103 protein-coding genes (2 of these 103 only partly in view) are annotated in these 115,343 nt (G+C 40.3%); 51 read left to right on the forward strand and 52 right to left on the reverse strand.

From position 1 onward, the window contains the following. The 7 genes from NMS_RS04110 to NMS_RS04140 all read left to right on the forward strand — a co-directional run. Positions 1 to 388, forward strand: partial view of a GH3 auxin-responsive promoter family protein gene (locus tag NMS_RS04110; protein WP_041495553.1) — the end only. The gene continues 1,109 nt to the left of window position 1, outside the view; the window shows 388 of its 1,497 coding nt (coding positions 1,110-1,497); the start codon falls outside the window, past its left edge; the stop codon is at positions 386 to 388. A gap of 2 nt (positions 389 to 390) precedes the next feature. Continuing rightward, positions 391 to 597: a hypothetical protein gene (locus tag NMS_RS04115; RefSeq protein WP_041495554.1), complete on the forward strand. Its 207-nt coding sequence runs from the start codon at positions 391 to 393 to the stop codon at positions 595 to 597. A gap of 91 nt (positions 598 to 688) precedes the next feature. Continuing rightward, positions 689 to 2,416 (forward strand): DUF6909 family protein, encoded by a 1,728-nt coding sequence (locus tag NMS_RS04120; protein WP_041495555.1) that lies wholly within the window; start codon positions 689 to 691, stop codon positions 2,414 to 2,416. A gap of 50 nt (positions 2,417 to 2,466) precedes the next feature. Then, positions 2,467 to 3,507, forward strand: a complete 1,041-nt coding sequence (locus tag NMS_RS04125) for a hypothetical protein (RefSeq protein WP_041495556.1) — start codon at positions 2,467 to 2,469, stop codon at positions 3,505 to 3,507. A gap of 6 nt (positions 3,508 to 3,513) precedes the next feature. After that, a complete protein-coding gene (gene rfbD / locus NMS_RS04130) occupies positions 3,514 to 4,356 on the forward strand; it encodes a dTDP-4-dehydrorhamnose reductase (RefSeq protein ID WP_041495557.1) in 843 nt (280 codons plus the stop codon). A gap of 135 nt (positions 4,357 to 4,491) precedes the next feature. Further along, positions 4,492 to 5,379 carry an FkbM family methyltransferase gene (locus NMS_RS04135; protein WP_041495558.1) on the forward strand — a complete coding sequence of 296 codons (888 nt, stop codon included), beginning with the start codon at positions 4,492 to 4,494 and terminating at the stop codon, positions 5,377 to 5,379. 39 nt (positions 5,380 to 5,418) lie between these two features. Beyond that, positions 5,419 to 6,732, forward strand: a complete 1,314-nt coding sequence (locus NMS_RS04140) for an MATE family efflux transporter (RefSeq protein WP_084217603.1) — start codon at positions 5,419 to 5,421, stop codon at positions 6,730 to 6,732. A gap of 30 nt (positions 6,733 to 6,762) precedes the next feature. On the opposite strand, the gene NMS_RS13395 is transcribed toward NMS_RS04140, so the two are convergent. Continuing rightward, positions 6,763 to 7,878, reverse strand: coding sequence for a glycosyltransferase (locus NMS_RS13395; RefSeq protein WP_052476693.1), 1,116 nt, complete (start codon positions 7,876 to 7,878; stop codon positions 6,763 to 6,765). A gap of 96 nt (positions 7,879 to 7,974) precedes the next feature. Here NMS_RS13395 and NMS_RS04150 point away from each other — a divergent pair, with 96 nt between their 5' ends. The 3 genes from NMS_RS04150 to NMS_RS04160 are packed head-to-tail and all read left to right on the forward strand — an operon-like array spanning position 7,975 to position 11,150. Then, positions 7,975 to 8,706 carry a class I SAM-dependent methyltransferase gene (locus NMS_RS04150; protein ID WP_052476695.1) on the forward strand — a complete coding sequence of 244 codons (732 nt, stop codon included), beginning with the start codon at positions 7,975 to 7,977 and terminating at the stop codon, positions 8,704 to 8,706. Positions 8,707 to 8,755: 49 nt separating this feature from the next. Continuing rightward, entirely contained in the window at positions 8,756 to 9,856 is a 1,101-nt protein-coding gene (locus NMS_RS04155) for a hypothetical protein (RefSeq protein WP_052476697.1), read from the forward strand. A gap of 1 nt (position 9,857) precedes the next feature. Continuing rightward, positions 9,858 to 11,150, forward strand: coding sequence for an O-antigen ligase family protein (locus tag NMS_RS04160; RefSeq protein ID WP_052476698.1), 1,293 nt, complete (start codon positions 9,858 to 9,860; stop codon positions 11,148 to 11,150). On the opposite strand, the gene NMS_RS04165 is transcribed toward NMS_RS04160, so the two are convergent. Next, positions 11,089 to 12,207, reverse strand: a complete 1,119-nt coding sequence (locus NMS_RS04165; protein ID WP_041495560.1) for a glycosyltransferase — start codon at positions 12,205 to 12,207, stop codon at positions 11,089 to 11,091. The two genes, NMS_RS04160 and NMS_RS04165, sit on opposite strands and share 62 nt — an antisense overlap. 92 nt (positions 12,208 to 12,299) lie before the next feature. On the opposite strand from NMS_RS04165, the gene NMS_RS04170 reads away from it, so the two are divergent. The 4 genes from NMS_RS04170 to NMS_RS04185 all read left to right on the forward strand — a co-directional run bounded on the left by NMS_RS04170 (position 12,300) and on the right by NMS_RS04185 (position 16,726). Continuing rightward, positions 12,300 to 13,547, forward strand: coding sequence for an O-antigen ligase family protein (locus NMS_RS04170; protein ID WP_158448956.1), 1,248 nt, complete (start codon positions 12,300 to 12,302; stop codon positions 13,545 to 13,547). 61 nt (positions 13,548 to 13,608) lie between these two features. Then, positions 13,609 to 14,598 (forward strand): UDP-glucuronic acid decarboxylase family protein, encoded by a 990-nt coding sequence (locus NMS_RS04175; RefSeq protein WP_041495562.1) that lies wholly within the window; start codon positions 13,609 to 13,611, stop codon positions 14,596 to 14,598. After that, on the forward strand, positions 14,561 to 15,952 hold the full coding sequence (locus NMS_RS04180) for an undecaprenyl-phosphate glucose phosphotransferase (protein WP_231862358.1): 1,392 nt from the start codon (positions 14,561 to 14,563) through the stop codon (positions 15,950 to 15,952). Before NMS_RS04175 ends, NMS_RS04180 begins: the two co-directional genes overlap by 38 nt. Then, on the forward strand, positions 15,953 to 16,726 hold the full coding sequence (locus tag NMS_RS04185) for a glycosyltransferase family 2 protein (protein WP_041495563.1): 774 nt from the start codon (positions 15,953 to 15,955) through the stop codon (positions 16,724 to 16,726). On the opposite strand, the gene NMS_RS04190 is transcribed toward NMS_RS04185, so the two are convergent. Next, a complete protein-coding gene (locus NMS_RS04190) occupies positions 16,723 to 18,024 on the reverse strand; it encodes a phenylacetate--CoA ligase family protein (RefSeq protein WP_041495564.1) in 1,302 nt (433 codons plus the stop codon). The two genes, NMS_RS04185 and NMS_RS04190, sit on opposite strands and share 4 nt — an antisense overlap. Before the next feature lie 66 nt (positions 18,025 to 18,090). Here NMS_RS04190 and purD point away from each other — a divergent pair, with 66 nt between their 5' ends. Next, positions 18,091 to 19,362: a phosphoribosylamine--glycine ligase gene (gene purD, locus NMS_RS04195; RefSeq protein WP_041495565.1), complete on the forward strand. Its 1,272-nt coding sequence runs from the start codon at positions 18,091 to 18,093 to the stop codon at positions 19,360 to 19,362. Positions 19,363 to 19,364: 2 nt separating this feature from the next. Here the strand turns inward: purD and NMS_RS04200 are convergent, their stop codons facing one another. Then, positions 19,365 to 19,595: a DUF6341 family protein gene (locus tag NMS_RS04200; protein WP_041495566.1), complete on the reverse strand. Its 231-nt coding sequence runs from the start codon at positions 19,593 to 19,595 to the stop codon at positions 19,365 to 19,367. Positions 19,596 to 19,639: 44 nt separating this feature from the next. On the opposite strand from NMS_RS04200, the gene NMS_RS04205 reads away from it, so the two are divergent. Genes NMS_RS04205 through NMS_RS04215 form a run of 3 tightly spaced genes read left to right on the forward strand, consistent with a single transcriptional unit; the run spans position 19,640 to position 22,225 of the window. Next, positions 19,640 to 20,545 (forward strand): hypothetical protein, encoded by a 906-nt coding sequence (locus tag NMS_RS04205; RefSeq protein ID WP_041495568.1) that lies wholly within the window; start codon positions 19,640 to 19,642, stop codon positions 20,543 to 20,545. Between the two features lie 41 nt (positions 20,546 to 20,586). Further along, the gene (locus tag NMS_RS04210; RefSeq protein WP_041495569.1) at positions 20,587 to 21,195 is read left to right on the forward strand and encodes a DUF4254 domain-containing protein; all 609 of its coding nucleotides are present in this window, start codon (positions 20,587 to 20,589) and stop codon (positions 21,193 to 21,195) included. Position 21,196: 1 nt separating this feature from the next. Further along, a complete protein-coding gene (locus NMS_RS04215) occupies positions 21,197 to 22,225 on the forward strand; it encodes a glycosyltransferase family 9 protein (protein ID WP_041495571.1) in 1,029 nt (342 codons plus the stop codon). A 230-nt stretch (positions 22,226 to 22,455) separates the two neighbouring features. Here NMS_RS04215 and NMS_RS04220 read toward each other — a convergent pair whose 3' ends face one another. Further along, entirely contained in the window at positions 22,456 to 22,905 is a 450-nt protein-coding gene (locus NMS_RS04220) for a hypothetical protein (RefSeq protein ID WP_041495572.1), read from the reverse strand. Between the two features lie 148 nt (positions 22,906 to 23,053). On the opposite strand from NMS_RS04220, the gene NMS_RS04225 reads away from it, so the two are divergent. Both NMS_RS04225 and NMS_RS04230 read left to right on the forward strand, forming a co-directional pair. Next, positions 23,054 to 26,434, forward strand: coding sequence for a hypothetical protein (locus tag NMS_RS04225; RefSeq protein ID WP_231862359.1), 3,381 nt, complete (start codon positions 23,054 to 23,056; stop codon positions 26,432 to 26,434). A 12-nt stretch (positions 26,435 to 26,446) separates the two neighbouring features. Next, a complete protein-coding gene (locus NMS_RS04230; protein WP_041495574.1) occupies positions 26,447 to 27,724 on the forward strand; it encodes a M20 metallopeptidase family protein in 1,278 nt (425 codons plus the stop codon). A 613-nt stretch (positions 27,725 to 28,337) separates the two neighbouring features. On the opposite strand, the gene NMS_RS04240 is transcribed toward NMS_RS04230, so the two are convergent. Both NMS_RS04240 and NMS_RS04245 read right to left on the reverse strand, forming a co-directional pair. Then, positions 28,338 to 29,882: a glycine--tRNA ligase gene (locus tag NMS_RS04240; RefSeq protein ID WP_041495576.1), complete on the reverse strand. Its 1,545-nt coding sequence runs from the start codon at positions 29,880 to 29,882 to the stop codon at positions 28,338 to 28,340. 129 nt (positions 29,883 to 30,011) lie between these two features. Further along, on the reverse strand, positions 30,012 to 30,893 hold the full coding sequence (locus tag NMS_RS04245) for a hypothetical protein (protein WP_041495577.1): 882 nt from the start codon (positions 30,891 to 30,893) through the stop codon (positions 30,012 to 30,014). Between the two features lie 39 nt (positions 30,894 to 30,932). Between NMS_RS04245 and NMS_RS04250 the strand changes: the two genes are divergently transcribed. Further along, on the forward strand, positions 30,933 to 31,619 hold the full coding sequence (locus NMS_RS04250; RefSeq protein ID WP_041495578.1) for a ComF family protein: 687 nt from the start codon (positions 30,933 to 30,935) through the stop codon (positions 31,617 to 31,619). Positions 31,620 to 31,652: 33 nt separating this feature from the next. Beyond that, on the forward strand, positions 31,653 to 33,251 hold the full coding sequence (locus NMS_RS04255) for an Ig-like domain-containing protein (RefSeq protein WP_052476700.1): 1,599 nt from the start codon (positions 31,653 to 31,655) through the stop codon (positions 33,249 to 33,251). Here NMS_RS04255 and NMS_RS04260 read toward each other — a convergent pair. From NMS_RS04260 to NMS_RS13405, 5 genes are all read right to left on the reverse strand, one after another. After that, positions 33,238 to 34,017, reverse strand: coding sequence for a nitrilase family protein (locus NMS_RS04260; RefSeq protein ID WP_041495581.1), 780 nt, complete (start codon positions 34,015 to 34,017; stop codon positions 33,238 to 33,240). The two genes, NMS_RS04255 and NMS_RS04260, sit on opposite strands and share 14 nt — an antisense overlap. 6 nt (positions 34,018 to 34,023) lie before the next feature. Then, positions 34,024 to 35,175 carry a methionine aminotransferase gene (locus NMS_RS04265; RefSeq protein ID WP_041495582.1) on the reverse strand — a complete coding sequence of 384 codons (1,152 nt, stop codon included), beginning with the start codon at positions 35,173 to 35,175 and terminating at the stop codon, positions 34,024 to 34,026. Beyond that, on the reverse strand, positions 35,172 to 35,969 hold the full coding sequence (locus NMS_RS13400) for a TlpA family protein disulfide reductase (RefSeq protein WP_052476701.1): 798 nt from the start codon (positions 35,967 to 35,969) through the stop codon (positions 35,172 to 35,174). The genes NMS_RS04265 and NMS_RS13400 overlap by 4 nt, the downstream gene beginning before the upstream one ends. A gap of 140 nt (positions 35,970 to 36,109) precedes the next feature. Continuing rightward, positions 36,110 to 36,802, reverse strand: a complete 693-nt coding sequence (locus NMS_RS04275; protein WP_041495583.1) for a LytR/AlgR family response regulator transcription factor — start codon at positions 36,800 to 36,802, stop codon at positions 36,110 to 36,112. Beyond that, on the reverse strand, positions 36,799 to 37,833 hold the full coding sequence (locus tag NMS_RS13405) for a sensor histidine kinase (protein WP_084217605.1): 1,035 nt from the start codon (positions 37,831 to 37,833) through the stop codon (positions 36,799 to 36,801). The genes NMS_RS04275 and NMS_RS13405 overlap by 4 nt, the downstream gene beginning before the upstream one ends. Before the next feature lie 191 nt (positions 37,834 to 38,024). On the opposite strand from NMS_RS13405, the gene NMS_RS04285 reads away from it, so the two are divergent. After that, positions 38,025 to 38,876: a DUF5694 domain-containing protein gene (locus NMS_RS04285; RefSeq protein ID WP_052476705.1), complete on the forward strand. Its 852-nt coding sequence runs from the start codon at positions 38,025 to 38,027 to the stop codon at positions 38,874 to 38,876. Positions 38,877 to 38,948: 72 nt separating this feature from the next. On the opposite strand, the gene NMS_RS04290 is transcribed toward NMS_RS04285, so the two are convergent. The 7 genes from NMS_RS04290 to NMS_RS04320 form a co-directional block, all read right to left on the reverse strand. Then, a complete protein-coding gene (locus NMS_RS04290) occupies positions 38,949 to 39,695 on the reverse strand; it encodes a succinate dehydrogenase/fumarate reductase iron-sulfur subunit (protein ID WP_041495585.1) in 747 nt (248 codons plus the stop codon). 95 nt (positions 39,696 to 39,790) lie between these two features. Next, complete coding sequence (locus tag NMS_RS04295; RefSeq protein WP_041495586.1) at positions 39,791 to 41,794, reverse strand: fumarate reductase/succinate dehydrogenase flavoprotein subunit; 2,004 nt, start codon at positions 41,792 to 41,794, stop codon at positions 39,791 to 39,793. Positions 41,795 to 41,796: 2 nt separating this feature from the next. Then, positions 41,797 to 42,468, reverse strand: coding sequence for a succinate dehydrogenase cytochrome b subunit (locus NMS_RS04300; RefSeq protein WP_041495588.1), 672 nt, complete (start codon positions 42,466 to 42,468; stop codon positions 41,797 to 41,799). Between the two features lie 265 nt (positions 42,469 to 42,733). Next, on the reverse strand, positions 42,734 to 43,717 hold the full coding sequence (locus tag NMS_RS04305) for a PKD domain-containing protein (RefSeq protein WP_052476707.1): 984 nt from the start codon (positions 43,715 to 43,717) through the stop codon (positions 42,734 to 42,736). A gap of 10 nt (positions 43,718 to 43,727) precedes the next feature. Further along, positions 43,728 to 45,284: a hypothetical protein gene (locus NMS_RS04310; protein ID WP_041495589.1), complete on the reverse strand. Its 1,557-nt coding sequence runs from the start codon at positions 45,282 to 45,284 to the stop codon at positions 43,728 to 43,730. A 12-nt stretch (positions 45,285 to 45,296) separates the two neighbouring features. Continuing rightward, positions 45,297 to 46,754 (reverse strand): RagB/SusD family nutrient uptake outer membrane protein, encoded by a 1,458-nt coding sequence (locus NMS_RS04315; RefSeq protein WP_041497462.1) that lies wholly within the window; start codon positions 46,752 to 46,754, stop codon positions 45,297 to 45,299. A 10-nt stretch (positions 46,755 to 46,764) separates the two neighbouring features. Further along, positions 46,765 to 49,791 carry a SusC/RagA family TonB-linked outer membrane protein gene (locus NMS_RS04320; RefSeq protein WP_041495591.1) on the reverse strand — a complete coding sequence of 1,009 codons (3,027 nt, stop codon included), beginning with the start codon at positions 49,789 to 49,791 and terminating at the stop codon, positions 46,765 to 46,767. A 567-nt stretch (positions 49,792 to 50,358) separates the two neighbouring features. On the opposite strand from NMS_RS04320, the gene NMS_RS04325 reads away from it, so the two are divergent. The 3 genes from NMS_RS04325 to NMS_RS04335 all read left to right on the forward strand — a co-directional run bounded on the left by NMS_RS04325 (position 50,359) and on the right by NMS_RS04335 (position 54,238). Then, the gene (locus NMS_RS04325; protein WP_041495592.1) at positions 50,359 to 52,200 is read left to right on the forward strand and encodes a flavohemoglobin expression-modulating QEGLA motif protein; all 1,842 of its coding nucleotides are present in this window, start codon (positions 50,359 to 50,361) and stop codon (positions 52,198 to 52,200) included. Then, positions 52,197 to 53,240, forward strand: a complete 1,044-nt coding sequence (locus NMS_RS04330; protein ID WP_041495593.1) for an ATP-grasp domain-containing protein — start codon at positions 52,197 to 52,199, stop codon at positions 53,238 to 53,240. Before NMS_RS04325 ends, NMS_RS04330 begins: the two co-directional genes overlap by 4 nt. 110 nt (positions 53,241 to 53,350) lie before the next feature. Continuing rightward, the gene (locus NMS_RS04335) at positions 53,351 to 54,238 is read left to right on the forward strand and encodes a M14 family metallopeptidase (protein WP_041497463.1); all 888 of its coding nucleotides are present in this window, start codon (positions 53,351 to 53,353) and stop codon (positions 54,236 to 54,238) included. A 164-nt stretch (positions 54,239 to 54,402) separates the two neighbouring features. Here the strand turns inward: NMS_RS04335 and NMS_RS04340 are convergent, their stop codons facing one another. After that, positions 54,403 to 57,273: a VPS10 domain-containing protein gene (locus NMS_RS04340; protein ID WP_041497465.1), complete on the reverse strand. Its 2,871-nt coding sequence runs from the start codon at positions 57,271 to 57,273 to the stop codon at positions 54,403 to 54,405. Between the two features lie 216 nt (positions 57,274 to 57,489). Here NMS_RS04340 and NMS_RS04345 point away from each other — a divergent pair, with 216 nt between their 5' ends. Further along, a complete protein-coding gene (locus tag NMS_RS04345) occupies positions 57,490 to 58,782 on the forward strand; it encodes an aminopeptidase P family protein (protein WP_041495594.1) in 1,293 nt (430 codons plus the stop codon). A gap of 76 nt (positions 58,783 to 58,858) precedes the next feature. On the opposite strand, the gene NMS_RS04350 is transcribed toward NMS_RS04345, so the two are convergent. Next, the gene (locus tag NMS_RS04350; RefSeq protein ID WP_041495596.1) at positions 58,859 to 59,605 is read right to left on the reverse strand and encodes a hypothetical protein; all 747 of its coding nucleotides are present in this window, start codon (positions 59,603 to 59,605) and stop codon (positions 58,859 to 58,861) included. 116 nt (positions 59,606 to 59,721) lie between these two features. Between NMS_RS04350 and NMS_RS04355 the strand changes: the two genes are divergently transcribed. Continuing rightward, positions 59,722 to 60,078, forward strand: coding sequence for a hypothetical protein (locus NMS_RS04355; protein ID WP_041495597.1), 357 nt, complete (start codon positions 59,722 to 59,724; stop codon positions 60,076 to 60,078). Positions 60,079 to 60,146: 68 nt separating this feature from the next. Here the strand turns inward: NMS_RS04355 and NMS_RS04360 are convergent, their stop codons facing one another. The 3 genes from NMS_RS04360 to NMS_RS04365 all read right to left on the reverse strand — a co-directional run bounded on the left by NMS_RS04360 (position 60,147) and on the right by NMS_RS04365 (position 62,805). Then, entirely contained in the window at positions 60,147 to 61,244 is a 1,098-nt protein-coding gene (locus tag NMS_RS04360; RefSeq protein WP_041495599.1) for a CNNM domain-containing protein, read from the reverse strand. A 116-nt stretch (positions 61,245 to 61,360) separates the two neighbouring features. Continuing rightward, on the reverse strand, positions 61,361 to 61,522 hold the full coding sequence (locus NMS_RS13875) for a hypothetical protein (RefSeq protein ID WP_158448959.1): 162 nt from the start codon (positions 61,520 to 61,522) through the stop codon (positions 61,361 to 61,363). 5 nt (positions 61,523 to 61,527) lie between these two features. After that, positions 61,528 to 62,805 (reverse strand): hypothetical protein, encoded by a 1,278-nt coding sequence (locus tag NMS_RS04365; RefSeq protein WP_041495600.1) that lies wholly within the window; start codon positions 62,803 to 62,805, stop codon positions 61,528 to 61,530. 478 nt (positions 62,806 to 63,283) lie between these two features. On the opposite strand from NMS_RS04365, the gene NMS_RS04370 reads away from it, so the two are divergent. From NMS_RS04370 to NMS_RS04385, 4 genes are all read left to right on the forward strand, one after another. After that, positions 63,284 to 64,387 (forward strand): AI-2E family transporter, encoded by a 1,104-nt coding sequence (locus tag NMS_RS04370; RefSeq protein WP_052476708.1) that lies wholly within the window; start codon positions 63,284 to 63,286, stop codon positions 64,385 to 64,387. Between the two features lie 584 nt (positions 64,388 to 64,971). Beyond that, complete coding sequence (locus tag NMS_RS04375) at positions 64,972 to 65,601, forward strand: protein-L-isoaspartate(D-aspartate) O-methyltransferase (protein ID WP_041495601.1); 630 nt, start codon at positions 64,972 to 64,974, stop codon at positions 65,599 to 65,601. A gap of 2 nt (positions 65,602 to 65,603) precedes the next feature. After that, complete coding sequence (locus tag NMS_RS04380) at positions 65,604 to 66,749, forward strand: hypothetical protein (protein WP_052476710.1); 1,146 nt, start codon at positions 65,604 to 65,606, stop codon at positions 66,747 to 66,749. 23 nt (positions 66,750 to 66,772) lie between these two features. After that, complete coding sequence (locus NMS_RS04385) at positions 66,773 to 68,071, forward strand: erythromycin esterase family protein (RefSeq protein WP_052476712.1); 1,299 nt, start codon at positions 66,773 to 66,775, stop codon at positions 68,069 to 68,071. A 278-nt stretch (positions 68,072 to 68,349) separates the two neighbouring features. On the opposite strand, the gene hemB is transcribed toward NMS_RS04385, so the two are convergent. The 3 genes from hemB to NMS_RS04400 form a co-directional block, all read right to left on the reverse strand. Next, positions 68,350 to 69,324, reverse strand: coding sequence for a porphobilinogen synthase (gene hemB, locus NMS_RS04390; RefSeq protein ID WP_041495602.1), 975 nt, complete (start codon positions 69,322 to 69,324; stop codon positions 68,350 to 68,352). Next, on the reverse strand, positions 69,302 to 69,760 hold the full coding sequence (locus NMS_RS04395) for a hypothetical protein (protein ID WP_041495603.1): 459 nt from the start codon (positions 69,758 to 69,760) through the stop codon (positions 69,302 to 69,304). The genes hemB and NMS_RS04395 overlap by 23 nt, the downstream gene beginning before the upstream one ends. Positions 69,761 to 69,879: 119 nt before the next feature. Then, positions 69,880 to 70,629 (reverse strand): SDR family NAD(P)-dependent oxidoreductase, encoded by a 750-nt coding sequence (locus NMS_RS04400; RefSeq protein ID WP_041497469.1) that lies wholly within the window; start codon positions 70,627 to 70,629, stop codon positions 69,880 to 69,882. 297 nt (positions 70,630 to 70,926) lie between these two features. On the opposite strand from NMS_RS04400, the gene NMS_RS04405 reads away from it, so the two are divergent. The 11 genes from NMS_RS04405 (at position 70,927) to NMS_RS04455 (ending at position 84,876) form a co-directional block, all read left to right on the forward strand. Continuing rightward, on the forward strand, positions 70,927 to 71,931 hold the full coding sequence (locus NMS_RS04405) for an AAA family ATPase (RefSeq protein ID WP_041495604.1): 1,005 nt from the start codon (positions 70,927 to 70,929) through the stop codon (positions 71,929 to 71,931). A 430-nt stretch (positions 71,932 to 72,361) separates the two neighbouring features. After that, positions 72,362 to 73,225, forward strand: a complete 864-nt coding sequence (locus tag NMS_RS04410; protein WP_041495606.1) for a DUF58 domain-containing protein — start codon at positions 72,362 to 72,364, stop codon at positions 73,223 to 73,225. After that, positions 73,222 to 74,862 (forward strand): hypothetical protein, encoded by a 1,641-nt coding sequence (locus tag NMS_RS04415; RefSeq protein ID WP_041495607.1) that lies wholly within the window; start codon positions 73,222 to 73,224, stop codon positions 74,860 to 74,862. Before NMS_RS04410 ends, NMS_RS04415 begins: the two co-directional genes overlap by 4 nt. Further along, on the forward strand, positions 74,859 to 75,872 hold the full coding sequence (locus NMS_RS04420; protein WP_041495608.1) for a VWA domain-containing protein: 1,014 nt from the start codon (positions 74,859 to 74,861) through the stop codon (positions 75,870 to 75,872). The genes NMS_RS04415 and NMS_RS04420 overlap by 4 nt, the downstream gene beginning before the upstream one ends. Before the next feature lie 147 nt (positions 75,873 to 76,019). Further along, a complete protein-coding gene (locus NMS_RS13410) occupies positions 76,020 to 76,913 on the forward strand; it encodes a TIR domain-containing protein (protein ID WP_148311330.1) in 894 nt (297 codons plus the stop codon). A 4-nt stretch (positions 76,914 to 76,917) separates the two neighbouring features. Then, a complete protein-coding gene (locus NMS_RS04430; protein WP_041495610.1) occupies positions 76,918 to 77,946 on the forward strand; it encodes a vWA domain-containing protein in 1,029 nt (342 codons plus the stop codon). After that, positions 77,939 to 78,775 (forward strand): tetratricopeptide repeat protein, encoded by an 837-nt coding sequence (locus tag NMS_RS04435; protein WP_041495611.1) that lies wholly within the window; start codon positions 77,939 to 77,941, stop codon positions 78,773 to 78,775. The genes NMS_RS04430 and NMS_RS04435 overlap by 8 nt, the downstream gene beginning before the upstream one ends. A 1-nt stretch (position 78,776) precedes the next feature. Then, positions 78,777 to 80,522, forward strand: coding sequence for a BatD family protein (locus NMS_RS04440; RefSeq protein ID WP_041495612.1), 1,746 nt, complete (start codon positions 78,777 to 78,779; stop codon positions 80,520 to 80,522). 5 nt (positions 80,523 to 80,527) lie between these two features. Then, complete coding sequence (locus NMS_RS04445; RefSeq protein WP_070097866.1) at positions 80,528 to 81,286, forward strand: tetratricopeptide repeat protein; 759 nt, start codon at positions 80,528 to 80,530, stop codon at positions 81,284 to 81,286. Between the two features lie 85 nt (positions 81,287 to 81,371). Then, positions 81,372 to 82,964 (forward strand): SulP family inorganic anion transporter, encoded by a 1,593-nt coding sequence (locus NMS_RS04450; protein WP_041495615.1) that lies wholly within the window; start codon positions 81,372 to 81,374, stop codon positions 82,962 to 82,964. A 49-nt stretch (positions 82,965 to 83,013) separates the two neighbouring features. After that, positions 83,014 to 84,876, forward strand: coding sequence for a SulP family inorganic anion transporter (locus tag NMS_RS04455; protein WP_041495616.1), 1,863 nt, complete (start codon positions 83,014 to 83,016; stop codon positions 84,874 to 84,876). Between the two features lie 4 nt (positions 84,877 to 84,880). On the opposite strand, the gene NMS_RS04460 is transcribed toward NMS_RS04455, so the two are convergent. From NMS_RS04460 to hemA, 3 genes are all read right to left on the reverse strand, one after another. Further along, on the reverse strand, positions 84,881 to 85,441 hold the full coding sequence (locus tag NMS_RS04460; RefSeq protein ID WP_041495617.1) for a CvpA family protein: 561 nt from the start codon (positions 85,439 to 85,441) through the stop codon (positions 84,881 to 84,883). Between the two features lie 127 nt (positions 85,442 to 85,568). Further along, the gene (hemC, locus tag NMS_RS04465) at positions 85,569 to 86,513 is read right to left on the reverse strand and encodes a hydroxymethylbilane synthase (RefSeq protein ID WP_041495618.1); all 945 of its coding nucleotides are present in this window, start codon (positions 86,511 to 86,513) and stop codon (positions 85,569 to 85,571) included. Then, on the reverse strand, positions 86,506 to 87,771 hold the full coding sequence (hemA, locus tag NMS_RS04470; protein ID WP_041495619.1) for a glutamyl-tRNA reductase: 1,266 nt from the start codon (positions 87,769 to 87,771) through the stop codon (positions 86,506 to 86,508). Before hemA ends, hemC begins: the two co-directional genes overlap by 8 nt. 190 nt (positions 87,772 to 87,961) lie before the next feature. Here hemA and NMS_RS04475 point away from each other — a divergent pair, with 190 nt between their 5' ends. Beyond that, on the forward strand, positions 87,962 to 88,837 hold the full coding sequence (locus NMS_RS04475) for a helix-turn-helix domain-containing protein (RefSeq protein WP_041495620.1): 876 nt from the start codon (positions 87,962 to 87,964) through the stop codon (positions 88,835 to 88,837). Here NMS_RS04475 and NMS_RS04480 read toward each other — a convergent pair whose 3' ends face one another. From NMS_RS04480 to NMS_RS04490, 3 genes are read right to left on the reverse strand one after another with little or no spacing between them, the layout of a single operon-like run. Continuing rightward, positions 88,838 to 89,497, reverse strand: a complete 660-nt coding sequence (locus NMS_RS04480; RefSeq protein WP_052476717.1) for an ATP-binding cassette domain-containing protein — start codon at positions 89,495 to 89,497, stop codon at positions 88,838 to 88,840. It abuts the gene before it with no gap. Continuing rightward, positions 89,490 to 89,777 (reverse strand): hypothetical protein, encoded by a 288-nt coding sequence (locus NMS_RS04485; protein WP_148311331.1) that lies wholly within the window; start codon positions 89,775 to 89,777, stop codon positions 89,490 to 89,492. Before NMS_RS04485 ends, NMS_RS04480 begins: the two co-directional genes overlap by 8 nt. A 19-nt stretch (positions 89,778 to 89,796) precedes the next feature. Beyond that, the gene (locus NMS_RS04490) at positions 89,797 to 90,345 is read right to left on the reverse strand and encodes a hypothetical protein (RefSeq protein ID WP_041495622.1); all 549 of its coding nucleotides are present in this window, start codon (positions 90,343 to 90,345) and stop codon (positions 89,797 to 89,799) included. Positions 90,346 to 90,471: 126 nt separating this feature from the next. Here NMS_RS04490 and NMS_RS04495 point away from each other — a divergent pair, with 126 nt between their 5' ends. Beyond that, positions 90,472 to 90,903 (forward strand): hypothetical protein, encoded by a 432-nt coding sequence (locus NMS_RS04495; protein WP_041495623.1) that lies wholly within the window; start codon positions 90,472 to 90,474, stop codon positions 90,901 to 90,903. Here NMS_RS04495 and NMS_RS04500 read toward each other — a convergent pair. After that, positions 90,896 to 91,819, reverse strand: a complete 924-nt coding sequence (locus tag NMS_RS04500) for a histone deacetylase family protein (protein ID WP_041495624.1) — start codon at positions 91,817 to 91,819, stop codon at positions 90,896 to 90,898. The two genes, NMS_RS04495 and NMS_RS04500, sit on opposite strands and share 8 nt — an antisense overlap. 229 nt (positions 91,820 to 92,048) lie before the next feature. On the opposite strand from NMS_RS04500, the gene NMS_RS04505 reads away from it, so the two are divergent. From NMS_RS04505 to NMS_RS04515, 3 genes are all read left to right on the forward strand, one after another. Further along, the gene (locus NMS_RS04505; RefSeq protein WP_041495625.1) at positions 92,049 to 92,504 is read left to right on the forward strand and encodes a hypothetical protein; all 456 of its coding nucleotides are present in this window, start codon (positions 92,049 to 92,051) and stop codon (positions 92,502 to 92,504) included. Between the two features lie 86 nt (positions 92,505 to 92,590). After that, on the forward strand, positions 92,591 to 93,805 hold the full coding sequence (gene hflX, locus NMS_RS04510; protein ID WP_041495627.1) for a GTPase HflX: 1,215 nt from the start codon (positions 92,591 to 92,593) through the stop codon (positions 93,803 to 93,805). Between the two features lie 42 nt (positions 93,806 to 93,847). Further along, on the forward strand, positions 93,848 to 95,392 hold the full coding sequence (locus NMS_RS04515; RefSeq protein ID WP_041495628.1) for a hypothetical protein: 1,545 nt from the start codon (positions 93,848 to 93,850) through the stop codon (positions 95,390 to 95,392). Between the two features lie 52 nt (positions 95,393 to 95,444). Here NMS_RS04515 and NMS_RS04520 read toward each other — a convergent pair whose 3' ends face one another. From NMS_RS04520 to NMS_RS04580, 13 genes are all read right to left on the reverse strand, one after another. Next, on the reverse strand, positions 95,445 to 96,347 hold the full coding sequence (locus NMS_RS04520; protein WP_041495629.1) for a DUF3078 domain-containing protein: 903 nt from the start codon (positions 96,345 to 96,347) through the stop codon (positions 95,445 to 95,447). Between the two features lie 135 nt (positions 96,348 to 96,482). Then, entirely contained in the window at positions 96,483 to 97,382 is a 900-nt protein-coding gene (locus NMS_RS04525; protein WP_041495630.1) for a DUF3078 domain-containing protein, read from the reverse strand. Positions 97,383 to 97,473: 91 nt separating this feature from the next. Continuing rightward, on the reverse strand, positions 97,474 to 97,989 hold the full coding sequence (locus NMS_RS04530) for a DUF2480 family protein (RefSeq protein ID WP_041495631.1): 516 nt from the start codon (positions 97,987 to 97,989) through the stop codon (positions 97,474 to 97,476). A 13-nt stretch (positions 97,990 to 98,002) separates the two neighbouring features. Further along, a complete protein-coding gene (locus NMS_RS04535) occupies positions 98,003 to 98,323 on the reverse strand; it encodes an SUF system Fe-S cluster assembly protein (RefSeq protein WP_041495632.1) in 321 nt (106 codons plus the stop codon). A gap of 3 nt (positions 98,324 to 98,326) precedes the next feature. After that, positions 98,327 to 98,752: a SufE family protein gene (locus NMS_RS04540; protein WP_041495633.1), complete on the reverse strand. Its 426-nt coding sequence runs from the start codon at positions 98,750 to 98,752 to the stop codon at positions 98,327 to 98,329. Then, positions 98,745 to 99,149 (reverse strand): META domain-containing protein, encoded by a 405-nt coding sequence (locus NMS_RS04545; RefSeq protein ID WP_041495634.1) that lies wholly within the window; start codon positions 99,147 to 99,149, stop codon positions 98,745 to 98,747. Before NMS_RS04545 ends, NMS_RS04540 begins: the two co-directional genes overlap by 8 nt. Before the next feature lie 30 nt (positions 99,150 to 99,179). Continuing rightward, positions 99,180 to 100,394 carry an aminotransferase class V-fold PLP-dependent enzyme gene (locus NMS_RS04550; protein WP_041495635.1) on the reverse strand — a complete coding sequence of 405 codons (1,215 nt, stop codon included), beginning with the start codon at positions 100,392 to 100,394 and terminating at the stop codon, positions 99,180 to 99,182. A gap of 90 nt (positions 100,395 to 100,484) precedes the next feature. Beyond that, on the reverse strand, positions 100,485 to 101,798 hold the full coding sequence (sufD, locus tag NMS_RS04555) for a Fe-S cluster assembly protein SufD (RefSeq protein ID WP_041495636.1): 1,314 nt from the start codon (positions 101,796 to 101,798) through the stop codon (positions 100,485 to 100,487). A 116-nt stretch (positions 101,799 to 101,914) separates the two neighbouring features. Next, positions 101,915 to 102,667 (reverse strand): Fe-S cluster assembly ATPase SufC, encoded by a 753-nt coding sequence (gene sufC, locus NMS_RS04560; protein ID WP_041495637.1) that lies wholly within the window; start codon positions 102,665 to 102,667, stop codon positions 101,915 to 101,917. A 5-nt stretch (positions 102,668 to 102,672) separates the two neighbouring features. Beyond that, the gene (locus tag NMS_RS04565; protein ID WP_041495638.1) at positions 102,673 to 103,080 is read right to left on the reverse strand and encodes a hypothetical protein; all 408 of its coding nucleotides are present in this window, start codon (positions 103,078 to 103,080) and stop codon (positions 102,673 to 102,675) included. Continuing rightward, entirely contained in the window at positions 103,080 to 103,976 is an 897-nt protein-coding gene (locus NMS_RS04570; RefSeq protein WP_041495639.1) for an N-acyl homoserine lactonase family protein, read from the reverse strand. The genes NMS_RS04565 and NMS_RS04570 overlap by 1 nt, the downstream gene beginning before the upstream one ends. A 30-nt stretch (positions 103,977 to 104,006) precedes the next feature. Beyond that, entirely contained in the window at positions 104,007 to 105,455 is a 1,449-nt protein-coding gene (sufB, locus tag NMS_RS04575; RefSeq protein ID WP_041495640.1) for a Fe-S cluster assembly protein SufB, read from the reverse strand. A 121-nt stretch (positions 105,456 to 105,576) separates the two neighbouring features. Then, a complete protein-coding gene (locus tag NMS_RS04580) occupies positions 105,577 to 105,906 on the reverse strand; it encodes a HesB/IscA family protein (protein WP_041495641.1) in 330 nt (109 codons plus the stop codon). Between the two features lie 163 nt (positions 105,907 to 106,069). Here NMS_RS04580 and thiL point away from each other — a divergent pair, with 163 nt between their 5' ends. Further along, on the forward strand, positions 106,070 to 107,113 hold the full coding sequence (gene thiL, locus NMS_RS04585) for a thiamine-phosphate kinase (protein WP_041495642.1): 1,044 nt from the start codon (positions 106,070 to 106,072) through the stop codon (positions 107,111 to 107,113). Here thiL and NMS_RS04590 read toward each other — a convergent pair. Beyond that, complete coding sequence (locus tag NMS_RS04590; RefSeq protein WP_041495643.1) at positions 107,110 to 107,358, reverse strand: hypothetical protein; 249 nt, start codon at positions 107,356 to 107,358, stop codon at positions 107,110 to 107,112. The two genes, thiL and NMS_RS04590, sit on opposite strands and share 4 nt — an antisense overlap. 74 nt (positions 107,359 to 107,432) lie before the next feature. After that, complete coding sequence (locus NMS_RS04595) at positions 107,433 to 108,185, reverse strand: alpha/beta fold hydrolase (RefSeq protein WP_148311332.1); 753 nt, start codon at positions 108,183 to 108,185, stop codon at positions 107,433 to 107,435. 184 nt (positions 108,186 to 108,369) lie between these two features. Between NMS_RS04595 and NMS_RS04600 the strand changes: the two genes are divergently transcribed. Next, the gene (locus tag NMS_RS04600; protein WP_041495645.1) at positions 108,370 to 109,353 is read left to right on the forward strand and encodes an endonuclease/exonuclease/phosphatase family protein; all 984 of its coding nucleotides are present in this window, start codon (positions 108,370 to 108,372) and stop codon (positions 109,351 to 109,353) included. Between the two features lie 79 nt (positions 109,354 to 109,432). On the opposite strand, the gene NMS_RS04605 is transcribed toward NMS_RS04600, so the two are convergent. Next, positions 109,433 to 110,839, reverse strand: a complete 1,407-nt coding sequence (locus NMS_RS04605) for a DUF5689 domain-containing protein (RefSeq protein WP_041497472.1) — start codon at positions 110,837 to 110,839, stop codon at positions 109,433 to 109,435. Between the two features lie 33 nt (positions 110,840 to 110,872). After that, positions 110,873 to 113,716, reverse strand: a complete 2,844-nt coding sequence (locus NMS_RS04610) for a carboxypeptidase regulatory-like domain-containing protein (protein ID WP_041495646.1) — start codon at positions 113,714 to 113,716, stop codon at positions 110,873 to 110,875. Positions 113,717 to 113,844: 128 nt separating this feature from the next. On the opposite strand from NMS_RS04610, the gene NMS_RS04615 reads away from it, so the two are divergent. Then, positions 113,845 to 114,975: an endonuclease/exonuclease/phosphatase family protein gene (locus NMS_RS04615; RefSeq protein ID WP_197539476.1), complete on the forward strand. Its 1,131-nt coding sequence runs from the start codon at positions 113,845 to 113,847 to the stop codon at positions 114,973 to 114,975. Between the two features lie 56 nt (positions 114,976 to 115,031). Here NMS_RS04615 and NMS_RS04620 read toward each other — a convergent pair whose 3' ends face one another. Next, positions 115,032 to 115,343: the 3' portion of a YraN family protein gene (locus NMS_RS04620; protein WP_041495647.1), read on the reverse strand. The gene runs 51 nt beyond the window's last position; the window shows 312 of its 363 coding nt (coding positions 52-363); its start codon lies beyond the right edge, outside the window; the stop codon is at positions 115,032 to 115,034.

The raw sequence follows: 115,343 nt of genomic DNA on the forward strand, positions 1-115,343 counted from the left end.
GCACGTGATAGGTAAGGAAGTAGAAGAGGCTATGAGAGTTACTGTAGAAAAACATGGATTTATCATCAATGAATTTACAGTGGCGCCGCAATTGGAAACTCCAGCAGGAGAGTTGCCTTATCACGAATGGTTCATTGAAATGGATCAACGGCCAGATGAGCAAAAAATAAAGGAATTCACTGCTGCACTAGATCAAGAAATGCGCCAGCAGAATAGCTATTACGACGACCTGATCAAGGGGAAGGTCTTGCAGCCTTTAAAATTGAGAGTTCTAGAAACTGGTGCGTTTCAACAGTACATGAAAAGTATTGGTAAGCTGGGCGGACAAAACAAATTGCCTAGACTTTCTAACGATCGAAAGATTGCTGGGTTTTTTGAAAATATTTAAAAATGCTTAGAGACGTTGCCTTTGCACTATGTGTATGGGTGGCTATCGCCTCGCTGATTTTTTTGTTGATTTATTATGTAGTTGTTTCTATTGCAAAAGACTTTTTCCAAAAAGACTTAAACAGAAGCCCGTTGCTAGAAATAGTACACATTTTATTACAAGTAGGAATTGCCATAGGCGTCAGTTACTATTTTTTGATGATGGCATAGAACGCCTCAAAGCATGGGTTGCTATTAGACCATCAGTACATTTCCATAACTGACAGTAGAGTATCCTATCTTTGTACAGAAATTACTATTTATGCCCATTATCAACGTAGAGCCTAGAACAAGAGCTCAAGAAAGCACGAACGCCATTGAACGCATGTACATCACCATGCGACATTTGTTCAACCGTGGATTTTACAAGCCTATGGGGGTTAGTGGTGAATCCTTACGAGAGTCTTTACTTACCATTCGTCCAGAAATATATGGTTCTATTGCTGAGGATAAAATAGAATTGAACGGTTTACTTTACGTGATGGACCGCTTGCCTATGGGAATCGAGGAGTGTACCTACATCAATCTTACAAGCGATGAAGGCTATGGCCGGTCCCATTTTAAAGCCATTGTCCCTAAAAAACGCCGCCGCAATTGCTATCGCATCGATCAGCAACAGATGAATATTGAGATCACCCGTGGGAGGTCTGAGATTTATGACATCCTTACCCACCTTACCTTTTTGATGGTGGAATCTCACAAGATCATGAAACGTGTGATTATAGGGGAAAATGGGAACGTCACTAGAGACTGGAAATGTTTAGAAGACGCTATAGAAAAAGAGGAATTGACACAGGAAGAAAAAGAGGTAACGGTCATTCACGTTGCTAATATCCTAGGACGCACTTTTGATGAGGTGATGCAGGTGTATGATGACTTTGCAACACCTAGCAACCCGCATCAGTTTTTGAGTACCATTTACTACTTAGGATTACTGGGGAAACGCGAGATTATGGACGAGCAAAAACGTGTCGTCACTTTTTCTCCGGTGCTTAGAGAACGATTGGGTCATCACATACATGGTGATCGATGGGCACTGCGCATTAAAAAACATTTGATTGAGCACAACTTGTTCGACAGGCCGTTGCACATAATTAGCGCCAACTTACATTCCGTTATGAACTCCATTTACGGGCCTAAGGTATTAGCAACTCAGGTAGCTAAAAATGGCCGTATGGAGACTTTTGCTTCCTTGAGCCATGCCCAAGGCAAGAAAAATAGAGATGCTGTCAAGAAATACGCGTTGCAAAATGGTATGGCAGAACTTCCAGATGCCAGTGGGACTAATATTGATGTGCAGATTTTTGATACGTCTAAAGCTGCATTTGAAAAGATAGATTTTTGTGAAGATCGCTTTCGCGAAAGCGATACAGACCAAAAACCAGTACTCATTGTGATGGATTACGCCTTTGGAGAGCAAGCATATGAAACGCTAGACGAACTGCTGAAGCCTTATAACGATGGTAAAGAAATGCATTTGATGAATATCAAATCCATCAGCATCATGGGAAAAGCCGGTATTCTTGAGGGAGATAAAGGCGACATCATGGTGCCAGACGCTCACGTTTTTGAAGGAACTGCAGATAACTATCCGTTTAAAAACAGGCTTTCCAAAAAAGACTTAGCCACAGAAGGGCTAAGCGTGGTTTCAGGTTCTATGGTAACAGTTTTAGGAACCTCGCTTCAAAATAGAGATGTATTAGAATATTTCTATAATTCCAGTTGGAGAGTCATAGGTCTTGAAATGGAAGGAGCTCATTATCAAAAAGCCATCCAGGCAGCTTCTAAGGTACGCCGCAGCATCAGTAAAAAGGTCAAAGTACGTTATGCCTACTATGCAAGCGATAACCCTCTCAAAACAGGCCATACACTAGCTAGCGGTGGCTTAGGATTGACTGGAGTGAAGCCAGTGTATGTGATTACAGAGAAAATACTGGAGCAAATCCTACATGATAGCGTGGCTAAGACAAAACAAGAAGTACCAGAGTAATCTTGTTTTGCCTATTGCGTTATATTTGAATCGTATACAAAAGGGAATTTATGAATCAACAGCAGGACAACAGTAATCGCGAGGAACAAGAAGTAGATTTAGTTCCTGTTTTTGTATGGATAGGCAACGGCATCAAGAATTTCTTCAATGCTATAGGGGCGTTCTTTAAAGCAATAGGCCACGCGCTGATTCTATTTTTTGTTTTCTTGCAGCGTAATATTCTCTTGATTGGTGCATTTATTGTTGCCGGTCTAGCCCTAGGCTTTTATTTAGATTCCAATACAAAATCCAATTATAGTGCGCAATTGCGAGTGGAGCCCAATTTTAATAGCAGCTCTCAGCTTATATCTAATATCAATTACTACGATGCACTTACTAGCGAGGGAGATTATACCCGTCTAGCAAAAGAGTTGGGCCTTACAGTGGACGAGGCACAGCAAATAAACGGTTTCAGCATAGAGGAAAGTTATAACGATACAGAATTGCTAGAGGAATATGACCGACTAGCGCGCGATGCAGATACTATGGCGTTAGATAATTTCACTTTTGAAGGATTCAAAGAAGCTAAAAGAGAGATGGATTATCAATTCTATGAAATCATAGCTAAAGCAAATAGCAGGGATGTATTAGAAAAGGCAATTCCAAAAATTATCGAGGTAAAAGAGAACTCAGGAATAAAAGCGGCAAGATTATCTTATCTAGAAAATACAGAGTTCAATATCAGCTCTAAGCAATATCAACTGACTGAGATAGATTCCCTGCTGGCCGCTTACCAAAAAATGATAGCCACAAACCAGTCCTCCAGCGGTAACACCAATTTGTTCGTAGGAGACCAGAGATCTTCCGATAATTTGGCAACTCTATTTTTTCAAAAGCAAGAATTATTAGAGGATCTACAAGATTTGAGAGAAGACAAATACGGTTCAGAAAACACGGTAAACATAGTTTCAGAATATGTGGTAAGAGGTAGTGTCAAAGAAGAGCACACAAAGCTCAAATTAGTCATTTTATTCTTTGTTTTAGGAATTTTAGTTGCTGCTATTCCCGCCGTTTGGAGATTTCTCAAGAGTTACCCGAACACTTCAAAATAGTCATCATTGAAAAAGATACTGATTGTTGGAGCTGGTGGTATGCTGGGAACCAGTATAGCCACTGCTTTTCAAGATAGTAATACAATCTGCCTTGACAGGAACGATCTAGATATTACCTGCTATTCTAAAGTCAGACATCAACTTTACAAACATAGACCAGAGTACGTCATCAATTGTGCTGCCTATACCGCAGTAGATCAAGCGGAATCCGAGCCACTAGAAGCATTTAAGATCAATGCCAGTGCTGTGGGAATGCTAGCAGCTCTCGTAAAGCAGGTAGGAGCCACGCTCATACACTTTTCCACAGACTATGTTTTTGATGGCACCGCAGTAAGCCCCTATAAACCTACAGATCTAACAAACCCTCTCAACACCTATGGCAGCAGTAAGCTGCAGGGAGAACAAGCGATACAGCGAACAGGTGTGAAGCATTACATATTTCGAATATCATGGTTGTATGCGCCGCATGGCAAGAATTTCTTCCGCTGGGTGATGGAGAATGACTTGGAAGAAATGAAAGTGGTAGACAATCAGACGGGTTGCCCCACTAGCGCAGTAGACCTTGCAGACTTTATTACTCACGTGGTGTATAAGGACCCAGAGCACTATGGAATCTATCATTTTTGCAACAAGGGTAGTATGACATGGTTCGCTTTCGCGAAAGCGATATTAGCACATGCAGGATTGCAAAGAAAGATTACTCCAGTAAGTGAATTTCCAACGGTGGCTAAACGGCCTGAATATAGTGTTTTGGATAGCTCTATGACGGAAGTACAATTCGGTTATGAAATTACTAGAGTATCAGAGGCGATTGAAAAAACATTTACCGCCTACACAGAACAATTATAGACTCGCGAATTTAATTCAACCGATTCTAATTTTAAATTTGATTTCTCGAATTGTTTGATCCTAAGTATACCTAAGATACATCTATCATAGCGTTCAAATTAAACGTATTTTCATCTCCTGAAAAGAACTTTATCTATGAGTCAGAAGTTGACTAAAGCTATTTATAACGCGATCCCATTTAAAAGACCCGTATTTGAAGTTATCAAGCGAAATTTCGATTTACCTAGAAGCATTTATCATTATTTGAGATTTGTTGGGGAGTTTGAGGTCCAGGTGGAAAAAGGACGCTCCTTTACCATTATGAATCATGCCATGCAATTGGAAAATGATGTGTACTGGAAAGGAATCGAGGGCGGATGGGAGCACACATCTATGTCTATATGGAAAGCTCTAAGTGAGGATGCACAAATAATCATGGACGTGGGTGCAAATACAGGAATCTATAGTTTAGTTTCTAAAACCATGAACCCAACGGCCCAAGTTCATGCGTTTGAGCCTGTGGATCGCGTTTTTGAAAAGCTAATTCTCAATCAAGATTTAAATAACTTTGACACCTTTTGTAATAAGGAGGCGCTTTCAAATTATGATGGTGAAGCAGTGATCTATGATAAAAATACGGATCATGTATACTCTGTTACTGTTAATGAGGATAGAAGCGATAATCCCAATAGCTCTATCCCCACGACCATTACTACCAAGAGACTGGACACTTACATTCTAGAGCAAAATATAGATCAAATCGACCTCATGAAAATTGACGTAGAAGCTCATGAGCCTGAGGTTCTACAAGGCATGGGCAAATATTTGAAGGAATTTATGCCTACAATGCTTATAGAGATTTTAGAAGATCACATAGGTGCACAAGTGGAAGATGCTATTAGGGAAGCCCCCTATTTGTTTTTTCAGATTGACGAAAAAACTGGGATGAAGAGGGCGAAGTCCTTGAAAAAAGCTGATTCTTGGAATTACCTATTGTGTAGTGAAGAGACTGCTCTGAAACTAGCATCTTTTATCGTAGATTAAACCGGGTGTCAAACCTCAAGAACAAATTCCATCTAAGCGATGAGCAAGTATGACCGCGCCTATAATTCTATTGTCCCTATAGTACAAGGTTTGTTTAATAGAGAATCTAAGATCTGGCTATTATTCTGGCGAACTGCCGGCGCTGCCATGTTTTTCATACTCACAATTATAATGACAAACAGCTTAAGTAAAGAGGTTTTTGGAGCTTTTGAGTATGGTCGATCTAGTCTTATGCTTCTGGGGTCTATTATCCTATTCGGTACAGATCGTTCTATTTTACAATTTTTTGGACGATTGGAAAGTCAAAAATCAGGAGGAGATATTTTTCTGGTATATCGAAAAATGGTACTGATGGTGTTTAGCTTTTGTACTGTATTGCTGGTTATTTACTTCATTGTCCCTGAGTCTATTTGGATAAAGGCTTTTGCAGATTACGAAGGCTATTTAATCATTTTAAAGGTTGTTCTCTTTGTGTTCTTTTATTCGATTACCGTTTTAAATACAGAATATTTTAGAGTACTCAATAAGATGGTTCTTTCAGAGCTTTTTAGAGGAGTTTTTAAGTACTCGCCACTAGCCGTCATTGTTCTTTATATAATGATTACTCAGAATTATCAGTACCTGTTTGAATTATACCTCTTAGGCTTTGTAGTGCTTTCCGTAATAACTACAGCACTGGTGTTATGGTTGAAGCACCCACTTTCTAGAAAAGCTAAAATCAGCACTAATGAAATATTGAAAAAGTCATATCCTATGGCTATTTCTGGTCTTGGTTTTATGCTGCTTACCACCATTGACATCTATTTTTTAAAGCAATACACGGGTCTCGAACAAATTGCGATATATGCTGTTCCAGTAAAGATTACTATGTTGCTGGCGATGGTTATTACGACCTTTCAAGCTGCTGTCTCTACAGAAATATCCACCCTTTTTTACAAAAAAGAAATGGACGTGTTGCAAATGAGATTGAGACGCATAACAAACATCATTTTTCTCATAACGCTGCCACTGCTGATCGGGACTTATCTATTCGGCGATATTCTCTTGGGTTTTTTTGGGAGCTCTTTTACGGAAGGGAAAACAGCACTTGATATTCTGCTTATTGGTTTTCTTTTCAGCACCTTCAGTTCATTAAGTCCTTCATATCTTAACATGACAGGTAGAGAGAAGGTTTTACAAGTAATAATTTTAATTACTGTGCTTATCAATTTGATTCTCAATCTAATATTGATACCTTCTTATGGTATTGTTGGTGCCGCGGCGGCATCTTCGCTAAGCATGGCGTTCTGGACGGTAGTATCCTTGATATATTCTTATAAGAAAGATAGAATTAAGCTGTTTGTACACTTTTAGAAACAATTTTCACCTCTTAAAATTAGGTGTCTACCTTACAGACTCTAGCAATCTGACATATATTTCACCAATTTTTTTTATAGAGAAATCCTTGGCTCTATTGATGATTTCTTCCCTAGAATAATTCTCTGGATGATGCAATACCTTTAAAATTGCAGCGGATAACGCTTCAGGATTTTGCATTTCACAAAGCTCTCCGATAGTAGGTTTATTGATAATAAAATTAGGTCCCCCAGGACAGTCAGTACTTACTACTGGAATTCCGTAGGACATAGCTTCAACGATTACGTTTCCAAACCCTTCAAAGTCTGAGCTCAATATAAACGCTTCTGCATTGCTATAATATCTAGATGTGTCCTCAACAAATCCCATAAAAATTACTCTATCAGTCAACCCTAAGGACTTTGTTCGTCGCTCAAGAGCTCCGCGTAAAGTTCCCTCTCCCAAAATGATGAGCTTAATGGTCTTATTTGTTAAGCAAACTTTGTAAAACGCATCAATCATTAATGATTGATTCTTTTGACTTTCTAATCTCCCTACTGTTAGAAGGTATGGAAAATCAAAATCTAGAGGTTTAATGTTTGTGTTTTCTTGAAAAGTGGGGTTTCCAATTATATGTACAGGCAGACTGTCATTCCCTACAAATCTTTTGTATGAAGCAGCGGTGTCTGGAGAGTTTGCAATTAAGTTTTGCGCATTTTTAAAAGCTGTTTTAAGCACAGGTCGCAGAAAAAACGGTAAGGTCGATTTACGATATATGTTTGCCATACTCAAAATGAGCTTAGTGCGATGAGCTACCTTTTTGTGAGCAAAATAAGCGATCATGTTTGACTCATGGACGGTGGCTAGAAGATAATCAGGCTGTTCTTTTTTGAGTAACTTGCATAAGGCAACGTAAGATTTCAAAATCCTTATCACCCTATTTATTGTTCTTATACTGGAATATTTAGTCCCAGCAACGGGTTTATTGATGACTCTTTTATCTAAAAGATTAAGGAATGAATCGCCGTAGGCATAAAATAATACTACATCAAAACCATTACTTACAAAGTAGTTAGAGAGATTCACAAAAACCATTTCTGCTCCTCCACCTCCTAGTAATGGAACAAATAATACTATCTTTCTTTTGTTGCTCTCCGTGGCCATGAATTGTTACCTTGATTTTGATTTGAAATTTAGTTAGAATCTTAATCATTAAGTTTGCGAGGATACAATCAATTGTACTTATACGTATACTGTTGCATGAGATATTTTCTAACAAAAACGATAAGGCGGGAAACTTTCAACCCAGGATTTTTGGGGTTTTTCATAAACCCTTACTTTTTTATTAGAAGAGGTTTATATAAAGGAATAGAAAAAAATGCAAATGCTTTATCAGGAACACTTTTAGATTTTGGTTGTGGGAGCAAGCCATATAGAAAGCTCTTTAATGTCAATGAGTATGTAGGGCTCGATATTAAAGAAAGCGGTAATCACAAAACCAATAAAGAAGTAGATGTTTATTACGACGGTATAACGATACCTTTTGATTCCCATGTTTTTGACAGTATTTTCTCAAGCGAAGTCTTTGAACACGTGTTCAATCTAGATGAGGTAATGAAAGAAATCAACCGAGTTTGCAAAATGGAAGGAAAGTTATTAATAACGGTTCCTTTTGTCTGGGATGAGCATGAGATACCGTATGACTTTGGCCGATATACTTCTTATGGAATCAAACATGTTTTAGAAAAAAATGGTTTTGAGGTTTTGAATCTTGAAAAGTCGACAACATTTGTTCAAACGATTTTTCAACTGTGGAATTCCTATCTATTCCAAAACGTTCTCAGCAATAAAATCTTAAAAGCCATTTTCACACCTATTTTATTGCCGCCGTTTACATTATTAGGGATTATTTTAAACGTGATCCTTCCTAAAAACAAAGACTTATACCACAATAATATTGTACTTGCCCAGAAGGTAAATGACATTTCTTAATTGACTCGCACTTATAGAAGTTTTAAAATTCTATTCTATAGAAAAGCAAATGATAACCAGTTTTTACAATAAAAATACACTACTATTTATTTCAATTGGGGTAGCGGTAACCCTAATAGGAATGCTGAGTTCCTTCTATCTGCCAGCACGGTTCCTTGCAGATGCTGGAACCATTGTATCTGATCAATACAACGAGATAGGATGGCTGGGATCCTATCCTTTCTCTATAGGATTCTATCAAAAAACGGGTTTGAGTGATCTGGACTATAGTCTCGTGGGGCTAATTCAGGTTCCCATCCTTTTCTATATCATTGGTAAGCTAGGGATTCCTGATGTGTTTGCAAGGTTCACCCTTAGAAATGGAATCGTGTGGATTAATTTATTGCTTATCGCATTTTTCGTATCCTATCCATCAAAAGAGTTTATCAATATTCTTTACCTAGGCATTATAGCACTGGTATTGATATCCCCTATGAGTCTTAGAAAAAAGATACTTATTTCCACACTGCTATTTGCTTTTTTTAGTTGGTTTTTCAGACCGTATTATATTTTAGTTCCCATCATCGCTGGTTGTATTTATGTTGTGAATATTGTGTCTATTAGAAATAAGGCTATCTCAAATATTGTCATAGGACTTCTATTCACCGCTTTTATTTCCTTTTCTTATGGAGCCGTTAAAGGCGAGTTCATGACGGAAAGTTCTCGAGAAAACCTCAACGAAATGAGGCTTGAAAAAGGGGATCAGGATGCTGATACCATGATTGTATCTCCAGTTCCAGCAGATACCGTTTATGGAGAATCCATATCTATTTTATACGGTTTTTTCACAGTGAACATTCCTTTGAACGGCTTGCGATTTTGGTATAAACCACAGGTAATAGCCTTTCTCTTATTACAACTGATCACGTTCTACGTGCTTTTTGTTTACTATGGCCGGGTATTAAAAAACAGGAAGTTTTCCCATGAGCAGTGGGTGTTGAACCTGCTTTTCGCTTATTTCATATTACAAGGTGTTTTTGAGCCAGACCTAGGTAGTGCCATACGTCACAAGATTGGAGTAATCCCGTTATTATGGCTAGCGATGTATTATGATCAAAACCTAATCAAGCGACCTAAGCTCACGAGAAAATATATATTTAAACGTAGTTGATATGAAAGACAGCGTTAAGACTAGAGGTTACTATGAGATACTAATTGCTGTTCTAGCGAGCATACTTGTTTTTCCTAAACCAGCGACAATTGCCATTCTGATATTCGTTGTGGTCAGCTTGTTTTATTATCACAATATAAAGTGGACTCGAGTAGCGATATGGTCCATTGTCATAATCGCTTTGCCTTTTGTGCTGGATTTAATATTCCTTTGGAATAATGATGTATTGGGTGAGGGCTTAAAGCACATGGAGAAACGTTTATCCATGGCTGTATTCCCTATACTGATTTTATCCCAAAGGCAAGATTTCAACCTGTTGCGTATCTTAAAGATTTACTCTACGATTTTCACCATACTTCTAACCGTGCTGTTTGCGAGGTATGCTATAGTTGAGTCAGCCTTATTTTACAAATACCTTAATGGTATTCATTTATGGGAAATGGGCTATGCATTTGCTAACAGTATGGGATTGCATGCTCCAGCGGTAAATATGCATGTAGCATTTTTGGTACTGGTGCATACCTACTTAATTGCTTGTTGTTGGAAAAGGATGACTTTGCGTCTGCGTATTCTCAGGATCATTCTATGGTGTATATCCGTATTTATGTTGCTCTATCTCAATACAAGAATTGCAGTAGGTATTGCCTTAGTGGGCATTCTGGTCATAATTTTTCTGGAATTATCCCGCCAGGTAAACATCCGCTCATTAATTATTTCTACAAGTATTGCTGCTTTGTTATTGATTTTTATTGTTTTCGCTTTCGCGAAAGCGAACCCATACATGCTAGAGAAATACACAACGAAAACGTTTAAAAACATTGATATGGTGGGGAGGCTGGATGAATTTGACGATCCAGAAGGAGAGGTGTTTACCAGTTTTGTTACCCGATTAAGCATTTGGAAAACAGCATGGGATAGAGCTCAAGACAATTTGTGGATAGGCGTGGGTGCCGCTGATGGGAAAAAAGAGTTGAGTCAGGCATATGTTGACACAAATCAGGCTTTTCTTGCCAAATACAAGTTTCCAACACACAATCAATATTTGGACTTTTTACTAAAGTTTGGAATACTAGGGCTCTTTGCAGTGGTTATTTATATGTTTCACATACTGTGGCTCGCATTGAAACTTAAGAACAGCTTGGTTTTTATGTTTTTTATCTTATTTCTCGTCTCAAATCTCACGGATGATTTCTTGATTCGCTTTGATGGTATTGCTTTTAGCGCATTGTGGATCAGTATTTTTGCTTCTCAATACTGGAAAGATCGTGCAGATACAAATCTACTAACTGCTTGAAATTCTTATTACAGTCGTAAAGCTCTAAAACACGCTTTCTCCCTGCGGCACCCATCGTTTTTCGCGTCTGTAAATCTCTAAGCATTGAGATGAACTTAACATAGTCGTAGTTCTGATCAACTAAGAAACCTGTCTTTCCATGCTCTACAAGGTCCTTATTTCCTATAATATTTGATGCAATTACTGGAAGACCCATCGCCATGGCCTCAATAACAGCTATGGGCAGACCTTCCCATAAAGAGGTCTGGATGTAAACGTCTAATTGCTTAAGTAAGGGAATTGCCTCGTTTTTATCTACAAACCAGCCGGTGACTTCAATATTAGGCGCAGTAATTTTATGTTTTAGGTTTCCAGATCCTATCCATAAAAAGGATTCTTGACGGGACTGCAGTGCAATTTCATTGAATGTAGTGGGATCCTTTTGAAAGCTGATTCTTCCTAATGTTCCTAATTTCAAAGAATTATTATTTGAATGTTGTTTCGAGCTATCAAACTGGTCCATACGTATACCATTCCTTATCAATTGTGCGGAAGCATTCATTTTTACTGCAAGCCCCCATTCTGTATCACCACATGCGATAGTCTTGGTTCTAGAAAACCTAGCAAACAAAAATTCAATATTTTTATAAAAACGCCTTTTCAAAGTTGAGATGTCCTGACGTAAGAAGGAATAGCCATGTGGCGTATAATAAGTGGGCTTTTTGAATTTGCAAACCATAATAGCAATCTTTCCCAGGATTCCTGCCTTGCTGCTGTGCAGGTGGATCACATCTGGGTTCACTTGACTGATCAGCTTACTTATTTGTTTCACTCCATTGAAATCTGACCTTAAAGAAATTTCTTTTTTAAGATCTAATAAGACTAACTCGACGTTTGCATGGAAGTCTTGTGCGACTTTTTCAGGATCAATTTCATCTCTCTTGTTGCTATAAGCAATCACTAATTTAATTCTTGAATCCTGACCTAATACATGCGATAAATCTGTAAAATAGCTGTAAACACCACCGCCTAATGCCTCGACCACATGTAAAACGACGGTTTTATTTTTTGAAATCATAGATGATGTAAAGGTATAACTACCGTTTGTTTACCGTACTCAATTTCTCCATCTTCGCATTGATAATTATGGAAGCGGGAAAAATAATTAGATTGTCTTATGTAGATAAATCGCCCATGTACGGGTTGTTTCTATTATTTGCAATGCCCGTGATCCCGCATTTTGTTTCCAGCGTCTTAATTTTTTTGTTTTTAGCAAGCAGCTTCGTCTCTTATGTGAAAAGGAAAAATAAAACTTTCTTGACCAGTTTTTATTTTTTGAGTACGACTTTGTTTTTTGTTTACCTGCTAAGTCTAACCTATTCGGAAAATCTCGAGTATGCGATTAAAAAAATAAGCACTGCATTACCATTAATTGCAATACCGCTCGCATTTTCCTTCTTCTCTACTGAACAATTAAATTTTTGTAGAACCCATTTAAAGGATTATTTAAAAACCTACATAGCTGCAGTAGGCTTGTTGATTGGGATTTCTACGGTTCAACTCTTAGCAGATCACACTCTGGTAGAATTATTCAATGCACCAAGAGGATTTTATCACTCCTTAAAACTCTTGTATGGCATGGATAGTTTGTATTTAAGCTATCATCTCTCCATTGCAGTTTTGTTTGCCACCTACCTTTTTTATATTTCAAAAAAGTTTTGGAAAGCTATAGTGGCTTTTATCATTTTAGCATCTCTATTTATAATCTTACTTTATTTAGGGTTTAAGGCAGGTCTCATAGCTAGTATCTTGAGCTTTGGAATAATATCCATTCTGACTAACAAATGGAAGTTATGGATTTTATTCGCCTCAATGTTGACCCTATTGATTGCTACAATAATATTCTCACCTAAAATTGCAGACCGCTTTTCAGAGTTACTGATTGTCAAAAATGAAGCCTCAATACGTAACACTAGTACTGTTAGGTCTGACGTAAATCAATGCACATTTCTATTGCTTCCGGAAGCTGGTTTTATAGGATATGGAATAGGTGACGGAAAGGCAGAGCTTCAGGAATGCTTATCCACAGTCAATAAAGATTTGGCAAACCGATCTTACAATACACATAATCAATATTTTAGTATCATAGTAAATGTAGGATTTATTGGCTTGACTTTGTTTCTAGGCTCCCTATTCATTTTGTCCATTATTTCATTAAATGTCAAGAATCATTTAGCAATTACCCTTGCAATTCTATTTGCGGTCTGGATGCTTGCAGAAAATATTTTGGAACGGCAAGGTGGGATTATGTACTTTTCATTATTCACAAGCTTTTTGTTTGTAATTAACTTTAAAACCACACGTAAATTACCGCTTTTATTATCTCATGAAAAAATAATGGAAGCCATCAATAAATAAGTTGAAAGCTTGGTTTTTCTTTCAACGTATCTTTGCAAAAGGCGCTTAATACAGTACCAAAATGAAAAAAAGAGTACTTATCACTGGAGCAGCGGGCTTCTTAGGATCTCACCTATGTGATCGATTCATTAAAGAAGGATACCATGTCATAGGAATGGACAATCTGATTACTGGTGATCTAAAAAACATTGAGCATTTATTCCCTCATGAAGGCTTTGAATTTCATCATCATGATGTTTCAAAATATGTGCATGTTTCTGGGGGGTTGGATTACATCTTGCATTTCGCTTCACCTGCTAGTCCTATTGACTATTTGAAAATCCCTATACAGACGCTCAAGGTAGGTTCTCTAGGAACTCATAATTTATTAGGTCTAGCAATGGCTAAAAAAGCCAGGTTGCTCATTGCATCTACTTCAGAAGTCTATGGAGACCCTTTAGTTCACCCGCAAACGGAAGAATATTATGGAAACGTCAATACCATAGGCCCACGAGGTGTATATGACGAGGCTAAACGATTCCAGGAATCGATGACGATGGCCTACCACAGGTACCATGGGCTTGAAACTAGGATAGTTCGTATCTTTAATACATACGGTCCACGTATGCGTTTAAACGATGGTCGGGTCATTCCCGCATTTATGGGGCAAGCCTTGAGAGGTGAGGATATAACGATATTTGGTGATGGTTCTCAAACTAGATCCTTCTGCTATGTGGACGATCAGGTAGAAGGAATATATAGATTGCTATTAAGTGATTATTCAGATCCAGTGAATATTGGGAACCCACATGAGATTTCTATCAAAGACTTTGCTCAAGAAATCATAGATTTGACAGGAACCGACCAAAAGGTAGTATATCAATCACTACCACAGGACGACCCCATGCAACGCCAACCAGATATTTCTAGAGCTAGAGAAGTTCTAGGGTGGGAGCCTAAAGTTGGGCGTAAAGAAGGCATGAAGTTAACCTATGACTACTTTAAACAGCTGTCTCCAGAAGAACTGAAAAAAAGTGAGCACAAAGACTTTAGCGAACACAGCAGAAGATAGCATCAGCTATCGCGATGGAAGGTATTCCAGTCTTATCAGACCCATTTCTTATGTGTTTGATCTGGCGATTATTATCTATAGTACCGCTTTTTTCTTTAAGCAAACTTTTGACACACTTTCCTTTTCCATTTTTATAGGAATTTGCTGGATCGTAGTGTCTATGCAATTAGGTTTTTATCAAATTCATAGAAACACAAAGCTTTCCACACTCATAAGCAAGTTGTTCAAGCAATTAGTGTTTTTCATACTAGTTGTTTTTGCGTTTTTCGGGTACTATTATCAGATTGATAGCACAAGTGGCTATGTTTTCAAATACATAGGTGTGGTGTTTACCACCATTGCCCTAGTTAAAATCACGGTGTACTACATCTTCAAAAATTACCGCAGCTATCTAGGCGGTAACTTCCGCAATATTGTTTTGATAGGAGAAAACAAGGAAACCATGGAACTCAAAAGTTTTTTTGAGACGCATCCAGACTATGGTTATCGCTTGCAAAATATTTTTGACGTCAAATCACCTAATTACAGTCTAGATCAGATCAAACAGTTCATTGTAGAAAACAATATAGATGAGATTTTCTGCTCAGTTAAGGAACTGGACAACGATGCCTTATTAGAACTGACAGACTATGCAGACAATAACCTGCGCACTTTAAAATTTTTACCCAACCCAGACACCATTCTTTCTAAACACCTCAAGTACGATTATTACGGGAAGACCCCAATCTTGTCTTTGCGGGAGATTCCACTAGACGATCCAGTGAATCAGCTGGCTAAACGTTCCTTTGATATCGCATTTTCATTATTGGTTATCGTTGGATTGCTTTCCTGGCTCACACCCATCCTAGCCTTGTTGATCAAATTAGAAACTAAGGGTCCCGTATTCTTCAAACAAGAACGCAATGGACTGGATTATAAAGAATTCGAGTGTTATAAGTTTCGCTCCATGGTCATTAATAAAACAGCTCACTTGCATCAGGTGTCCAGGAACGATTTAAGGATTACCAATGTTGGTAAATTTTTACGCAAGACCAGCCTTGATGAGCTACCGCAATTTTACAATGTGCTCAAGGGCGACATGAGCGTGGTAGGACCGCGCCCTCATATGGTAAGCCACACGCACATGTATGCTGAGCGCATCGATAAATTTATGGTGCGACACTTTGTAAAACCAGGTATTACAGGATTGGCCCAGGTAAGTGGTTATCGTGGTGAGGTGGAGACTGAAGAGGATATCGTGGGCCGCGTGCGCAACGATATTTATTACATAGAGAATTGGAGTACATTGATGGATCTGCGCATTATCTTTAAAACCGCTCTCAACGTATTCACCGGTGAGGAAAAAGCGTACTAGATGGATCTCGTTTCTGTCATAGCTCCAGTTTACAACAACCACAGGACACTTAAGGAAACGCTGGACAGCATCGTGCAACAAGACTATCGGCCTCTAGAAATCGTCATCGTGGACGATGCGAGTGATGATGAGAGTTTCGCTTTCGCGAAAGCGTATTCCCTACAATACCAACAACACGACACCAAATTCATCCTTCACCAAAACTTGAAGAACAGCGGCGCCGGCGTCACCCGAAATAAAGCATTAGGGCTTGCCACAGGCCGTTACATGGCTTTTCTAGATGCTGACGACATATGGAAGCCAGAAAAGTTAACTAAGCAAATAAACGCTTTAAAACTTAGTGGCAAATCAGTTTGTTACTCGGCTTACGAGATATTTGAAGAAGACTATTTAAAACCTATAGCTATTCATAATGTTTTTCCAGAATTAACTTTTGAAAAACTCCACAAAACCAATTACCTAGGGAATCTCACGGGAATCTACGACGCGTCTTTAATAGGAAAAGTGAAGATCAGTTCCATTCGTAAACGACAAGATTGGGCAATGTGGCTAGACGTGCTCAAAATAGCGGGACCAGCAGTTGGGATTCAAGAACCACTAGCAAGTTACCGACTGGGAGCAGGATTATCTGCCTCAAAGCTGGATTTGATTAAATATAATTACTCCGTGTATCGCACGCACTTAGGCTACAGCATCTTCAAAAGCTGCTGGTATATGACTCTTTTTTTCTATGAGCAGTTTTTTATTAAGAATGCCATGAGGAAAACTATTTAAACCTCATCTACCTCAGTCACAAACTGCTTCAATTTGCCACGTTTGCTGCGATCCAGTTGATCTAGCTTTTCAAATGCTACCACAATTGATGCATCCGCATAATCTGCCATGGCGTTTTGAATCTGTCGCTGTTCTTTTTGTGTGAGCTCAGCTTTAGCAACATATTGTATTTGAAATAGCAACGGCTCTTTTTGAACAATCACAAATTCAGTGACTGTACTTTGATCATTGATTACGCTTTTTGTTACATAATAAAATGTCAATCCGGGAATCACTTTTCCATTGGGAAGCCGAGCGATGTCGCTGGTTCTGCCTTGTAGTTGCTGGAGGACTTGCTTACCGTTTTCAACGCTAATACTTCCCAGATCACCTATTTCATAGCGTATAAATGGATGCGCTTTGTTAAACAAATCGGTGATTAAAATTCTGCCGATGCTTCCATTTTCTAAGGGTTGATTAGCGTCATTCACTACTTCAACAAACAATGTTGAAGTGTTTACAACGAATTGTCCTTCCTGATTTTGTAAAGCAATCAGTCCAGTCTCGCTGCTGCCGTATTCATTGATCACGTTAACGCCCACCACTTTTTCCAGCAAATTGCGGTCGTCATCAAATAGCATTTCGCTGGTAACGATACAGGCTTTAAGCGTGGGACAAACTTCTTTCAGAATTATATTATGGGCTTGACAGTATTTGGCAAACAATACTATACTGCTGGTATACCCATTGATGTAATCGTATTTATTCTTGCGAAAATTTTCGAGGTAACCTTCCAAAACAACATTACTCATATCAAAAATGGGAAACCTGTGCCGATTGCCCACAAAATCTTTGAATTGCTCTTTCACCCTGCCTAAACCTTTTGAGGGAATTCCGTAAAATCGAGCTTCTAGGGAATGATCTAGGTCAATAGATTGTTGTTGGTACGCTTGATCAAAAGTCGCCCAAGTCATGGCGTGGCAAAATTTATCCTTAGCATAAGAAAAAGGATGCCCGCTGGAACCGCTGGTTTTGCCTTTATGAACATTTCTAACGGTATACCCTTTACTCAATCGCTGGTGCAGTGGTTGTTGCAAATCAGATTTAGTGAGAATGGGCAAATCGTTCCAGCCAATTGTTTTGTCAGGGACATGAGTATTGTAGAAAGCGTTGAATTTGAAATGGTGCTCTAGAATCTCCTGGCGTTGCTGTAATAAGCGTTCAACACTCCAGCGGGAAACATCATCAAGCAGCTGTGTGGCCTTCTTTAAATCATAGCCTTGCCATTGCAGGGATTTTCTAAAATAGGGTAGTGGCATTTAAACTGAGATTGAGCGTCCATAGCAAAGTAAAACTTTTATTTTTGCTTTCTCAATAACCATCCTATGAACGTATTGATTTTAGGTAGCGGCGGCCGCGAGCATGCTTTTGCCAGATCCATTGCTAGCAGTCCATTACTTAACGACTTGTATGTTGCCCCTGGTAATGCAGGCACAGCAACTATAGCAACTAATCTACCAGTTGGAGTTACTGACTTCCAGGAAATTAAACGGACGGTAATAGAAAAGGAAATCACAATGCTTGTCGTGGGGCCAGAAGCGCCATTAGTAGAAGGGATCTATGATTTTTTCCAAGAAGATGGGGAACTCAGCCATGTGAACGTGATTGGGCCGTCAAAAGAAGGCGCCGTACTAGAAGGATCAAAAGAATTCGCTAAAGAGTTCATGATGCGCAACAAGGTTCCTACGGCGGCCTTTGAGAGTTTCACAAAAGAAACTCTCAAAAAAGGAATGCAATTCATCGATACACTTCAAGCACCCTACGTGTTGAAAGCGGATGGGCTTGCAGGTGGGAAAGGAGTGTTGATCATCGCAGATGCTGATGAGGCCAAGGAATCTCTCGAGCAAATGCTCGTAGGCGGGAAATTTGGTGCTGCCTCAAATAAGGTGGTTATTGAAGAGTTTCTAGACGGCATTGAGATGAGCGTCTTTGTCATGACAGACGGTAACAGCTATAAGGTGTTACCTACTGCCAAGGATTACAAGCGGATTGGAGAAGGAGATACTGGACTCAACACTGGCGGTATGGGCGCTATTTCTCCAGTTCCTTTTGCAGATGAGGTGTTGATGCAAAAGATAGAAGAACGTATCATTAAACCAACGGTGGATGGTTTAAAGAAAGAAAATATCACTTATAAAGGCTTTATTTTCATTGGTTTGATGATCGTTGACGGCGAGCCTTTGGTCATAGAATACAACGTGAGGATGGGAGATCCAGAAACTGAGGTAGTTCTGCCTCGAGTGACGAGCGACTTGCTTTCTCATTTCCACGCTTTCGCGAAAGCGGAACTCCACCTAGAAACAGTAACCATAGACCACCGCAGTGCTGCCACAGTCATGCTCGTCGCAGGTGGCTATCCAGAGGTTTATGAAAAAGGCATGGAAATCACAGGCTTAGAAAAGGTACAAGAAAGTATCGTTTTTCACGCTGGCACCACATCGAAAGATGATACGGTAATCACTGCTGGAGGTCGTGTGATGGCAGTAACTAGCTTTGGGGATACGTTCCAAGAAGCCGTAAAAAAATCCTATGAAAATGCAGAAAAACTACATTTTGATAGGATGTATTATAGAAGAGATATAGGGTTTGACCTATAAACCTATTTCAAGAAAGAGTGGGCCGTTTGAGAACGGTCCTCCTCGTCGTTTTGGTCAAAAATGCGCAATTGCTTCATCCAGTACCATACAGCTACAACTAAAACGATAATAGCAACCCAAGTAAAAGCGTTAGCTAACCACCAGTTTTCTAATTCCAACTCCCTCAACATATTGAATGGAACCATTAGGATTTCTTCGAATAAGTAGGCAATCGCCTCAAATAAATCTTTCATTGCTTTAACTTGCTTTAAGACTGCAAAAATAGTGAAAAATTAATATGCTCTCCAGATTTTTTAGCTCTTCCCAACCCTTTCACTACTTAGTAGGCATCTTGTTATTAGGTCCTACAAGTATTTTATTATTGTGGCTGCTTAACGGCGACTGGCAATGGAGTTATGCGATCATAGGTTTGATATTGCCATTTGCCTTGCTTTTAGTTCAATTCATTATCCTGAAAAATGAACTTACTGGGCAGAATTCCTATGGTCTTTTTGCCTACACTATGCTGACTTTGAGTGTGATTGTAGGGATTGTTGAATGGAAGCTTGCGGTATGCTTGCTCCTTTTTTTACTTGCTTTACGCCGTTTGATGAGTCTTAAGACAGGAACGAGTACCATACGCAAGATATTTGATGGGACTTTCTGGATCAGCATTGCGACACTTCTTGAGCCATATATGGCCATCTATTTTCTTGCGGTCTTTACAGCTATATTTTTGTTTGACCGGACTAAATGGCGCCACTGGGCTATTCCCATCATCGCTGTGGTTTGCGTGATTGTCATCAGTTTTACCTTAGAGATATTTTTAGAACAACCTATCCTCACCCGGATTTTTTACCGTTCAGAATATGGTTTTAATGGACTACTCAAAGAGTGGAACCCCTCGGATCTGTTAGCTTGGTTCTTATGTGCTACGGCTGTTATTGGGTTTGTGATTTATATTATAAAACTGGTTGACATCCAGCAGCGAGTACGACCTCGATTTTCCGTTTTGGTGATTGCCGGCGTTTGTTCTTTAATCTTGGCGCTGGTTGGTGATGCTCATTTTGTTTTACTGCTCATTCCAGTCATTTCGATTTTTCAAGTACGAGCGTTAGAGCACATTTACCATAGAGGATTTAGAGAGTTTATTTTTTTGTTGCCTGCATTGTTGATTGTGCTGGCGCTATTGACTCAGGGATAACTCCCACGAGAAACTTTATATTTGCACTTTAAATTTTACCTATGTTTTCTAAAGAGGCGAACACCATTTTTCAAAAAGCTATTAAAGATTATCACGTTATAAATACCGTTGATCAAGCATTTGAAAATCCATACGATCGCACCACACACTTGATAGAACACCTGTTGTATCGCAAGTGCTGGATTGATACCGTACAATGGCATTATGAAGACATCATTCGAGACCCTAATATTGATCCTGTTGCTGCACTTACTTTAAAGCGTAAAATTGATGCCAGTAATCAAGACCGTACGGATATGGTGGAGTACATCGATAGCTACTTCCTAGAGAAATATAATGACGTTGCTGTAAAGGACAACGCGACCATCAACACAGAGAGTCCGGCATGGGCGGTAGATCGTCTTTCGATTCTAGCGCTTAAAGTATTCCATATGGAAGAAGAAGCAAACCGCACAGATGCTAGTGAGGCGCATAAGGCCGCTTGTCAGTCAAAATTAGACATCTTATTAGAACAACGCATCGATCTTTCCACAGCTCTTGACCAGCTGTTAGAAGACATCTCTAATGGCAAAAAATACATGAAAGTGTACAAGCAAATGAAGATGTATAACGACGATGAGCTGAATCCCGTATTGCGTTCTAGAAAATAAGATGCAAAAGCCACAACGAATAGTAGTCCTGCGCCTTAGCGCAATGGGAGATGTGGCGATGACCGTACCGGTTTTACTAGCCATGCGCCGGTTGTATCCTGAGGTTGAACTAATTTCGCTTTCGCGAAAGCGGTTCTTTCCCATCTTACAGCACATACCGGGAATTACCTTGATAGAGGCCGCAGTTAATGAGCAACACAAAAGTATTTTAGGATTAAGGCGACTCGCCAAAGAAATTAATGAATACCAACCCGACGCCATTGCCGATTTACACAATGTACTGCGCACAAAAATCTTGCGACTTTTTTTAGGAGGACTTTCAAAAGCAGTTATTGATAAAGGCCGTAAAGAGAAAAAACGACTGGTGAATGACCCCCATTTTTTTCAGCCATTGCCCACTACTTTTGAGCGGTATCAACGTGTTTTTGAAGATTTAGGCTTGCCAGTACATGTTGCAATGTCTGATGTGTTGTCTAGACAAGCCATACCGCAAAAAGCTCATAGCCTGATTGGAGATCACGAATGCCGCTGGATAGGCTTGGCACCATTTGCGGCTCATGATGCCAAGGCATTATCGCTCCAAAAAGCAAAGGAATTAGTTGCGGCGATTATGAATATAGATAACGTGAAAGTATTGCTATTCGGTGGTGGAGCAGCAGAAGCTAAGGAGCTAGAGCTTGTTGCAGGGACTATGTCCAACGTTTTCAATATGGCAGGGCGCATGAGTTTTAAGGAAGAGTTACAATTGCTTTCTAATCTAGACGCCATGGTTTCCATGGATAGTGGCAACGGACATCTTGCAGCCATGTATGGAATACCCGTGATAACCATTTGGGGTAATACGCATCCCCACGCTGGCTTCGCGCCTTTTCTACAACCAGAAGAAAACCAAATCACACCAAACCTCGAGCAATTCCCATTAATTCCTACTTCCATTTACGGCAACAAAGTGCCTAAAGGTTATGAGAAGGTAATGGATACGGTAGATTGTGATCGAGTGGTTGAGCGGCTTAAGGAACTTTTATTCTAATTGTTTAACACTTAAAGAGTTTATCATTTGCTCACGATGATTAACTAGGAGCTGAAAAGTTTTCACACCTGCAGTTACTTCTAGCTTATCCTTGACTAAACCAAAAAGTCAATCAATACACATAAGGTTTTTTCGGATTGAAGACTAGCGATTGAACTATGCTGGAGATTATTCCAAGAGGGACTCCAAAAATCAGCGCAATAACCTGCAAACTATTTACGCTTAATTTATTAGTTACAAGGTTCTGCGGACCATTCTTGTCCGCCGTGACCATCTTGACACAGATACGACTCTTTTAATTCAATTATCTCAATATTTCCATTGATTGAAGTATCGTATTCCATCCAGATGGTGATTCCTTTATAGGATTCGTCTTTCAAATTCTCTCGCTTATAAAAAAGAATATTATTCCCGAATTTACTTTTATACAATTGTGTGATAGTCATTGTTTCCGGGCTAGATTCTAAAACTTCATGGGGATACATCTTTAAAATATCCATTGGATCATTAATACCACTGCTTGCATCAATGGTTTTTTGAAGTTGTTCGAAATCAATATTGCGGAATTGTGACAATTCCATATCACCTAAAAATATTGATTTGATTTGTTCTGACTTATTACAAGAATTCAAAGAAAATAGTAGTAAAAGTGTGGCTAGAATATGTGATGCTTTGATCATAGAATGGCCTAAAATAATGTCATAGTCGAATTTACTGAACTTATATAGGTATTACAAAGCCATACCCACCATAAACCCAAACATTTAAAATATTTTTGAGTTTGGACTGTTGTATCAATAGATGAGGTGGAAGCTACTTATAGTTTTAATGTGTTGTAGCTGGATTGCGAGCGCCCAAGAATATTCTGGTACCGTCAAGAAACGCCTTGCAGTAAAGGACACCATTAGCTTTCACAACTTAAGCGTTAACCCCAGCTTTTTTAAAATTCAGGACAAGAAAGGTGTCCCCATTGACACCTCTCTATATCGCGTGGATTATGCTAAGGCTTTTCTAATTATAAAAGAACAACGATTCATCACTACAGACAGCATCGATGTTCAATACCTACCGCTAGCCGATTTCCTCACCAAATCCTATCAGCTCTACGATCCATCTATCATTCTAGGAGAAAATAGCCAGCAAGAACAATTGGTTGAGCTGCGCAAAACCACTAATAAAAATAATTTTGTGCCCTTTGATGGGCTCCAAGTGAGCGGTAGCATAACCCGTGGGATACGAGTGGGTAACAACCAAAACAGCGTGGTAGATTCAGAGCTGGACTTGCGCATTGTTGGGAAGTTATCTGATAAAGTATCGCTGCGAGCCTCGATTCAAGATGCTAATGTTCCACAGACCCAAAACGGATATTCCCAGCGGCTGGATGAATTTGATCAGATATTTATTGAGCTGTTCAGTGATGATTGGAATATAAGAGCAGGTGATGTAGACTTGATGCAATCTGGATATCAATTCAATAATTTTACCAAAAGAGTGCAAGGAATCGCTGGCGCTATAAAGTTCAACGGCGAGGAATCTACCGGTTATGCGGGCGCAGCAGGAGCATTAGTTCGAGGAACCTTTAATACGAGCCGGTTTACAGGCCAAGAAGGGAATCAAGGACCTTATAAACTGGTAGGCCAGCAAGGCGAATTGTTTATTTTGGTGATATCAGGTAGTGAACGGGTTTATGTTAACGGTGTATTGCTTACCCGTGGTGAAAATGCCGATTATATAGTCGACTACAATGCGGGCGAAGTGCGCTTCAACCCGACTTTTCCTATCACCAGCGAGATGCGTATTTCTATCGAATACCAATACAGCGATCGAAATTTTACCCGTTTTATAGGTTATGTTAATGGCGGGTTCAAGAATGAAAAACTTCAAATTGACTCATACGTTTACACAGAAAGTGATGCAAAAAATCAACCCCTGCAACAAAACCTAAGCGAAGAGCAAATTGCCATACTTGTTGATGCTGGTGACGATCCAGAGCAGTCCATTGCACCTAGCGCTGTGCCAGCAGATTTTTCTGAGAATCGGATACAGTATGTGCGCCGGGTGGTGAATGGTGTTCCTCGATTTATTTTCTCACAAGATCCCCAAGAGGAGCTTTTTAATGTTCGATTTAGTTTTGTAGGAGCTAATCAGGGCAATTATGTATTGATCAACAATCAGGCGATTTCTAATATCTATGAATACCGTGCACCCATCAATGGTGTGCCTCAAGGAGATTATGAGCCTGTTGTTCAATTATTTGCTCCTGAAATTCTGACGATTGCAGGTGTCAAGGCCAATTATGAGCCTACAAATACCACCACTGTATTTACAGAGCTGGCGGCCAGTAACAACGACCTCAACCGATTCTCTCCTCTTGACGATGATAACAACACTGGAGTAGCAGCAAAAATAGGAGTGGAGCAGCAATTGTTTAAAAAAGATAGTTTACAAGCGCTTAAAGTAAGTCTGAATACCGATTACATACGGTCTGATTTCCGGAACGTAGAGCGCGTTTATAATATTGAATTCAATCGGGATTGGAACCTAGACAGTACCATAGGTGACCAGTTGTTTACAACCGGCGCTTTGGAATACAATAGAGATACTACCATAGCCGCAAGCTATTCATTTCAGCATTTAGAATTTGCAGACCGGTACAATGGGAATCGGCATAATATAGCTGGAAAGGTGCATAGGGATGGATGGTTGTCACGCTTTCGCGGAAGCGTACTTACCACAAACTCCTCTACACAACAGTCCACTTTTAACAGGGCAGCGGCATCAGTTATCAAGCGATTTAATAAGAATTGGGCAGGAGCACGATTGAATCTGGAGGATAATGAACAAGAAAATAAAGCGACGGGAATACTCACGCCCCTATCCCAAAGATTTACGGAATATGAAGTGTTTGCGGGTCGTGGAGATTCCACGGTGACATTTGTTGAGGTGGGTTATCGTTACCGGGTAAACGATAGTTTGAGAGCAAATAATTTGCAACGGGTCAATACGTCAAACACTTATTACGTAAAATCACAACCTATTAAAGATGAGGTGCAAAGTCTGCAGGTTTTTGCAAACTACCGTGTGCTTTCCAGTGAGGACAACGATGTGGAAAACGAAGTATCTCTCAACAGTCGTGTGATTTATGGGCGGCGATTTTATGGGAGTAAAGTCTTATGGAATACTACCTATGAAACCAATAGCGGGACTATCCCTAGACAAGATTTTACGTATTTGGAAGTGAATCCAGGGCAGGGAACTTTTACCTGGATCGACTATAATGGAGATGGCATTCAAGATTTAAATGAGTTTGAGGTGGCGCAATTTCAGGATCAAGCGCGCTACGTGAGAATCTTACTGCCTAACCAGGTGTTCATACCCATTCATCAAAATAAATTCAGCCAGACCATCACTTTGAACCCTATTTCTTGGTCCAGCGAGGAAGGCTATAAGAAAGTACTCTCTCAATTTTACAACCAGACCAGTTATTTGATCGATCGCAAAGTAGTGCGACGTGGGGAGAAATTTGATTTGAACCCGTTTGATGATAGCGGTGATCAATTGGGATTGAATTTGAGTTTTAGAAACAGCTTGTTTTTCAATCGCGGCAAACAGCGCTATACGACTAACTATACTTATTTAAGTACGACAACTGAAAACCTGCAAAGCATAGGCAGTATTGAGTCAGAGCTCGAAAGCCATCAGATCAATTTTCTCCACAAAATAGCCGAAAGTTGGCTGTTTACCTTCAACGGACAAACTGGTTTTAACGCTAGCAGCAGTGAGAATTTTGCAAATAGAAACTTCAAAATCGACGAGGATTTATTGAAGCCTCAAGTGTCTTACTTATTCGGTGAGAGCAATCGGGTGGATCTTTTTTACGAATACCAGCGTAAGGATAATCAAATCAACGATTCCGCCACGCTGGATCAGCAAAATTTAGGACTGGGCTGGAGCTTCAACAACGGGCAGAAATATGCAATTAATGGTGAGTTGCGTTATGTCAATAATGATTTTGAAGGTCAGGCTTTCTCACCGGTAGGTTTTCAAATGCTGGAAGGTTTGCAACCGGGTAAGAATTTGACCTGGAATCTATTATTGCAGAAAAAAGTCACCAATTTTATAGACCTGAACTTAAGCTACAGCGGCCGGAACTCAGAAACCGCAAGCACCGTGCATACGGGAAGCGTGCAGCTGAAGGCTTATTTTTAAGAACAACCAATTATGAAAGGAACAGTTTTATTTTTATGCGTAATTCTTGCGGCGGCTACCTCTTGTAAAACGAACAAAGAATTCAACCATTTGAAAATGGCGCAGATGTCAGACGATCTTTTCCCTGAATTGGTTGAAATACGCCGAGGCCTGCATCAGCATCCTGAATTATCAGGTCAAGAAGTTCGCACTTCTCAAATTGTCGCAACCTATTTGCGGGAATTGGGAATGGAAGTCCATACAAATAAAGGAGGGCATGGTGTAGTAGGGATTTTGAATACCGGTAAACCGGGCAAAAAGATCGCCTGGCGGGCAGACATGGATGCGATCAAATCTGAAGATGCTGAAGACCATTCCTTTCAATCTCTAAACCCAGGTGTTTCTCATAACTGTGGACACGATGTTCATACTACTATAGGACTAGGAATTGCCAATGTAATGTCACAGATGAAAGAACAAATTGACGGCCAAGTTTATTTTATTTTTCAGCCGTCAGAGGAGGCTTTTACAGGAGCACAAGCCATGATGCAGGACGGGCTTTTAGATGTGATTCAGCCTGATGAGATCTACGCCTTGCATGTATTCCCTTCACAGGTGGGAACTGTGCAAACCAAATCTAACGAGCTTTTTGCTTACCAACAAACCATCGTACTGAACTTCAAATCCAGTACAAACGATAGTGTGGAAACCTATATAAATTCTGTTTTAGAATCACTAAATAGACAATTCAATAGCGGTACGCCCAGCTCTTTAAATGAATTAACCGATGAAAAATTAGGTCTCGTTAATCAAGAAACGATTTACCGAGATTATTTCTTTTCCACGCCCGTAAACCAAATTGCTTCATCAGATGCTGAAATGTCTTTTCAGTTTACCATTTATGAAACGGACCAACAAAAGATGGGTGCGGCGGTATTAAACCTAGAGAAAGAGATAGGAAGTTCTAAATATTCAAACGATTTAATCGGCGTGGTATCGCTGTCAAAAAACCCAACGGTTCAAAATGATCCTAGTTTAACAGGGGAATCGTTGGACATGTTGACTAATACCTATGGAAACGATAGAATCCAACGCATGTATGGTCAGATCCCTTATTTTAATGAAGACTTCACCTATTTCCAAGACCATATTTCGGGAGTGCTTTTCTTGTTAGGCGCTTCAAATGATGAAAAAGGCATCCTGGCCATGCCTCATTCTCCAGAATTTAAGGTGGACGAAAAAGCCATTAACTATGGAGTTCAGTATTTTTCTTCATTGATGGTGAAACGAATTAACGGTGAAGGCATGTAATGATTTTTATAAGGGTATGGTCATTATTATTTTGAACTATAAGCTACAGCGGCAGGAACTCAGAAACCGCAAGCACGGTGCATACGGGAAGCGTGCAGCTGAAGGCTTATTTTTAAAGGATTATATATGGGTAAATTGAAAGTCACCGACATTCTAAAAGTCACGAACAAAACTGACTTCAATAGCTATTCGGATTATCAAACCTATCCGACTTCAGATATAAGCTGTACTGAATGTGATACTATAACTTCTATAAGTTTGGCTCATTTGAAAAAACATCAATCATCTGAATCTTCTAATTTAAGTAAGAAAGACAGAGTCGCATTTGACCAGTTTATCAATATGAGAGTAGAAGAACACGATAACTCTTTTCTAGATTATTACTGTTCACACTGTTCTACACCAATCAGAATACTTTTTAAAAGTGGAGCTGGTGGCCGACACGGTGAATTTGGCTTTAAACTGCAGTATTTAATATCAGAATCAAAATAAGCAAATCAGAATTTACTGATATACGAGATTGCACTCGACTAGGCTCGAGCAAACATTCAAACGAAAAACAAAAAAAGAGTAAACTTTTAAGTTCACCCTTTTTCAAGAACTCAATGAGTCTCTATATCTTCCTCAACCACTCACTCATCGCCACGCGCTTTTCTAGATAAACTTTCAAATCCTTTATAGCAATGCGTTCCTGAGTCATGGTGTCGCGATCTCTTACCGTAACAGCCTTGTCTTCCTTAGTATCGTGGTCAATCGTAACACAGAAAGGTGTTCCGGCAGCATCCTGACGTCTGTAACGGCGTCCTATGGCGTCTTTTTCATCGTATTGTACCTTCATCGACCATTTTAATTCGTCAATGATCTCGTGTGCGATTTCTGGCAAGCCGTCTTTTTTAAGCAATGGTAAAATCGCTGCTTTTACAGGTGCGAGTACAGCAGGTATTTTAAGCACCGTACGTTCAGATCCATCTTCTAGTGTTTCATCCATTAAAGCTGAAGAGAAGATGGCAAGGAACATTCTATCTAAACCTATGGAAGTTTCAATCACATAAGGAACATAGTTTTTATTTTCCTCGTGATCAAAGAACTGCAGTTTTTTACCGCTGTGCTCTTCGTGGGCTTTTAAGTCAAAATCGGTTCTGGAGTGAATTCCTTCTAGTTCCTTAAACCCAAATGGAAAATTGAATTCAATATCAGTTGCGGCATTTGCATAGTGCGCTAGCTTCTCATGATCGTGGAAACGATAGTTATCTGCATCCAGTCCTAAAGAGTTATGCCATGCCATGCGCTTCTCTTTCCATACTTCAAACCATTGCAATTCAGTTCCTGGTTTTACAAAGTATTGCATTTCCATTTGCTCAAATTCCCGCTGACGGAAGATGAATTGGCGCGCTACAATCTCATTTCTAAAGGCTTTTCCTGTCTGAGCAATTCCAAAGGGAATCTTCATACGTCCGGATTTCTGAACGTTAGAGAAATTCACAAATATTCCCTGTGCTGTTTCTGGACGCAAGTATAAATCGGTCGCAGTATCTGCACTGGCACCTATTTTAGTACCGAACATTAAGTTGAATTGGCGCACATCAGTCCAATTTTTTGAACCTGTATCTGGATCTGCAATGTCAAGCTCTTCGATTAGGGCTTTCACACCGGCAAGATCTTCGGCCTCCAGTAATTTTGCCAGTCGCTCCACAGGTTCTTTGGACTGTTTCAAATAGCCCATCACTCGCGGATTGGTCTCCCGATACATATTTGCATCAAAATCCTCACCGAATCTTTTAGCAGCTTTCTCGACCTCTTTGTTAGCCTTTTGAAGGTATTTCTCGCAGTAATCTTCTACCAGCACATCAGCACGGTAGCGTTTTTTAGAATCTTTATTGTCGATCAATGGGTCGTTGAATGCATCCACATGACCAGATGCTTTCCATGTGGTGGGGTGCATGAAAATGGCGGCATCAATCCCAACAATGTCTTGGTTGAGCTGCGTCATGGCTTGCCACCAGTACTCGCGTATGTTTTTCTTTAATTCTGCACCGTTTTGACCATAGTCGTAAACAGCCTGCAATCCGTCATAAATCTCACTGGATTGAAATACATAACCGTACTCTTTTGCATGAGAGAGTACCTTTTTGAACTGATCTTGATCGTTGTTTGCCATAGCTGCCAAAGTTAAAAAAAGACAGCTATTGTGCAGTGGCTTTGTGGGGAATTCATTGTGTTTTGTTTCCGCTTTCGCGAAAGCGAAATAATAAATGAAATAAGACCACAAGGAATAGTTTTTGGAATACTACTTAAATACCAAATCGTTACTACCCACACGTACAGGGCCATTAAAGAGATTGACGCGGTAGGTACCTTTGACGATCTTTTCCACATCAGCATCCAGCATCTCGCAGATGCTGAGTTCTTTACCTTGATAATTAAAGTCTACTTTCTTAGAATAGGTAAGGGTCTTTTCATCAAAAGATACCGTTTTTGCAACGCCCATAACGTTATTTTCTGGATTGATAACTTGTAGGTAAAAGGAGCTAATGCCTCTTTCTGCCAATGCATTTTCAGGCAGGGTAAAACATACCTTAAGGTCATCCACGCGGCTGGCGCGATCGTTAATGATTTGTTTGCCAGAATTGCGCACGATCACTCCATCCATCTTAAAATTAGTAGGGATCAATGTCGCGGCTTGCTTTACATTTTCAGTGAGTTTAGCAACGGTTTCTTCTTTCAATTCGCTTTTGATCATCTCTTCATTAAGCGCAGCTAGCGTGCTGTCATTAATGCGCACGAGGTATTTGTTGCTGGCTTCTAGTTTTGAAATTTTGGCGGTGAGCTCTAAACGCTCGTCTTTTATTTTGGAGAGCTCTTTGCGCAATCGGGACATGACTGCCACACTTCCTTCCAGATTGATGACACTATCGCGCAAGCGAGTGATGCGCTCTCTAGCTGCAATCAAATCATTGCTTAACATATTGCCTTTTTCTATCTCGCTCGTGTACTCAATTGAAATATTTTTGAGTTCTTCCTCAATGCGTTCTTTCTCTGTCGTTAAACTTGATTTGATGTTTTCGTTTTCCTGATAGGTGGTGTAGGACCAGTAGGCGAGAAGGATAAATAGCAGGATAACGACTCCAACTATAATCTTGAGAAAACGATTGTCTTGACGCGTTGTCATAAGCTTGCTTATATTTAAGATACTAATCTAAAGATTTTTATGCAGTCTTTAATCCACGACTTCATTAATTTATTTTATCCGGAAACCTGCATGGGCTGTGAGCAAGTCTTGCATCCAGGCGAGGAGATTCTCTGTGTTCCCTGCCGTGCACAGCTGCCAGTAGCGTACCATGATGTGACGGACAATGATAAAATAGCAGAGTTATTTTATGCTCGAGTTCCCCTGGAGCATGTGACCAGTTTGCTGTATTATGAAAAGATAGGCACCGTTCAACACATCATCCATGCCCTTAAATATAAAAAACAGGAGCGCATCGGCGGGTTTTTAGGACTATGGTTGGGGAGCTTGATGGCTTCTGACGATAGGTTTAAAAATGTGGATCTTGTTATTCCAGTTCCAGTTCACCCTAAACGTTTGAAAGAACGTGGCTACAATCAGGTTACCAAATTTGGCCAATGCATTGCAGATGAATTGGGAGTTCGCTTTCGCGAAAGCGTGCTCGTTAAAAATCGCAATACCATCAAGCAAGCCCAGCTGGATCAACGACACCGCAGCGATGAATCTCAATCACCTTATCAGGTTCAAGAAGAGTTAAGTGAAGGTTTGCATATACTGCTGGTAGACGACATTATCACCACAGGAACCACCTTGACCTTGTGCGCCAGAGAGTTGCTAAAAATTCCAGGCACTCGCATTTCCATTGCGACAATGGGCCTATCGGTTTAAAATATCTAGTAACTTGCGAGCGTTTTGAAAACTGTGAAAAAGACGTACTTCCTGACATTGTTTGCACTGGCTATTGCACTGGTATTGACGCAGTGTGCGAAACGTGGTTCTCCCACTGGCGGGCCTGTGGATGAAGAACCACCAGCCATATTAAGAGCCTTTCCTGATAATTACAGTGTCAATTTTAAAAACCAAAAGATTGAAGTGTTTTTTGATGAGTATATCAAATTGAAAGATTTACAAAAGCAACTGGTCATCTCTCCACCACTCAAGTACCGCCCTAATATAAAACCACAAGGCGGGACTTCAAAAAAGCTGACCATAGAGATTTTAGACACCTTGCAAGATAACACGACTTATGTTTTGAATTTTGGACAAAGTATCGTTGACAATACGGAAGGCAATGCTTACCCATTTTTCAAATACATCTTTAGTACAGGTTCCTACATCGACTCCCTTCAAATAAAAGGTCGCGTTACAGATGCCCTCAATTTTGAAACAGATGAATTTGTAAACGTGATGCTGTATGAAGTCGATGAAACTTATACAGATTCCATCATTTACAAAGAACAGCCTCGGTACGTCGTCAACACTCTAGACAGCCTGACTACATTTACCATGGAAAACTTGAAGGCTGGGCAATACCGTATGCTAGCTTTAAAGGAAAGCTCCAGCAATTTAAAGTTTGATCCTAAAAGTGACAAAATAGGCTTTGTTAGTGAGGTGATTACCGTGCCTACTGATGAGACTTTTGAACTTACTTTATATGAGCCCATTCAAGACAAGGAAGTGCGCAGGGCGAGTCAGGTGGCACAATCGCGTATACAGGTAGGTTATACAGGAGAACTTGACTCTATGACAATTTCGCCTACAGATAAATCATTAATCAATGCAAGTCGCATTACCAAGGAAGATAAAAAAGACACATTAAATTACTGGTATAAACCTGTCTTAGAAAGCGACAGTCTAGGACTACAAGTGGAATACAAGGATTTTAGGCAAACGGTTACTGCTCGATTAAAAAAGCAAGATCCTGATAGTTTGATCGTTTCTAAATACGGGCAGTTCAGTTTACGTACTCCAGTTCAATTTACAGCAACCACTCCTATTGTTGCCTTGAGGCCTTTACAAATGAAATTGATCAATAAGGATTCCGTACCACAAGATTTTGCAGTGAAGCTGGATTCTTTAAAGAATGTTATGACTTTTGAGTTTGAGCCCCAGCCAGAAAACCGTTACAATTTGAAACTACTTCCTGGAGCCATAACTGATTTTTATGGTGCTACGAACGACACCATAAACAGTATTTTTACCACTCGAGCTACTTCAGATTTAGGAAATATTCCGATCAATTTTAGCGGTGGATCCAGCTTTCCTATTATTGTAGAGATCGTAACTGAAAGCCTAGAAGTGGTAGCTTCACAAACCATAAGAGAAAACAGTTCTATTGCTTTTGATTACTTGACCCCCAATAAGTATTACATACGCATGATCTATGACGCTAATGATAACGGCAGGTATGATCCTGGAAGTTTCCTAGACAATCGCCAGCCGGAGAAAGTAGTGTACTTCCCAGACTTGATTGCCTTGCAAGCGAATTGGGATTATGTAACCAATATTACTCTAGAGTAAACGCGTCCCGATCTTCGAGAAACCTTAGTTTTTTTCTAGTGAATTCGATGTGTTCTTTGTCTAAAACCACTTGTTGAATTCCCTCCGTTTGCCAGGGGTGATCTTTGATCATCTCATGGCCTAGTACATCATATACTTGAGAATGACCACTGTAATCCATGCCAGTTCCATCAGTTCCTACTCGGTTGACGCCTATGCAATACGCCATGTTTTCAATGGCACGAGCTTTCAATAAGGCGTCCCATGCGTTGACTCTAGGCACTGGCCAGTTGGCCACATAGAGCAACACATCATAATCCTGCGTATTTCTCGCATAAACCGGGAAACGTAAATCATAGCAAATCTGCAAGTTGAATTTCCAACCCTTAAATTCTGCAATGACGGGTTTTTCACCACGGTCGTACACTTCATGTTCACCTGCTAGGGTAAAGGTGTGGCGTTTATCGTAAACGGTGAAATCACCATCAGGCTTCATAAATATCCCACGATTGCAATATGTACCCGAATCTTTTTTGAACATCACGCTGCCGTAAATCGCAAAATTTCCAGCCATCGCATGGTTTTTAAACCAATCATAAATGGTATAGGAGTACGCAATCTCTTGCGGATTCATAGAAAAGCCAGTGGTAAACATTTCTGGAAGAATTACTAGTTCTGTATTGCCGTAGAGCTCTTTGAGCTTGATATCAAAGGCGCTGAGGTTGAGCAATGGCTCTTCCCAGATGAGTTCTGTTTGTATGAGCGATACTTTGAGTTTTTTTGACATGTTGAATTAGAGTTCATTTAAAATTTTAGCGGCGGCAACCAGTTCTTCATCTTCCTTGGCAAAGCAAAACCGCAGCATTTTAGGATCGCGACCCTCCATAAAAACAGATATGGGTATCGATGCAAGTTTGTGGTCGATGGTTAACGCTTTCGCGAAAGCGATATCACCATCATCAGTGACCGCAGAATAGTCCAGTAGTTGAAAATAAGTACTTTCAGTGGGTTTGAACTTGAATTTACTGTTTTTGATGAGATTGAGAAATAAATCTCTTTTACGCTGGTAAAATTTACCTAGCTCTTGATAGTGTTTTGGGCTTTGTAAATAGGTGGCAACCGCTTGCTGCATAGGGTTATTGACACAAAATACCACTTGCTGATGGATCTTTAAAAATTCTTTCATGAGCGGTTGTGGGGCTAGACAAAAACCAGTTTTCCAGCCTGTCACATGAAAGGTCTTGCCGAAGCTTCCTGTAATAAAACTACGCTCCTTGAGTGCTGGATACCGGCTGGCGCTCAAATGCTCGCGACCATCAAAAATCATGTGTTCATACACCTCGTCGCTTAAAACGATAAGATCATTTTGTACAGCAATATTTTCTAGCTCCAGCATGTCCTTATGCGTCAATAGCTTACCGCTAGGGTTGTGTGGCGAGTTGATCAGGATCATTTTAGTTTTAGTAGACACACTAGAACGTACTTGTTCCCAATCAATAGTAAATTCGGGCAGCTGCATGGGGATTTTGACTGGAATCCCACCCGCAATTTTTATGGCAGGCTCATAGCAATCGTAGGCTGGTGTGAAGATAATCATTTCATCACCTTTAAAAATAGTAGCTTGGATAGCGGTGAAAATCCCTTGGGTCGCTCCAGCCGTCACGCAGATTTCTTCTTGGGGATGATAAAAAGCCTTGTGTTGCTCCTCAAACATCTGGCTGATGGCGACGCGCAATACAGGCACGCCCATCATGGGTGCGTATTGATTGTTGTTGTCAATAATCGCTTGAGACGCTAACTCTTTTAACTCCTGACTTGCTGGAAAACTGGGAAACCCTTGAGAAAGATTGAGCGCATCATGCTGATGAGCAAGTTGCGTCATTTGAGCAAATATAGAAGGGCTAGCTTCAGGCAGTTTAGAGCGTATTTGATTTTTGGCGATCATTTGGCTGCTAGGCAAAGATCAATATATTCTGACATGAAATCAAATAGACGGTCTTTATTCAAATTTCCTTTGTATTGTATTACAGATTTTTTATCAATGATTATATGGTCTGGATATGCCATAATCTTATATTCTGAAGCAATTGCAGTATTTTCTGGTATAATCTGGTAATCAAATTGTTTTTTATTCAAAAATTCTTCAAGCTCACTTTTTTTATTATAAGTAATCGCTAAAAACACAACGTCTTTACCTTTATACTTATCAACCAATTGATTGAGAACCGGCATCTCTTCTATACATGGCGCGCAACCTATAAACCAAAAATTTAAGACCACGACCTTACCTTTGAGGCTCTCGTTAGTATACACGTTACCATCCATATCAGTTACAGAAAAAGGTTTTGCATATTGACCTTTAAAATAGTTAGGATCCATCGCTTTTAAGCTCATCTGGAAGCTTTGTCTTTGTGCTTTTTCTGCTGCGCTGCTTTTTTTGTAGATGACTACACGCACTACATTATTGCTATCTGCAAACATTCGATCAATGCTATATTCAGGATTGTTGCGATACGCTTTTTTTGCATCGACATCTAATATATTGCCTTCTATATCGTAATAGGATATTTTCTTAGTGTCAAAATCTATCTCGTCAGAGGCTGGCGCTTTAGGATCTAACTCCTTGAGAGTAGATAGAACCTTGTCATTGATTACAGGCACAGTAACCATCTGCGCCATTGTCATGGGTGCGGTGATTAATAGCAGTAGGATTAGAGCTAGTAGATTATGTGTTTTCATCTGATTTATTTAAAGAGTATTCTTAAAGATAGTGCAAACTTCATCAGTAATAAAATGATCAAATCACCTCAATCTAAAAGGTGTGAAACGACTTTTCTTAATAAGAATGTATGGATTAAAAGAAGGAATTTACCAAAAATTTACCCATTCACCCTATCAAAAAAGGCTTTCTTGTACGTGTCGCTTACAGGAATGTAATCGCCAAGTATCACAGCTCTATTGCGTTCTATAAATTCAATCTTGTCCATAGCAATGATATAGCTTTTGTGAACGCGCATGAATTGGCTAGACGGTAAGATTTTCTCATAATGCTTCAAGTTTTCTAGCGTATGGATTTTTTGGTCCTTGAGAACTAAGGTCACATAATCTGCCATTCCCTTGATATAATGAATATCGGCTAGATTGACTTTGAGAGTTTTGTATTCGCTTTTGACAAAGATGTAATCCGGAGTAGTACTTTTTATCACTAGAGTTTCTGCGGTAGTTCTGGCGGTCAACTTACCAATCGCTTTCTGGAAGCGCTCTAGTGATATAGGTTTTAATAGGTAATCAACGATGTCTAATTCATAACCTTCCAACGCATATTGATCGTAAGCTGTAGTAAAAATGAGGGGGTATTTGTTTCCCACAATCTTAGAGAATTGAACACCAGTGAGCTCTGGCATTTGGATATCAGAAAAGATTACATCTGGTTGCAATTGTTCTAATTGCTGCAAGGCCTCAATGGGGTTGGTAAATGATTTTAGTAATTGCACAGCATCAGTTTTTGAAACATGTGCTTCTAAAAGCTCTAATGCTAGCGGTTCGTCATCGATAAGAACACATCTGATCATGATTTTAAATTTATGATGATGGTGATTTTAAAGAACTCGTCATTTGCCTCTTTAAGCAACTTGAAGTGATCGCCATAGGTGAGCAATAAGCGCTTTTGTAGATTTTCTATGCCTATACCGCCTACCTCATGCTTTTCTCTCTTAGCGATTGCATTACGTACCCATACCACAAGTTGGTCGTCTTGCATAGAGGTGTGAATCTCTATAGGTCTTTTAGCGTTTGTTACCACCCCATGTTTGAAGGCATTTTCTACCAGCGGCATGATCATAAATGGTGCTACACGTAGATCTAGAACATTTGGAGTTGTGGTGATGGTGGTTTGTACGCTTTCGCGAAAGCGTAATTTTTCTAATTCTATGTATCCATTTACAGCCTCGAGCTCCTTCCGAATGCTTACTAATTTATCTGTTTCATATAAGCTGTACCGAAGCAGCTGGCTTAATTTTTCAATGGCCGGTAAAGCTTTGTCTGACTGCATGTTGATCAACGAATAAATGTTGTTGAGCATGTTGAACAAAAAGTGCGGATTGATCTGGGACTTGAGAAAAGCCAGTTCTGACTTTTTGTTCTCTAACAACAATTCCTGCTGCTGCCGATCCCGTACGCTAGAATACTGTATAAAAAACCAGCAAACACCAAAGGCTGTATAAAGGATCGCATAGTACAGATTGTCCGTAATATAGTACAGGGCGGTTGTGCCTTCATAGTAATTACCATAACCCGTAATTGCTTTGATAATGATTTCTTCTACCATGTAGCGCAATCCTATGACGGCTAAAGCAATAGCGATGATTCCTATCAGGGTGAGCCCTTTTCCTTGCTTTTTATACCTGTAAAAAAGGAATACATAGGAGAATAGCGCATAGGCGAGAAATAGAACCGACGACTGCAGGAACCCTAGAGCACTGTTTAAGGGGGCGCTCAAGAACATATCTAAATAAGTGCTGGATCTCAATAGTTCTCGCAACACCTCCATGATGAGGAAGAAGATATAAAACGACGCAATAAAACGGGCTAATCTCAATTTCATGTAGTGAATTTAGGGATTACAGCAGGAATTGCATTTCAAATATCTATGAATTGGCAGATTGTGTCTATGAAATCGGCAATGTCATAATCTTGGGAGTCGTCGACACAATTATGAGGATCGTCGATTGTACTCTTAAAGCGCTGTAGTGTGCTCTTACTTTTGGATCAAATAATAATCAAAAACAATTTATCATGAGAACACTAACACTTTCCATCATCGTTGTGATAACTGCTGTATTTATGGCAAACAGTCAATCCATTAACGAAGAGCAATTTATGAAAGAAGCAAAAGATGCTTTTGACTTTGACAAGACACCTGTTCTTTTATTGGGAACCTGGCATATGGGCTATACCAGCGATGCCACTAAATCTGGCTACGACGCCAGTCGCCCAGAACGTCGTACTGAAATATCTGAACTTGCCCTGCAATTAGCTCAAGAGTTTAAACCCACTAAAATCTTAGTAGAAGTTGTTCCAGAACGTCAAGCAGAAATGGACTCGCTCTACCAACTTTATCTCGAGAATCCAAATAAGTTAAGCACCTATGGTGGTGAGGTAGGTCTTTTAGCATTTCAAATAGCTCGTGCCAGCGGTGCCAGCTTGCATGCCATCGATCATAAAATGGGTTATGATTATGGCAGCATAGGACGTCTTGCAGATTCTACTAAGAATAAAGTCGTGGCGGGTTACTATGCTCAGTTGATGCCTCACTTGCAAAAGGCTTCACAGTTGGAAACAACAGCGACTACAAAGCAGCTGTATCGTTATTCCAATACGCCAGAGTACATCAGTTTTTTAAAAAACACAAATTCTGATATTTTTACCTATGTGAATACGCCAGGCAAGTTTGAAGGCGCAGACGTTGCTGCAGATTTCTATAAACGGAACCTGAGAATTTATGCAAACATCAACCGTGTTGAAATCACCCCAGAAGATCGAGTTCTTGTATTAAACGGTGGCGCGCATATCGCCTTCTTTAAGGAGTTCATGGCTAGTAGCCCTAAATATGATGTGGTGGATGTGCAGGAGTATTTGAAGGACTGAATAATTTTTTCAGCCAAATCAAAAAAAACCCGATCTGGAAAGATCGGGTTTTGATATTCACAACGATACTTATTAAGCTATCGTTTCTGCTTTAAGGTACTCGCGGTTCATGCGAGCGATGTTATCTAACTTAATTCCTTTAGGACATTCTACCATACATGCACCAGTATTAGAACAGTTTCCAAACCCTTCTTCATCCATCTGGCGTACCATCGCTTCAACACGATCTGTAGCCTCAATTTCGCCTTGCGGTAATAATGCGAACTGAGAGATTTTAGCACTGGTAAACAGCATTGCACTTGCATTTTTACAAGCCGCAACACATGCACCACAACCTATACAGGTCGCTGACCAGAAAGCTTCATCTGCCTTTTCTTTTTCGATTGGAATCGAATTCGCATCCTGGGTGTTTCCTGAAGTGTTTACAGAAATGTAACCACCAGCTTGCTGGATTCTATCAAAAGCAGAACGGTCTACGATCAAATCCTTTACTACTGGAAATGCCTTAGCACGGAATGGCTCAATAGTAATTGTGTCACCATCGTTGAACTTGCGCATGTGCAATTGACAAGTAGTAGTCAATTTTTGCGGTCCGTGAGGCTCTCCATTAATCATCATGTTACAAGATCCACAGATTCCTTCACGACAGTCATGATCAAACTCTACAGGAATATCACCCTTGTTGATCAATTCCTCATTCAGGATGTCCATCATTTCTAAAAAGGACATGTCACCATCCACGCCGTCTAGCGGGTAGTCAACTAACTTCCCTTTTACATTAGGACCTTCTTGTCTCCAGATTTTAAGATTCAGTTTCATGCTTCATCTATTGTTTGTTCGCAGTTTCAATTCAATACTTTTCCTGCGGTGTTATTGTGATAGTTCGCTTTCGCGAAAGCGAACTAATTTTAATATTATTTATAAGAACGAGTCTTGAGTTCTACATTTTCAAATACCAGTTCTTCTTTATGCAGCTTTGCGTCACGAGGGTTTTCATTGTATTCCCAAGCTGATACGTATGCGTAGTTCTCATCATCACGCAGCGCTTCACCTTCAGGCGTTTGATACTCCTCACGGAAGTGTCCACCACAGCTCTCATTACGATCCAGTGCATCTTTAGCAAACAACTCACCTAATTCTAGGAAGTCTGCCACGCGGCCTGCTTTTTCTAGCTCTTGATTCTTAGTATCTGCTGTTCCAGTCACACGTACATTTGCCCAGAAATCTTCACGCAAATCTCTGATTTCATCCATAGCGGACTGTAGATCAGTAGCATTACGAGACATTCCACATTTGTCCCACATGATCAGACCTAGTTTTTTGTGGTAGTAATCCACACTGTGCTTGCCAGAACCGTTCAATAATTTCTCAATGCGTTCTCTAGTTTCTTTTTCGGTTTGATCAAATTCTGGGGTATCTGTTGGGATCTCTCCAGTACGTATCTCATCTGCCAGATAATCACCTATGGTATAAGGCAAAACAAAGTAACCATCAGCCAGTCCTTGCATCAGCGCACTTGCACCTAGACGGTTGGCACCATGGTCTGAGAAATTAGCCTCTCCAGCCGCAAAACATCCAGGAATTGTAGTCTGTAGGTTGTAATCTACCCAAAGTCCACCCATCGTATAGTGAACCGCTGGGAAAATCTTCATAGGCACCTCATAAGGATTGTCATCAGAAATATTCTGGTACATATCGAAAAGGTTACCATATTTCTTCTTGATCACTTCTTTTCCTAGCTTGATCATCTCCGCTTCAGTAGCGTTTTTATGACCATGCGTTAAAGCTTCCACTTTACCGTAACGTTTAAAAGCTGCTTCAAAATCAAGGTACACTGCTTGACCGGTTTTGTTCACACCATAACCAGCATCGCAACGCTCCTTAGCAGCTCTAGATGCCACATCTCGTGGAACTAAGTTACCAAAGGCTGGATAACGACGCTCTAGGTAGTAATCTCTATCTTCTTCTGCGAGGTCAACGCCGCGTTTCTTTCCTGCGCGGATCGCCTCTGCATCTTCTTTTTTCTTAGGAACCCAGATACGTCCGTCATTTCTGAGGGATTCTGACATCAAGGTTAGTTTGGATTGGTGTTCACCACTTACTGGAATACAAGTTGGGTGAATTTGAGTATAACATGGGTTTGCAAAGTAAGCTCCACGACGGTGTGTTCTCCACGCTGCCATTACGTTACTTCCCATCGCATTGGTAGAAAGGAAAAATACGTTCCCGTATCCACCAGATGCGATCACAACTGCATGCGCTCCATGACGTTCAATCTCGCCTGTAACTAAGTTACGAGCAATGATACCGCGAGCTTTACCATCTACAACCACAAGATCTAACATCTCATGACGGTTGAACGGTTGTACTTTACCACGGTTGATTTGTCTGTTCAATGCAGAATAAGCACCTAACAATAGCTGCTGTCCTGTTTGACCTGCGGCATAGAATGTTCTAGACACTAGAACCCCACCAAAAGAGCGGTTGTCCAGTAATCCACCATATTCTCGTGCAAAAGGAACCCCTTGTGCTACACACTGGTCAATGATATTGGACGAAACCTCTGCAAGTCTATGAACGTTTGCTTCTCTAGAGCGGTAGTCACCACCTTTAATCGTATCGTAAAACAAGCGATAGTTGGAATCCCCATCACCTTGATAGTTTTTTGCTGCATTGATACCACCTTGTGCAGCAATGGAGTGCGCACGGCGTGGAGAATCGTTATAGCAGAACGTCTTAACGTTGTAACCCAATTCACCTAAAGTTGCAGCAGCAGAACTACCTGCAAGTCCAGTTCCCACAACGATAACATCAATGTTACGCTTGTTAGCCGGGTTGACTAGGTTAATGTGATTTTTATGATAAACCCACTTCTCATCGAGTGGTCCCTGAGGTATTTTTGAATCTAAAACTGCCATAATTATGCTGTTATTGGATTAAAATGATGATATAAAGCGATGAAGATAAATCCAGCCGGAATCAAAACAGCCCATGCATAGGTGATCTTTTTAAGCGTATCACCTTTCTTCACACTTTTTACTCCCATGGATTGAAACGAGCTATTGAAACCGTGCCATAAGTGTAATGATAATAGTACAAATGATATTACATAAAGGACCACTCTCCATACAGGTTCAAATTTATGAACGGTCTCTGCATAGTATCGAGTAGGGGATTCTGGCTCTGCATAAATAAATTTGTAAGCAATCTCGTGTGCCCAAAAATCATACATATGTAATCCTAAAAATGCTAGAACTACAAGTCCAGTAATGACCATGTTTCTAGAAACCCAAGGCGAGTTTGAATTACCATCAAACCTTTTATATTTAATAGGCCGCGCCTTATTATTTTGATATTCAAGAACAATTCCCATGACAAAGTGAACAATAAGCCCAGCAAGCAAAATAGGCTGCAAGACAAACTGAACCAGCGGGTTATATCCCATAAAGTGAGACCACTCATTGAAAGTGTCTGGAGCAATTACTGAAGTAATGTTAATCGTAAAATGTTGTGTAAGAAAAACTACCAGAAATAAACCTGATAAGGCCATCACCCATTTGCGTGCAATAGAAGATTTAATCAAAGCGCTCATGTATAGATTTTTAATTTGTCGCAAAGATAGTTGCGAAAGCCGCCATATTCAATTAAGGTTTTTGATATATCGGTAATCTCTGCATTATTTGGATTGAATCTTAATAATTTGAACCCACCTTGTACATTAAGTCGAAAACTTGCTCTTGAAATTACGCAATGATACTATGATCAGTTGTTTTTGAAAGTTCGCTTTCGCGAAAGCGAAATAAAAAAGCCACTAGATATATCTAATGGCTTTTGGAAAATTAAAGTTGTGGTATGCTCTAGATACAACTAGGATTAGGATTTACTGGAACATCTGTAGTAAGGGTATGATACCAGGCTAATGCTGGGTCATTTGCTTGAACCGTACGCAAAACCATTCTGTTTTCCGTGATCTCTAATATCTCATACTCGCTGCTACCCACGTACCAGCTCATGAAATTATTATTTGCCAATAGCATACTGGTTTTTCTAGATCGATCTTCTGGTACATCTGTATTAGTAGTAGGCGTAAATGTAACGGTTCCTGGTGCTGGAGCAGTGAATGGCAGGCATTCGTCAGCATTATCAGGGTTGTTAGCAGATGGTCCACCAAACTGACTTAGGTATGAATTATGGAAATAAGTACTACCGAAGTTTTTCAATTCAAATATGACATTGTTTCCATTCATTGTAAAAATCATCTCATCCTCATAAAAACACTCTGTGAGCTCGTTACAATACCTCCCAAAAGCCGGAACTGGGAAAAATGCTGGGGTGTAATAGGACTCTGGAGATTGTCCACCTATAAGTAAGGTAGGTCCCACGCCCCAATGTCCATTTTCAGCAACAGACCAGTACCATGTTTTGCTAGAACCACCAGTTAAAAACTCCTTAGCTTCTGAGTCATCAAAGGTACTCAGGACATCGATTACAAATGTTTGTGTAGTAGCAGCACCAGCTGTACCCGTGGCAGTCACGGTTACACTATAGCTGTTCACGCCCAAGTCAACAAACCGATGCTCAATGGCACCATTGAAAGTGGATCCGGTGCGGCCGTCGCCAAAATCATATGTATAATTCAAAGCATTATCTGCCGTTGAACTAAAAACAACGATACCTGTACCGTCACCATTCGGATCCGTAGAACTTTCTCCTTGTATGGCTACATTCACATTTAGATTGCTAGGGGTGATAATATCACCAAATTCTGTATCGTCCTCTTGACAAGATTGAAAGGAAACCGCCAGTGTCAAAACGATCATAAGTTTATATAAATATTTCATTTCAATTATTTTAGTTTGTTTTTATTAAATCATCGATATAGATGGTCTCTGCAGAAGAAGTCGCCTGTAAAGGGTCAAAAAATATAACCACATTTCTAAGATCTTCTGTTGTATTACCGTTGAAGTTTGTAAAAGTCAATTCTTCCCATGCGTTCGAAACACTAGTGGTTACACTGGTCACTTCTTGAAAGGAACCACCGTCGCCTACTCTCTCGATTTTGAGCCATACTGGCAATCCAGCCCTAGGAGAATACACTTTCAATGTAAACGTGGTAGAAGCATCGAAAGCTACTGGCTGATCCAGAACTATTGCAACTAATGAAAAGTTATTTGGGCCAGTTGGAGGTCTGTTAAATTGCATCACTCTACTGGAATTATTTATACCACCTGCAACAGGATTAGCGATAATGGAGAACGCACCGTTGTTAGTTCCAATATTGTATTGTCTTCTTGTATCCTCAAAAGTCAATGGTAGAAGAATTGGCGGGCCGTCTGCTAGCTCTATATCATCAAAGTAGTTTATGTCTCCCGTTGGGGCATTACCTAAATCAAAGAATATGACAAATCTGCTAAATGGTTGTGATGTGTCTAAACCAGTGGTGTCAAAGAAAAGAGTTTCCCACTCACTGACTTTAGTAGTAAACGCTTCAAAATCTGCTGAAGCAATAGATCCATCTGCATTTTCCAGCTTCATTGTAACTTTAGTTCCAACAGGCATTGGAGACCTAGTTTTCATTCTAAAACCCTGAGGTCCGGAAAAATCAATAGGTCTACTCAACGGTACAACGACGCCTCCGAAAACTTGACTGCCTGTCTTTTGAATGCGAACAACCTTGCCACTGTTATTGTCAACACTCGAATCTGGATTGTCAACTATAGAAACATCTGATTCAAAGCCTATCAAATTGTAGTTGAGTGTTGCTGACTCGAAAGTCAAGGGTAGAGTCACAGGGTCTTCTATTATTACAACCTCTGTAGTAGAAGTTGTAGCAGCTCCACCACTCAATGCAGTCACTGTTATAGTATAAGTTCCTGTACTAGAATATTCATAATCTACGGTATCAGCTTCAGTAAAAGCTAAGGGAGCCGCAGCTGGATCCTCACCAAACGTAGCCTCAAATGAGGTTTCAAAATCTGCAGTAGCCGAGACGGATACACCAAAATTGGAAGACGCACTTTTTGTTACGTTAACAACTAAGTTTTCTGGAGCCTTGAATGACACTTCTAAATTCTTAGTCAACTCTGCAGTTTGACCTGCCAGATTAGTCGCTACTACACGTACTGGAAAAGATCCCTCAGAATAATTACGCTGTGCTTTCTCACCAAGGGATAGTACGGTCGATTCACCTGTTCCATCGCCATAAAACACTTCGAAACTACTGACGCTTTTTCCAGATGGAGCTATGGTCACTAGACCAGTATTGTCTTGGGTTATATTATAAATCAAGTCAATATTGGATGGCGCTTCTATGTCAACTGTCAAATCTTTAACATCGTCGCTGTCACAACTGTAAAGCGTTGCGAACGCTACAACTAGAATGACTAGAAAAAATTTAATATTTTTCATTTTAAAATGTTTTTAATAATTAGGGTTTTGCTCCCAGCGATCTCCCGCGAGTAATATCTCTTCTAAAGGTATAGGAAACACATCATGTTTTCCAGATATAAAGCCGTTGATCTCAGCAGCTGCACGGCCTGTTCTAACTAGGTCAAAGAAATGATGGCCTTCTCCTACAAGCTCCAATCTTCTATCAACAAATATGGCGTCTCTTAATGCAGATCCAGAAAATTCTACGTTGGGTAAATTAGCTCGGTTACGTACGATGTTTAAATATGTTCTTGCTTGTCCATCACCCAGATTGCCACTGTTGTAGGCCTCAGCTGCCATTAAATAGACATCTGCCAATCGAATTGCTCTATAATTGTTAGGATTGGTCAAGTTTGCATCTCCAGTGTTCAAATCACCTTGTCTGGCGATGTATTTTCTGTTGTAATAACCGGTATGTTCGTAACCTTTGCTAAAAGTCGCTCCGTTAGCTGCTGCAAACTCTTCTATGTCTAGAATAGCGGTATTCTTTCTTACATCAGCTGGTTCAAATAAATCTACTACCTCTTGAGTTGGAACATTAAAGCTGAATCCTGAATCAAATAATGGGCCGTTATAATTTCTAATACCATTGAAGCCTACCGCCACATTTCCTTCACTACACTGTAGACATCCAAAACCTGCACCTTCAAGATCCGAGTACTGGATTTCAAATACAGACTCTGAGTTGTTCTCGTTATCGTTTTCAAAGATGGTAGAATAATCCTGCACTAAAGAATATTGATTGGATAGGATTAAATCGTCCAAGACATCTGCCGCCTCTCCATATTTTTGTTGAAACAAGTAAACCTTTCCCAGCAACGCCTGAGCGCTACCTTTAGTGGCGCGACCTACATCAGGAGTAGTGTATTGTAAATTTTCGATGGAGTACAGTAAATCTTGCTCAATTTGCGCGTAAACCTGCTCCTTAGGAGTGCGATCCACTTCAAACTGATCTCCAAATAGAAAACGTTTATCTACCACCAATGGTACATCACCAAAAAACTTCACCAATTCAAAATAGTAATACGCTCTTAAAAAGCGGGCTTCCCCAAGAACTCTTGGTTTTTCCGGAAAATCGGTTTTGTCTTGAAATTCTAATATGTAGTTGGCTCTATTAACTCCTGCAAACATCCATCTCCATATATCAGATAATTGAGCATTTACAGGGGTGTGCATCATATCATCTATTTGCTGGATTCCTATAACGTCTGTAGCGCTTTCGCCACCAGCCAAGGTGTTGTCTGAAGCAATATCACCCAACATCACATTCAAGTAAGTGGATTGCAATAGATCATATGCAGCTACCAGAGCACTTTCATAATCTGCTTGAGAATTAAAAAAGTTCTCTGAGTTTAAGTCTTCACTTTCAATGTCTAAGTAGTCTTCACTACAGGCGTTAACGCCTACGGCAACTACAAATAATAGAATATATATTTTGTAAATTTTCATCTTGATAGTTTTAGAATTTTGCATTTACTCCTACTAGGAAGGTTCTCGCTACTGGATAGAAACCGTTGTCAATACCGCTCGCTAAAGGATCTCCTGAACTTGCACTAGGGTCGTAACCTCTATACTCTGTAAGTGTAAACGCATTGCGTACTGAGGCATAAATCCTCAACTTACTTAGCTGAACGTTGTCGAGCGCTTTCTCCTTTAAAGTATATCCTAATTGTATGTTTTGAGCTCTTAAAAATGAAGCGTCTTCCACAAAAAAGTCTGAAAAAACCTGATTTGCAGTCGCTCCTGTAGTCACCCTAGGAAAAGAATTAGTCGAACCTTCACCAGTCCATCTGTTCAATGCATAAGTAGTCAAGTTAGTAAGTGGTTGGTTACGCTCATAGTTGCGTACCATATCATTCCCGATGGACGCAAAGAAGTAACTTTGAAAGTCCCAATTTTTATAATTGAAACTTAAGTTCATTCCCATCGTTACATCTGGAATAGGGTTTCCTAATTCTGTACGGTCATCCAGATTTAGTTCTCCGTCGCCATTCAAATCCCTGAACCTCAAATCTCCAGGTTGAGCTATAGCACCTAAAGCCTCTTGAGATGGGTGAGCCGCTACCTCAGCAGCATTTTGGAAAACACCGTCCGTTTGGAACCCGTAGAAATATCCAATTGGGAAACCTTCTTGAAATCTAGTTATAGGAGGTTGTCCTACTCCAAACCCGCCAGCTTCAATGAAACCATTATTATTATTTACTGACAGAACTTCGTTATCGATGGTAGCCATATTAAAACTTGCATTGAAGCTAAAGTCTTCAGTGACTTGATCAGAATACCCTATAGAAAATTCGAGACCTCGGTTTCTAATATCACCACCATTTATAAATGGCGCGCCAGATCCAGGAGCTGCAGCACCTAATATTCCCGAAACGGAAGGTGCAATCAATAGATCGTTAGTCTCCCGATTGAAATAATCTAAAGTCACATTCAATTTATTAGATAAGAACCTAACATCTAGACCTATATTGGTAGTGAATTGTTCCTCCCATTTGATTTCTGGATTGCTCAATGACCCTCCTGCAATTCCATTGATGATTTGGTCATTGAATACATATTGACCTTCACCATTCAATAAAGAAACAAACCCAAATGCCGGAATTCTATCATTTCCTATGATACCTGCTGAGGCACGAAATTTTAAGAAACTAATAGTACCGCTATCTTGTAAAAAACTCTCATCAGAAGCTATCCAACCAATACTAGCAGAAGGAAAAATTCCAAATCTGTTTTCAGGGCCGAATATGGTACTTCCGTCACGTCTCAGGACACCTGAAAACAAATATTTACCGTCATAATCATATTGCAAACGTACAAAGTGAGAAAGTAGGCGTTGGTCAAAGCGTCTAGCTCCATTTTCATCGCCATCAATAACTCTTTCCGCACCAGCAATAGAGACCTCATTGTAGTCATTACTTTCGTTACCAAAGCCAGTAAACCCGTTGAAATCTCCTCGAGTTCTGAAGGCACTCATCCCTAAAGTCGCCTCAACGTTATGCCTTTCGGCAAAAGTATTGTCATATTTTACAAAAGCATCGTAGGTATAATCGCTGAAGAAGTTTTCATAGGTACTAAAAACGTTTTCGGTCAGGTTAAATACTTTTCCAGAACCGTAGAAAGCTCTTGGATTGAAATTATTCCCATATGCCTCGGAATAATTAGCTTGTATTCTTGCCGTAGCTTCAAAATGATCTAAGAAGGAATAGGTCAAGCCAAAATTCCCACTAATTTTTCCAACTTTATTCTTATTAAAGGTATTAGCAAGCTGCGCTACTGGGTTGATCACTTCATTACCTAAGCCTTCTGCTAGAGAGAATTCACCATTCTCATCGTACACTGGTATGGAAGGAGCCATATTCAATGCATTAAACAATACAGAGCCTAATCCACCATCATTTATGTTTTTGTTACTGGTATAAGAATAAAGAAAACCAGTTTTCATCTTCAGGTTTTTGGTCCAGTCATGATCAAAGTTGCCACGCATAGTAAAACGGTCAAAATCAGATTTATCACTTCCCACGATACCGTCTTGAGCTAAAACTGCTAAGCCAAATGCATATAAGGATTTATCCGTTCCACCTCTTACTGAAAGATCATTGTTGAGAACAAGAGCATCATCAAAAACAGCCTCCTGGTAATCAGTATTAGTTAAGTTCGAAATATTAGGGAATGGAAGAGGTTGGCCATTGTTAGCAAAAGCCTCATTCTTAATTAATGCGTATTGCTGTGCATTTAAGGTCGGTAGGCTCCTTGAAGTTTCTTGAATACCACCCCAAGAATTAAACTCTACTGTAAGAGGTTGGTTTTTACGACCACCTTTTGTAGTGATAATAATAACACCATTTGCAGCTCTGACACCGTAAATACCTGCTGTAGCATCTTTCAAAACAGAAACACTTTCAATATCTCCAGGGTTAATCACACTTAAGTCTTCAATGATATTTCCATCCACTAAAATCAAAGGACGGTTATCCCCATTTGTAGAGATTCCTCGAATCCTAATATTTAGCCCTGCTCCAGGGGAACCTGAAGAAGAAGTAACATTGACACCTGCCACTTGACCTTGTAAAGCTTCTTCCACACGAGTAGGTTTCAAATTTTCGATCGTCTCGCTATCTACAACCCTAACCGCTCCAGTAACTTCTCGCACGGCCTGTGTGCCATAACCTATGACAACCACCTCTTCAAGAGCCGCGACATCATCGAGTAAGGTTACTGTCAACGGTGTCATGTTAGCGACAGTGATTTGTTGAGGTACCTTACCTATATATGAGAATTTGAGAACATCCCCTGTTGATGCGGCAATGGAAAATGTACCATTTATATCAGTTGTGGTGGCTCTGTTAGTGCTTAAGTTTTGAACTGTAGCACCTAATAACGTTTCTCCCGAAGATTGCTCGAGAACTTTTCCGGTAAGAATATTTTCTTGTGCAAAACCTAACGCTGCTACAAGATAAATAAGTAAAAAAGTTAATTTATTCATGAATGGTTTATTTGGTTCTGGTCGTGTTTCTACAACGTTGTAGTTGTGGTTTTATAAAAATATTAAGATTTTCACAAAATACGACTAGGTCGTACCGTCTATTAAATTATACAAAAACGCAACGATTGCGAATTTGTATAAAACATTGATAAACAGAATTCTAAAAAACTAAAAAACTCCAATCATCAAATGATATTCAATTTTGATGTGGTAATGTATAGTTATTGATGAGGTTAATGCTAGTTTGAAGTTTGACAATTACAAACTCAACCCTATTACAAATCCCCTGAGCCTGGTTACAGCAGCCTTTGCACATTTCGTAAAAATAAACCCATTAAAAAGAGACGACCCTATTATTCAACTGTTTAAATTGGCTTTCTGACAATTTAAACTCCCTAAGTGATTTTAAATATATCGCTTTCGCGAAAGCGAAATCAACCACCACCACCAGCGCTTAACATTCAAATTAGATACAGAAATTATTAAAGTACTTTTAAATAGAATGGTTGCTACTCGATAATCTTATAACTTAAGCGAATACACTTATTTAAATCAAGTTTTAGTATTATGGAAACACTTGTAGATGATGCAACGAAAGCTGTTTTGGAAAATATTTCCACTAACAGGCGCAGTATCTACAACCTCGAAGGCAATGGATTTATCCACCTGGAACCTGCTCTTCCTTTCTTATTTATTTATAGAACATTGCCCGATGATGCTGGTACTAGAAGACTAGCAAAAAGTGGGGCTTCGCATTTGATCATAGGTAATGTAGACGCCTACGATTACAGCTCTCTTATCACTCAGGTAAGTGAGGCGATGACTAGCAAGCATAATGCTTTCTTATTAGTAGACATCTATAGTGGTAACCAAGGTATTACTGACTTCAAGATTCACGCACCAGCATCCCGATTGCCAGCATCAATAGAGGCTCTCAAACATGAATTGCATAAGATCAGGGTTAGTGATACCTCGCCTTATTTGGGTGTTACTGTCGATGACGATGAGGTTACCATAAATGGAGTTTCCGTTTTACCCTGTTCTAGTGAGGAGATTTTGAAATGTGGCGCTACTTTGATTCATATTGAAATACCGCCTGTCTACCGCAATACAAAAGGGGTTTTGTTTCCCGTCTTTTTCAGAAGGTTCAGGGACAACTTTTCAAGGGCATTGCAAAAAGCCATTTTTGAATTCGTCCGTGTTCAGACCTCTTCTGGGATTCCCAGTTTTACGGCAATTGGTAAACGGAATGTTCATGCAGAATTATACAAGCTAGATCAAGAGCTCACCGATATTGAAGATTCTTTCAACCTACTCATGTTGGTTGCGCCGGTAAACATTAACGAGATACGTGACACCTTTTTTGAAAGTGGATTCAAAACCGTACCTGATTATCACTATCGCTTGCTTCCTGTAGATCCAGACAAGTTGAAGCGCAAGCTTTTCAATTTACGTATTGATGAGATAGATGACCCAGCTTTGGCTTATTTATACAACGAGAAGCGTGAGGAGCTAGAAAAACAACTTTCGATGCTGAAGGAGCGCGGTACTAGAAATTTCTTCTATAGTAGCATCCGCTTATTTCATGGCGTGGAAAAAGACCTCAAAAAAGAAGCTGAGGATATTTTATCCATCCTTGCCGAGGAGCAGGAGCCAAATCCATCAGAATTGATCAATGCCGCAGAATTCAGAGAACTCGCGCTGAAAGAGTTTGAATTCTTTAAAAATCAAGATTCAGATTTTGAGGGTAAGGTTCACATTAAAGAAAACCTGAATATTATGATGGTTTCACAAGGAGAATTTTATCTGCCTAAAAACTATGAATTGACACGCAAGGAAGCTAATGCACTATTGCAACATGAGATAGGTACACATGTTCTCACCTATTACAATGGTTCCAAACAACCGTTGACCCAACTTAAAGCCGGTCTTGCAGATTACGATACGCTCCAGGAAGGTATCGCTGTAATGGCAGAATACCTGTGCGGAAACTTAACTCCCAATAGGCTTCGAACCCTTGCTGGCCGAGTAATTGCTGGCGATGTATTGATGCAAGGGTGTGATTTCAAAGAGATGTTTGATCTTTTAAAAAACACCTACGGTTTCAGTCAAGATCGAGCTTTTAACATTGTGTCGAGAATGTTTCAAGGTGGCGGTTTTCTTAAGGATATCATCTATCTCAAGGGATTTATGCAGTTGCGTCATTTCCTCAATTCTGGTGGAGACCTGGAATTGTTACTCGCAGGTAAATTTGCCTTACACCACGTGAATATTATCAAAGAATTGATAGATCGTGAGGTGCTCATAGGGCCTAGAATTAAACCTAGATACCTGCAAATGGAATGCTACCAGGATCAAATGAAAGAAATAACAGCAGGAACTTATCTTGCCCAAATGATTAAGAAATGAAAATATGTTTTGTACTAAGTGCTATTGCTACAGAAAAGAGTGGTTCTAGCATCCGTCTGATAACGCAAGCCCACGACCGTAAACACGAGGTTTATGTATGTGGCGTTGGTGGTTTTACTTTCAACAGCAGTGGTCCTATCGAGATAGAGGCAGTCAAAATACCTACCTCTTCAAAAAAGCGTACACCTGATGAAACCCTTGAATATCTTCAAGGTAAAAAAACGGATATCATAAGCTCTACAGATCTGGACGTTTTATTCTTAAGAAACAACCCAACTGAGGAGTCTGGGGAACGCCAATGGGCCGAATTCTCAGGAATAGGCTTTGGACAGATGATTCAAGATAGTGGAGTACTTGTACTGAATGATGCACATACACTTGCTAATGCATTTATTGACAAACTTTATTTTGAAAGTCTACCGGAATACATCAAACCTAAGAGTATCATAACTCGTGACCACGATCGATTGATGAAATTTTATGAAGAAATGGGCAACAAAATGGTGCTCAAACCTCTTGAGGGGTCGGGAGGTCAGAATGTGTATATGATAGACAAACACGAGAAAAATACGACCCAGATTATTGAAACCATTGCTCGCGACGGATATGTTATTGCCCAAGAATTTCTTCCAGAGGTTAAAAATGGGGACGTGCGCGTACTTTTAGTGAATGGCCGGATTGTGGAAGAAGATGGAAATAAGGGCATCATACGTCGTGTTGCTAGCGAGGGCGAGTTCCGCAGTAATTTCTCGCTGGGAGCAACGGCAGATAGTAGTGAGTTGACGCCAGCCATGCAAGAAATTGTAGACATTGTAGCTCCTAAATTGATCAAAGATGGCCTCTTTTTCGTTGGGTTAGACATCGTGGACGATAAACTGATTGAGATCAATTTGCTTAGTCCAGGTGGATTGGAGCGATTCAAGGATATAGACTTACCAGATTTTTCTAAAAGTATCATCCAGGCAATAGAGCGCAAGATCCATTATCGGGATAAATACAAGGGAGCTTTGAGCAACAAGATTTTGGCAACCATGGACTAGATAAGTAGCAATAGACTTTGATGTGTTTCCGCTTTCGCGAAAGTGAACTTATTAAACCTATCCTGCAATCATGCAACCTCAACGATAGTACAACCCTTAAACAACTCCATATGAAACGAATCATAGATAGATATACGTGTAATACCATTGGACCCCTAGTATTTATTACTGCAGCAGTGCACGGTAATGAACCTAGCGGTGTAAAAGCTCTAGAAGAAGTGTTTAGTCAATTGAGAGCCAGCAAGGCTCAGATTAATGGAACATTAATTGGGTTGCGAGGCAATCGTGGAGCGCTGGAAAAAGGAGTGCGATTCATTGACGAGGATTTGAACCGTACCTGGAAACCTATTAAAATCGCCAAACAAATAAAAGACACACACGAGGAACTGGAGATGGAGGAAATCATCGAGATTCTCGATATGGAACTGGCACATCATAAAGGGCAAAAGGCCTACTTTCTGGATTGCCACACCACTTCTTCCCAAAGCGCACCTTATATGTCAGTACAAGTGAAAAATGACAATGATGAATGGGCGCACCGCTTTCCTACTTATATCGTTCGTGGTTTTAGCGATATAGTCAATGGTAGCATCGACCATTATTTTACAGATCGAGGCTTAACGGGCTTCACATTTGAGGCGGGTCAGCATGACGATCCAGCATCGGCTAGGCATCATCAAAGTATGATTTGGTTGATGTTGAAAGAAGCTTGTGATCTGGATCTAACGCAAATCAAAACACATCCGCAATGTGTGGAAAGCTTGAAAAACGAGGCGCCGGACCAAAAAACCTTTGAAATCATTCATCGTCATGAAATTAAGGATGGCGATGATTTCAAAATGAAAGCTGGGTTTGACAACTTTCAAAAAATATCCAAAGGCGAACTGCTCGCCCACAACAATGGTGCAGAGTTAAAAAGCACCTGGAATGCGCGCATCTTTATGCCGCTATATCAAGGCCAAGGAAATGATGGTTTCTTCGTGATTGAGGAGGTTTGACATCCTAATAATCTTCCCGCATTTCTAGAGCCTTTCGACAAGCTCAATGGCCTCCTTAATGCTCGAACGAATCATAATTGGGAGGGCTGAGACACTCGAAGCCCCAAATTTCATCACCAGATGCGGGATTCATTCCACACCTGGTGATGACAAAAAACAGGTTTCTATTTTACCTCTAGTTTCTCACTAGCACTTCCACCTTTTCCTGATAGCTTTACCGTATAACTTCCAGCAGTAAGGTAGTAGTTACCGTTGTCTGCTTTTTTAGGGGCATCCTTTTTATCAAATCGCTTTGCACCAGATTCTGAAACGGACCCGTTGTAATCATAGAAATTCAATCCAGCATCTGCGGTAAGGTTTGCTTCTTGGATGGTTTTTCCTTCAGCGTTCAAGACTTCCATTTTTACTTTGCCGCCTTCTGGACTGTAGTAAGAAATTTGCACGCTAGGCTCTGGACTTTCGTCGCTTAAGAAACGTGTAGCCCCATAACGAGGACTCGCACGGAAACCTTCTAATTTACCCATCTTCAGTTTTTTACTGTAATAACCCATCGCATTTTCATCTGCGCTGGCTTCCACAAGACCTAGCTCATCTAGATTGACTTTATAAATGGATCTACCGTGAGTACCTACTAATAAATCATTAGCTTTTGGCTGGATCTTCAAATCATGAACCGCAACTGGAGGCATATCTGGATTGAGCAGTGACCAAGCGGCACCATCTGCTGCAACCCAAACCGCATTGTCAGTACCTAGGAAAATCATATTTTCATCTGTTGGATGTTCTGTAATAACATTTACTGGAGATGCAGGCAACCCAGTAGCTATGCTTTGCCAAGTTTTCCCAGCATCCTCGCTTTTGAAAACATATGCGGTAAAATTATCACCGCGATAACCATTTAAGGTTACATAAACACGATCTTTTTTGTGTTGTGATGCCACAACACGGCTTACCCATAAATCAGCAGGCCAGCCACCGTTTAATTTTGTCCAGGTAGAACCACCATCTTTAGTGAGTTGTACCAGTCCATCATCAGATCCTGTATAGATCATCCCGAATTGAAATGGTGATTCACTAATCGTGGTTAGCGTTCCATATGCTACATTTCCTTCTTTACCTCCTTGAGTTAAATCTGGCGAAATCGCTGTCCAGTCTGTTCCCTGATTCATGGACCTGTGCAATTTATTACCACCCAGATAAAGGATGTCCTGATTATGAGAACTCAATAGGATAGGCGTCTGCCAGTTGAAACGGTAGGGCGACTCGCCCAGCTCATGTTTCGGTTGAATGTAAGCACGCTCGCCAGTTTCTCTATTGATTCTAAAATAATTACCGAATTGGAAGCCAGTATAAACAATGTCACTATTTCTAGAATCAATCTGGATTTGCATCCCATCGCCACCCATGATGGATTCCCATGGATATTGACCTTGTTGTTGCCAGGATCGGTCTTCACGGGCGTTATGAGCTCCTACCCAAACCCCATTATCTTGTAATCCACCGTACACATTGTAAGGCTCTTCCATATCATAATTGATCGCATAAAACTGGCCAACACTTGGCGTGTTATTTTTAATCCAGGTCTCACCATCATCGTATGAAATATTCAATCCTCCATCGTTCCCGTTGATCAAGTGACCGCTATCATTAGGATCTACCCAAAGCGCGTGATGATCAGCATGAACATTTTCTCTAGAGATATTTTCCCAAGTCTTTCCGCCGTCGGCAGATTTGATAATGGGAACTCCCATGACATACACTTTACTCACATCTTTTGGGTCTACCCGCACTTGTGCAAAGTAGTATCCATAGCTGTAAAATACATCGTCAATTTGACCTTCATGCGTTTTATTCCAGGTCTTTCCACCGTCGTTGGAGCGGTATAACTCGGCTCCTTTAACTGGAGTGTCAAATAATTGAGTGTTCGCATCTTCAAGGTACAGCGCTAGGTCAGCAGGTTTTGCAGCGCCGCTGCGCACCATGTTTTTGACATTTGCCGCGCGGTATTTTTCTTGAAACCCGTTTTCTTTCAGGTATTTGTCCAGTGTCTTGTCTTCCAGTTGCAGGAAAGCATCCATGGTCATTCCTTGAAAATCATCTTTGGTCAAAACTCTGTCAGAGTTCGCTTTCGCGGAAGCGTCCTCATCACTCTTCTCTCTGCGGAATTGGGAATCGTGAATCGCATACACCGTATTTTCATCATAAACTGCTAGACCTATGCGGCCAACTCCTGATCCCGTTGGGAAACCGCTAGCCTCAGTAGAAATCTTGTTCCACGTCTGGCCGGCATCCGTGCTTTTATAAATGGCACTTGCCTCACCGTCACCGTCAAAATTCCATGCCTTGCGATCTTTTTCCCAACTCGCTGTATACATCACATTGAAGTTGTCTGGTGCTGCGGCTAGATCTATAAATCCAGCCATATTAGTTGCAAATAAAGTTTTGCTCCAGGTAGCACCACCATCCATCGTGGTATAAATTCCACGGTCATCACTCAGCGTATATAATGGACCCGTCGCAGCTACCACCACATGATCAGTGTTCGCTGGATCGATTAGGATTCTGCCTATGTGATGAGTGGCTGGCAACATGGGTTTGCTCCATGTTTTGCCCCAGTCAGTAGACTTGAGTAATCCTATACCCGCATAGCTACTGCGACTGGCGTTGTTCTCGCCAGTTCCAGCCCAGATAGTTTTTGATGCCCAATCAACGGCAATATCACCTAAGTTTATGGTCATCGCGTTATCCATGATAGGAGTGAAGCTCGTGCCATTATTGCTGGTATGCCATAGGCCGCCGCTAGCATAAGCTACGAGCATTTCAGTAGGGTCTGTAGGGTTGACATCTACATCTACCACACGACCAGACATGATTGTAGGACCTATGTTTTCAAACTCAAGATTTTTGTAAAGAGATGTGGCAGCAGATTCCTGTTGCATTTCCAGATCGCTGATTAGTTTATCTGAACTGGTAGGTTGCTGTGCGATAACGCTAGAAGCAATAAATAAGGAAGCTAAAAGTAAATGGTGTTTCATGATACGAACTTTAGTGCTGTGAAGATACACAAGCCGAGTTACTTTTGGAAGCTTGGGCATTTACAATTATTATAACAGTAAAGCCTGTCAGACGCCTTAAATTTGAATTGTACATTTTTTAACAGTGTTTGAGGGCCATCACCTATTTGCTGTTAAAGAGGTACCGCTTTCGCGAAAGCGAACTCAACCAAGACTTTAAAACAACTTTTATATTTTATGAAATACGACCCAATAGATAACACGCTTTTTAAAACCAATCGCAAGAATTTTATGGCTCAAATGAAGCCCTCGAGTCTTGCAGTTTTTAATTCTAATGATGTTTTTAAAACTGGTGCCGACAGCACAATGCCATTTAAACAACACCGGGATATTTTTTATTTAAGTGGAGCAGATCAAGAGGATACGATTTTGATTTTATTTCCAGATTGTCCTGATCCAGCACATCGCGAGGTGTTATTTGTGACTGAAACTAATGATCATATTGCAGTATGGGAAGGAGAGAAGTTGACTAAGGAAAAGGCCACTGAAGTTACCGGGATAGAAACAGTGTATTGGTTAAAGGAATTTGATAAAAAGTTCTTTGAAATGATGACCCAAGCGGAAACTATCTATTTCAATACTAACGAGCATTACCGTCAAGCGGTAGAAATGCAAACTAGGGAAGACCGTTTTATTTTAAAAACTAAGGCACAGTACCCGGCACACAATTATGCAAAGAGCGCACCTATCATGCAGCGTTTGCGAGCCGTCAAACACCCTCTAGAGATTGAGTTGATGCAAACGGCTTGTGATATTACTAATGCGGGCTTCCGCAGGGTGCTTGAATTTATGAAGCCAGGTGTAATGGAGTATGAAATTGAGGCAGAGTACTTACATGAGTTCTTCAGAAGGCGTAGCGATGGATTTGCATACACCCCAATTATTGCTAGTGGTAACAATGCAAATGTCTTGCATTATGTACAAAACAATCAAGAATGTAAGGATGGAGACCTTGTCTTAATGGATGTAGGATCCACTTATGCAAATTATGCGGCTGACATGTCCCGTACCATTCCTGTCAATGGAACCTTTACTAAGCGTCAGAAGGAAGTGTACAAGGCTGTAAATAATGTAAAAAAGGCAGCTACAAAAATGCTAACACCCGGGACTTTATGGAAAGAGTACCACAAGGAGGTTGGAAATATCATGACCAGTGAATTGCTAGCCTTAGGATTACTTGACAAAGCAGATGTACAGAACGAAGACAAAGACTGGCCAGCCTATAAAAAATACTTCATGCACGGCACCTCACACCACATAGGACTGGACACTCACGATTACGGTTTGCTATGGGAGCCCATGCAAGCGGGCAATGTATTTACCGTTGAACCAGGTATCTATATTCCAAATGAAGGAATAGGCATCCGCCTAGAGGATGATGTGGTGATTCAGGAAAAAGGAAGCCCAAAAAATTTAATGGGTGACATCCCTATAGAAATAGAAGAAATAGAAGAGTTGATGAACAAGTAAATCAATGCCATCATTAAACATAAAAAACGGCTGCCCATAATCAGGGCAGCCGTTTTTGATAGAACTTATTCTTAAATTAATTCTTCTCGCTCTCTGGCTTTACACCTGTTTCAAGAGCATAACAATTCACCCCTGAAAATAGGTAAGTAACCGTGGCATCAGCATCAGGCGAGGTGAGTATGGCGGTGACAGAATCAGGTCTTTGTAAATATCCTAAGGAAGTTTTATCAGCTTTCTGACTCATGGGAGTACTCAAGTCGGTACGCTTGACACCTACAGTCAAACCACTGCTCATTTTAAATTGGGTAGCGTTATCATCTCTGGATTGCAAATTCCAGCCTGCAAACTGGGACTGACCGTTGCGTTCTACAAAAACTAAGTTGATGTATTCCTCCCAGCGAACGATGCGTACCCGTTTTCCATTACAGTTATCTTCCATTTTATCAGTACTGTAATCTCCTAAATACTTTTTCATTTTAGTAAGTACGACAGCATCTGATTGACCGAACATCAAGATGTCCTGCTTTCCGTTTTTTTCGAATAAATTAATAGAAGTAGGAGTCAGCACTGCCGTTACATAATTTTTAGTTTCTACTTCTTTAGCGATCCTTTCAGACTCTAATAGTTGGCCAGCTTGTACATTTCTTTTAGGGTCTTTGTCAGCCGTGGTAGTATTATTTTTTGAAGTGGATGATCCTTGATCTGTAGTGGCAGACTCTGTAGAAAGTTCCGTTTCTGTAGCCAGTGGCTGGTTGGTATCTTCCTTACAACTGGTGAATAGTAGGATAGTCGCTAGGGCGGTAAATAGTAAAAATTGTTTCATGATACGTATTTTGAACCAAAAGTAGGTTTTTTACTTCATCACCATCTCTTAATGGCAGCCTAAAAGATTAAAGGGCATTTTCAACAGTATCAAGCAGGTGACGTACCTTTGTAGGTATGGCGAGAGACGAGCAACTTAAGATACGATGGGAGCAAACCATCACTTTTTTCCAAGAGCGATTTAGCGATGGGGAAGCAATGGATCTGGATGCCATTCTATTTATGATAGGTGTCCAAGAGTTGGGACAATTGCACCGTAAATTCCAGAAAGACGAGAAGTATCAGCTCATGCACATTGCCATCTGTAGAGTCTTAGAGCCTTATGGATATTATCAATTTTCACATTTTGACGAGGATAAATGGCCGCACTACGCAGTGGTTCAAAACCTGCCGCCCCTCAAAGCGGGTGAGCAGTCTTTATTGATGAAAGAGGCGATTGTCAATTACATGCTAGAGGCAGGAGTTATTGAGTAAGTATATTTTGGTAATGAGTTCGCTTTCGCGAAAGCGAAAACTCTACAACCCCAGTGCAAGATTCTAGATTAATCCGTCTTACTACTGTCCTTTTTGTTTAATCCCAAAGACTTGCTGCGTTTCTCCCAGTTCTTGCGGGCGAGGAGCTGCATGTCCTCTACATTGTCACTTTCATCCATAATCTCAAGACCCAGCATGGTTTCAATGACATCTTCCATAGTCACCAGGCCGTGAACACTCCCATAATCATCCAGCACCAGTGCGATATGCTCCTTAGTGGCAATCATCTGGTCAAAGAGTTGGGTAATAGGCATGTCAAATCGTACCAGCGCTATTTCACGACGTAGATCTTCTAGGGTTTCAGCAGGCTTATTGTGAATGATGTCAGCGAGAATAGCATCTTTTAGCACGTAACCAGTGATGTCGTCACGATTTTTGCCGAATACAGGAATACGTGAAAACCTGAGGTCTTTATCAGCTTCAAAAAAATCTTTAATGAGCATCCCTTGTGGAGCCATAAAAATAACGGACCGCGGTGTCATGATGTCTTTTACCTTGATTTTATTGAAGTTCATCAAGCTTTTGATAAACTGTCCCTCTGATGGATGAAAAACGCCTTCCTCTTCTGCAGTCTCTGTAATGGAGATAAATTCCTCACGGGTCATGGTATTCATATGCGCACTTTTACCAATGGCTCTAGTGGTCAATTGCAACACCCAGAGTATTCCTGTGTATTTTAAAACAGCTACCATCCCAACTAATATACTAGTAGAAATTCCAGCCAGATTCTGCCAGTAAGTTGCACCTATCGTTTTAGGGATGATTTCCGAAACTACTAGAATCAAAACGGTCATGATCCCAGATACCACACCTACTAGTGGAATTCCTAAAACTGCCGCCTGAAAACCTTCAGACACCATACTTTCAGCCTGCACACCTACTAGAATCGCGCCAACGGTGTGGGCGAGCGTGTTTAGAGTCAGAATAGCAATAAGCGGTTTATCTACATCGTTTTTAAGAACGGTAAGGGCATTAGTATAGGTGGCGCCTTCCTGACTTTTCATTCTAATAAAATTAGGCGTGATGGAAAGCAGCACGGCTTCCAAAATGGAACACATAAAAGAAAAGAAAATAGATACTACGGCATAGAGGATCAATAATCCCATGGATAGTTGTTTTGCCGTAAAAATAGGAAAAGGGATTTGTGGTTGTAGTTAAGTTTTTGGGAAATAGAATAAAAACAGTTCTTATTCTAGGTCAATAACAAACAACTAAGAATCAATTATGATAACACCAATTGCTCTTTTATTTTATCGATGACACGGTCAGCAATTAAATCACTGACTTTATCGCTATCTACCAAGACTTTATTCTCTTCACATTCATCTAAAAAGTCAAATGACAAAATAGAGTTGAATTTTTGAGTTTTGAATTTAGTAAACATAAAAGTTATTTAAAATAATTATTTAAAAAATGAGGATTCTGTTCTGATTTGAAATAATTTTTCCGTTTGATCCAAATAAAACCATCTCCTTTAGAAATTACTGCTACATCTACTGGACCTCCTACAGACTCTTCATCTGAACTGATCCTTCTTTTAAGATAGGTCAAATATATTAAACTTTCGGCCATCTCGGTAAGATCTTCTTTTGATAATACAGACACTGTGCTTACCGTCGGATCGATATGTTTATTTCTTTTGAACTCTTCTATATGTTGAATAAACTCTTCAAATATAGGATCGATATCCAGACTTTCAATTTTATCAGCTAAAGGTTCTGAAATAGGTCTTATAAAATTAATTAATAGTTCATTGTACTGAGTTAAGACTTTACTAAATGCATTTATTAGAGTTGTGTTAATTTCTGGACTTACGCCGCTAATTAAAGTGTCTATTACATCTCTTTGTGCAAACGGCATTATTGACCCATTATTATCATCATCAATTTCTTCTATGCGCTCAGTATAGTATCTCAGCCTTTCGTTAAAGACATTAGCAACCTTTGTACTAATAGTTACTGGATAGATTTCATCCTCACCATATCCTGCAAAGACGAGACCAGTCCATTGACCATACATTTGTTTAGACAATATATAGCTATAGAAAAAATCATGAAAACTTTTCTTGGTTGAAGAAAAATCTGAATATCGTTCAGAGTAAACTTTATCGACTAAAGGAGAAATAGTTTTATCATACTCTTCTCTAGTAAAGTCCTTAAAGTCAACTAAAGCCTCAGAATGCTCACAATTGTTTCTTTCTAAATCCAGAATTTCAATAAACTTTTCAGAAAACAGCTTATTTCGTTTTTCCTGTTCCATGGTTATCAAGTTTTCCTCACTTAGTGAAACCTCTTCCATTGACTTGTGCAGGCCATTTTTTATTAAATCATTAAGCGTTGTGTAAATAATATTGTGAATCGCTTTTTCATTAGTGAAATAATCTTTCTTTTTCAAGAATTCAAAAAAATTCTCACTGTAATCTCTCAGATGAGGAAATTCTTTATCACCAAGCTGATCACGATATAATTTTATGATTATTTCCCATGGGGTCAGCATCAAATTAGCATTATTGTAAATAATAATCGACACGGGATGAAACTTAGAAAGGGTAAATATTTTGTTTGCTGTATTGTAAACTTTACTACCATTAGTTCCGCTTACAGTAACTGCAGAGTCTGCTGCTATTGCTATAGCGTGTTTATTCATTACTCCGATTACTGCAGTCATATTTTTTTTATTCAAGCAATTTACCACATCCCTAGCAAAATAACTAGCAATCAAATTAGCACCAGCGCGGTTGATGGCGGTAATCTATTCCGTCATCACCGCATCATGATCCAGCCAGCCTTGTATAGCCCTAAAAAGCATTGAAAAAAGATTAGGAATCTATATGTTTTTAAAGGTTGAATCAGTCTGCCCTTTTACAAGCCTAGCCCTAGTGAAGTTGCCACGGCTTAGAGTTTTGTGACTAGAAATGTTATCAGGCTTTTCTAGTGTTTTACAGGGTTGATTTTTATCGTACATTGTGTTCAAATCGTGTATGTTTGGATCATATGCTTAAGCATCGTCAAGATTCTGAAAACAGTAATATGCGGGATTTTTACCATGCTATAATAACTAAGTTTCAATAGCACAGCGTGTTGAAAATCACCTGATCCAGAGCTCAAAACTGTGTACCAACAAACCCACTTAAACTTCAAAGTTCATGAAGATTCCAGGTTATATCAAATTTGTATTCTTATCACTCGCTGTTATCATATTCTTTTTCTTTTTATATGTAGCCAGCTTTATATTGATACCAATGGCTTTGGGATTGTTATTGGCAATTCTGTTATTACCAATAAATCGTTTTTTTGAGAAAATCCGCCTATCGCGCTTTTGGGCGGTACTGCTCACCATCATTATCGCTTTTATAGTATTGAGTGCGGTCATTGTGGGTTTGTCGATTCCTGTCAGTCGTCTTATAGATGATATTCCACAAATAGGAGAGAAATTGCTGGGTGTCGTTGGCCAGTTTCAGGAATTTTTTAAGGACAATCTTGATATGGAGCCCCAATTCCAATCCGATTATATAAAAGACCATCTGAGCAATATTTTACAACGAGGATCTGCTTTCTTTTCTGGTACATTGACGGCTACTGCAAACGCGTTTTCATTCGGAGTCATTCTTTTATTATCTGTGTTTTTTATTTTGTACTACCGCAGTTTCTTTAGGGAGTTTTTGGAGCGCATCTTTCCAGATCATCTACAGGAAACACTATCGCGGCTTATTGCTAATACTAAAAGACTGGTAAGTGATTACATCAACGGCTTGCTGCTTATGATGCTTACCGTGGGAACTCTAAACACACTCGGGCTATGGATACTTGGAATAGAATATCCTATTTTGTGGGGTGGTCTTTCCGGCTTGCTGGCTGTGATTCCTTACATAGGAATATCCATAGGTGGGTTATTGCCTTTTCTTTTTGCACTGGTGACAACAGATAGCCTGCTTTATCCACTAGGTGTTGTAGCGATTTTTGGATTTGTTCAGTTCCTGGAAGGCAATTTTATAACACCTAATATCATGAGTAATAAGGTGAGTCTCAATCCCTATGCAGTAATTATTGCCATATTCATTGGAGGAAAGATCTGGGGCATCGCTGGAATCATACTCTTTATACCCTATCTGGCCGTGTTAAAGAATATTCTTGATGAGTTTGAACAAACCAAAGCGGTAGGTTTTTTGTTGGGAAATCCAGATAGGGAACAGGAAAATCCGGGAACCTGGGAGAAATTGAAAGAAAAGTTAGGTTTAAACAAGGACTGAACCCCAAATATGGAATACAGGATCACATTCTGACACCTGAAATCTTGCGTCTCCATATATCCCATTGACTAAACGGAGTACCCTTCAAAAATTCGAACTTACTTCGAGTAATTCCGCTTTCAGGGTTAAGGCGAACTGTGTTGTCCTAAAATAGGTTGACAGTTTTTAAATAGCAAAGAATCTTGAAACCCAGCAATTAAATTTCAAAATATAGTTGATGATTAGGTATATCTCGCTTTCGCGCCTGCCTGTCGGCAGACAGGAAAGCGACACCATCCTCTTTAAAAAAAAATATTCAGGAGAGTGAAAAGGTGATCTAATTAAAGTCAATATGATTTCCAGATTTGAGATCTAAATCAGAACACCTTCATCACACTTCTCAGGTTTAAGAAACAAGCTCCATGTTTGTTTTATGACTTCCTTATGTTTCTGCTCTTAAAAAATTAAATTTTTCCCTTTTTTAAAGAAAACAGCTACAAATCATTTGTCGTATAATAGGCGATTGTTTATTTTAATAACAGATATAATACATATTTACTTAATTTATTAGTTATTACACAATCTGTTAACTAAAACTACTTACAATGAGCACAAAAAAGCAAATGATCGAGAAACATCTTAAAGGAAGGGATATTCATGATACCAAAGTTCTTAAAGCTATGGAAGAAGTGGAAAGAAAACATTTTGTTCCGGCAGAGTTGGAGGACATGGCTTACGAGGACAATCCGCTGCCTATTGGGAAATCACAAACTATCAGCCAGCCTTATATAGTTGCCTATATGGCGCAGGAGCTGCAACTTAACGAAGATGATAAAGTATTGGAAGTAGGTACAGGTTGTGGGTATAATGCAGCGGTATTATCCAGGCTGGTAAAAAAAGTGTATTCTGTAGAAATTATTGAGTGGCTGGCCCAACTGGCCAAAGAGAATCTTGCCAAAACAGATTATGACAATATTGAAACTCGTTACGGCGACGGTTACGATGGATGGCCGGAAGAAGGTCCATTTGATGCTATAGAACTTACCGCAGCGCCTCCTAAAATCCCTGAAACTTTAAAAAAACAATTGAAGATAGGCGGGAAACTTCTCGCTCCCATAGGTACGCGCACCCAGAAACTAGTCCTGATAGAACGAAACTCTGAAGACGAATTTACTGAAGAAACTCTGCTCATGGTACGTTTTGTCCCCATGACCGGTCAAATTCAAAATAACTAGAAATGGCTGATTATCAAACGACAAAACAGAACGAACAAGCTAAAGATCTGATGCACAGCTTTGCTGAGCGCACAGGTCTTGAAAAAGAAGATGGTCAGGGCAACCGTAGGTATCTCTGGACAGATTCTTTTGCAGTACTTAATTTTTTAGCCTTAAAGAAACTTCAAAATGACAAGGTTTTTGAAGATTATGCTATAAAGGCCATTGACAAAGTTCATAATCACCTGGGCAAATTTGCTCCATATGATACAAGAAAAGGCTGGATAAGCGGTCTACCTGATGAAACGGCTCAGCAGCATCCTACCGTAAAAGGTCTGCGGATAGGGAAAAAATTGCCGGAGCGTAAAGAAGATGATCCTATTGATCAGCGCTTGGAATGGGAAAGAGACGGACAGTATTTTCATTATCACACCCGTTGGATTATTGCCTTACTCAAATCAGGCAGGTATTTTGACAAAGAAAAATTCATAGACCAAGCGACAGAATTAAGCCTGGCGGGATCCAGATTTATCAAAGAAGACCAGGGAAGCTTGAACATGTACTGGAAGATGAGCGTGGACATGTCGCGACCGCTCATACCGCGTATGGGTGCTCATGACCCGCTGGAAGGTTTGCTATGCGCTTTGCAGGCCAGAGAGCTTTCGTTTTCCTATGATGCAGAATTTGACGGTTACATCAATAAATTAAAGAGACTCTGTGCCAGCTCAGATTGGGGCACAGATGACGCGCTGGGAATAGGAGGACTGCTTTTAAATGTGGTAAGAGCGGCAGAACTACAGGAAAAAATAGAGTTGCCAGACTCCATAAAACCTGAACGGTTATTAAGGGACGCGCAACAAGGATTGGCAGCATTTCGCCGGCTTTATAAAGCTAATGAATCTGCAAATTACCGATTGGCGTTTCGGGAGTGCGGGCTTTCATTAGGACTGCGATGTTTAGAAGGTAATCTGGAATTCCTGAAAGATCATAATTTAAAACCAAGCATACCTGACAAATCCTACGTACTTGCTGAAGAAATTGAAAGTTTCTGGCTGCGGGAAGAAAACAAGAAAGCAGCCACTTATACAGACCATCTGGACATCAATGAGGTAAGTATAGCCGCAAGTCTGCTTGCCATAGATCAACCTAAGATTTACACCAGACTTTGAATGAATCACTTAAAAAAAGAACTATGAAAGATTCCATCATAAAAGCAATTAAGGAAAACAGAAAAGATTTTACAGATAAAGAGGATCTACAACCCTTTATAGACTCTATAAAAGATAAAAAAGTAGTCATGATGGGAGAAGCTTCTCACGGTACGCATGAATATTACAACTGGCGCGCAAAAATATCCAAAACACTAATGGAAGAACATGGATTCGATTTTGTCGCAGTTGAGGGCGACTGGCCTTCCTGTTATGAGCTCAACCGTCATGTAAAAAACTACCTAGACGAAGAAAAAGACACCAAAACAGCGCTCAAAGAATTCAAGAGATGGCCTACCTGGATGTGGGCCAATTGGGAAGTACATGAATGGGCGCAGTGGCTCAAAGAATTCAATAGCGAATTAGCGTCTAAAGAACAAAAAGGATTTTACGGTCTGGATGTCTATAGTTTATGGGAGTCCCTGGATGCAATTATGGGTTATTTAAAAAAGGAAGATCCCGCCGCCCTTGAAACTGCCAAGACTGCCATGCGCTGTTTTGAGCCTCACCGCGGTGGTGATGGGCAGCAGTACGCCTTGTCCACCAGGCTGGTTCCAGAGGGTTGCCGTGAAGAAGTAAACGATCTATTGAAGGAAATACGCAGTAAAGTTCCCACTTACAATTCTGATCCAGAACACGCCTTCAGTACCAAGCAAAATGCTATAGTGGCAAAGAATGCTGAAGAATACTACCGTGTCATGGCCTCTGGTAACGAGTCCACTTGGAATTTACGGGACCGCCACATGATGAACACTTTAAATCGGCTGCTGGAATTTCATGGCAAAGATGCAAAGGGAATCGTCTGGGCGCACAATACTCACATAGGTGATGCCTCATTTACTGATATGGGTGACCAGGGCCTTTTCAATATAGGTGAATTAGCCCGTGATGAATATGAAAAGGAACATGTTTCCCTGATAGGTTTTGGCAGTTATAAGGGCAGTGTCCTTGCAGGAAAGTCGTGGGGGTCACCGGTTGAAACAATGAATCTACCTGAGGGTCGCGAGAACAGCTGGGAGGATTTATGCCACCAGGCGGGAAAACAGTTCCACATAAATATGGAAGATCTTAAATCTAGCATAGAGATCGATACAAGAATCGCCCACAGGGCAGTTGGGGTAGTTTACAACCCACAGCATGAGCGTTTTGGAAATTATGTACCTACCACCATTCAGGATAGATATGACCATTTTCTCTTCTTTGATGAGACCCAGGCATTGAATCATATCGATATGGAGGCGGCAGATGCCCAAATTCCTGAAACCTATCCCTTTGGACTGTAGTTTCCTATATTTTTGAAAAAAAATTAGGGGTTTTTTCGCTTTCGCGAAAGCGAATTAATGTTCTTGAATATTGCTTAAAATGAGCATGGTCTCAGTCAATTGATTTTTGCACCGGTTTGCGGTTTTTTTAATACCCTGAAATTGTGTTTCAATAGCACAGGCGTGAGTATTTTGTTTTTTTAACTACTGGATTTGACGACCAACTAATTTATGGTCTAAAGAATGGAAGAAACACTCTTAATCAGTTGATTAAGAGAGCTATTGATCCAGTGGTTTCCCTATGAAATCAAATTCACCACATCCTTAGCAAAATAACTAGCGATTAAATTCGCCCCAGCGCGTTTGATGGCAGTGACTTGCTCCATCATGACGGCATCGTGGTCCAGCCAGCCTTTTTCAGCGGCTGCCTTGAGCATGGCGTATTCACCACTCACTTGATAAACCGCAATTGGTAATTCGATCTCGTTACGTAAGTCACGAACTATATCTAGGTAACATAACCCTGGTTTTACCATAAGAATATCGGCACCTTCATCAATATCCATTAAGGATTCTTTGATCGCTTCGGCACGGTTCGCAGGGTCCATCTGGTAGGTTTTCTTGTCGCCAAAACCTGGCGCGCTATCCAGCGCATCTCTAAACGGGGCATAGAAAGCACTCGCATACTTGGCACTATAGCTCATAATGCCAGTGTCGGTAAATCCGTTTTCTTCTAGAGCTTCTCTAATGTAAAGAATACGACCATCCATCATATCGCTGGGTGCAACCATATCTGCTCCCGACTGTGCGTGGGAAACGCTCATTTGGGCAAGAACTTCGCTAGTTGCGTCATTGATGATCTTGCCATCCTCCACAATCCCATCATGACCGTAGCTGGAATAAGGATCCAGCGCAACGTCTGTCATAACATACATATCTGGTGCGGCATCTTTTACCGTTTTAATGGCGCGTTGCATCAAACCGTCTTTATTCAAGGCTTCTGTTCCTTTGTTGTCTTTGAGGTTGTAGGGCACTTTGACAAAAAGCAATACACTTTTCAGTCCCATTTTCCAAAGTCCTTTCACTTCCACGGACAGCAAATCCAGGCTGAATCGGTAATAGTCTGGCATGCTGGCGATTTCTTCCTTAATACCATAGCCTTCTACTATAAATAGGGGCACGATAAAGTCGCTGGGCGTGATGGTCGTTTCCTGAACTAGGGAACGTATGGAAGCGTTGGTACGCAGTCGTCTATTTCTTCTCAGTGGATACATAAGGCAATTCAAGTTTTGAAAGTAATTCTTGAAAAGATGCAGTAGCATCTGGTGTGGTAAGAGTTACTTTTTTAGTGTCGTTATAAATTTCAATCCGGCTATGGTTTTGACTCCGCTCAGTCATCGCTGGATTTACAGCGTCAACTTGGGGTTGAAATCTGATTTTATCTTCTGAAGCGCGGTAGCGATTCTGAACAAAGGTATTGATCAATCGAACATCATCATAGGAAAGTTCTCGCCGAACCGTTTCTGTTGGACTGAAAAATGCCATTTCGTTATTGAGAAACCCCATTCGGTATTCGCTTCCATTTTCCAGCGTAAATCGGATTTGAAAATCTTGAGTCTCAAATATGGAATTGATGTTTGCAGCACTGGGATCCAATTCCTGCTGGCAGGAGGTGGTTAGGATCAAAATCAGGATAAGAATCTTTTTCATAGACTTTTTTTAATGTTAGGTCGAAACCTCTATTTAAAGATGGTGCCGTTGAGGTAGCTCTCGACTACGCTAGAGTAAGCATTTTTAATCAACACATCATCAAATCAGCACATTAGTAATCAATCCTTTTTCAAAACAGTAGAGCTGGCCTGTGCGGTACACATGACGGTCAAGTCTGCAATATTGACATGTGGGGGTCTGGTAATAGCAAACAAAATGACATCGGCCACATCTTCTGGTTCTAGGGGTTGGTATCCTTGGTACACTTTTTCTGCTCTGTCACTATCTCCCTTAAAGCGCACCTCGCTGAAGTTGGTATGTACCAATCCTGGGTTCACAGCCCCTACTCGTATGGAATATGGATTCAAGTCCAGTCGCATTCCTGTTGTGATGGCATCTACCGCGTGCTTACTCCCGCAATACACATTCCCGTTAGGATAAACTTCTTTACCAGCAGTGGATCCAATATTGATGATGTGACCGGACTTACGTTCTCTCATTTGTGGTATGACCGCATGACTCACATAAAGCAATCCCTTCACGTTGATGTCCATCATCGCATCCCAATCTTCCAGACTTCCTTTATCAATAGGATCCAGACCGTGCGCATTTCCCGCGTTATTTATCAAAACATCTATTTGCTTAAAATCGGCTGGCAGGCTCTGAATCTTTTCAGAAACTACTTTTTTATCTCTCACGTCAAATTCTAATGTGTAGATGTTAGTTTGATTGCCTAATTGCTGCTTTAATTCTACTAGTTTCTCCGTATTTCGGCCACACAGGATTAATTTATAAGATTCCGTTGCAAGCATTTTGGCAGTAGCAAGCCCGATGCCACTAGTCGCACCAGTAATTAAGACAGTCTTCATAGGTTCTTTTTTGTAAAGATAAAGAGATAGGACTGGAGTCATTCCGTATTAAACTTTTGGCATGATTTTTTGTCGAAAAACGATGTGAGTGAGGTGTGATGATGTTTTTAGTGTTTCGCTTTCGCGAAAGCGAAATTCCAACCAGTATCTTGCAAGTTCACGCAGTGCATAGGAAAAGACTTCATTTGTAGGTTGGTAGATCTATAGATGGTTTTTAATTTTATGCGAAAATTGGGGCTTTGCCCGCACAAGAAAAAGTATTTTTAGGAGTTACAAACGCGTACAAAATTAGAATCTATGAATCAGGAGCATACGGCGGTAGATATTGCCAGTATCAATGACAAAGTTCAAGCAGAAAGTGCTTTTATCGATCAGCTGCAAAGCGAGATGAATAAAGTAATTGTAGGACAACAACACATGGTCGATCGTTTGTTGATAGGTCTTTTAGGCCGTGGTCACATTTTGCTGGAAGGGGTTCCAGGTCTTGCTAAAACTCTAGCGATTACCACACTTTCACAAGCGGTAAGCGCCAGTTTTTCTAGGATCCAGTTTACTCCAGACTTGCTACCGGCTGATGTTGTGGGTACCTTGATTTATAACATGAAAGATGCCGACTTTGCCATACGCAAAGGACCGATTTTTGCCAACTTTGTTTTAGCAGACGAGATCAACCGTGCACCGGCTAAAGTGCAGTCTGCACTATTAGAAGCCATGCAGGAAAAGCAAGTGACTATTGGTGATACAACTTTCCCACTAGAGCGACCATTTTTAGTAATGGCGACTCAAAACCCAGTGGATCAAGAAGGAACTTATCCATTGCCTGAAGCGCAAATGGACCGTTTCATGTTAAAAACGGTCATTGATTACCCAACGATCGCTGATGAGCAATTCATCATGCGAGCCAACCTTAAAAAGGAATTTCCAAAACCCAACCCTGTAGTATCACCAGCTCAAATTTTACGAGCTCAGGATGCGGTGGAATTGGTGTACATGGATGAAAAGATTGAGAAATACATTTTGGACATCGTGTTTGCCACTAGATATCCAGAAAAATATAATCTTCCTGATTTGAAGCCGTTGATCAGCTTTGGAGCCTCCCCACGTGGATCGATCAACCTGGCTAAAGCGGCTAAATGTTATGCCTTCATCAAACGTCGTGGTTACGTGATCCCAGAAGACGTACGCGCAGTGGTGCTGGATGTGCTACGCCACCGTATCGGTATCACCTATGAAGCGGAGGCAGAGAACTACACCACGGAAGATATCGTGAATAAGATCGTTAATACGATTGAGGTTCCTTAAACTAGTTATGAGTTCAGAGTTAGGAGTTATGAGTTTTAGAACTTGTGTTTTTAATGATGAATTGGTAATAGCAATGTCAGTTCGAGCGCAGTCGAGAACAGTTCGCTAGTGAAAATCCAAGTTCTAAATCTCAAATCCCAATGAGCTTATAGCCAGTTTCGAGCGACAGTCGAGAAATGGTTTTTTCAAAAGCTAAAAATTAAATTGAAAATCTCAATAAACATTACGTAAAACAACAACCGATTCCGCAATAAATGCGGAATGACAAACAAGAAAGATTAGGACAAATTGAAAAACAGATTCCGCATCACTTCGACAAACTCAGCGCGGCGCAAGTGCGGGATAGTAAAATCTGCGAAGTGAAGCAAGCAGCAAAGAGTCTTAATACTTTGTACTAAATACTAACTACTGCGAGAGTAACGAGCAAAACATGGACACAAAAGAACTCCTTAAAAAAGTACGCAAGATCGAGATCAAGACTCGGCGGTTGAGCGATGCCGTTTTTGGAGGGGAATACCACAGTGCTTTCAAGGGGCGTGGGATGACCTTTAGCGAGGTGCGACAGTATCAGTATGGTGATGATGTGCGCAATATTGATTGGAATGTGACTGCTAGATATTCAGAGCCTTTTATCAAGGTGTTTGAAGAAGAGCGAGAACTGACCTTAATGCTGGTAGCAGATGTGAGCGGTTCCACATTGTTCGGTACACAGGAACAAATGAAACGGGAGATCATTACTGAAATAAGTGCCACACTTGCGTTTAGTGCTTTGCAAAATAATGACAAGGTTGGACTGCTATTATTCTCTGACCAAGTGGAATTATTCGTTCCTCCTAAAAAAGGAAAGTTTCACATTTTGAGAATCATCCGGGAGCTTTTGGAATTTGAGCCTCAACATAAAACCACAGACATGGCTGCGGCTATGGAATACCTAGGCGGCGTGCTTAAGAAGAAAGCCATTGTTTTTGTGATGTCTGACTTTATGAGCGCCAACTATCAAAAGGCCTTACAAATTGTAGGACGCAAACATGATGTGACTGGAATACGAGTGTATGATCACCGGGAGGAAGAACTACCAGCGATGGGGTTAGTTCCTTTTGTAGATCAAGAAACCGGTAAGCAGCGCATTATCAATACCAGCTCGCGGTCCGTACGAACTAAATATGCAGCGCATTTTAAAGAAAATGCCGCTTACTTCAAAACCGCCTTTACTAAAGCTGATGCGGGTGCGATTGATTTAGAAACAAGAGATAATTACACAACAAAATTATTAGGATACTTTAAAAGACGATGATCAGACAACTGTCCTACATTTTAATTTTTCTAGCTGGTATGCCTGCCATAGCGCAAACGGCGAGCCGCGTTGCGACTAAGATTGATCGAGATTCCATCATGATGGGCGAGGAAATCAAACTCCAGCTTACCGTGGAAGCCACGGCGGAGGATTTGGTGGTATTTCCAGTCCAGCAAGCTATGGGAGCCTTAGAGGTTATAGAGTTCTATCCGGTTGACACCATCAGGGAGAACGACAAGATGCGTTTGTTCAAGCAATACGGTATCACACAGTTTGATAGCGGTGATTACTACATCCCACGCTTAAAAGTTCTATTTAATAACAAAGAGCTGTTTTCAGACAGTTTGCTCGTCAAAGTACGGGAAGTACAAACCGATACTACCGTCCAGGGAATGTATGACATCAAACCCGTCATTGAGAACGAGTACCAAAAGCCCTTCAATTGGATGGGGCTGCTATGGTTATTGCTTTGGATTCCATTGGGAGTATTGTTTTGGTGGCTTTCGCGAAAGCGAACTTTCAAAACCTATGAGCAAACACTGCCACCCTATGAGTGGACAAAATATCGTTTGAACAAGTTGGCTGAAAGTGGACTTGCCGAAGATCGTGCTTGGAAAGCGTATTATACTGAACTCACCTACATTGTACGTCGCTATATTGATACAAAAGTGTACGGTCAAGCGCTAGAAAGCACTACAGATCAGCTGATTCAAAATATAGAAACCGAAACTGCCGCAAAAGGCGTTTCCATTACAGATAAAACTAAAGAACGCCTACAATCCCTGCTTCAAAAAGCAGATCTGATCAAATTTGCAGGAGTTATGGGTGATGGAATTTCTGCTAAAGAAGACCGTCAAACCGCGACAGATATTATTTACAACATTCATCAAGTACTGCCGCCGCCTAGTGAGGAGGAGCTGTTGCTGGACGTTAAATACCGTAAGTCGCAAGAGCGCAAGCGCAAAATCAAAAAGATCTTGATTTATATCGCTGGTGCCATTATCGGGCTAGCCATTGCGATAGGTGCATGGGTTGCGGTGGTAGGCTGGGACAATGTAAAGGATCAACTTTTTGGGAATCAGTTGCGCGAGTATTATGAAGGCACGCAATACACCAGTAGTTATGGAGTTCCTGAAGTTACCTTGACTACCCCAGAGATTCTAGAGCGCCGTCTAGACTTACCATTAAGCGAGGAGTTTATGAAAGCTGTTTCTAGTGTGGATGCCTTTGTGTTGAACAGCATTGATGAAGACTTATTTGTAACGGTTACTACCTTCCAGGCGAAAGGAGAAGGATTGAAAGAAGACGAGCAATTGCCTAAAGAGGTGTTTACTGAACCTGTGTATCAAAGTTTTGAAAAGCAAGGCGCCACTAATATTTTAATGCTGGATGAACCTGCAGAGCGTAATGGCTTGAAGGGATTAAAGCTGGAAGGAAGTTTTGATTACGACGGTAACAATTTTGAATATATAGGCTATATGTTTGTCAATGGCGCTAGTGTTCAGCAAGTAATTGTAGCGCACAAAAAAGATGAGACTGAAGATGTCGATAAGCAATACGGTAGATTGATCAGCGAGCAGATCATTGCTTCTATGCAATTCACTAAGCCACAACCACCTAAAGACGATGCCGAATGATACAGTGGTGGAACAGAATGGAGTTTGTAGATCCAGAATTTTTCTGGCTGCTCTTGCTATTGCCGCTTATTGTCGCCTATTATATTTGGCAAGGCAAAAAGCAAAATGCGGATGTTTGCATTTCTACCTTAAAAGGATTTGAGGGGTCGGATTCACTTTTAGCGCGTTTGCGTCCGCTCTTATTAGTATTGCGTTTGCTCGCCCTTGCTTTTATCATTGTAGGTTTGGCTCGACCTCAATCTACAGACGTCAACACAAAAACCAGCACCACAGAAGGTATCGACATTGTTCTTGCCGTGGATGTAAGTGCGAGCATGCTGGCTCAAGATTTCAAACCAGACCGGCTTGAGGCAACTAAACGTGTGGCACTGGATTTTATAGAAGGAAGACCCAGCGACCGTATAGGAGTCGTGGTTTATGCAGCAGAAAGCTATACCAAAACTCCCATTACCACAGATCAAAGCATCACCTTAAGAGCCGTGGAAGGCATTGAATACAGTAGCGTGTTAGAAAATGGTACTGCCATTGGTATGGGACTTGCCACCTCCGTCAACAGATTAAAAGAAAGCAACTCTGAAAGTAAAGTCATCATTTTAATGACCGATGGGGTGAATAACGCTGGTTTCATTGACCCTAAAATTGCTTCAGAATTGGCAGTAGAATTTGGTATTAAAGTATATACGATAGGAATAGGAACTAACGGCAATGCACCATCACCAGTGGCGCAGCGCGGTGACGGCAGTTTCCGTTTTGCGATGGCTCCAGTAGAGATCGATGAAGCCCTGATGAAACAAATCGCTGCCGACACTGGTGGGAAATATTACCGAGCAACGAATAATAGCAAGCTGAAAGAAATCTATGAAGAGATTGACCAGCTAGAAACGACCGAGATTGAAGAGTTTAAGTTTTATAATGTACAAGAAGGATTTCGAGTGCTAGTGTTGATTGCGTTAGGGCTTTTAGGATTGGAGATGTTGTTGCGGTATACGTTGTTTAGGACAGCGGCTTGATGGAGAAACAAGAGGCGAGAGTCAAGAATCAAGTGGAAAGAAAAAAATGAAGGAAGTTATAATGTCAGTTCGAGCGGCAGTCGAGAACAGTTCATTAAGAAGGAATGTTTTTATAGTATAAATTACAAAAGAGAGAATAGTTCAAATATGAATCCATCCACTAAGCCAAAAAAATTCTGTTTTGTATTAATGCCATTTACAGATGACTTTGATGATATCTATAAGTTTGGTATTAAAGAAAGTTGTGCAGAAGTCGGAGCTTATTGTGAGAGAGTTGACGAACAACTTTTTACTGAATCAATATTGGAAAGAGTTTACAATCAAATTTCCAAAGCTGATTTCATCATTGCCGACATGACTAATAGAAACCCTAATGTTTTCTATGAAGTAGGTTACGCACATGCCCTTGGAAAGAGAACAATACTTCTAACACAAAATGTTGAAGACATACCATTTGATTTAAAACATTATCCTCATATAATTTATCAGAATAAGATTTCAAAATTAAAAGAGGACTTAATTCCTAGATTGAAATGGTTCGTAGAAAATTCAGAAAAAGAAGATCTGTCTCAAAATGTTGACATTGAAATTTTTATAGGAGAAAAAAGTTTAGCTAATAAAGGTACAGTTGTAACTTTTAACGAAAAGAGCATTCCAAAATTGGAATTTACAATATACAACAAGTCTTTCAAGTTATTTAATCCTGGTGATTATCGGTTAGGAATAATTACTGATCAGAATTATAAAAGATTGAGAACACATAATCCCAGCTTAAGTGGTATCAAAACTACTAGATTACCAGATGGGAGAAACTTACATATGTGTAGGATTATGGACGATATCTTATACCCTAATTCATATACCAGTTTGGTAGCTTATTTGGAACCAAAAACGATAAGCGAAAACACTGATAATGAATCAGTAAGAACTTTCAGATATAGAGAAGAACAAGAAATTATCGTGAGAGTATTCACACCTACCGGAACTAGAGATTTTTTTCTCAATGTTAGTCCTTTACATGATGATCAAAAATTGAACTAATTAAATGATACTAGAAGAAAAAATATATTTCTGGCTGCTGCTTGCGATTCCTGTGATCGTAGTGCTGTTCTTGGGGCTTTCGTTCTGGAGGTTTCGTGCGCAGCGCAAGTTTGCGACAGTGGAAATGTTGAAGCATTTGATTCCAGATCGCTCCTGGTTCAAGCCTATTTTGAAATTGGTAACCATTTGTGTGGCAATTGTTTTTATCGTGATCGCTCTAGTGAACCCTAAAGCTGGAACTAAGCTAGAAACCGTAGATCGGGAAGGTGTCGACATCGTTTTTGCAGTCGATATATCAAAGTCTATGCTGGCGGAGGATATTGCTCCCAACCGTTTGCAAAAGTCCCAACAGCTGGTGACCCAAATCATCAACAATCTGGCAAGCGATCGCATCGGGTTGATTGCTTATGCCGGTAGTGCAGTCCCACAATTGCCCATCACAACCGATTATGGTAGTGCCAAAATGTTCCTTCAAGCGCTTAATACAGATCTGGTTTCCAGTCAAGGAACCGCCATTGCCGAGGCCATCCAACTGGCCGAAAGCTATTACAGCGACGACAGTCAAGCCTCAAAAGTATTGGTCATCATCAGCGATGGGGAAGACCATGAAGGCGAGGCCATCAGCATGGCTGAGGATGCGGCAGATGAAGGCGTGCGCATCATCACCATAGGCGTGGGAACTGAAAAAGGAGGCACCATTCCAGTAAAACGCAATGGCATCACCCAATCCTTCAAAAAAGACAATGAAGGCAATACGGTCATTACAAAACTGAATACCGAGACACTTAAAGAAATTGCAGATGCGGGAAATGGCGTTTACATAGATGGTACGATTACTGCAAATGCTATAGAGGAACTGCAAGACGACCTCTCCGGGATCGATAAAGTCGCTTTTGAATCCCAACAGTATGCTGATTTTGCCTCGCAGTTTCAATGGTTTTTGGGTATTGGGCTATTTTTCTTGGTATTGGAACTGTTCTATACTAATCGTAAAACGGGCTGGATTAAAAAATTAAACTTGTTTAATGAATAATAGAGTGCAACATATTTTAGTGATGGTCATGGTTTGTGGAGTTTTCGCTTTCGCGAAAGCGCAATCCCCACAGCCCGACAACAAAGCCTATGAATCTGCTATGGCTCAAGGATTGGACTATGCTGCAGACAGCAACTTCCCAAAAGCGGAAGCCGCTTATCGTAAGGCAAAAGCGGTGAATCCGCAGTCTGTAGAAGCACCATACAATCTTGGGAATTTATATTACGAGAATAAAAAAGGCTACAATGCGATAGAAAACTATACCGCAGCCGCTACAAAAAGCACCTCCAAGGCAGAGAAACACAAAGCGTTCCATAATCTAGGCAACACTTTTATGGAAGCTAAGCAGTTTTCGCAAGCGGTAGAAGCTTATAAAAACGCCCTGCGCAACGACCCTACAGACGATGAAACTCGTTACAACCTAGCACTTGCCAAGCAAGAAAAAGAAAAGCAAGGCGGTGGCGGCGGTGGCGATGATAAGCCTGATAAAGGAGACAATAAAGACGAGAATAAGAATAAAGATGGTGATCAAGACGAGAAGTCGGGTGGCGATAATAAAGGGGAGAACGAGAAAGAAGGCAAGGATAAAGAAGGCGATAAGGGCGATGACAAGAACGATCCTAAAGGAGAAAACCAAGAAGGAAAAGATGGAGACGGCAAACCTAATGAGCAAAAAGATCAACAACAAAAAAGGGTAGAAGGACAAATGACACCGCAACAAATACGTCAAATTCTGGAAGCCATGAACAATGAGGAGCAGAAGATTCAAGATAAAATCAATGCTCAAAAAGTAAAAGGACGTAAAAAAACAACTGAAAAAGACTGGTAACATGAAGTGGATAGGAGTATTCTTCTTATGCATTACAGCTGCAATAGCACAGGCACAGGTTTCCTTTACTGCCAGCGCTACTCGCGATGGTATCGCTTTGAACGAGCGCTTGCGGGTGGAGTTCAAGATGGATGTGGATGGTGATAACTTCTTACCGCCTAATTTCAATGGTTTTCAAGTGGTAAGCGGCCCAGTAACCAGTGTACAGCAACGTTATGTGAATGGTGTAGGCAGCTTTGCAAAATCCTATACCTATATACTGGCTCCACAAAGTACGGGCTCTAAAACCATAGGCCAGGCTACCATGAATTATAAAGGTCAAGAATATCGAACTTCACCTTTCAGTGTTCAAATTACTAAGGCGATTGAGGAGCCCAGAGAAACTGCAGGTGATGAGCCCGTGCGAGAGATCGCTGACCAAAATATCCACCTGGTCGCTGAAGTTTCTAATGCATCTCCTTACTTAAATGAAGCGATTCGTGTCACTTACAAACTCTACGTTTCTAACAACGCAGGGATCAATGGCTGGACAGAGACTAACAGTCCTAAGTATGCTGACTTTTGGTCGGAAAACATAGATAACCGCGATCAACAAGTACGAGTAGGAACTTATCAAGGCAAGCAATACCGATATCTGGTGCTACGTGAAGCTATTTTATACCCGCAAAAGACCGGTAAATTAACGATCGAGCCTCTAGAACTAGATGTAAATGTTCAAGTACCTTCTGGAAGGACAGACTTTTTTGGCAGGAGTTTTATGACTACGGAAAAATTGCGAGTCACCGCAGGCGGTAGAGCTATCAATGTAAAGGACTTACCGCAAGAAGGACGACCAGCGAGCTTTACGGGTGCGGTAGGCCAATTTGATTTTGCTGTAAACTTGACTAAACCGCAATTAGAAGCAGGTGAAAGCCTTACGGCAAGTGTAGTTGCTAAGGGAACTGGAAACCTTCAATTGATGCAGTTACCTAAACTGGAAGTTCCCAATCGGTTGGAAACCTATGAGCCAGAACGTGTGGACAATACCAATACCACCTACAACGGCATACGCGGTAGTATTCAGGATAATTATACGATTGTGCCGCAATATGGCGGTACGTACACCTTGCCATCTGTAGAGTTCAGTTACTTTGATCCTGCAGCTAGAACTTATAAAACCATCACTAGCGGCGAGTCGCAAATTGAGGTTACCGGCGACGCGTTTATGCCACAAACCAGTGGGACAAACGTGCTGGAGGCAGACGAGACTTTTGCGTTTATCAAAACAACAACAGATTTAGAGTCGGCTGATGCTGATCGATTCTTTGACACTCTGCTGTATTGGTGCACTCTGGGAGGTTTATTCCTGCTGATTCCTATCTTCCTTTTAGTGAGAAAACGACAGGAAGTGGTAGCATCTGATGTTCAAGGTAGAAAAATCAAAACAGCCAATAAGCTGAGTAAGAAGTACCTGAGCGAGGCGCGCAAAAACATGGGTAATTCTGATACGTTCTATGAAAGTCTGGAACGTGCATTGCACAATTTCTTAAAATCAAAACTGCGCATTACAACGTCAGAAATGTCAAAACAACGTGTCGATGAACTCTTGCAGCAACGTTACGTGCAGCAACAAGTACGTCTAGAATTTCTAGGATTGCTAGCCACTGCAGAGCGTGCTAGATACGCTCCGTCCACAGCTACAGACATGCAACAAGATTATGAAAAGGCCAGCCGTGTCATCAATCAACTGGATAAACAATTAAACTAACGACCATGAAACTCTGGATATGTACTGCCTTCTTTTCAATGGTTGCGTTTGCTATAGCGCAGAATGACGCTGGGTATTCCGCTTTCGCGAAAGCGAATACTGCTTACACAAACGGCGATTATCAAGAAGCTATTAATTCTTACAACAGTATTTTGCAATCCGGCCTACAAAGTGCTGAGGTGTATTTTAACCTAGGGAATGCGTATTACAAGCAAAATGAAGTAGGACCAGCCATTTTCAATTATGAAAAGGCACTGCAGCTGGATCCTGGGAATAAAGAGGTTAAAAATAATTTGAGATTTGCACAACAGTTGCGGATAGATGCCATACAACCACTAGCTGAAAACCCTATAGAAAAGTTCTTAAAAGATACCGCAACATCTACAACAGTAGATAACTGGGCATACATAAGTATTATACTGGCGCTTATTGCGGTTTTAATGTTTTTGCTATATCATTATGCAAAGACTACGGGAAAAAAGAGATTGTTCTTTACACTATCACTAATTCTGTTCTTACTAGTGGTGCTGTCAATTGTTGCGGCATCCTATGCTCATAATTTGAATAATAGCAGTAATCAAGCTATTGTCTTTAGTCAAGAAACAGTTACTCGAGCAGAACCTAAGTCCAATGCAGACCCTAGTTTTGCGGTTCATGAAGGCACAAAGGTGTCCATTCTAGAAGAGTATCAAAACTGGGCTCACATTCAGTTAGCAAACGGATCTGAAGCCTGGATGCCACTTGCTGATTTGAAAAAACTTTAATCATTTTCTTACCATATTTATTAAACTTAAACTACTTTTAAGGTAAACGTTAATAGTAATACTATTACTATCTAAAATTGACTTTATGTTTAAGCATTTGAATAAGGACATTCCTGCAAGTATTGTAGTATTCTTTGTAGCACTCCCATTATGTCTCGGTATTGCGGTTGCGAGTGATGCACCACCATTTGCCGGGCTTATTGCTGGAATCATCGGAGGAATTGTTGTGGGTGCAATAAGTGGATCTCAAGTAGGTGTAAGTGGACCTGCTGCTGGACTTGCTGCTATAGTTTTAGCTGCCATAGCTTCTCTAGGTTATGAGAAGTTCTTAGTAGCTGTTGTTTTAGGTGGTGTGATCCAACTGGTATTTGGAATTGCTCGCGCTGGAGTCATAGGATATTATTTTCCCTCCAGTGTTATTAAAGGCATGCTTACAGGTATCGGGATCATCATTATTTTGAAACAAATCCCTCACTTTTTTGGGGTGGATAAAGATCCTGAAGGCGATTTTAGATACTTTCAAGTAGATGGTGAAAACACGTTTTCTGAGATATTTAATATAGCAGATAGCATAGGTTGGGGTAGTACAATAATCGCATTTATAGGTTTGGCCATATTGATTCTATGGTCTAATGTACTTTCTAAAAAGGGTAAACTATTTACACTCATACAAGGGCCGTTGGTGGCTGTGGTAGCTGGAATCATTTTTTATGCGATTACAGTGGGAACAGAATTGGAAATTTTGGGCTCTCATTTAGTCAGTGTTCCAGTGCCAGAAGGCTTTGAGTCGTTTATTGGACAATTCACTTTCCCTGACTTTAGTGCCATTTATGCGCCAGAGGTTTGGATTACTGCCTTCACCATCGCTTTGGTAGCTAGCTTAGAAACCTTATTATGTGTAGAGGCGACGGATAAGCTAGACCCAGAAAAACGAATCACCCCTACTAATAGAGAGTTATATGCTCAAGGTACTGGTAATATTCTTTCGGGACTTATAGGGGGAATTCCTATCACTCAAGTGATTGTTAGAAGTAGTGCTAATATCCAGTCAGGAGGAAAAACAAAAATGAGCGCCATCATTCATGGGTTTTTGTTGCTTATTTCGGTGCTACTGATTCCTGTAGTTTTGAATATGATTCCATTGTCTGTTCTTGCTGCGGTACTTTTTGTAGTAGGGTATAAGCTAGCTAAACCATCCACGTTTAAAGCCATGTGGAATGCAGGATTGAAACAGTTTGTTCCATTCATTGTAACGGTTATCGTTATTGTATTTAAAGATCTACTGTGGGGAATAGGGATCGGTTTGGTCTTAGGTATCATCATCACTTTATACCAGAGTTACCGTAACAGTCACTTCTTGCATAAAGAAGATCCAGATGATGGAGGTCCTAGAGTAAAAATGACCCTTGCCGAAGAAGTTACTTTCTTCAATAAAGCTGCTATCAAACGAGAGCTGGACGAGCTTCCAGAGGGAACACAATTAGAACTAGACGTGACCAAGACTACCTTCATGGATTTTGACATTATAGAGATCTTAGATGAGTTTAAAATCAAGGCTAAAAGCCGGAATATAAATATCACTCTGATTTCGCAACGCGGGACTGAAAAGAATCCAGACAGTTACATGTCCTTTTTTCAACAAGAGAAAATATACCCACGGAAGAAAAGCGTATCTTAAATAATAGATCATAGCTCTTGGAGCTACTTTAACTTATAAAATCGATACTATGGCCGCATTTTTTAAGCATTTAAAAGGAGATTTATTCGGAGGTTTAACAGCTGGAATTGTGGCGCTGCCGTTAGCGCTAGCTTTTGGGGTGCAGTCTGGTATGGGAGCCGTTGCTGGTTTGTATGGAGCCATTTTTATTGGGTTTTTTGCCTCTCTTTTTGGAGGGACTAACACTCAGATTTCTGGACCTACTGCCCCAATGACAGCGGTGAGCATGGTGGTTATAGCAGGGATCGTTCAGCTCAATGAAGGCTCGTTAGAAAATGCTTTACCGGCAATTCTTGCTGTCTTTCTAATGGCGGGCTTGTTCCAAATAAGTTTAGGAGCCTTTCAACTAGGGAAGTATATTAAATACATTCCTTATCCAGTAGTTTCTGGTTTTATGACGGGTATAGGTGTCATTATTCTTATTACTCAAATTCTACCAGCAATCGGTTACGTTCCTGCAAATGATCCTGAATTTGTCAAAACTTTTGAAATCCAAGCACAGGAAGTGATCCTGAAGAATATTTTGAGTGAGGAGGCAGATAATGAAGTGTTGGTATTGGAAAATTTTGAGCAAACTTTTCAACGTGGACAAGAAATTACTCAAGAACAAATAGAAGCAGAGGCTAAAACCTTAGCCAAAAGCTACAGCAGTGGAGTAGTGGGGACTATCAAGACATTACCGCAGGCGATTAACAATATAAACATCACAGAATTATTGCTAGCGCTAGCTACCATACTCATCATCTTTGGATTCAAGAGAATTACGACAGCCATTCCGTCTACACTTGTCGCCTTAGTTGCCGTTACGCTTGTGGTGTTTTTTGTAGACATTGATGCTCGTAAATTAGGTGAGATCCCGACTGGATTTCCAATGCCTAATTTTGAGATCATCACAGGATTTAGCTTTGGACAAATTTCTCCTTATATCTTCACGGCTTTGACTCTGGCGCTGTTAGGATCTATTGACTCTTTATTGACAAGTATTGTTGCAGATAACATGACTAAGACTAGGCATAACCCGAATAAAGAATTGGTTGGTCAGGGAATAGGTAATAGTGTAGCGTCTCTTTTTGGTGGAATTCCGGGAGCTGGTGCGACCATTCGTACTGTTGTCAACATCAACTCAGGTGGAAAGACTAGGTTGTCTGGAATGATAGCCGCAGTGTTACTACTAGTTGTCGTAGTAGCTTTAGGAAGTTATGCCAGTGAGATCCCTAGCGCTGTACTTGCTGGAATACTGATAACTGTAGGTATTGGAGTAATGGACTACAAAGGATTGAAAGCTTTACGATCCATCCCAAAAAGTGATGTGCTCATCATGTTTACGGTATTGATACTCACGGTAACTTGGGATTTAGTGTATGCAGTAGGGATAGGCTTAGTGATCGCGAGTTTGATTTTCATGAAAAAAATGGGCGATGTAAACACTGAGAAATCTGGAATCCGCAATCTAGAAGATTTAAATGATGAGGACCACGCTGACTACTCAAGAATACCGAAAAAATTGAGAGAAGAGGTTTATATCAAGGAATTGAATGGGCCACTATTTTTTGGGTATACTAGCGAATTCCAAAGCATGTCTAGTGATATCCCACCCCAAGCGACTCATGCGGTCATCCGCATGGAAAAGGTTCCTTTTATGGATCAATCTGGATTGTTTGCTTTTGAAGATGTATTTCAATCCTTAATCGCTCAAGGAGTAACACCACTGATTGTGGGATTACAAGAACAACCACGTTATCGCATGGAGGCGATTGATATAGTTCCTGATTTGGTGTCTGAAGGACAACTGTTCGATACCTACAGTGACTGTTTGCAATGGATAGTTGCAAACGTTGAAGATGTTGTGGGACCTGACGGGAAGCCGGTTTAGAGACTTAGTTTATTGTATTATCCGTACCCTTCTCTAATTGTATTTCTTCCTCTTCACCACGTATGTGGCGGTCTAGATTATCTGCCTCTTCTAATATTTTAGGAAGCAGGTAAGGTGCCACAGGTTCCACAAATGGATAGAGCAAACTATTTTCTCTAGTCTCGGATTTTACAATTTCAATCTCACCAGCAGCAGAATTCAGGAACATCAAAAGGACACTGGCAATAAAAGCAAGCTTGAGAAGTCCAAAAACGCCACCAGCAATTTTATTCAAGAAGCTTAATTGAACGGTTTTAACCAGTTTAGTAACCAGTCTTCCCGCATAAGTGATGACTAGAATTATGATTAAAAACGTAATAACAAAACTCGCAATGGTAATGGTAGAATCTTCCCATTCTGTATGGGACATGAGCCAGTCACCTGCATAATTGGAAAAGTGAATCGATCCATAAATTGCGGCCACGAGCGCCACGAGAGAGGTCAATTCTACAAAAAAACCATTCAAAAACCCTTTCCAGAACCCTATCAACAGCAGGATCAATAATGCAATGTCTAACCAATTCATAGTGCTAATATATCACTATGGTTTTGAAACGTACATAATAGATTGGAGGAGAAAATATAATCGATAATAAATAGTTGCCTCGTTTCAAGAGTTATAACAAAATGGGAGGACAAAAATTTTGAAAGGACTATTTCAAACTTTCTTTAATGCTAGCCATAAGCTTCAACCCATCGTTGTCTAATATGTGTTCCGCTTTCGCGAAAGCGAACTCCTCTAACGCTTTCCATTCTAGGCTTTCACAGACACCAGTAGTCTGTATGCGCTGTTTGCCATCAAGTGATAACAGGCACCCTTGAAAATGCAAACGTCCTTGACGTATGCTGGCGTGAGCACCTATGGGAGCCGTACAGCCGCCTTCTAAGCGTCGCAGGAATAATCGTTCTACATCTACACACTTTTGTGTGCTTAAATGATTGAGCTGGCTTACAGCATCCACCACGGTGGTATTCTGCTCCATGGCTGCGATCATCATGGCGCCTTGTGCTGGTGCAGGTACAAAACTGTCCAGATGTGAATACTCAAGACCGTAAGAACCTCGTAGATTTTTGAGAATATTAATGCGTTCCAGTCCTGCTTTGGCAAAAATAGCCGCATTCCAATCCTCATTATTTTGAAGCTTTGCGAGTCTCGTGTTCACGTTGCCTCGCAAGTCCACCACATTGTGTAATGGATACATATTCAGCCACTGCGATTTGCGGCGTAAACTACCAGTCGCAATGGTCATTTGATCGTCTGGATTGAAACTGGATTTATAAACCAGTATATCCCGATGGTCTGCTCGTTCCATCACGGCTGCCTGGATCATACCTTTTGGCAACTGGGTAGGAACATCCTTTAAACTGTGGACGGCAATATCAATCTCATCTTTCACCAGTGCCACGTCCAGTGTTTTAGTGAAAATACCAGTGATTCCCATTTCATACAACGGCTCGTCTAGATTCAGGTCGCCTTGAGATTTGACGGGTACGAGTAAGGTTTGATGGCCTAAGGCTTCTAGCGCATTTTGAACCGTGCGTGCTTGCCACATAGCCAGTTCACTGTCCCGGGTTCCAATGCGTATTTGTTTAGTCATGTAGTATGGAATACTGGCTTTCTAGTTTGAAGATCTTGTTGAGCAGTTCAATGGCTTCTTGAGTATTCTCGTCTTCATCCCGCAAATGGTTTGCAAAATGACCTGCAATCTTTTGAATGATGCGGTCTGCAATCACATCTGCTTGTTCTTGATTGAAGTTATCGATTTTGGTACGGTTGCTTTTGATTTCAGCTTCCTTGAGAGCGGCAAGCTTAGATTTTAAAGCAAACATGGTAGGCGCAAACTTGCGAGATTCCTGCCATAAACCGAATTCAGAAATGATAGACTCAATAATTTGTTCTGCTTGTGGTACGAACTGTTCCCGGTTTTGCAAAGCCTTATCTGTCATTCTAGACAATTCATCCAGGTGAATGAGTTTTACGTTATCCAATTCGCTCACATCCAGATCTACGTTACGCGGTATGGAAAGATCCAGAATAAGTAAAGGCCTATTAGTTACGATCAAGTTCTTAGAAACCGTTGGGTTTTGAGCACCTGTTGCGACGATCATGATATCCGTACTAGCGATCTCCTCCTCTAATTCTGCATAATCTTTAACGACCAGGTCAAATTTACCAGCGATACGTTCCGCACGATTTTTTGTACGATTGATAAGCGTGATTTGTTTGTTCTGGGTGTGCTTAATGAGGTTTTCACAGGTGTTACGACCTATCTTTCCAGTACCGAAAAGCAAAATGCGCTTTTCATTGCCACGCTCTACTTCATTCAAAATATATTGAACACTCGCAAAGGATACTGATGTAGCGCCACTACTCAATTGAGTTTCTGTCTTAATGCGCTTACTGGCCTGGATCACGGCATTGATCAATCGCTCCATGTAAGGATTGAGCATCCCTATTTTCTTAGATCTTTTAAAGGCGATTTTCAATTGTCCTATGATCTCAAAGTCACCCAAAATCTGACTGTCCAGTCCAGTTCCCACTTGGAACAAATGACGGTTAGCTGCATCATCTTCATGAACGTAACCTACTTGCTCAAATTCTTCAACAGTACCGTGGGAATGCTCACATATCAAGCGAATCAAGTGATTAGCACTAGGCGCACAACCATAAAGCTCTGTACGATTACAGGTAGAAATGGCGGCAAGTGATGGGATTCCAGATTCTTTGGCTTGTTGAATCAGGTTTTGAATGGCGGTCTCGCTCAATGCAAATAAACCACGCATTTCGGCATCTGCTTTTTTATAGCTGATCCCGATGCTGTAGAATGTTGTCAAGTTGCTTGAAGCTTTCGCCATGAATTGCATTTGCAATAAGTCGCAAAATTAGCTGGTGCATTTCGTTAAAAATAACGCTAGAGGTTTCATTTTCGTCGCAATGTGCTACATTTATACTAATAAAAGATAACCTCTAGTAAAATAGGGTGTTGTGAAGGAGTTCGCTTTCGCGAAAGCGAACTATTTATAATGATTAAAAATAAGAAAGGATATGTTAAATACCGCTACAAGTGCTGTAGAAGTAACGCACATAGAAGAGGGATTTCAAGTGGTACGCATTAAGAACGAAACTGCTGAAAAAGAGCAGTTTGAGCATGCAGTAGACCATAGTTTTATACAATTTCATTTCTGTCTTAAAGGCAGTGTGCAGTTGGCTTTTAACGAGGGGAGCTATCAGTTGCCCTTACAAGAGCAAAATTCTTATTTGTTGTACAACCCTACACGTGATTTACCGGTGAACCTCAATGTAGCACCCAACAGTTGGGTTGTCGTGGTGCTGGTTTCTATCAAAAAATTCCATTCTTTGTTCTCCCCAGACGCAGATCATGTGAGCTTTTTAAGTACGGAGAATCGGGATAAAAAATACTATGTAGACGGGAAAGTATCACCGTCTATGGCGGTTGCTTTGCATCAATTGATGAATTATAACTTGAACGATGCCATCAAGCGACTTTATTTTAAGGGTAAAGCCTATGAATTATTGTCACTGTATTTTAATACTAAAGATGATCCAGATGTGGAGGCCTGTCCTTTCTTAGTAGACGAGAAAAATATGGCTAAAATAAAAATGGCCAAAGACATTATCATCGAACGCATGACAGACCCACCATCTCTTGCAGATCTTGCTACTGAAATCGCATTACCACTCAAAAAGCTGAAAGAAGGTTTTAAAGAGGTGTATGGAGATACCGTTTACGGGTTCTTGTTAGAACATAAACTCGAATACGCTCGCCAATTATTAGATAGCGGCCAACATAATGTAAACGAGGTGGGTTTGAAAGTAGGTTACAGTACCGGCAGCCACTTTATCAGCGCCTTCAAGAAAAAGTATGGTACGACGCCTAAAAAATACATCACGCAGAATTAATCAGACATTGCTGTAGGCCGCATGAACAGCTTCAGCAGCTATTGCTTTTAGTTTGCCATGGCGCAACATCCAGTTGTGATGACTTAGTTGTAGCACATTATCAAAATAATGATCTGAAATGAGAATTCCTTTGTGTTTCCCTTTTTCTAGAATCAACTCTTGAGTTCTTTGTAATTGTAAGGGTGCCAGTCCAGAAAAGGGCTCATCGAGTAATAGCAATCGTTGAGGCAAGTAGAAAACCAAAAGAAACTCAAGAAAACGTCGTTCTCCCATAGAAAGCACCCCTACTTTTTTGTGATGCATGGGGTGTATCATGGGTTCATATAGAATATTGTCCTGATCCTCAGGGTCAGGAAACCAATACTGCACAACGTCAGTCACATTAAGACCTTTCATTAAAAACGGATCTTGGGGTAAATAGCTGATAAGCTGATTTTCTGGCTGAAGGATATTTTGTGGAAGTCCATTCAAATAAGCGTTGAAGCGTGCTTTTTTGATGCTTCCAAACAGACTTTGCATTAACGAGGATTTTCCTGCGCCATTTCTACCCAGCAATCCGTAGATTTTACCAGTTTCCAACTCTAGATCAATGCCGTTCAAAATCGTGAGATTGCCATAGGCCAATTGTAAATCGCTGATATGTAGGTTCAACTTATCCATTGATCCACCAATTCATAAGAAACATGGGAATAGAGACGATCCAGATAAATAAGGTAGCAAATAGGTAAAGTTCTCGTTTCTTAATCCCAACATTTAGGAAGACGAAACGCTCTTGTTTGTAGAAATAGTGATATACCAGAATTCCTACTGGAACTCCTATACTAGCAAAAGTTATAATGGTAATTTCTGGGCGGCCGCTAGCTAATGTTGGGAACGAAATTGCAGCAGAGAAAAACGCAACTCGCATCGCAAACCATAATTTGAGTCCTGAATATCTCACTCGTTAAAAATAGACAAAACTACTTTTGCAGTTTCGTCAATAATTCTTGGTAGGTAAGGGTGTTTTCTGGATGCTCTCTTAAATAACGGTAGACTTTGTCCTTAACAGTTTCTGAGGCTCCTAGTTCATTGAAAAGTTGAACGTCCTTAGACCAGGTTGTAATATTTGCTTGTCGTTCTGCAAGCTGCTGGCTTATTTGCGTAAGGCTCTTGAGTTTTTGGAAATTCTCAGTTTCTTTCATGCGCTTGATGTTGGTAATCAAATCGCCATATGTCAAAAACTCTAATCGTTTTTCCTTGGTCATTTTCTTGAGCAAAGAGGACAACGCATCAATAGTTCCAAAAAACCGAACGTCATAATCATCGATGCCACACGCTTTCAATTTTTCCATCTCTAACGCCACTACACGGTCGCTCTGCAGGGATCCGTCTGAAAGGAACGTCATTTTTTGTTTAGCTAGTGCTGCACAATCTTCATTATCAACGATGCTCATCGATACTCGGTTTTGAGCGTTCACGCTTATCAACGAGGTTATTAGGAATCCAAAAATTAAAATTAAAAATTTCATAAGGGTGTAAAGATAAGTACTGGATAATTTCAATAAGGGTGCCAATTTTAAACGACGAGAGTTCTCGCTTATTTGACGATTCAAAAAAATAAGGCTATGTTTAGGTAATCAACTAAAAACTTTATAATGAGATCAACAAAAATAAAACCGCCTGTTTGGTTCTGGATAGTGGCTGTGATTCTATTGCTTTGGAATCTTATAGGGCTCATCGCATTTGGAACAGAGGTCGCAATGCCAGAAGCGCTAACAGCTGGATTCAATGAGCAACAGATGGAGATGTACAACAATCGCCCATCCTGGTATATGTTCAACTTTGCGATTGCTGTAATATCTGGTACCCTATCCTGTATTTTACTACTTGCTCGCAAAAAGTTTGCGGTCACCCTTGCTGTGGTGTCTTTGATTTCTATTTTAATCAGCTCAGCACAAACTGTATATTCTGGAGCTTTAGAATTGGTTGGCACTGTAGATCAAACTCTGTTTTATCTAGTGATGTTACTGGATGTAGTTTTGGTGTTGTTTGCCATTCACGCCTCTAGAAAACGCTGGATCAGTTAAAAATATCTCTTGCTACCCGGTAAGTATTGGCATGAGCATCGATGATATGTCGTATGTCTGGCGAGTAACCGCCTCCCATACTGCATTGTACTGGTATGAAAGATTTTGAGGTGTGTTTCGCTTTCGCGAAAGCGGAAAAACTATACGCATCTCGCTGCTTACATCCTTCCAGGGTCATTCCTAACCTGCCTAATTTATCGCTAGAGAGCACATCAACGCCAGCTAAATAAAATATAAAATCTGGTTTTTCTTGCGCAATCAGGTCTGGAAGATGCTGTTTTAATTCATCCAAAAATGTGGCATCATCTGTCCCATCAGGTAACGCAATATCTAAATCAGACTTCTCTTTTTTAAAGGGGTAGTTTCCGGCTCCGTGCATGGAAAATGTGAAAACGCTGTCGTCATTTTGAAAGATTTCAGCGGTACCATTTCCTTGATGCACGTCTAGATCTACAATCAAAATCTTCTCTGCATGATTATGATGTTGCAAGTATCGAGACGCAATGGCTTGATCATTTAACAAGCAAAAGGCTTCTCCATGATCTGTATAAGCGTGGTGTGTCCCACCAGCAATATTCATTGCCACTTTATGCTGCATGGCTTTTAGGCAACCTTCAATGGTGCCTTGAGCGATGCGCAATTCTCTTTCTACCAGCTGTCCACTTAATGGAAAGCCTAGTTTACGTGCGGCCCGTTTGTCTAGCGTCAAGTTTTTCAAGCTTTCCAGATACTCGCCGTTATGAACTCGCAACACGTCTTCATCACTACACAATTTGCTAGGTTCAAAAAAATCTGCTTGTCGTGCAATTCCTTCATGTAGCAACTGTTGTGGCAACAATTCGTATTTAATCATAGGGAATCGATGGCCTTCTGGCAAAGGGTGTTTGTAAATAGGATGGAAGGCAATGGGGAACATCTATAGCTGTTTACAGAATACCAAACATAATAGGAAATCTGCTTTTATAAACAATGGTCGTTGAATCGATTGTATATCAACAAACGATGCTAGGTATATTTGCAGCTTTAGCTGCTTGAAGCTGTATGGATTTAAGTTTTTATTAAGCGGCAAGCTTTTTTAACATTTGCAACATTTTGTTAACGAGCACCTTATTTTCAAGATGCTTTAGTAATTTGATCAAACAATTATGGAAAAGTATACCATACATCTGCTGCTTATCTGTGTGTTGCTGCTTTCTTGTAAGCAGGAAAAGGCAGATCCTACTTCTGCTAGAATCGAAGCTTTTGAAAATTTGACTGAGAAAACCATTGAAACCCACGATGAGGTTATGGCAGACATGGGAACCTTGATGGATTTAAGTATGGCTATTGATGAGCACTTAAGAAAAGAAAATGTTCCAAAGTCCACTGCTGCTCAATTGACAGAAGCTAAAACGCAGTTGGATGAAGCTCATGCTGCAATGATGGACTGGATGAAAGACTATTCCACTAAATTCCCTTATGAGGCGAAAGCTCCAACCACTGAAGAGGATCTTGACGAAAAAATGCCAATACTTCAGGAATCCTATGAAGGAATCCAGGCAGTAAAAGAACAAACTTATGAGGCTATAGCTATCGCAGAACAACTATTGAGCGACGCTTAAGAATAACCTCACAAATCTTAACCTTATCTCAAAGATACCCGTGTCGCTTGCATTAAAAGGTATCTTTGAGATAAGTTGTTTTATATATGCTAGAAACTGATAATCACGAGTACGAAAAGGCCATACTCATAGGAGTGATCACGCAATCACAAGATGAGGAAAAGCTCAATGAATATATGGACGAGTTGGAATTCCTTGCCTTCACGGCTGGCGCAACCGTTCACAAAAGGTTCAGCCAAAAAATGGCAAAGCCTAATCCTAAAACTTTTATCGGGACAGGTAAGATGGAAGAAATCCATGCTTATGTTAAAGCCCATGATATTGATACCATCATTTTTGATGATGAATTATCGCCTGCCCAGCAACGCAATATTGAAAAAGTGCTGGAAGCAAAAATCATTGATAGAACGTATTTGATCCTGGACATTTTTGCGCAGCGCGCTCAAACCAGCTATGCAAGAACTCAAGTAGAATTAGCGCAGTATGAATACTTATTGCCGCGGTTGGTTGGGTTATGGACACACTTGGAACGCCAAAAAGGGGGTATCGGTATGCGTGGACCCGGAGAGACAGAAATTGAGACGGACAGAAGGATTGTACGCGATAGAATCACCCTTCTCAAAGCAAAACTGATAAAAATTGACAAGCAGATGGCCACCCAACGTGGCAATCGTGGGCAATTGGTCCGTGTCGCATTAGTAGGTTATACAAATGTGGGTAAAAGTACCCTGATGAACGTAGTTTCTAAAAGCGATGTGTTTGCTGAAAACAAACTCTTTGCAACGCTGGACACCACCGTTCGTAAAGTAGTGGTAGGAAACCTTCCTTTTTTACTGACTGACACCGTAGGATTTATACGAAAGTTACCTACACAATTGGTAGAGTCCTTTAAATCAACACTGGATGAAGTGAGAGAATCAGATTTGTTGCTTCACGTGGTAGATATTTCTCATGAATCGTTTGAAGATCATATTGCTTCAGTAAACAAAATCTTAGATGAAATTGATGCGATAGACAAACCTACCATCATGGTTTTTAATAAGATTGATCAATATAAAGCGGAGGAATATGATGAGTCCGATCTAATGACAGACCGCTCTTCAGTGCACTACTCGCTGGAAGAGTGGAAGAAAACCTGGATGTCTCGTATGGGGGACGACGTTATATTCATTAGTGCGATTGAAAAGGAAAACATGGACGAGTTTCGTAAGAAAGTCTATGATAAAGTTCGTGAAATTCATGTCTCTAGGTTTCCATACAATGCTTTCTTATATCCAGATGTTATGGGTGAGGAGGAATAGAAATACACTACTTTTTATTAGGCCTTGCGTCACTCACTGACCATGAAAAAAACTCTGTTCTACATTTTTTTAGGGTTGCTGCTTCTTGCAGTAAGTGGTTATTTCTATGCCAATCATTTGGTTAAAACTAAAGTTGAAAACTTTCTTGCAGAGCAACTATCACCGCAGGTAGACTTAACTTATGGGGATCTGTACATGAGCACCTTCACTGGTACTATTTCTATTGAGGGTATAGATTTAAGCATTCACAATCAAACAGATACCGTTATTCATACCAGAGCTACCATCGATAAGTTGCGACTGTCTGGTTTTGGTTATTATGAGTTTTTCTTTAATGAAGAAATTGAATTTGATCAAATTGATATTGATAAAAACAACATCGTCTACTTCAAAGAACGCTTCGTCAGTGCTTCTAAGACAGATAGTATTGATCAAGACCCGTTAGCTACCGTTGATAAAACCATCTTGATCAAAGCACTGAATATAGAGGATACTTCATTGACTATTTATGATGAGAGTAAAGACTCTGTAGTTCTCAACATTTCAAAAGCTTCTCTTGCCGTAAAAGACATCAGGACTGATGCTTCAAGAATCAAGAAGCGTATTCCTATTATCTATGAGCATGTGTTGTTGCAAAGTGATTCCATGTTTATGAAAATAAGCCCTTATGAGGATCTGACTGTGAAAAACCTCAAGCTAGAAGATCATGATATTTACTTGAAAGACCTTTCTATTAAGCCTAAATATTCCAAGCAGCAATACGCTAGAATGATCCCAACAGAACGAGACTATACCATACTAGAAGTTCCTTCAGCATCTATTTTGAACTACGATTTTGGATTCACAAATGGAAAACTATTTGCCAAAGCAAAACAACTCCACATAGATCAGCCGAATCTTTCTATTTACAGGGATAAATTAGTAGCGGATGATACGTCTTTCAAACCCCTGTATAGTAAGATGTTAAGAGACTTGAAGATGGAATTAATGGTAGACAGCATTCAAGTTTCAAAAGCCCATATCGTTTATGAGGAAAAAGCTAAGGCAGATCAACCTGCAGGAAGTATCGAGTTTACGGAAATGGATATTGACCTTTCCAGAGTAGGTAATACGCAGGCAAAAGGGGAAAAGACTACAATAGTTGTTGACGGCAAATTCCAGCAAAGTAAGCTGCATGTAGATTGGACTTTTGATGTACATAATACCAGCGACGTCTTCCGTTTTAGTGGTCGATTGGGAAAATTACCAGCTCAAAACATCAATTCCTTTGTACAACCTAATCTCAACGTGGGATTTGAAGGAACCTTAGACGAGGTTTATTTTGACATCTCAGGAGATAACAGCCATTCTCAGACCTCCATCAAGATGAAATACGAGGATTTTAAAGTCATTGTAATGCGTAAAAACGGCAAAGGGAAGAATAAGTTAGTATCAGGCATCGTCAACTTATTTGTGGCTAAAAACAGCGAGAAAGATGGCAATCATTACCGAGAAGGAAGTGGTGATTCAGATCGCAACAAGACTAAATCTATATTCAATTTCGTTTGGGTCAGTATCTTGTCAGGATTGCTTAAAACCTTGACGTAGCGATTTTTTGGAACTATTTCGCTTTCGCGAAAGCGAAATTACCCAAGCCCTTCTACAACGTATAGCTCAAGCCAAGTCCAGAAACCTCTCTGATCTGAAAAGCTCCCACCGCATTGTCATCATAAATGGCTTGGAAAATAAATTTAGCACTCACCCAGTCATTGACTTTCATCTTAATATGTGCTAGGTAGTTGATATCCACATTCCCGGGTTGATCTAAATAATTGGAGTACAGCAATAATTTATTGTCCATTGTAATGTTCTCCAATAGGGTAAGTTTATAGAAAGCATTTAAGGAAGCTCCCAGCTCATAGCGACGCTCTTCTCCAGATGCTACTCCAAAGTAGCTGCGGTCCACATAGTCTGTACCACTGGTAAATTTATCGTCTACCATAATTATTCGTGCCGTTGATGGAGCTAGATTGATGCTTAAAAAGCTTCCTTTTTTGTACAAATATCCAGGTCCTGCTTGTAAATATCCAGGAGAGAAAAAGTTAGTGCGCTCTGTTCTAATGGTATTTCCTAAGCTATCTTTTTTAAAGGTATACCCTTTAGTTGCTTGTGTCATAGCATTAATGAAAAAGGAGTAGTAGGCTGTGTCATCATCCTTATTTACTTCATATCCATAAACGCTATTGATTTCTATACGGTCATTGGTTTTACGAGTAAATGGGTCGGTATCTTGTTTAGTCAAGCCATATTCAAGGATGATATCATTTTCCCAGGTCACGCGATCTTTAGTATAATTAAACTCTATGTTTGCGTTCAAATTACCCGCTATACTAGAAGTCCCACCGCCGGTCCAGTCCTTATTAAATGCTGATTGATTAAATAAAAACTGAAAGTTCCCTTGATTGTTCCAGCCGTCAACCAGCTGATCCTCATCGCCAGCATCTTGAGCGCTGACAGTTAAAACTAAGGTGAAAAGTGTGCCCAGAGACATCCAAAATTTCATAAGCTATGGGTATAGTAGTGATTTTACAAATATAAAAACCTATTGAGAGTTTCAAAACCTTGTATTAAGATGCCTTTGATTCAATAAAAAATCCACTCTTCTATGAGTGGATTTTTAATCATATATGAAGTAGACCTACAACTTGTAATTAAGTCCTAAACCAAAAACTTCACGTATCTGAAAGGCACCGACGGCGTTGTCATCATAAATAGCTTGAAAAATTAAGTTGGCACTTAACCATTCATTCACCTTCATGTTCACCGCTGCGGAGTAGTTGATATCTACATTTCCTGGTTTGTCTAAATAATTGGAATAAAGCAGCAGTACATTGTCCATAGTAATGTTTTCTGCCAATTCCAACTTGTACAGCGCATTTACTGAAGCACCGAATTCGAACCTAGAACTCGCTCCCGCATCCACTCCAAAATAATCTCCATCTACATAGCCTGCAGTAGATGTGAATTGGTCATCTACTAAAATCAAGCGTGCGGTTGCTGGAGCAATGTTGACAGATAAGCTTTCTCCTTTCTTGTACAACATACCTGGACCCGCTTGAAAATATCCAGGAGATAGGATGTGAGTGCGTTCAGTACGTATGGTTTCACCTGTATCAGGATCTTCACTAAAGGTGTACCCTTTAGCAAATTGAGTCAACGCATTTAAGAAGAAGGAATACGACCAACGGCTATCATCAGATATTTTATACCCGTAAACCGAGTTGAACTCTAGCCTATCGTTTGTTTTGCGTATGAATTCATCACCATCTTGTTTAGTAATACCATATTCAGCAATAAATTTGTTATCCCAGGTAGTACGACCTTCTAAGTAATTGAAATCATAATTGATTCCCGCATTTCCAGCTATGCTAGAAGTACCACCTCCAGTCCACTCTGCATTAAAAGCAGATTGATTGAACAGTAATTGGAAGGTACCTCCTTTAGTCCAGCCTTGTTTAGGCTCTTTGGAATCGTCTTCTTGTGCTTGGGCTACTGTGATTGAGGATACCAGTAAAGCAGATAGTAAAAACTTTTTCATGTCTAATTAAAGTTTGATCAGACACAAAATTAAGTCGTTTAGCTATAAAGCTTGTAGGAATTGGTTGTTTTTACTGGGGAAGTAAGAGAATTTATAAACTCTTTTTCTTTTTGAATACAGGAACTGAGGAGCACGCCTCGCCATACATCACGCTGCTTGCTACTTGTTGTAGTTTTTCTGTAATCATCATGTAAGCAGCTACTGGTACAGGTTTTTTAGAGCAACCCTTTACAATAACTGGTAAATTTTCAAACATGGAAACATCAAGATCTTCAATAATCCTTCGGTAGATCAAGGTTTCTAGATCTTCTAGAGAACCTTGAACAACAGTTGTCGCTATGCCTGAAAGTTCTGCTTGTAATAACATCCACGACCATGCTGGGATGATGGCATCAGTAGAGCAGTGCAGTGCCACATGGTGATTTTTATATGCAGTGAAATCTGTTGTTTTTACGCTTTCGCGAAAGCGGGATTCCACAAGCACCAATCCTTCCATGAGCCATTGGGAAATATCAATGGAGCTGCGAGTGCCTGGCGCATAAAAGTCCTCCAGATCAAAGTTCTTAAGTTTAGAACTAGCTACTCTATTGATGATTTCTTCTCTCACAGTTGGGTTTGATTTAGAGCATTCCTAGCTCTAGTTTTGCTTCTTCACTCATTAAATCTTTGTTCCATGGCGGGTCAAAGGTGATCTCGACCTCAGCATCCTTCACTTCTTTAAGAGACTTTATTTTTTCTTCTACTTCCGCAGGCAGCGACTCGGCTACCGGGCAGTTAGGGGATGTCAAGGTCATGAGCACTTTTACTTCAGCCTCTTCACTTACCATAACGTCATAGATCAAACCTAGCTCGTAGATGTCTACTGGAATTTCAGGGTCATAAATGGTTTTTATGACACGTATGACTTTTTCTCCTAGTTCTTGTCCGTTTATTGCTTCCATAGCTTAGTTCAATTGAGATTGATACGCCACAGCGTACATTTTAAGTTGTTTGATCATTGATACAAGACCATTAGCCCGGGTAGGAGACAAGTGTTCTTTAAGGCCTATCTCATCGATGAAGCTGGTATCTGCATTTAAGATATCTTGAGGTTTTTGATTGGACCAGGCGCGTATGAGAATGGCGATGATGCCTTTAGTGATAATCGCATCGCTATCGGCAGTAAAGATGACTTTGTCGTCCATTAAACCCGCATGCACCCATACTTTAGATTGACAACCTTTGATAATATGATCTTCGTCCTTGTATTGCTCATCAATAATTGGTAGGCTTTTGCCTAAGTCAATCATATACTCATATCTCTGCATCCAGTCGTCAAACATGGCAAACTCATCAATGATTTCTTCTTGTATTTCCTTTATGTTACTCATCCACTCTTTTTGCTTTAATCAACACATTTCCATCTTCATCCATCAACCTCAAATAGTTTTTCTTTAACTCTGCTTTCTTAACAAGGGCAAGTTGGGTCATGTATTTTTTCTCAATTTGTGCCTTTTCAACACAGTAAATCTTAGTTCCCATCATAGGTCCCATATCTACCTCATTACCCTCAGGGTTCTTAAAGTTCCCGCTGTATTGATTACAACTGTTGTTTCCAGAAATGCTGTTGCCTTTTTCAGACATATCGATGTTGATCGTGATACCTTCCCCAGTCATGTCCTGACCGTCTACAGTAACTACCTCATAAGAACCATTAATATCTTCCAATTCCTGACAGCTAACAAAAGCTAGAGCCATCAAACTAAAAAATAAAATACGTGCTTTCATAAATCTTTCATTTAAGGTTAGTTACTGTCGTTAAGATAACATGTTTACAGCACGTTGCAAAGCCTGTACCATAACATCAATCTCTTCTTTAGTATTATAAAAGGCAAAACTTGCTCTTATGGTTCCTGCAATCTGATAGCGGTCCATTACGGGTTGTGCGCAATGATGTCCAGTGCGCACCGCAATTCCAAGCTTATCAATGATAGTTCCTAGGTCGTAAGGGTGCAATCCTTCTACATTGAAAGAAATTACCGCCGCTTTGTCAGTGACATCTCCATAAATCACCGCTCCAGGTATAGATTTGATTTGCTCTGTACCGTAAACTAGCAGTTCATTCTCATAGGCAGCAATGTTGTCCATACCTACTTCATTCAGATAATCCACCGCAGCGCCTAAAGCGATACCGCCAGCAATGTTAGGCGTTCCTGCTTCAAACTTATGAGGTAAGCCAGCATAAGTAGTGTGTTCAAAGGTTACCTGGTCGATCATTTCACCACCACCTTGATATGGAGGCAACTCATTCAAAGCTTCTTCCGTTCCATACAATAAACCTATTCCTGTAGGCCCGCACATTTTGTGACCTGCCATGGTATAGAAATCTGCATTGATGTCTTGTACATCAACTTTCATATGTCCACAGGACTGAGCGCCATCTATGAGAACTTTTGCTTGATACTTATGTGCTCCTGCAACGATCTCTTTCACAGGGTTGGTCACTCCTAGTGCATTTGAGATGTGATTCACGACCACAAAAGCCGTTTTAGGATTCAATAGCTCGTGATATGCTTTCATATCCAACTGACCGTTGTCCAATACTGGAATCACTCTTAAATGTGCTCCCACACGCTCGCACAACATTTGCCACGGAACAATATTCGAGTGATGCTCCACTGCGCTAACAATAACCTCATCTCCTTTTTTCACAAAAACGTGAGCACCGCTTGCCACCGCATTGATACTGTGCGTATTTCCTGAAGTGAAAATACACTGCCTAGCTGTTGGGATATTAAAAAAAGCACGGCATTTTTCACGTGAAGCCTCAAATAGATCTGTAGCCTCTTGACTTAAAGCGTGGACACCACGGTGGATGTTAGCATTGTACATCGTGTAATATTCCACAATCTTGTCAATGACTTGCGAAGGCTTTTGTGAAGTCGCTGCATTGTCAAAATAAACTAAAGGATGACCATTCACCTCACGGTTCAGAATCGGAAAGTCGGCTCGTATTTTTTTGATATCTAGCATGAATACAAAGGTACGATGCAGCACCTTGATTTCCTTAAAAAGAGAAGCCCGATCAACGGATCGGGCTTTTAAATTTACAGGAATATGATTCTACAAATCAAAACCAATCTCAACGCCTAATTTCATAGCGATGAGTTTCGTGATGCGAGATTTAATCTCTGGGATTTTTACGCTTTCTAAAACAGAATTTGCAAAAGCAAACATCAATAATGCTCTGGCCTCCTTTTTACCTATACCACGAGATTGCATGTAGAACAACGCTTCTTCATCCAGTTGACCGATGGTACAGCCGTGCGAGCAGCGCACATCATCTGCAAAAATCTCTAGTTGCGGCTTTGCATTGATCGTCGCTTTGTCACTTACTAGAATGTTGTTGTTTTGCTGGAAAGCGTTGATTTTTTGAGCAATTTTATCTACCAATACTTTTCCATTAAATACACCAACTGACCTATCGTCAAATATTTGCTTGTATTCCTGATAGCTCTCACAATTGAGAGCCGTGTGATGCACAAGGGTGGAGTGGTCTACATGTTGTTTCCCTTCAATGATGGTGACTCCATTCAAAATGGAATTACAGTGTTCACCACGCTGGTAAAACTTCACGTTATTTCTAGTCAATGAACCACCGAATGAGAAGGTGTGCAAGCGCACTTCAGTGTTTGCTTGTTGCTCGACACTCGTATGATCGATAAGGGAAGCACTATCTAAATCATTCTGGATTTTATAAAAATCGATCATGGATCGTTTGTCTGCAAAAATCTCAGTAACACTATTTGTAAGAACAGGATTGTCTGATAAGCTTTGCTGGCGTTCAATGATTTGCACCTGAGCGTTTTCACCTACAACGATAAGATTTCTAGGTTGCACCATCAATGCTGCCTCATTCCCGGTAGAGAAATTAACGATCTCAATAGGTTTCTCCACCTGAATATTTTTTGGAATATGGATGTAAGCACCTTCTCTTGCAAAGGCTGTATTCAAAGAGGTTAAGCTATCATCACCAGCCAGTGTATTGTAATATTTCTCAATGACAGGAGCATACTTCGGATTATTCAGCGTGCTGGACATTAAACACACGTCAAACTTATCATGCGTGGTTTGTGATAAGTGCGAGCTGTAAATACCGTCAATAAAAATGACCCGGTACGCATCGATTTGATGCACCAGGTATTTCTTGATATCTGCATAAGAAATGGCAGATTCTTTTTTAGCAAACAGGCTGTAATCCTTGTTAAAAAGAGATTTCAGCGAGGTGTATTTATAAGCCTCGTCCTTACGAGCAGGTATTCCTTTTTCTTCAAAGCTGCTCAACGCCTTGTTGCGCAACTCGTGCACATAGCTGTCCGTGTCGACCTCGTTTTCAAGGGCTAGGAAGGATGATAATATATTTTCTTTAAAACTCATTTCAATTGTTTTTGAAGTGGTGATAGATTAGGCTTTGATACCGCATCTTGTGCGGGATAAACTTTATTTAGTTCGCTTTCGCGAAAGCGAAAAAATAGATGTTCTATTGCACTAGCCTAAGCCTCTACTTCTTCTTTGATCCAATCATACCCGCGCTCTTCTAGCTGGTGCGCTAGTTCTTTACCACCAGATTTCACGATGCGACCGTTGTACAATACATGCACATAGTCAGGAACGATATAATCCAATAAACGCTGGTAGTGTGTAATAACTACAGTAGCATTGTCCTTAGTGCGCAGTTTGTTGACTCCATTTGCCACAATGCGCAAGGCATCAATGTCAAGACCAGAATCTGTCTCATCCAGAATCGCTAGTTTAGGTTCTAACATCGCCATCTGGAAAATCTCGTTACGTTTCTTTTCACCACCAGAGAACCCTTCATTTAAGGAACGGGATAGAAATTTGCGATCGATTTCTAACATCTCTGACTTATCACGGATCATTTTAAGCATATCCTTAGCCGGCATATCGTCTTTTCCTTGAGCCTTGCGGGTCTCATTGATCGCGGTCTTCATGAAGTTTGTCACGCTCACGCCTGGAATCTCTACTGGGTACTGAAAGGATAAGAAAATCCCGCGGTGTGCGCGTTCTTCTGGATCCAAGTCTGTGATATCAGCACTGTCCATTGTAATTTCACCTTCGGTCATTTCGTATTCCTCACGACCTGCAATTACATTTGCTAGAGTGGATTTACCAGAACCGTTAGGTCCCATGATGGCATGAACCTCGCCAGCTTTCACCTCTAGATTAATTCCTCTTAAAATCTCCTTGTCGTCAATAGACGCGTGTAAATTTTTTATTTTTAACATAGTTGTTAGTTGTCTTCTTGGTTTGGTACGGGCGCCTGCATCACGCTAGATGATGAAGATTTGCGTACTTCAATAATTTTATCAATCAGGAGCATTTCATCCCAGCCCTCACCAGTTTCTTTCTTGCGAGGATTAGGAATTAACTCTCCTGTTACTACTACTTGCACCATATCGTATGGGGTGCGCATAAATTCTTCGGCTCTTTGATCTAGTTCTCCAGCGCGATCATCAATCTCTACGGCATAAATCGCATCTTCTGTACTCAATACAGCAGCGTCACCTATATGGATGTAATCACCTTTATAAGCAACCTCGCCAGGAGCTAATGTTACTGCTGGATCTTCCACTGTTTCTTGATCCTTGCAACTGGTGGCTAGGGTCAAGAATAACAGGCTTATTAAAACGTATTTCATTACTTCATTGGGTTTTTAGTCATGGAAGCCTTAAAGTCTTTTGGATCATGTTGAATGATGACCTTAGCATTTGTTTTTGCAGCAAAATCCTCAAATTCTTTAATGCTTTCTCTGCTTTCTTCCATGTCGTAGTTGAATTGTGGTACCACAGCATCCTCACGATTTTGCTGGAAATGGTAGGTGTCTCCAGAAAGTAATACTGGTCCTGATTCCTTTAAAGTCAAGTATAATGCTTGGTGTCCTGCGGTATGACCTGGAAAGAATTTGATCATCACGCTGCTGTCACCGAAAACATCAACATCGCCCTCAATAACCTCAGTATTTGTCAATTTGCTAAACGAGTCTGGTGCATAAAATGCATTGTCTTTAATAGCATCACTTTTGATAAAGTCCATTTCGGTTTGTTGTACCAACCATTTGGCATTTGGAAAGTTGTTTGCTGCTCCCGTATGGTCAAAATGCACGTGAGAAAACGCGATCATGTCAACATCTGCTGGAGTTAAACCCACTTTAGCCAATTGGTCCACAATTTTTTCCTGACGTGAAATAGTAAATGCATCACCTTCTGGTGTAACATCGCCTTGACCTACAAGCCCTTCAGGAAGACCTGTGTCCCATAAAAGAATACCGTCTGGGTGTTTAATGATGTAAAAAGGACTTGCTAATTCTTGTGTTTCTCCTGCATATTTATCTCCTGCAGAGAACATTTGTTTTTGCTTGGCTAATATACTGCCACCGTCAAAGATGTGAAGTTCAACTTCTGGCATCGCAGCTAGGCTGTCTTGTTTGGCAGCTTCTGCCTCCGCTTGAGCCATTCCATCTTCATAGCCTTTTTTGAAATCTTCACAAGAGATCAATAAAAGAGCAGTAGCAAAAATGTAAATAATCTGTTTCATGTTTGTTTTTGATTGGGTGTTGAAATTTTGTTATCCTACGGAACCTTCCAAACTAATTTCTAGAAGTTTTTGAGCTTCCACTGCAAATTCCATAGGAAGCTTGTTCAAGACTTCTTTAGAGAATCCATTCACGATAAGCGCAATGGCTTTTTCAGTATCGATACCACGCTGGTTACAATAGAAAATTTGATCTTCACCTATTTTACTTGTGGTCGCCTCGTGCTCTACTTTGGCACTGTTATTTTTAGTTTCAATATATGGGAATGTGTGCGCTCCACACTCATTACCCATCAACAAACTATCACACTGTGAGAAGTTACGAGCATTTGTTGCTCTAGAGTTGATTTGAACTAAACCTCTATAGGAGTTCTGTGATTTCCCGGCGCTGATCCCTTTAGAAATAATGGTAGACTTAGTGTTTTTACCTATGTGAACCATTTTAGTTCCCGTATCTGCCTGCTGAAAGTTGTTGGTCACGGCGATAGAATAGAATTCACCAACGCTGTTGTCCCCTTTCAAAATACAACTAGGGTACTTCCAGGTAATGGCACTACCAGTTTCTACTTGTGTCCAAGAGATTTTAGCATCTTTCTCACAGATACCGCGCTTCGTCACAAAGTTATAAACCCCACCTTTTCCTTCTTTATTTCCAGGATACCAGTTTTGAACTGTAGAGTATTTAATCTCAGCACCATCAAGTGCAACTAGTTCTACACAAGCAGCGTGCAATTGATTCTCATCACGTGATGGAGCCGTACATCCTTCTAGGTAACTTACGTAACTTCCCTCGTCTGCCACCACCAGTGTTCTTTCAAACTGACCGGTTCCTGCTTGATTGATACGGAAGTAGGTGCTTAGTTCCATAGGGCAACGTACACCTTTAGGAATATAACAAAAGGATCCATCAGAAAATACCGCTGCATTTAAAGTCGCATAATAATTATCCCGTTGTGGAATTACTGTTCCAAGATATTTTCTTACCAATTCTGGATGCTCTTGAATAGCCTCAGATATCGAACAGAAAATAATTCCTTTCTCTGCTAATGTCTTTTTAAAAGTCGTTGCTACTGAAACGGAGTCCATCACGATATCCACAGCAACACCAGTTAGTTTCTTTTGCTCGTCGATTGAAATTCCTAATTTCTTGAAAGTCTCTAACAACTCAGGATCTACCTCATCCAGGCTTTCATACTTTGGCTTCTTGCTAGGAGCAGAATAATAGGAAATGTCTTGAAGCTTAGGTTTCTCATAAGTAACATTTGCCCACTCAGGCTCGTGCATGGAAACAAAGTGGCGGTACGCCTCTAGTCTCCATTCTGTCATCCATTGTGGTTCATTCTTTTTGGCACTTATCATACGTACCACATCTTCACTAAGTCCTATGGGGATAGTGTCAGATTCAATATCTGTGTAGAATCCATATTCGTACTCTTTAGTCTCAAGTTCTTTCTGTAATTCTTCTTCTGTATATTTTGCCATAACTAGTTTTCGTTTTTGAAACCCCAGTGGTTAAAAACTGGAACTTTACTGCTATTCAATTATAAGCCCGATAGCTGGAGGCTTGTTCGCTTTCGCGAAAGCGAAATTCTTATCATTTTGCTTACAACGAGAAGCTCTCACCACACCCACAAGTTCGCTGGGCATTAGGATTATTAAAAACAAAACCCTTCCCATTTAAACCACCACTAAATTCTAGGGTAGTACCCACCAAATAAAGAAAGCTGCGTTTGTCCACAACAATGCGCACCTGATTATCTTCAAATACCTTGTCAGTTTCCACCGTGTTTTTATCAAAAGTCAAATCATAGGAAAGACCGCTGCAGCCGCCGCTTTTAACGCCTACACGAACAAAATCCTGATCTATAGAATAACCTTCCTCACTCATGAGCGAGGTCAGCTTGTTTTTTGCTGTTTCTGAAACATTAATCATAGGGTCAATCGATTAAATAAATGTGTACAAAGATACAATACAAACCGCGGTAAGGACGAGGATGCCATGAGAATCTCATATAGGCTTATGTGCAAAGACTATACCTATTAAGGCATGTGACAGATAGTTAGTGCATCACAAATCATAGTCGTAATTTTGTAGGATGATTGAAGATAAAAATCCATTAAGAACTCCGGTAGAACAGTTGGGCGAATTCGGCCTGATAGATCATATTACCAAATCCTTTGAAATTCAAAATACCAGTACGGTCAAGGCCATAGGCGATGATGCAGCTGTGGTAAAGTTTGAAAACCACACGGTCGTCACGACAGACATGCTAGTAGAAGGCATTCATTTTGACTTGAGTTATGTACCGTTGAAGCATTTAGGTTACAAATCTATTATGGTCAATCTGTCAGACGTGTATGCCATGAACGCAGTTGCCACTCAAGTAACGGTATCGATAGCGATCTCTAATAGATTCCCTGTGGAAGCGGTGGAAGAGTTATATGAAGGCATACAACTTGCCTGTTCCAATTATGGCGTCGATTTGATAGGTGGAGATACTACAGCCAGTACGAGCGGCTTGATTATTTCAGTTACTGCTCTAGGTGAACAAGTGAAAGATAAGATCGTTTACAGGTCAGGAGCTAAGGACACTGATTTGTTAGTTGTTTCAGGAGATGTAGGAGCGGCCTATATGGGGCTTCAAATTTTAGAAAGAGAAAAGGCAGTCTTTAAGGCAAATCCTAACAGCCAACCAGATATTGAAGCTTACAGTTATTTGATTGAGCGACAGTTAAAACCAGAAGCACGAAGGGATATTCCCAAATTATTAGAAGAGCTGGATGTGCAACCTACCAGTATGATTGATGTTTCAGACGGTTTAAGTTCAGAAATTATTCATCTGTGCAAACAATCGGGTGTGGGAATGAAACTCTATGAAGATAAATTGCCACTGGATCCAACGGTGATTAGTTCTTGTGAAGAATTTAATCTGGACAGTACTACAGTAGCTTTGAGTGGTGGTGAAGATTATGAATTACTCTTTACAATAAAGCAGGAAGATTTTCCTAAGATTAAAGCAAATCCTAGTCTTTCAATTATTGGTCATGTATTGCCGCAAAGCGATGGCATCCATCTAGTTACCCGTGGGGGAGAACAGATTGCAATCAAGGCAATGGGATGGAATAGCTTTGAGAACTAAGCAGCTCTCGTACGCAGCAATCCTTTTTTACGAGCCAACTGTGCTAGGGAGCGGTTGATTCTTTCATATCTATCATTGAGCGGTACGATCTCGCCATAGATATTATTAGTCATTTGCTTACCACAATTTTTGCAGCACAATTCATTCACGCGATCATTGACGACGTGAGAAATTTCCATTTGATGACCTGTTATGCTGCAAGTCAAAAATTTTAGGGGATGAATAAAAGGGGTAGGTTTTGCCATAAACGAAAGCTATTAGTTCAAAAGTTCTGTTAAAATAGAAAAAGTTATTCACAAAACAACGTTTAACGATCTTTTTATTCGATTAAATGCATTTTATCTAGAATTTCATTGGGATGAGTGATGATACTCATGTGACCGGAATGGATCTGAAAGCTATTAGTTTTCAACAACTTTAACTCTATCTGCACTAAGTCTGACGGAATGATCTCATCTGCATTACAATATATATAGGTGATTGGAAAATGTGATTGTCTCAATTCATCCAAATAATCATCTCGATCGCGCATGGCCATGAGCGCATAAATAATGGAAGCATTAGAAATTTTTTGCGCTTGAGATTTTATGAGATCAATTTTAGCTTCAAATAGTTCCTTTTCAGCGGGCGTGAATAAGTTGCTGACTGCCATGCTGATGAATGCCTTAGGATATTTAGAAACTAGTTGGATAGAACGATCTCGTTGAGACTTACGCAAATCAGTATCTGCTGCTGCGCAACTATTGATGAGGTGGAGAGACAAGAGTTGTTGAGGGTACGCTTTCGCGAAAGCGCAACCCACATAACCACCCATGCTGTGTCCTACAAAGTGAACTCGCGCGATATTAAGATCTTGAAGTATTTGATGAATGGCACTCGCCACGTCGCTGAGGTTGTATGGATTTGGATCAGGGCTCTTTCCATGACCTGGAAGCTCAATAAGTAACAACTGGTGCTTGCCTTTTAAATCATTCACGATGGGTTGCCACTGCTGTGCGCTACCTAAAAAACCGTGAAGGAGTAGCACGGTGGCACCCGGTCCTTCCATTAGTGTATTTGAAAGTTCAAGCATAGATTTCAATGTTACACAAAGATAGTTTGTAGTGGATTGGTACTTCTGTTTCCAATTTTTAGAGTTGTAGTCTGATTCATTTATGTAGTTTACTATAAGGGATAGGCCTGGAGTTAATGGGTTTTCAGTATTACTAGATCTTCCTGATCCTAAATAATGATTAGCTTTGAGATAAATAAGCAACGTGGCAGTTCCCTCACAATCTTTTGAACAATATACTATAGGGTTCTACAATCTTGAAAACCTTTTCGATTTTCAAAACGACTCTCATATTTTAGACGATGATTTTACGAGACTAGGCCGTAATGAATGGAATAAAGCCCGTTACCTCAAGAAATTGCAAAAATTAAGTGATGCTATTTCTAAAATTGGAACAGAATACACTGGAAAACCTCCTGCGGTATTAGGGGTAGCCGAGGTGGAAAACAAAAAGGTACTCAATGACCTGATCGATCAGCCTAAACTCAAAGAATTTAATTACGATTACGTCCACTTTAATAGCCCAGATGAGCGCGGTATTGACGTCGCTTTGCTATATCGCAAGGATTTGTTTAAAGTAATCCAGGCCACACCTATCTCTTTATTACTCGAGGATGAGCTAGGAGTACGCGATACGACTCGGGATATTTTATATGTCAAAGGTGTTCTCTCCGGTACCACTATCCATCTATACGTGAATCACTGGCCGTCTAGACGTGATGGCTCTAAATCTACCAACTATAAGAGAGAAGCGGCAGCACGCCAACTTATTCAACATATACAACAAGTGGATAAGGACGAGGATCGATTAAAAAAGAAAGATGCAGACAACACCTTTATCGTGATTATGGGCGACTTTAATGACGACCCAGATAATGATAGTATTGCTCAAGGGATTTTACCATATGGGTTTGATAATGTCATTGGGCCGTTAAAAAAGGGTCATCGTGGCTCTTTGAACCATAAGTTCAAATGGAATCTCTTTGATCAGATCATGGTCAGCCAAAACCTACACAACGACATTCCTGGAAGCCTGTTTTTACATAAGGCCGATATTTTTGACGATATCATGTTGCGCCAATGGAAAGGTAAATATCGTGGTCAACCGGCACGAACTTTTATTGGAAAGCGTTATGCTGGTGGCTACAGCGACCACTTTCCAGTGTACGCGGTGTTGCGTCGCAATTAACCATAAAAAAACCACTGCCAGTTGAGAGCAGTGGTTTTGTTTTTATTTCGCTTTCGCGAAAGCGAACTTTCTTATAAGATTAGTTGCTTGTAATTTTAACGTCGTCCAGCTCGTAAGTACCGTTTGCTCCACCGCTGCTACCGCCTCCATCAGCCTCACTACCTTGATATCTAAAAGCGATTGCTCCTATACCGTCTACACAATCTAGGGACACATTTCCAGAAGAAACGAAGTTTCTAAAGTTCTCACTGTTGGAAACGATAGTAGCATCTGCTACAGCGCTCCAGGTCGCAGTTTCTACACCAGCAGGTGTTCCATCCCAGTCGTTAGAGAACAGCACTTCCATAGAGGATTGATCTGCAAAACTGTTTGAAGTAAAGAAGTTAAGAACCTCGCCATCTTGTGCGTCAAAGTCAATTTGTGGGGTAATCAACCAGGCAATAGAACTAGCGTCACCAGAGTTGAAGTTGTTTGCACGTGTTCCAGGACTGTTTCTATCGCTGTTAAAATAGGTCGTCCAGCGAATGCTTCCTGCCTCAATATAATTAGTCCAACCAGCAGGTTCTGTAGGCTGATTATTAATGCCATTATTGAAATTTTCATCCAATAAGGTGATAGGTCCTGGTCCATTTGCTAGACCACATTGAACTACATTGAAATCACATCGTGTATTAGGGTCAAAGTTGATATCCTCAGGACTGTTTGAGTTCAGTACAAAAAAGTCATCTCTAAAATCTCTTGATACAATCGCAGTAACAGATCCACTGCCACCAGGTAGGCGTAATGCTCTATAATCAGCAAATGTTGAAGTTTGATACACTATTGGAGCTGCAAAAAAGTCTGCACAAGATTGTAACAAACGATCTCCATCAAAAGTGTCACCTTGCTCTGAGGCAAAGGTTTTCCCTAGCTCTGTATTTGGGAATTGAACATCTACTACACGTACCCACTGGTTTTCTTGAGATTGTGAAATGTCAGAAACGTTCACTTCTATAGGAACGATGGTAACTGTCTCCTCATCACGCAGGATATATTCATCAAGTCTAGACTCTTGTATTCTATTGAAATCTTCTCCGAAACCTAAAGCATAAACACCATTTGCCTCTCCGAAAGTCAATCCATCTAACTTCACATACACCTTTCTTCCAAATTCAAATCTGGTAAACAATGGAGTAACATCCACTTTGATATTAACACCTGCTGTTGGATTTTCAGCTTTGTTTTGAATGATCAATTCTTTGAAAAAGTTCCCGCCTTCGTCACTAGAAATCACATAACCTTCAATAAATCCAGCATTTTCACCGAAAGTGATAGGAGTGGAGTTGGTACGGTATTGATTCACGACAGCTTGTAAATCGATGGTTCCTGCAGGAGCATCGATTACTGCTTGACTCGTTTCTGGAACGGCAAAGTCATCATCCTCTACACAAGAAAAGGTCATCGCAACCACTGCTAGCAAAGCAAAGAGTTTGTTTATATTTTTCATTTTTCTGTTATTTATAAATTTCATTATAGCTTTTTAAAATCTTAGGTATACGTTTAGGTAATATGTGGTCCCATTACCAAAGAAGTATCGCGGTGCGAAAACTTCGGTCGGGTTGTTTTGATCTTCTCTTACTGATCTAAAATTGGAATTACGAGACTGCTCAAATCCGCCAGTTTTATATTCTGTATCAAATACGTTGTTGATAGTAGCAAAGAAACCGACATACTTATTATCAATTCTCCACGATTTACCACCTATTACATTCACAAGCATATAGTCATCAAATTGCTCTTGTTGTAACAAGTCTCTTGCTACATCCTCATCATAATCAGTGAATGGTTGACCATCAAAATCTAACGCAAAGTTGTCTGACCTGCGCAAATTACTAATGTCTGAATAGCCGTTTGCGAAGTAGTTTGCGGTAACACCTATGTTCCAATAATCTGGATCGCGGTATTCGAATCCTACCTGTAAAGCCGTTTCAGGCCCTCCAGCTACATGTAAATCTTTAAGTTTAGTAGTTCCATCACCAAAAGTCAATTGACGTCCAGCAAAATCATCACTAGTCAGATAAAGATTTGGGTTGTTCGTATATACGTTTTGACCTACTGCTGCCGCACCTTTTAAATTGATGGTAGGCGTCACTTGGTATTCAATACCTAATTCAAGACCAGCATTGCGGCGGTCAACATTAGTCATTACTTCTTGAACAAAAGCGGATCCATCATCACTAGGTAATCCAGTTAAGTCTTCAGTAAAGTAGAAACCTATATCATTCTCATCTTTAAATTGTAGGTAATAACCAGTCAGGCGCATCTTAACGATAGGCGAGCGATAGATGTAGCTCGCGTCTAGGCTATAGCTTTTGCTTGACTCAAGCCCATCTACAATTTCATTATTTTGACGAGCATTGACGAATGTATTTCTTATGTAAGGCGCCTTAGTCAAATAAGCGGCATTAAAATCCAATAGGTTCAATCCATTGATCTTATAAGTACCTCCACCCTTGACGCCAAAGTCTATGAAATCTACCTTCTCACTTTTGCCGAAAGATGCAGCACCTGGAAAGTTCCCGTTCTCATATTTTCCATCTCGCTGGTATGCTGTTCTAGTAGCGCTACCCGCCACATAGAAATCAACCTTATTTGTCTTGAACTGTGTTTGCGCAAAGGCAGAAGCAACATCAGCATCAATGACATAGTTATACTTGTAACGATCACCCTCACCTACAATACGGTTAGGATTTCTGATGTCTGATTGTGCCGCTTGATCTTGAGTTACCTGTGTTGTTTCTTCAGCAAAAAAGTCCACATCTAGAAATCCGGTACCACCTAACAAATCCTGAACCATAGCGTAGTTTTCGCTAGTGAGATTGCGGTAGTTCAAACCTGCCGTTAATAGGATGTTGTCAGCAAGATCAGCTGTTAAAATACTACTTGCCTGGATCTGCCTGTCGTCAATACGATCTTCCTGGATAATGTAAATGGAGTTGCCGCCATTGTTGCGTACAATTCTATTCGCATCATACAATTGTACCCAGTCTAACTGCCCATCGTTAACGAATTCTTGTTGAGCAAGGTAAGCTGAGGCTAAGTTTTGAGCATCAGTTCCATTTCTTAGGAAATAACTAGGTAAGTTCTGGTAGTAATCTGGATTTGGGTTAGTCGCACCACCTATATATGCATTTTGCCCATCTAAAGTTACTAATCTAGTTCCGCCATTATCAATTCGAGTGTTTCCTATTTTACCGAATTGGTAAGAAGCATTCGTATTCAATTTCACTTTTGGAGTAATGTCCCAATAGTGATTCAACATTAATATGGGTTCATCAATTTCCCGTATTCTGGAATTGCGTTGTGTGTCTTCTTGAATTCCCCAGAATGGGTTGTAGCTGATGCCTTTCAAATCTTTAATTTCTTGAGTAATCGCCGTTCTACGACCTACACGGTTGGAAGCGTATATACCTGTAAAATTTAAAGAATGACGTTCACTAATCTTTTTCTCAACATTTAAGCTGAAAGAATTCGCATCATATAAAGTACCATCAACAAACCCTTCTTCACCAGCACGACGGGAAGCAGTAACTGCATAAGCCCAACCGCTGCTTAAGAGCCCACTCTTATAAGTAGCCATATATCTAGCGCGATAGCTTCTATTAGCAGACGCAAAAGAAATTTGTGATCCAGCGCGCTGCTGTGATGCTCTCATATCAATGCTTTGCACACCACCATAACCTCCAAACGTGTTGTCAGCTGGCGTCAATCCCATAGTAAAGGTTTGGTTGCGTTGCAGGTCATTGATTCCTCCCCAGTTGGACCATTGTGGTCTACCAGAGAATTGCTTGTTCATTTCTAGTCCGTTGATCAAGACTTTACCATCTTCACTATTTAGACCTCTAGGCCTGAAGAAAGTGGCGCTAAAGTCAAAAGCAGCTGCTCTCAAAAATTGATCTCTTGTAGCTTGTAACAAACCAGAAACGTTATTTGCCGCATTATCATCCTCTGCCAGGTCATTTTCTGTTAGGGAAACAATACCGATGGCTTGTTCTTGCTGTACATTATCAATTTGAAGATAGAGAGGATCTAGATTGACCGTTTCTCCTATGATGATAACAATAGGAATGTTGCGGGTAGAATACTCGTTTGATTCAATGATAAGCATTTGATCACCAGGCTCTAAGTCTCTTTCAAAGACAAAATAACCTTGAGCATCGGTGGTAGTTCTATATTGCGAACCTCTTATAGTAACTATCGCTCCAGGGATGGGTTCCTCTGTTGTTTCGTCAATGACGCGACCTTTCAAAAGCTCCTGAGCCATACCCATTGTAGAAACCAGCATAAACGAAAAGAGCAAAAGCCTTGTGTAAAATTGATTCATTCGTTGTTAATATTATTATAACGTTATCTGTGATCGCGCAAAACTACGTTTTTATATCGGCTAGCGTACCTTTGGCAAGTCGTTTGCAACAAATTTTACAATAACATAAACTTAGAATTATTTCTCATATGTTTAAATACATGATTGTCAGTGTGTTTTTCTATTTCGCTTTCGCGAAAGCGAGCCACGCACAAACTACAGAGGTGAAACAGTATAAGGTTCAGACAGTTGCCTTTTACAATCTTGAAAACTTATTTGATACCGAAGACGATACGAGCATCAACGATGAAGCCAGTCCGATGTTGGAAATGGACGCTGGAATCCGTGAGGAAGTTTATGAAAAGAAGCTTTCAAATATGGCTCGGGTCATTCGTAAAATAGGAGCCGATAAAGCTCAAACCGCACCCACGATTTTAGGGGTGTGTGAGGTAGAAAACCGAAAAGTGTTGGAAGACCTTGTTAGCCACCCATTATTAAGAGAGTTTGATTACGGCATTGAGCATTTCAACTCTCCAGACCGTCGTGGCATTGATACAGGATTTCTGTATAAGAAAAAAGAGTTTAAAGTGTTGAACAGTGTTTCTAAGGAATTATTGATTTACGACTTAGAAGACGGTGATCGTGTGTATACCCGCGATCCTATAGTCGTTACAGGAGAGCTCAATGGCGACAAAATGACTTTTATTGTAAACCACTGGCCATCGCGCAGTGGTGGGGAGCAGAAAAGTAGAAGCAAGCGTAATGCAGCTGCCCAGTTGAATAAGTCCATTATCGATAGCTTGCACAGCATCGATGCGATGTCTAAGATTTTTGTAATGGGAGATTTAAACGATGACCCTACAAATGAAAGTGTTAAAACGATATTGAATGCCCAGCTGGACAGAGAGACGGTGAAGCCTCAAATGATTTACAATCCTTATATGCAAATGTTGAAGGATGGTTACAATACCCTATTGTATAGGGATTCTGGAAATATTTTTGACCAGATCATGTTCACTTACCCAATGCTAGCGGAAGCAAATCAACCAGGTTATATATATTGGCAGGCTCACATTTACAATCCTAGTTTTTTGACAAATAAAACAGGATCTTACAAAGGGTATCCGTACCGCAGTTTTTTAGGCAACACATTTACTGGTGGTTACAGCGACCATTTTCCTGTATATGTATATTTAGTGAGAGAAATTACATCTGACGAAACGATGAACGCGGCTTTGAAAGATGCCAAGCAATCCGTCAAAGAATTAAAGAAGAATTAAATTCTGAAATTATAGAGTGCAGTTAAAATGCGTCTGGAAACAGACGCATTTTTTTATTAGAAATGATAAAAGGCATCTTTCAGATGTTCTACTTGAGTACCTCGTTTATTTTTAATGATAGCAATGATGTCAAAACGTACTTCAACATCAACATCTTCTAGCTCATGTACAAAATGATCTGATGTGTCCACCAATCGTTTGATTTGGCCGGGCTTTAAAAAGTCTTGTGGATCACCAAAATCTGGAGTAGAGCGAGTCTTTACTTCTACAATAACAACTGTGTTACCCATTCTTGCAATCACATCTATTTCACCTTTTAAATACACATAATTCCGTGCAAGTATTTGATAGCCAGATTTCAGCAAGTG

Origin of the sequence: Nonlabens marinus S1-08, assembly GCF_000831385.1 — a bacterium.
In the GTDB taxonomy this organism is placed as follows: domain Bacteria; phylum Bacteroidota; class Bacteroidia; order Flavobacteriales; family Flavobacteriaceae; genus Nonlabens; species Nonlabens marinus.

Bases quoted from the DNA above. Each gene is read 5' to 3' on its own strand.
- NMS_RS04500 (WP_041495624.1), bottom strand. From the start codon at position 91,819: ATGTTCCCCATTGCCTTCCATCCTATTTACAAACACCCTTTGCCAGAA.
- NMS_RS04320 (WP_041495591.1), bottom strand. From the start codon at position 49,791: ATGAATAAATTAACTTTTTTACTTATTTATCTTGTAGCAGCGTTAGGT.
- NMS_RS04545 (WP_041495634.1), bottom strand. From the start codon at position 99,149: ATGAAAGCACGTATTTTATTTTTTAGTTTGATGGCTCTAGCTTTTGTT.
- NMS_RS04305 (WP_052476707.1), bottom strand. From the start codon at position 43,717: ATGAAATATTTATATAAACTTATGATCGTTTTGACACTGGCGGTTTCC.
- NMS_RS04350 (WP_041495596.1), bottom strand. From the start codon at position 59,605: ATGAAACAATTTTTACTATTTACCGCCCTAGCGACTATCCTACTATTC.
- NMS_RS04265 (WP_041495582.1), bottom strand. From the start codon at position 35,175: ATGATCGCCAAAAATCAAATACGCTCTAAACTGCCTGAAGCTAGCCCT.
- NMS_RS04340 (WP_041497465.1), bottom strand. From the start codon at position 57,273: ATGAAACACCATTTACTTTTAGCTTCCTTATTTATTGCTTCTAGCGTT.
- NMS_RS04490 (WP_041495622.1), bottom strand. From the start codon at position 90,345: ATGAAATTTTTAATTTTAATTTTTGGATTCCTAATAACCTCGTTGATA.
- hemB (WP_041495602.1), bottom strand. From the start codon at position 69,324: ATGTATCCACTGAGAAGAAATAGACGACTGCGTACCAACGCTTCCATA.
- NMS_RS04440 (WP_041495612.1), top strand. From the start codon at position 78,777: ATGAAGTGGATAGGAGTATTCTTCTTATGCATTACAGCTGCAATAGCA.
- NMS_RS04205 (WP_041495568.1), top strand. From the start codon at position 19,640: ATGCTCTCCAGATTTTTTAGCTCTTCCCAACCCTTTCACTACTTAGTA.
- NMS_RS04200 (WP_041495566.1), bottom strand. From the start codon at position 19,595: ATGAAAGATTTATTTGAGGCGATTGCCTACTTATTCGAAGAAATCCTA.
- NMS_RS04415 (WP_041495607.1), top strand. From the start codon at position 73,222: ATGATCAGACAACTGTCCTACATTTTAATTTTTCTAGCTGGTATGCCT.
- NMS_RS04565 (WP_041495638.1), bottom strand. From the start codon at position 103,080: ATGAAATACGTTTTAATAAGCCTGTTATTCTTGACCCTAGCCACCAGT.
- NMS_RS04395 (WP_041495603.1), bottom strand. From the start codon at position 69,760: ATGAAAAAGATTCTTATCCTGATTTTGATCCTAACCACCTCCTGCCAG.
- sufC (WP_041495637.1), bottom strand. From the start codon at position 102,667: ATGTTAAAAATAAAAAATTTACACGCGTCTATTGACGACAAGGAGATT.
- NMS_RS04290 (WP_041495585.1), bottom strand. From the start codon at position 39,695: ATGAAACTGAATCTTAAAATCTGGAGACAAGAAGGTCCTAATGTAAAA.
- NMS_RS13400 (WP_052476701.1), bottom strand. From the start codon at position 35,969: ATGAAAACACATAATCTACTAGCTCTAATCCTACTGCTATTAATCACC.
- NMS_RS04380 (WP_052476710.1), top strand. From the start codon at position 65,604: ATGGCTGATTATCAAACGACAAAACAGAACGAACAAGCTAAAGATCTG.
- NMS_RS04155 (WP_052476697.1), top strand. From the start codon at position 8,756: ATGATAACCAGTTTTTACAATAAAAATACACTACTATTTATTTCAATT.
- NMS_RS04360 (WP_041495599.1), bottom strand. From the start codon at position 61,244: ATGGGATTATTGATCCTCTATGCCGTAGTATCTATTTTCTTTTCTTTT.
- NMS_RS04120 (WP_041495555.1), top strand. From the start codon at position 689: ATGCCCATTATCAACGTAGAGCCTAGAACAAGAGCTCAAGAAAGCACG.
- NMS_RS04445 (WP_070097866.1), top strand. From the start codon at position 80,528: ATGAAACTCTGGATATGTACTGCCTTCTTTTCAATGGTTGCGTTTGCT.
- NMS_RS04175 (WP_041495562.1), top strand. From the start codon at position 13,609: ATGAAAAAAAGAGTACTTATCACTGGAGCAGCGGGCTTCTTAGGATCT.
- NMS_RS04325 (WP_041495592.1), top strand. From the start codon at position 50,359: ATGGAAACACTTGTAGATGATGCAACGAAAGCTGTTTTGGAAAATATT.
- purD (WP_041495565.1), top strand. From the start codon at position 18,091: ATGAACGTATTGATTTTAGGTAGCGGCGGCCGCGAGCATGCTTTTGCC.
- NMS_RS13405 (WP_084217605.1), bottom strand. From the start codon at position 37,833: ATGAAATTGAGATTAGCCCGTTTTATTGCGTCGTTTTATATCTTCTTC.
- NMS_RS04580 (WP_041495641.1), bottom strand. From the start codon at position 105,906: ATGATTAATGTTTCAGAAACAGCAAAAAACAAGCTGACCTCGCTCATG.
- NMS_RS04615 (WP_197539476.1), top strand. From the start codon at position 113,845: ATGTTTAAATACATGATTGTCAGTGTGTTTTTCTATTTCGCTTTCGCG.
- NMS_RS04525 (WP_041495630.1), bottom strand. From the start codon at position 97,382: ATGAAAAAGTTTTTACTATCTGCTTTACTGGTATCCTCAATCACAGTA.
- NMS_RS04535 (WP_041495632.1), bottom strand. From the start codon at position 98,323: ATGGAAGCAATAAACGGACAAGAACTAGGAGAAAAAGTCATACGTGTC.
- NMS_RS04475 (WP_041495620.1), top strand. From the start codon at position 87,962: ATGTTAAATACCGCTACAAGTGCTGTAGAAGTAACGCACATAGAAGAG.
- thiL (WP_041495642.1), top strand. From the start codon at position 106,070: ATGATTGAAGATAAAAATCCATTAAGAACTCCGGTAGAACAGTTGGGC.
- NMS_RS04165 (WP_041495560.1), bottom strand. From the start codon at position 12,207: ATGATTTCAAAAAATAAAACCGTCGTTTTACATGTGGTCGAGGCATTA.
- NMS_RS04605 (WP_041497472.1), bottom strand. From the start codon at position 110,839: ATGAAAAATATAAACAAACTCTTTGCTTTGCTAGCAGTGGTTGCGATG.
- NMS_RS04250 (WP_041495578.1), top strand. From the start codon at position 30,933: ATGCAGTCTTTAATCCACGACTTCATTAATTTATTTTATCCGGAAACC.
- NMS_RS04505 (WP_041495625.1), top strand. From the start codon at position 92,049: ATGGAAAAGTATACCATACATCTGCTGCTTATCTGTGTGTTGCTGCTT.
- NMS_RS04285 (WP_052476705.1), top strand. From the start codon at position 38,025: ATGAGAACACTAACACTTTCCATCATCGTTGTGATAACTGCTGTATTT.
- NMS_RS04160 (WP_052476698.1), top strand. From the start codon at position 9,858: ATGAAAGACAGCGTTAAGACTAGAGGTTACTATGAGATACTAATTGCT.
- NMS_RS04355 (WP_041495597.1), top strand. From the start codon at position 59,722: ATGGCGAGAGACGAGCAACTTAAGATACGATGGGAGCAAACCATCACT.
- NMS_RS04480 (WP_052476717.1), bottom strand. From the start codon at position 89,497: ATGGATAAGTTGAACCTACATATCAGCGATTTACAATTGGCCTATGGC.
- NMS_RS04115 (WP_041495554.1), top strand. From the start codon at position 391: ATGCTTAGAGACGTTGCCTTTGCACTATGTGTATGGGTGGCTATCGCC.
- NMS_RS04590 (WP_041495643.1), bottom strand. From the start codon at position 107,358: ATGGCAAAACCTACCCCTTTTATTCATCCCCTAAAATTTTTGACTTGC.
- NMS_RS04310 (WP_041495589.1), bottom strand. From the start codon at position 45,284: ATGAAAAATATTAAATTTTTTCTAGTCATTCTAGTTGTAGCGTTCGCA.
- hemA (WP_041495619.1), bottom strand. From the start codon at position 87,771: ATGGCGAAAGCTTCAAGCAACTTGACAACATTCTACAGCATCGGGATC.
- NMS_RS04455 (WP_041495616.1), top strand. From the start codon at position 83,014: ATGGCCGCATTTTTTAAGCATTTAAAAGGAGATTTATTCGGAGGTTTA.
- NMS_RS04345 (WP_041495594.1), top strand. From the start codon at position 57,490: ATGAAATACGACCCAATAGATAACACGCTTTTTAAAACCAATCGCAAG.
- hemC (WP_041495618.1), bottom strand. From the start codon at position 86,513: ATGACTAAACAAATACGCATTGGAACCCGGGACAGTGAACTGGCTATG.
- NMS_RS04240 (WP_041495576.1), bottom strand. From the start codon at position 29,882: ATGGCAAACAACGATCAAGATCAGTTCAAAAAGGTACTCTCTCATGCA.
- NMS_RS04595 (WP_148311332.1), bottom strand. From the start codon at position 108,185: ATGCTTGAACTTTCAAATACACTAATGGAAGGACCGGGTGCCACCGTG.
- NMS_RS04295 (WP_041495586.1), bottom strand. From the start codon at position 41,794: ATGGCAGTTTTAGATTCAAAAATACCTCAGGGACCACTCGATGAGAAG.
- NMS_RS04400 (WP_041497469.1), bottom strand. From the start codon at position 70,629: ATGAAGACTGTCTTAATTACTGGTGCGACTAGTGGCATCGGGCTTGCT.
- NMS_RS13395 (WP_052476693.1), bottom strand. From the start codon at position 7,878: ATGGCCACGGAGAGCAACAAAAGAAAGATAGTATTATTTGTTCCATTA.
- NMS_RS04430 (WP_041495610.1), top strand. From the start codon at position 76,918: ATGATACTAGAAGAAAAAATATATTTCTGGCTGCTGCTTGCGATTCCT.
- NMS_RS04190 (WP_041495564.1), bottom strand. From the start codon at position 18,024: ATGCCACTACCCTATTTTAGAAAATCCCTGCAATGGCAAGGCTATGAT.
- NMS_RS04550 (WP_041495635.1), bottom strand. From the start codon at position 100,394: ATGCTAGATATCAAAAAAATACGAGCCGACTTTCCGATTCTGAACCGT.
- NMS_RS04520 (WP_041495629.1), bottom strand. From the start codon at position 96,347: ATGAAATTTTGGATGTCTCTGGGCACACTTTTCACCTTAGTTTTAACT.
- hflX (WP_041495627.1), top strand. From the start codon at position 92,591: ATGCTAGAAACTGATAATCACGAGTACGAAAAGGCCATACTCATAGGA.
- NMS_RS04410 (WP_041495606.1), top strand. From the start codon at position 72,362: ATGGACACAAAAGAACTCCTTAAAAAAGTACGCAAGATCGAGATCAAG.
- NMS_RS04215 (WP_041495571.1), top strand. From the start codon at position 21,197: ATGCAAAAGCCACAACGAATAGTAGTCCTGCGCCTTAGCGCAATGGGA.
- NMS_RS04450 (WP_041495615.1), top strand. From the start codon at position 81,372: ATGTTTAAGCATTTGAATAAGGACATTCCTGCAAGTATTGTAGTATTC.
- NMS_RS04460 (WP_041495617.1), bottom strand. From the start codon at position 85,441: ATGAATTGGTTAGACATTGCATTATTGATCCTGCTGTTGATAGGGTTC.
- NMS_RS04315 (WP_041497462.1), bottom strand. From the start codon at position 46,754: ATGAAAATTTACAAAATATATATTCTATTATTTGTAGTTGCCGTAGGC.
- NMS_RS04365 (WP_041495600.1), bottom strand. From the start codon at position 62,805: ATGACTGCAGTAATCGGAGTAATGAATAAACACGCTATAGCAATAGCA.
- NMS_RS04540 (WP_041495633.1), bottom strand. From the start codon at position 98,752: ATGAGTAACATAAAGGAAATACAAGAAGAAATCATTGATGAGTTTGCC.
- NMS_RS04570 (WP_041495639.1), bottom strand. From the start codon at position 103,976: ATGAAACAGATTATTTACATTTTTGCTACTGCTCTTTTATTGATCTCT.
- NMS_RS04140 (WP_084217603.1), top strand. From the start codon at position 5,419: ATGAGCAAGTATGACCGCGCCTATAATTCTATTGTCCCTATAGTACAA.
- NMS_RS13410 (WP_148311330.1), top strand. From the start codon at position 76,020: ATGAATCCATCCACTAAGCCAAAAAAATTCTGTTTTGTATTAATGCCA.
- NMS_RS04150 (WP_052476695.1), top strand. From the start codon at position 7,975: ATGAGATATTTTCTAACAAAAACGATAAGGCGGGAAACTTTCAACCCA.
- NMS_RS04260 (WP_041495581.1), bottom strand. From the start codon at position 34,017: ATGTCAAAAAAACTCAAAGTATCGCTCATACAAACAGAACTCATCTGG.
- NMS_RS04230 (WP_041495574.1), top strand. From the start codon at position 26,447: ATGAAAGGAACAGTTTTATTTTTATGCGTAATTCTTGCGGCGGCTACC.
- sufD (WP_041495636.1), bottom strand. From the start codon at position 101,798: ATGAGTTTTAAAGAAAATATATTATCATCCTTCCTAGCCCTTGAAAAC.
- NMS_RS04220 (WP_041495572.1), bottom strand. From the start codon at position 22,905: ATGATCAAAGCATCACATATTCTAGCCACACTTTTACTACTATTTTCT.
- NMS_RS04300 (WP_041495588.1), bottom strand. From the start codon at position 42,468: ATGAGCGCTTTGATTAAATCTTCTATTGCACGCAAATGGGTGATGGCC.
- NMS_RS04135 (WP_041495558.1), top strand. From the start codon at position 4,492: ATGAGTCAGAAGTTGACTAAAGCTATTTATAACGCGATCCCATTTAAA.
- NMS_RS04435 (WP_041495611.1), top strand. From the start codon at position 77,939: ATGAATAATAGAGTGCAACATATTTTAGTGATGGTCATGGTTTGTGGA.
- NMS_RS04225 (WP_231862359.1), top strand. From the start codon at position 23,054: ATGTGTTGTAGCTGGATTGCGAGCGCCCAAGAATATTCTGGTACCGTC.
- NMS_RS04495 (WP_041495623.1), top strand. From the start codon at position 90,472: ATGAGATCAACAAAAATAAAACCGCCTGTTTGGTTCTGGATAGTGGCT.
- NMS_RS04515 (WP_041495628.1), top strand. From the start codon at position 93,848: ATGAAAAAAACTCTGTTCTACATTTTTTTAGGGTTGCTGCTTCTTGCA.
- NMS_RS04275 (WP_041495583.1), bottom strand. From the start codon at position 36,802: ATGATCAGATGTGTTCTTATCGATGACGAACCGCTAGCATTAGAGCTT.
- NMS_RS04125 (WP_041495556.1), top strand. From the start codon at position 2,467: ATGAATCAACAGCAGGACAACAGTAATCGCGAGGAACAAGAAGTAGAT.
- NMS_RS04375 (WP_041495601.1), top strand. From the start codon at position 64,972: ATGAGCACAAAAAAGCAAATGATCGAGAAACATCTTAAAGGAAGGGAT.
- NMS_RS04330 (WP_041495593.1), top strand. From the start codon at position 52,197: ATGAAAATATGTTTTGTACTAAGTGCTATTGCTACAGAAAAGAGTGGT.
- NMS_RS04335 (WP_041497463.1), top strand. From the start codon at position 53,351: ATGAAACGAATCATAGATAGATATACGTGTAATACCATTGGACCCCTA.
- sufB (WP_041495640.1), bottom strand. From the start codon at position 105,455: ATGGCAAAATATACAGAAGAAGAATTACAGAAAGAACTTGAGACTAAA.
- NMS_RS04245 (WP_041495577.1), bottom strand. From the start codon at position 30,893: ATGACAACGCGTCAAGACAATCGTTTTCTCAAGATTATAGTTGGAGTC.
- NMS_RS04610 (WP_041495646.1), bottom strand. From the start codon at position 113,716: ATGAATCAATTTTACACAAGGCTTTTGCTCTTTTCGTTTATGCTGGTT.
- NMS_RS13875 (WP_158448959.1), bottom strand. From the start codon at position 61,522: ATGTTTACTAAATTCAAAACTCAAAAATTCAACTCTATTTTGTCATTT.
- NMS_RS04405 (WP_041495604.1), top strand. From the start codon at position 70,927: ATGAATCAGGAGCATACGGCGGTAGATATTGCCAGTATCAATGACAAA.
- NMS_RS04420 (WP_041495608.1), top strand. From the start codon at position 74,859: ATGATACAGTGGTGGAACAGAATGGAGTTTGTAGATCCAGAATTTTTC.
- NMS_RS04385 (WP_052476712.1), top strand. From the start codon at position 66,773: ATGAAAGATTCCATCATAAAAGCAATTAAGGAAAACAGAAAAGATTTT.
- NMS_RS04210 (WP_041495569.1), top strand. From the start codon at position 20,587: ATGTTTTCTAAAGAGGCGAACACCATTTTTCAAAAAGCTATTAAAGAT.
- NMS_RS04370 (WP_052476708.1), top strand. From the start codon at position 63,284: ATGAAGATTCCAGGTTATATCAAATTTGTATTCTTATCACTCGCTGTT.
- NMS_RS04185 (WP_041495563.1), top strand. From the start codon at position 15,953: ATGGATCTCGTTTCTGTCATAGCTCCAGTTTACAACAACCACAGGACA.